We start from the raw sequence: 112,169 nt of genomic DNA on the forward strand, positions 1-112,169 counted from the left end.
TTATGACGGGGCGCTGGCGCCCTGGCGCAAGGGCAAATCGCCCTATTTCCTGCAGACTATCGAGGCCATCGCCAACCACTATGAGTTCGACAAGAACACGCCGTGGAAGGATCTGCCCGCGCATGTGAAACAGGTGTTCCTGCATGGCTCCGGCGACGAGGAAATCGCCTTTCGGTATGACGAAGGCGGGCGCGTCTACAATGTGACGCGCGTCTTTGAGGGCGTGATCCCCAATATGGAGCGCCGCTACCGCGAAACGGATTCCAACTGGGTGCGCGAGGAGTTCGAGCGCTACCAGAACAACCGCGACTGCGGCCATTGTGGTGGGTATCGTCTGCGCGAAGAGGCGCTGGCGGTCAAAATCGGCCCGGCGGGAGGCCCCGCCGAGCATCGTCTGCATGTGGGGCAGGTGGTGGAGAAATCCATCCGCGAGGCGCTGGCGTGGATCGAAGAGGTGCCGAGCCATCTCAGCCCGCAAAAGCAGGAGATCGCTCGCGCCATCGTCAAGGAAATCCGCGAGCGTCTTGGGTTCCTCAACAATGTGGGGCTTGAGTATCTGACCCTCTCGCGCAACGCGGGCACGCTCTCGGGCGGGGAAAGCCAGCGTATTCGACTGGCGAGCCAGATCGGCTCTGGCCTCACGGGGGTGCTCTATGTGTTGGACGAGCCGTCAATCGGCCTGCACCAGCGCGACAATGACCGGCTGATCACCACGCTCAAGAACCTGCGCGATCAGGGCAATACGGTGATCGTGGTGGAACATGACGAGGATATGATCCGTCAGGCCGATTACGTCTTTGACATCGGCCCCGGTGCCGGGGTGCATGGTGGCCAGGTCGTCAGCCACGGCACGCCCGCCACGGTTGAGGGTGATGCGGGTTCGATCACCGGTCAGTATCTGGCCGGAACGCGTGAGATTGCGGTGCCGGATACGCGCCGCAAGGGCAACAAGAAGAAGATCAAGGTGGTGAAGGCCTCCGGCAACAACCTGAAGGACGTCACCGCCGAATTCCCGCTGGGGAAATTTGTCTGCGTCACCGGTGTGTCGGGCGGCGGCAAGTCCACGCTGACCATCGAGACGCTGTTCAAGACTGCCTCGATGCGCCTCAACGGGGCGCGCCAGACGCCAGCGCCTTGCGAGACGATCAAGGGGCTCGAACATCTGGACAAGGTGATCGACATCGACCAGCGCCCCATCGGGCGCACGCCACGCTCGAACCCGGCGACCTATACCGGGGCTTTCACGCCGATCCGCGATTGGTTTGCCGGTCTGCCCGAAGCCAAGGCGCGCGGGTATAAACCGGGGCGGTTTTCCTTTAACGTCAAGGGCGGGCGCTGCGAGGCCTGTCAGGGCGACGGGGTTCTGAAGGTGGAGATGCATTTCCTGCCCGACGTCTATGTCACCTGCGAGACCTGTCAGGGCGCGCGCTACAACCGCGAGACGCTGGAGATCAAGTTCAAGGGCAAGAGCATTGCCGATGTGCTGGATATGACAGTGGAGGATGCGCAGGAGTTCTTTGCCGCCGTGCCGACGATCCGCGACAAGATGGACGCGCTGATGCGGGTGGGTCTTGGCTATATCAAGGTCGGCCAGCAGGCCACCACACTGTCGGGCGGCGAGGCCCAGCGGGTGAAACTCTCAAAGGAACTCGCCAAACGGTCGACGGGCCGCACGCTTTATATCCTGGATGAACCGACCACCGGTCTGCATTTTGAGGATGTGCGCAAGCTCTTGGAAGTGCTGCATGAATTGGTTGAGCAGGGCAATTCCGTGGTGGTGATTGAACACAACCTCGACGTGATCAAGACGGCCGATTGGTTGATCGACATTGGCCCCGAAGGCGGTGATGGCGGCGGCGAGATTGTCGCTGTGGGGACGCCGGAAAAGGTCGCCGAAGAGCCCAGCAGCCACACCGGGCGCTATCTGAAGCCGATGCTGGAAGCGCAGGCGCGCAAGAAGGTCGCGGCGGAGTGATCTCTGGGCGAGGGGCGCTGCCCCTCGCGCTCCCCGGGATATTTGGGGTTAGAAGAAGAGGGGCGCGGGTGCGCCTCTCTTTGTTTGGAACACTGTGTGTAGGGGTCAGCCTTGTGGCGAGAGCCTCTGGCCGGATGCTGGTTTGAGTAGCAGAAGCGGCGCCAACAGCAGCGCAAGGAAGGCGGTGTTCATCACCACGTTGAAGCTGGCGCCCGAGAGGGCGGAGCCGAGGCTGTCGGGCAGATACCAGGTGAGGAGCGCGGGGATCAGGAGCTGACGCGCGCGTTTTGGGTCGCTGGGCAGCACATGGGTGGCAATCTGCCAGATCAACACGCCAAGGCCGCACAGAAGCCCGCCCGAAATCGCCATCATCAGTTGGGCGACCTCGTCATTGATCTGTTGCGCCTGATCGAGAGGCAGAAAGGCCAGATCGGCAAAGAACAGACCGGCAGGGCGGAGCGGGCTGTGCGGAGCCAGCACCAGCATCATCCCAAGAAGCGCCGTCCCGGCGGCGGTGACGCGCAGGAGCCGTGCTGCAAAATCAACTGTCATCATGTGGTCCTCTTTTATGCAAACTTGCCCGGAGGCTCGCCGATGCAGGGAAGGGATTCAATTACCTCGGAGGTAACTGTATTTCACAAGCGGATCGGCTAGGAATGTCAAAAAGCGAGGGGCGGATGAGCGCGTTTGGAACACAGCTGAAAGACTGGCGACAGCTGCGCCGGATGAGCCAGTTGGATTTGGCGCTCTCGGCAGAGGTCTCGGCGCGGCATCTGTCGTTTCTGGAAACCGGGCGTGCGCGGCCCAGCCGGGACATGGTGCTGCGTTTAAGCCGGGAGTTGCTGCTGCCACAGACGGAGATCAACGCGCTGCTGACAGCGGCGGGGTTTGCGCCTGCCTATGGGGCGCGTGATCTGGAGGACGCGGAGCTGGCCCCGGTGCGGGCGGCGGTGATGTGGATGCTGGAGCGCCACGCGCCATATCCGGCGATGGCTCTGGATCGACACTGGCAGCTGGAAGCGGCGAATGCGCCTGCCCGAATGCTGTTGCAGCCTGTGGGCATCGACTTGGGCGACAGCTTGCTGGAGGCGCTCTTGCACAATAGCGGGCTGCGTTCGAATATCCTCAACCTTCGGGAGGTCGAGCAGCTGACCCTGCAACGTTTGCGCAGCGAGCTGGCGCATTTTGGCCGGGACAGCGTGATCGAGGCCCATGTGGAGGATCTGCGCGCCCGGGGCGCGGGGCAGGTGCCAGAGGCCGGGCCATTGCCCGCCATGATCCCCACCCGCTATCAGATCGGCGCGCAGGTGCTCTCGTTTTTTTCGGCGATGTCGCAGTTTGGCACGGTGGAGGATATTGCCCTCTCCGAGCTCAGGATCGAATGCATGTTCCCGGCGGATGAGGCCACGCGGGTGGCGCTCATCCAGATGGGGGCGTCCTAGCTGCGGCCGCGTTTTTCAAAGCGCGGCAACATGGCGGAGAAATCCTTGCCTTTGCCGTCCTCTTTGTCGACGAACTGGCTGTAGAGCGCTTCGGCCAGTTTGCCCATCGGGGTGTCGGCATCGGCGCTGCCGGCGGCCTGCTGCGACAGACGCAGGTCCTTCAGCATCAGATCGGCGGCAAAGCCCGGCTGGTAGTCGTTGTCGGCGGGGGACTGCGGGCCGACGCCGGGGGCGGGGCAATAGGCGTTCATGGTCCAGCTGTAGCCTGAGGAGGTCGAGACCACATCGAACATCTTCTGGCGATCCAGGCCGAGTTTGTCGGCCAGCGCAAAGGCTTCGCAGGTGGCGATCATGGTGACGCCGAGGATCATGTTGTTGCAGATCTTGGCGGCCTGACCGGCACCGGAGTCGCCGCAATGCACGGCCTTCTGGCCCATGATATCAAAGAGCGGTTCAGCCTTGGCAAAGGCCTCCTCAGATCCGCCCGCCATAAAGGTGAGCGTGCCGCCCGCAGCCCCACCGATGCCACCGGAGACCGGCGCATCCACGGCCAGAAGCCCGGCCTCTGCCGCCTGCTGCGCCACCGCGCGGGCGCTGTCCACATCAACGGTGGAGCAATCCACAAAGGCCGCGCCTTTGGTCATGGCGGGAATGATCTCGGAGGCGACATGGCGCAGGATGTCACCATTGGGCAGCATGGTGATCACCACATCCGCGCCCGCTGCGGCCTCGGCCGCGCTCTTGGCGAGGGAGACGCCTTCGATCGAGACATCCGCCATGTCAAAGCCGGTAACGCTGTGGCCTGCTTTGGCGAGATTGGCCGCCATCGGGCCGCCCATGTTGCCCAGTCCGATAAATCCGATTTGCATCTTAGCTCTCCTCCTCAAAACTCAATGCCTCGGCTCCAAGCGGTTGGAGCATCTGGCTCACGGCGACCGCAGGCACGTTGCCGTCGGCATATTGCCACTTGGGCGATTTGTCCTTGTCGATGATGAGGGCGCGCACGCCTTCGAGAAGGTCGCCCATATCCATCGCACGATAGGTGAAACGATACTCCAGATCCAAGGCCCGGCGCATGGTCACGGTGGAGCTGCGCAGGCGGTGGATCATCTCGACCGTGGTGGCGATGGAGAGCGGCGCACCGCGTTCCAGCACCTTGAGGGTGTCGGCGGCAAAGCTGTCCTCTCGCCCACGCAGGACGGTCAGGATGTCGGCGGCGGTTTCACCTGCAAATGTGGCGTCGATATCCCCCTGCATCGCCTGCAGCTTGCTCTCTGGGGCGGGCTGTGCGGCGGCCTCGAGAGCTGCGGTATCGCCTGTCTCCTCAAGGGTCTTGATCAGCGCAGGCCAGGCGGTTTCGGGGATGTAGTGATCGGCAAAGCCAGCATAAATCGCATCGCCCGCATCCATCCGGTAGCCGGTGGTGCCGAGATATTCGCCCAGGCGCCCCGGCGCCAGCGCGAGCAGAAGCGAGCCGCCCACATCCGGCACCAGCCCGATCCCGCATTCGGGCATCGAGAGCTTGGAGCTGTCGCCCACCACGCGATGCGTGCCGTGACAGCCGATGCCGACACCGCCGCCCATGGTAAAGCCCTGAAGGAAGCTCACCACCGGTTTGGGATACTCAAAGATCCGCGCGTTCATGCGGTACTCATCCCGCCAGAATGTGCGGCCATAGGCAAAATCGCCCTTGGTTCCCGTCTCGTAGAGCTCGGCAATGTCACCGCCCGCGCAGAAGGCCTTGTCGCCAGCGGCGTCAAACACCACCAGCGCCACGGCATCGTCCTTGGCCCAGTCCTTGAGGGCAGCGTCGATCGCAAGGCACATGTCGTAAGAGAGGGCGTTGAGGGCCTTTTCGCGGGTGAGCGTTATGCGCCCTGCGCGCCCTTCGATACGGATATGGATGTCGCTCATGGCGGCGGTCCTTTCCTGAGACACTTAGTGGTTTTCCGCCAGCATATGACGGGCGACGATCACGCGCATGATCTCATTGGTGCCTTCAAGGATCTGATGCACCCGAAGGTCGCGTACCAGCTTCTCGATGCCGTAATCCGCGAGATAGCCATAGCCGCCGTGCAGCTGCAGGCATTGATCCACCACGTTGGAGCCGGTTTCGGTCACGAATTTCTTTGCCATGGCGCAGAATTTGGTGGCATCCGGGCTGCCCTGGTCCAGTTTCCATGCGGCCTGGCGCAGGAAGGTGCGCGCGGCCTGAAGCTCGATCTCCATATCCGCGAGGCGGAACTGAAGCCCCTGGAACTGGTCGATGGATTTGCCAAAGGCCTTGCGCTCGGACATGTATTGCAGCGTCGCATTTAGCCCGGCTTGGGCGGCGCCAAGCGAACAGGCGGCAATGTTGAGACGCCCGCCATCAAGGCCCTTCATGGCGTATTTGAACCCTTCGCCCTCCTGGCCCACGAGATTGCCCGCCGGCACGCGGCAGTCGTCAAATTGCACCTGCGCGGTGGGCTGGCTCTTCCAGCCCATCTTGTCCTCAAGCCCGCCAAACGAGAGCCCCGGCGTGCCATCCTCGACATAGAGCGTGGAGATCCCCTTGGGGCCGTCCTCGCCGGTGCGCACCATGCAGACATAGGCGTCGGAATAGCCGCCGCCGGAGATGAACGCCTTGGTGCCGTTGAGCACATAGCCTTCGTTGTCCCGGCTCGCGCGGGTCTTGAGCGCCGCCGCGTCAGAGCCGGACCCCGGTTCGGTGAGGCAGTAGCTCAGCACCGTGTTGAGGCTCATGACGTCGTCCATCACGCGCGCCTTCAAATCGTCGCTGGCAAACATGTCGAGCATCTTGGCGCACATGTTGTGAATCGACAGGAACGCTGCCACCGAGGGGCAGGCCATCGACAGCGCCTCAAAGACCAGGGTGGCATCCAGCCGCGAAAGGCCGGAGCCGCCGGACTCTTCGCTTACATAAAGAGAGCCAAAGCCCAGCTCACCCACCTTGGGCCACAGATCCTTGGGGATGGTGCCTTCAGATTCCCACTGGCGGGCAAAAGGCGCGATATGCTCCTGGCCAAAGCCATAAGCCATGTCAAAGATGGCCGTCTGCTCTTCTGTCATTGCGAAGTCCATGGGTTCTCCTCCCCGTTTCAAATGTGGCCGCATGCGGCGCCACAAGAATTGAACAACTGTTTATTTCTTACGCGGCTCGGGGCGTCACTTCAATATGCACAACTGCAAGATGGTCCTGCACCGTTGCGCCCATCGGCGCAAAACAGCGCTCAATTGGGGTGTTTTTCGATGCATTCATGTGGAATTTGAGGGAAATTTTAAGACCTCTGCGCCACTACTTTGGACCAAAGGCCCTCCTGTTTCCCATAGGATAGGGGCAAACCTATAGTCTGAGAAGGAGCGAGATCCTCGTGTCGCAGCCCAATCAAACCCCAAAACTCGCGGTGATGCAGCCCACCAAGAAGCAGTTCCCCGAGTTCGAAAAATTCGCCAATTCCGTCAAGGCGCAGGAACGCGCGAAATTCGCCTATGAAATGAAAAACGGGCTGCGCAGCAGCCGGGCGAAAGGGGAGCAGACCAAGGACACTGTGACCAAGCTTCTGCGTAAGGCTCAGGCGCTCATCCTGAAACATGAGAACGAAAAGGCCGAGGCGGTGATCAACCAGGCGATTGCGCTCGAGGGACAGGATGCGCGGCTCCATTCGCTGATGGGCGAAGTGCTCATGAAGGATTCCAACCGGATGATGGACGCGCTGGGGAGCCTGATGCGAGCCGTCAAGCTGGAGCCGACCAACGGCAGCCACTACGGCATGATCGGCACCCTTCTGATGCGCCTTCAGAAATTTGAAGAGGCGATCGATTACTTTGAAATTGCTGTGAAATTCGATCCCAAAAATCATATCGCCCTGTCGCGGATGATGCATACCAAAGCCCATCGCGCGCGCTGGGATGATTTCAACAAGATCCCGACCTACCTCAAGCAGTTCAAGAACCAGAACGTGCTGTCCGATCCTTTTGCCTTCCTGTCGCTTTGCGATGATGCGGCGTTTCAGAAACAGCGCTCCATCGCCCAGATCAATTCCAAGTTTCGCAACCCCGTCAAAGCCCCCATCTTCAAGGGGGAGCGCGCGGCCGGCGAAAAGATCCGGATCGGCTATTTCTCGAACGACTTCTACAACCACGCCACCATGCATCTCATGGGGGGGCTGCTGGAAAACCACGACCGATCGAAGTTCGAGATCTATATCTACGACTATGGCTCAAAGCTGCGGGACCACGAACACGAGCGCGCGCGTCGCAGCGCCGATGTGTTTCGCGATATCCGCACTCTGAACACTGCGCAGATCGTTGATCTGGCGCACGGGGATGCTCTGGATATTGCGGTGGATCTCAAGGGCTTTACCGAGAATGGGCGGCTGGACATGTTCAACAGTCGCGTGGCGCCTGTGCAGGTGGCCTATCTGGGGTATCCGGGCACGACCGGTTTGAAATCAATGGATTACATGGTGGCCGACAAGATCACGATCCCGTCGCACCTGCGCAAGCACTATACCGAAAACATCCTCTATATGCCCAATTGCTACCAGCCCAATGACGAGTCGCGCTTTATCGCCGAGGTTGCAGACACGCGGGCCAGCCACGATCTCCCCGAAGAGGGGTTTGTGTTCTCCTCCTTCAACAACCCCTACAAGGTCACGCCGCGCGAGTTCGGCATCTGGATGGACCTCCTGAAAGAAGTGCCCGACAGCGTGCTGTGGTTCTATGTCTCAAAGGCAGAGATCATCGACCGTCTGCGCAAGGAAGCCGAGTCGCGCGGTGTCGATGGTGCGCGCATCATCCCCACCGGGCGGATGCAGCCGGAGTACCACCTGGCGCGCCTGAAACACGCCGATCTTTTCCTGGATACCTTCAACGTCAACGCACACACGACCGCCAGTGATGCCCTCTGGGCGGGCTTGCCCGTTGTCACCAAAACCGGCGAGCAATTCGCCGCGCGGGTGGCGGGCAGCATCCTCAGCGCAGCGGGGCTTGAGGATCTGGTCACTCATAGCGAGAAGAAATATTACGAAGTGGCTCTGCGCATTGCCCAAGATCCTGACTATCTTGCGGATATACGCAAGCGTCTGGCTGCGTCGCACGAGAACTCGCCGCTGTTTGATACCAAATCCTACACCCGCGATTTTGAACGTCTGATGGAGCGCGCGTTCCAGAATTACATCGACGGCAACGCCCCGCGCAGCCTCGGAATTTCCGCAGCCTGAGCCGGGTCTCGCGGACTTCAGATCAAAGACGACAAAGCCGCGTCCCCTTAGGGAGACGCGGCTAATTCTTGGGCCTCTTCATGCCGGAGGTGAACGTTCAGGCGGGCGATCAGAGCAGCCGCACCTGTGTTCCGACTTTGACCAGCGGATAGAGTTTCTCGACGTGCTGATTGTAGAGCCCGATGCAGCCAGAAGAGCTCTGACGGCCAATTTTGCGGGTGTCATGGGTGCCATGCACCAGATAGGCGGGCCAGTCGAGATAGAGCGCGCGGGTGCCAAGCGGGTTGTTTGGCTCGCCGCCTTCAATACGCTGCGGCAGCGAGGGATCGCGCTCGCGCATGTTGGCTGTGGGTGTCCAGCTTGGGTTCTCGCGCTTGCGCACGATCTTGGAATAGCCCCGGCGGGTCAAGTCTTCGCTCATCGGAACAGACGAGGGAAAGAGCAGATAGGTCTCGCCATCGCCGCCCCAGTAATGCAGCGCGCGGCTCTCGATGTCGGCCAAGAGACAGCCCACGCCCAGCGTCTCAAAATGGTCCTGCCAGCGCTGTTGCTGGAACGAAGACACATTGCGCTGAACCGGGATTTGCTCGCGGATTGCGGGCTCTGATGCGGGGAAAGCATCGGTGGATTGCGCGCGCAAAAGCCCCGGTGTTGCAAGTGTTGCCGCCGCGCCCGCCATCAGGCTGCGGCGCGTCAGAGAAAGACGGGATTTGGTGAAGTCGGACATGCATCCATCCTCGTGGCTTTGAGTGCTCGAATTTTGATGGCGACACTATGAAAGCCAGGGCAGCTGCGCCAGTGTCATCCCCGCCTTGAAGGGGTGACATTTGCGTGAGCAGGCCGCTTGCGCAACTTATCGCGCATTCCCCAACAAAAAAGGCCGCCCGGAGGTCCCGGACGGCCAAAACATGAACCTTTCGGGGATCAGTCCATGGCTTTGAAGTTGAATTCGCCGCCTTCTTTGATGCCCGAGAACCAGCGCTGGGTCACAGTCTTGGTGCGGGTGTAGAAGCGGAAGGCGTCGGGGCCATATTGGTTCAGATCGCCAAAGGCCGATTTCTTCCAGCCGCCAAAGGTGTGGTAGCTGAGCGGGACCGGGATCGGGAAGTTGATGCCGACCATGCCCACGTTCACGCGGTTGGCAAAGTCACGCGCGGTGTCACCATCGGCAGTGTAGATCGCGGTGCCGTTGCCATAGGCGTTGTCTTTGACAAGGTTCAGTGCGTCCTCGTAGTTGTCCATGCGGACTGTCGACAGAACCGGGCCAAAGATCTCTTCTTTGTAAATGTCCATCTCGGCGGTGACATTGTCAAAGAGGGTCGGGCCAACAAAATAGCCGTTCTCATAACCCTGCAGCGTCAGGCCACGGCCATCGGTCACAAGGGTTGCGCCCTGCTCGACGCCGCTGTCGATGAGACCCTCGATGCGCGCCTTGGCCTGCGGGGTGATCACGGGGCCGTAGTCGATGTCCTCACCGGCGGTGTAGGGGCCGACCTTGAGTTTCTCGATGCGGGGCACCAGACGCTCAATGAGGCCATCGGCGGTTTCTTTGCCGACCGGCACCGCAACGGAGATCGCCATGCAGCGTTCGCCCGCTGCGCCAAACCCGGCACCCACCAGCGCGTCTGCCGCCTTGTCGAGATCCGCATCGGGCATGATCAGCATGTGGTTCTTGGCGCCGCCAAAGCACTGCGCGCGCTTGCCGTTGGTCGCCGCGCGGCCATAGATATACTGCGCAATCGGGGTGGAGCCCACAAAGCCCACGGCCTGAATGGTCTCGTTGTCGAGGATCGCGTCCACGGCTTCCTTGTCGCCGTTCACAACCTGCAGCACACCATCGGGCAGACCGGCTTCTTTCAGAAGCTCCGCCAGATAGAGCGAGGTGGACGGCACGCGCTCGGAAGGTTTCAGGATCATGGCGTTGCCGCACGAGAGGGCAGGGGCCATTTTCCACAAGGGGATCATCGCCGGGAAGTTGAAGGGGGTGATGCCCGCAACCACACCCAGAGGCTGGCGCATGGAGTAAAGGTCGATGCCCGGTCCGCCGCTGTCGGTGAATTCGCCTTTCAGCAGGCTCGGCGTGCCCATGCAGACCTCGACAACCTCAAGGCCGCGCTGCACGTCGCCGCGCGCATCAGGCAGGGTCTTGCCGTGTTCACGGGCAACCAGTTCTGCGAGCGTGTCCATGTGTTCGTTGATGAGTTGGCCGAACTTCATCATCACACGGGCGCGTTTTTGCGGGTTGGTTGCCGCCCATTCCACCTGTGCTTCGGCGGCTTTGGCGATGATTGCGTCCATTTCCGCCTTCGTGGCAAGCGGCACCTTGGCCTGCACTTCACCGGTGGCGGGGTTCAAAACGTCGGCAAAACGGCCGGAGGTCCCGGCGACTTTTTCACCATTCACGTAATGGGTCAGTTCCTGCATGTGCAGTCCTCCTCTGATCAGTGGTCGCCGCCATCCTAGGATTGCAAAAACAGACGTAAAAGAGGAAAGGCTTCAAATAGGTTTTGCATTTACGCAAATGGTTAAGGTAGGTTTACCATGAGCAGAATGCGAAGAAGGCTGGAGGATCCCGTCAGATGGAACCCCAATGGGACGATATGAAAGTGTTTTTGGCGGTCGCGCGGGAGAGCAGCCTCTCTGGCGCGGGGCGGGTCCTCAAGATGGACCCTGCCACAGTGGGCCGCCGGGTGGCCCGGTTTGAGGCCGCGCTCAAGACATCTCTCTTTGTAAAATCACCGCAAGGCTATGCGCTGAGCGCGGCCGGAGACAGGCTCTTGGGGCATGCGGAAGCGGCGGAACTCGCCATGCGGGCGGGCGAAGAGGCGCTCACTGGCCCGAGTGACACGCTTTCGGGGCAGATCCGCATCGGCGCGCCGGATGGATGTGCCAATTACATCCTGCCGCAGGTCTGTGCCGCGATTTCCAAAGACAACCCGGATCTTGATATTCAGGTTGTCGCCTTGCCGCGTGTGATCAACCTGTCGCGGCGCGAGGCGGATATGGCCGTCACCGTCAGCGCGCCAACTGCGGGCAAGCTGCTGGTGCAGAAGATCACCGACTATCACCTGCATCTGGCGGCCACCCGCCACTATCTGCGCGACCATCACCCGATCGAAAAGCTCGAGCACCTGCGCGACCATCGCATGATCGGCTACATTCCGGACATGATCTTTGATCGCGAGTTGGATTACCTCAATGATCTGGGCATCGAGCGCGTGTCGCTGGCGTCCAATTCGGTCTCTGTCCAGATCAAGATGCTTGCCGAAGGCAGCGCGCTTGGCGTGGTGCATGATTTTTCACTGCCGAGCCACCGGACCCTGCGCAAAGTGCTGAAGGAAGAGTTCAGCCTGACCCGCAGTTTTTACCTTGTCCGCCATCAGGGCGACCAGCGCAGCGACCGGCTTAATCGCTTTGCAGAGGCGCTCTCTGCAGGAATACGCGCAGAGGTTGAGCGATTGGAAGGCTTGACTTGATGTGATCTTGCGGCAAACCTTGAGGGAGTGAAAGAAAATTTCAAGGGTGCGCAAAATGCTCGTTAAGTCGATCCTTAAGTCCAAAGATATCGCCGAAGTTGTCACGATCACACCGGAGGCCACGATTGAGGCGGCGGCGCAGCTCTTGTCCGAGCATGGCATCGGGACAGTCGTTGTGTCGCCGGATAAATCCAAACCTGTTGGCATCCTGTCGGAGCGCGACATCGTGCGCCAGCTCGCCAAGGTGGGGTCGGTTTGTCTCAATCATAAGGTCGAGGACTACATGACCCGCGACGTGGTGACCTGCACCCAGGACAGCGTTGCAGAGCAGGCGCTCACCACGATGACCGAAGGGCGATTCCGCCATATGCCCGTTGTCGAAGATGGCGCGCTGGTGGGGATCATCTCGCTTGGAGATGTGGTCAAGGCGCAACTCAACGAGGTGGCGATGGAGAAAACCGCGCTTGAGGGCATGATCATGGGACACTAGGGAGCAAATCGCGGCTGGGCGGCGGCGATTATGCACTGGCTGAAGATTCAGTATTCTCACGCACTTGCATTGCGTCGCGCAACATGATTGCGTGCCCGGGAATGTGACGCAGGCAGGAGGGGCCCATGCGCATTGGCTTGTATCCCGGAACCTTTGACCCCATCACCTTGGGGCATATCGACATTATCCGGCGGGCAACCCTGCTGGTAGACCGGCTTGTGATCGGCGTGGCGATCAACCGCGACAAGGGGCCGTTGTTCGATCTCGAAGAGCGCGTCGCCATGATCGAGGCAGAGTGCGCCAAGCTCACCGAGCAGACCGGCACCGAGATCGTCGTTCACCCGTTTGAAAATCTGCTGATTGACTGCGCCCGCGATGTGGGCGCGCAGGTGATCGTGCGCGGCCTGCGTGCGGTTGCGGATTTTGAATATGAATTCCAGATGGTTGGCATGAACCGGGCGCTCGATGACAGCATCGAGACGGTGTTCCTCATGGCTGAGGCCCGCCATCAGGCCATCGCCAGCAAACTGGTCAAGGAAATCTCGCGCCTCGGGGGCGATGTCAGCAAGTTTGTGACGCCTCTTGTGCGCGAACGCCTCGCAGAGCGTTTGGGCCAGCGCTAGGCCCCAGCCAGCCCACTTGGAACACGTGGATCCGGTCTGCCGCGCGCGGGCCGGTTTTGCTTTGTGGTCAGCGCCAGAAAGCGAGCCACTCGATCAGCTCAAACAGCTTTTTGCCCAAAAACAGTACATGACCGGTGCCAAAGAACACGATGTCCACCGTCAAAGCGGTGATCAGGAACAGCCCCAGGGCGATGGCGATGGTGTTGGTCATGCGGGAAGCCCAATAAAATACGCCCGGCCAGCTATGCCTGACCGGGCGTAAAATCTCAACCCTCACGCGAGGGAGGGGTTAGTTCAGGCGACCCATGGCGGTGGCAACATCGGCCATCCGGACCGAGAAGCCCCATTCGTTGTCATACCACGCCAGCACGCGCACCATGCGACCGTCGACCACGCGGGTCTGGTCGGGCGCAAAGATGGAGCTTTCTTCGGTGTGGTTGAAGTCGGTCGAGACCAGCGGCGCGGGCTCATAGCCCAGAACGCGCGACATATGGCCCTTGGACGCCTCTGCCACGGCGGCGTTCACCTCTTCGGCGGTGACCTCGCGCCCCGCGCGGAAGGTCAGGTCCACCGCGGACACATTCGGGGTCGGCACGCGGATCGCTGAGCCATCGAGACGGCCCTTGAGGTTCGGCAGAACCTCACCCAGCGCCTTGGCCGCGCCCGTAGAGGTCGGGATCATCGACATCGCCGCCGCACGCGCACGGTAGAGGTCGTCGTGACGGCGATCCAGCGTCGGCTGATCGCCGGTGTAAGCGTGGATGGTGGTCATGATGCCATGCTCGATGCCAAAGGCCTCGTCGAGTACTTTGGCCAGCGGTGCAAGGCAGTTGGTGGTGCAAGACCCGTTGGAGACCATCTTGTCGGTGGACAGAAGATCCTCGTCGTTGACGCCGTAAACCACGGTGCGGTCCACGTTCTTGCCAGGTGCGGACAGCAGAACCTTGCCTGCGCCGCGCTCGAGATGCTTTTTCGCCTTGAGGCCATCGTTGAACTTGCCGGTGCATTCCAGCACGACATCGCAGCCTTCCCAGTCCAGCGTGTCCATGTCGTAGGTGGAAAACACCTGCATGTCGCCGCGGCCAAGGTTCAGGCGGCCTTCGCTGAAATCGACCTGACCGGGGAAACGACCATGCACGCTGTCGTATTTGATGAGATGCGCTGCCGTCTCGATCGGGCCGGTCGCATTGACCTTGATCACCTCGATATCGTTGCGAAAGCTGCCCGCGATATGGGCGAGGGTGCAGCGGCCGATACGTCCGAAGCCATTGATTCCAACTTTGATGGTCATCTCTGTCGTCTCCACGAGAAGGCTGTCTTGGGGGCAGCCTATAGCGATCATTAACCTCGGGAAAAAGAAGAAATTAGAGTAAACACAGACTGTTAGCGCAAAACCCTGATGGTGGCGTTAACACCTCTGACGGCGTTTGCGGTAACTGTTGCTCCGGGGGAACGGCGCGATGCTGCGATGCGGCACGCTTGAATGATTCCCCTCCCGCAGGCTACACAGGGTCCCATGAATGCCACAGTGCAAAGGGGTGAGGTATGAGCGGTCTTCTGGCCTTGTTGGACGATGTCGCGGGGATCGCAAAGGTCGCCGCCGCATCGGTGGATGATGTGGCGACCCAATCGATGAAAGCGGGCTCGAAGGCGGCCGGCATCGTGATTGACGATGCCGCGGTCACGCCGAAATATGTCACCGGCTTCCACCCGGCGCGCGAGTTGCCGATGATCTGGCGCATTGCGCGCGGCTCTTTCATCAACAAACTGGTGTTCCTGTTGCCCGTGGCCCTGTTGATGTCGCAGTTTGCGCCCTGGCTCATTCCGCCGCTCCTGATCCTTGGGGGCTGCTACCTGTGTTTTGAAGGGGCCGAAAAGATCGCCCATGTGGTGCTGCCCCATGACGATCATTCCGGCGGGCCAGACGGCAGCCATGACATTGGAGATCCGGCACATCTCGAAGAGCAGAAGGTCAAAGGCGCCATCAAGACCGATTTCATCCTCTCGGCTGAAATCATGACGATATCTCTCTCGACGATCGAGAGCGATGTCTTGTGGATTCAGGCGGCCACCCTGGCCGTGGTGGGCATCATGATTACCATCGTGGTCTATGGTGTGGTTGCGGTGATTGTAAAAATGGACGACGTGGGCCTCTGGCTCACCAAGGTGGGCCGCACGGGCGTTACCCGCGCCCTCGGCCGCGGCATTGTCGCGTTTATGCCGTGGTTCCTGAAAATGCTGACTGTGGTCGGGACGGCCGCCATGCTCTGGGTCGGCGGGTCGATCATTGTGCATTCCGCGCATCAGATGGGCTGGCACTGGCCCGAAGATACGATCTACAGCTTTGCCAAATCCATCGCCCAAGGTGACGGGCTGGTGGAATGGCTGGTGAAGGCGGTGGTCGACGGTCTCCTCGGCTTTGTGGTGGGCCTCCTCTTGATCCCCCTCGCCACCAAAGTGATCGCGCCGCTGTTTGGCGCCAAAGCCGCGCATTGACGACATCCGGACCTGACCTGACCAAAAAGGGCGCCCCGAAACCAGGGCGCCCTTTCATCTTCTAACTCAAAATATCCCGGGGGAGACCCGAAAGGGTCGGGGGCAGCGCCCCCAACACCCGGCTTAGCCCAACAGCTCTTTGACCTTGGCGACGGTGCCTTCGGCGGTAATGCCGAATTTCTCAAAGAGCTCACCCGCCGGGGCAGAAGCACCAAAGCCCTGCATGCCGACAAAGCCTGCCTTCTTCTCCTGGCCGCGTTCCCCCAGCAAGAGGCGATCCCAGCCGCCATCGCGCACGGCGGCCTCGATGGCCACGCGCACGGGACCTGCAGGCAGAACCTTGCGGCGGTAGGCTTCGTCCTGCGCGTGGAACAGCTCCATGCAGGGCACAGAGACCACGCGGGTGCCGATGCCCTGACCCTCGAGGATGTCTTTTGCAGCCATGGCAACCGACACTTCGGAGCCGGAAGCCATCAGGATCACCTGACGCTTGCTCTCGGCCTCGGCCAGCACATAGGCGCCTTTCTCGGTGAGGTTGGCCAGCTTGTGCTCGGTGCGCACGGTGGGCAGGCCCTGGCGCGTGAGCGCGATCACCGACGGGGTTTCCTTGGCCGTCAGCGCGATTTCCCAGGCTTCTGCGGTTTCCACCGCGTCGGCAGGGCGGAAGGTATAGGTGTTCGGGGTCGCGCGACAGATCGCGAGATGCTCGACCGGCTGGTGAGTCGGGCCGTCTTCGCCCACACCGATGGAATCGTGGGTCATCACAAAGACCGTCGGGATCTTCGACAAGGCCGCCAGACGCATGGCCGGACGCGCATAATCGGTAAAGCAGAAGAACGTCCCTCCATAGGGGCGAATACCGCCATGCAGCGCCATGCCGTTCATCGCTGCCGCCATACCATGCTCGCGGATGCCCCAATAGACATAGCGGCCCTTGCGGTTGTCGGTGTCAAACACCCCAAGATCGCCGGTCTTGGTGTTATTGGAGCCGGTGAGATCCGCCGAGCCGCCAATGGTTTCGGGCATGATCGGGTTGATGACCTCAAGCGCCATTTCCGACGCCTTGCGGGTTGCCACCTTGGGTTTGGTTTCCGAGATCTGCTTTTTCAGCGCCTTCACGGTCGCGGAGAGCTTCTTCGGCGCCTCAAGGGCAAAGGCCCGGTTGAACCGGTCCTGTTTCTGCTTGGAAATCTCGGCAAAACGCGCTTCCCATTCTGCGCGCGCCGTAGCACCGCGCTGGCCGATCGCTTCCCACTGGGATTTGATCTCGGCGGGCACCTCATAGGCGCCACCGGTCCAGCCATAGGCTTCCTTGGCGGCTTTGAGCTGATCGGCGTCGGTCAGAGCGCCGTGGCCTTTGGAGGTATCCTGCGCAGCGTGGCCCAGAGCGATATGGGTTTTGCAGGCGATCATCGACGGTTTCTTGGTCTTCTTCGCGGCCTCGATGGCGGCGTCGATCTCGGCCGGGTTGTGGCCGTCGATTTCCTGCACGTGCCAACCGGACGCCTTGAAGCGCTGCACCTGATTGGTACGGTCCGAGAGATCAACGGTGCCGTCGATGGTGATGTTGTTGTTGTCCCAGAACACCACGAGCTTACCCAGCTGGTGACGCCCGGCAAGGCCGATGGCCTCCTGGCTCACGCCTTCCATGAGGCAGCCGTCGCCCGCGATGACATAGGTGTAGTGATCGACAACCTTCTTGCCATACTGGGCGCGCAGGCTTTCCTCGGCCATGGCAAAGCCGACAGCGTTCGAGATCCCCTGGCCAAGCGGGCCGGTGGTGACTTCGACCGCGTCCAGAAGAAAGTTCTCCGGGTGGCCCGCTGTGAGCGCGCCGGACTGACGGAAGTTCTTGATCTGCTCGAGCGTGACCTGTGCGTCACCCATGAGGTAGAGCAGCGAATAGATCAGCATGGAGCCGTGGCCGGCCGACAGGATGAAGCGATCGCGGTCCGCCCATTTCGGGGCGGAGACGTCGAACTTCATGTGCTTTTCAAACAGCACGGTTGCGACATCGGCCATGCCAATCGGCATGCCGGAGTGGCCGGAGTTTGCACCCGCAACCGCATCCAGCGTCAGGGCGCGGATGGCGGCGGCTTTGTTCCAATGATCGGGGTTTTCAGAGCGCAGGGCTGTCAGATCCACTGAACTGTTCCTCTTTGGGTTCGCAGGGGTTTGCCGCTGGATAGCAGTCTCAAAGCAAAGATCAAGCGCTGAGGCCCTGTTTTGCAGGGTTTCGCCACTCCCGGCGCCGGTCTGGCCTTGAACTGTGCTCTGCAAGTGCTTGAAAGCAATGGGGGGGTGTTTTACCCCTTCATGAGATAAGCTGATCGCGGTGGCGCGCTGCCGGGTTGATTCGAACCCTGTTCAACTGGGACCCACTCAGGCGGGGCGGGCGAACAGACGGGTGGCAGGCATCGCGAAACGGCGACAGATCGGCTCGGGACGGGCAGGCACGCAGGCTACGGTCTTGGCCCCGGGAAGACGAGGTGAAGAGGAACGCATGGAGCAGTTAGAAGAACTACAGGGCCGCATCCAGACCGCGCTGCATCGTATCTATGGCGGCGTCGCCGCGCTGGAGCAAAAGCATGCCAATCGTCCGGTGCCGACACTGGAAGAGCTGGATATGCAAAAGCATGCGGAGCTTCTGGCCGATCTCGAAGACGAGAAGATGGCCAATGCGCAGCTGATCGAACGGCTGCGCCTGCTGCATGGCCGGCTCGAGGACATGGAAAAGAAAGTGGCTGCCGTGGATGGCGCACAAGATCTGATTGCGCTGCATGCGGAACTGGAGCTGCTGCGCAACGAGGCCGGGAATTCCGTCGAAACGGAGGCACTGAAAGCCGAGGTCGCGCGTTTGAAGCAGGATCTTGAGGCCGCACGCAATCAGGCCGCAAGCGAGCGTGAAAAGCTCGAAGATGACCTGAGCGAAGCCACCGCCCAGAATGAACAGCTGCAAGCGCAGCTCGCGGCTCTGCCGGAGAGCCCTGCCGACACCGAGATGACGTCTGACGTGGAGGGCGATGCGCATGCCGACAGCGCCGAGCTCGAAGCGCTGCGTGCAGAAGTCGCCGAATTGCGTGCGCGTGCGGAAGCCGCCGAAAGCGCCGCTGTCTCGTCGGATGCTGAGCCTGCTGACGAGGGCGTCAGCGCCGAGCTTGATCTGCGTCTGAGCGCCCTTGATGGCGAATTGCAGGGCCTGCGGGCCAGCAACGACCAGTTGCGCCAGTCCAACGCTGCCCTGCGTGCGGCCAATGCCGAAGGGGTTGCGGATCCTGCGCTGATCAACTCTGGCCTTGAGGCCGAGCTGGAGGGGCTGAAGGCCGCCCGCGCCACCGATCAGGCCGAGGTCAACGCGGTTCTGGCCCGATTGGAGCCGCTCCTTGCCACAGCCCCCAACCTGCCTGAAGGAGAAGAAGCCTGATGCCGGAAGTGACCATTCATATCGGGGGCCGCGATTTTGAGGTGTCCTGTCAGGAAGGCGAAGAGAGCTTTCTGCATATGGCGGCGGGGATGCTCGACGACGAGGCGCAGGTGCTGTCGGATCAAATCGGGCGGATGCCCGAGGCGCGGATGCTCTTGATGGCGGGTTTGATGCTTGCGGATAAGACCGCAGCCGTCGAGGACCGCATCAAGGAAGTCGAGGCCAAACTGGCCGAGAAAGACGCGCTGCTCGAAGAGCGGGATGCAGAGCTCGAGGAGCTGCGCAACGCGCCACCACCGCCTGCTGAACAAATTGAGGTGCCCGTGGTGCCGCCGCAGGTCGCCGAGACCCTCGCAGAGCTTGCGGCACGGGCCGAAGCGCTGGCGGGCGAGATCGAAGAAAAAGCCGCGCCGGATGATGACGAAGACGACGATGAGGCTGCAACCACTCCCGCCGTGGATCCGAGCGCCGACGCAATGGCCGCCGAAGGCAATGCGGATGAGGCCCGTGAAGAGACTCCTGACGACGTCAAGGAACAGGTCTGAACTCTGATCGCCCCGGGGCAGGCGCGCTGAGCAGTTGCGCCCCCCAGCGCTGATGTTGCAGGCGCCCGGATATAAAGGCCGCGCCACAAAAAAGCCCGCGAGACCCAGAGGTCTGCGGGCTTTTGTTTTGCGCGTCGCGAACGGATCAGGCGTTGGCTTCGCGGATCTTGTCGGCGGCATCCTTGTCGAAGCTGATGCCGTTTTGTTCAAACATTCCGTCGAGTTCGCCCGAAAGCGTCATCTCGGTGATGATGTCGCAACCGCCCACGAATTCGCCCTTGATGTAGAGCTGCGGGATGGTCGGCCAGTCGGAATAATCCTTGATGCCCTGGCGGATGTCCTCATCCGCAAGCACGTTCACGTCGGTGTAGTCGACACCGATGTAGTTCAGCACACCGGCCACGCGCGAGGAGAACCCGCACTGCGGCATGTCCTTGGTGCCTTTCATATAAAGCACAACATCGTTGGCTTTGACGGTTTCATCGATGCGGGTCTTTGCGTCGGTCATGGTATTGGTCCTTTCGGTCTGGCCCCTGGTTCATAGAGCCGCTGAAAACTGTGGTTTTGGGTCCGAGCAACGAGGCTGCAGCGCTCGGTATCATTGCGGTTCTAGATCAGCGTAGTTGAATGTCTGTTGCTGATCTAACGCCATGGTTTTGTAAAGAAATCTCCGGTATGACGTCTCTGCGCGCGCTCCAGCATATCCTGCATGCGCTCTTCTTTTTCATGCAGTATCTCTTGTTCCTCGGGCGTCAACGGCGGCATCCGGCGCTGTCTGAGCTTCTCGCGAATATGGAGAAAATCCGAGAAGAGGGCGATCGCGACAATGATCGCAATCGCGCCGCCTATGATCCAGATTGCCTCCATACCGGATGCTACTCCGGCGCTTTGGTGGTCAGGGCGAGGGCGTGGAGCTCACCGCTGGGGCCATCCATCTTTCCCTTGAGCGCGGCATAGACGGCGCGTTGCTGCTGCACGCGGTTTTTGCCGCGAAAGCTCTCGTCGATGACCATGGCGGACATGTGAACGCCATCGCTGCCGCCCACCTGAATTTGCGCATCCGGGAAGGTCTCGCGCAGGAGGGCTTCGATTTCATGGGCCTGCATTGGCATGGGGCGCATCCTTGCTGTGGTGTTCTTTGGCCAAAATGTAGGGCTGCAATGCGGGGGACGCAAGCAACTCTACCGTGATTGTAAGGTCTGTTTTGTCGCGACCGATGTGAAACGGGTCGGGGGCGCTCCCGCCTGCTTATGGACTGGCCCCAAAGGGGCCCGCCCAACACAGTTGGGCCCGGCACCGCGCAGGCGCGGTGCCGGGCCCAAGGCCGCCAAGGGGGCTTAGCAACAGCTAAGGCCCCTCCGGGCGCGGGAGTGTCCCCGCCTTTTGTGATTAGGCGACTGCTTCGGCAAAGCTTGTGCGGAAGATCTGGCTCAGCTCTTCGAGCGTTGCCTCCGATCCGCCCATCTTCACCGTGTCGCCGGTGAACTTGCCAACCGTTTCCAGCGGCACCCCGGCCTGACCGGCAGCGATCATCAGCGCCTCGGCCTGGTCGAAGTTGCAGGCCACCAGATAGCGTGCCTGATCCTCACCAAAGAGCGTCGGGGTGTCGCTGGCGTCGATCTGCACCCCAACACCTGCGGCCTCTGCAAGCTCAAACGCCGCGAGCGCAAGCCCACCGTCGCTGATGTCGGTGCAGGCCTTGATGAAATCGCGGTTGTTGCGGATGAACTCGCCGTTGCGCTTCTCGATCTCAAGATCCACTGCGGGGGCGTCGCCGTCCTCGCGGTTGAAGACCTCGTGCAGAAGCGCCGACTGGCCAAGATGACCAATGGTTTCGCCCACCAGCAGCAGCACATGACCGTCGCGGGCCTCGCCCAGGATCGGCTCTTCGCCCGCCGCAACCAGACCTACCGCGCCAATGGTCGGTGTCGGCAGGATCGCCTGGCCGTCTGTTTCGTTGTAAAGCGAGACGTTGCCCGAGACGATTGGCATATCAAGCGCCGAGACCGCCTCGCCGATGCCTTTGAGTGCGCCGACAAATTGGCCCATGATCTCGGGCTTTTCGGGGTTGCCGAAATTGAGGTTGTCGGTGGTCGCCAATGGCTTGGCCCCGACAGCGCAGAGGTTGCGATAGGCTTCGGCCACGGCCTGTTTGCCGCCCTCAACCGGGTTCGCCTTGACGTAACGCGGGGTCACGTCAGAGGTAAAGGCCAGTTTCTTGTCGGTGCCATGCACGCGGACCATGCCGCCACCCAGACCCGGACGACGCGCGGTGTCGCCCATCACGGTGGTGTCATATTGCTCATAGACCCACTGTTTGCCGGCATAGTTAGGGCTGGAGATCAGCGCCTTCAGGCCGTCGATCGGGTCAATGGTCGGCACATCCGCATCCGTAAGCGCCGCGGGGGCCTCGACCTCGATCCACGGGCGGTCGTATTCCGGCGCCGAGGACGAAAGCTTTGACAGCGGCAGATCCGCTTTGACCTCGCCGTTGTGCATGATGAGGAAGCGATCTTCGGCAATGGTCTCACCCACGATGGCAAAATCGAGGTCCCATTTCTCAAAGACGGCTTTGGCCTCGGCCTCCAGCTCGGGCTTCAGCACCATCAGCATGCGCTCTTGCGATTCCGAGAGCATCATCTCGTAAGCGGTCATGTTTTCTTCGCGCTGCGGAACCTTTTCCAGATCCAGACGCACGCCAAGGCCGCCCTTGTCACCCATTTCCACAGCGGAGCAGGTGAGGCCTGCCGCGCCCATGTCTTGAATGGAGATCACGGCACCGGTCTGCATCAGCTCCAGCGTGGCTTCCATCAGGCGTTTTTCGGTGAACGGGTCACCAACCTGCACGGTGGGGCGCTTTTCTTCGATGGTGTCGTCGAATTCTGCCGACGCCATGGTCGCACCACCAACCCCGTCGCGGCCGGTCTTGGCGCCGAGGTACACAACCGGCATGCCCACACCGGAGGCGGCGGAGTAGAAGATCATATCGGTCTTCACGAGGCCCGCCGCAAAGGCGTTCACCAGGCAGTTGCCATTGTAGGCGGGGTGAAAGCGCACTTCGCCGCCGACACAAGGCACACCAAAACAGTTGCCGTAGCCGCCGACGCCCTCGACCACGCCGTTTACCAGCTGGCGGGTCTTGTGATGCGCAGGCTCACCAAAGGAGAGCGAGTTCATCGACGCGATGGGTCGCGCGCCCATGGTGAAGACATCACGCAAAATGCCGCCAACACCAGTGGCGGCACCTTGATAGGGCTCGATGTAGGAGGGGTGGTTGTGGCTTTCCATCTTGAAGACGACCGCATCGCCATCGCCGATGTCCACGATACCGGCGTTCTCGCCGGGGCCGCAGATCACCTGCGGGCCGGAGGTCGGCAGGGTGCGCAGCCATTTCTTCGATGATTTATAGGAACAGTGCTCGTTCCACATGGCGGAGAAAATGCCGAGCTCGGTGAAGGTCGGCTCGCGGCCGATGATCTCGAGGATCAGATCGTATTCATCGGGCTTCAGTCCGTGGTTTTCGATCACTTCAGGCGTAATGGCTGGTTCCTGCATGGCGCTAGATGGCCCCCCGGGTCGCTTCATGTTGTCGGCCTTTTAGAGCAAGCCCCGCTGCGGGGAAAGGGGGCATGAGAGACGTGCAGAGATTGCCTCATGATTGGGCATTCGTGAAATGGAATGCATGAACATCCGGCAACGGCATGATGATGTCGGGAAATCTGCCCCTCGGGCGCGTTTTGGGCTAGCAGGGGCGCGCGCCACACGACAAAGAAGGAAAAAACCGCGCACAGAGATGCGGGCGTTGGGCCAAAAAAAAGGCCGAGCACTAAGCTCGGCCGAAGTCCAACAGGGAGGTATGAAGTGCGGCCAGTGCCGCGTCTTCATGCAGGTGATTTAGGGTGCCCGCTGCGCTGCCGCAAGTGTTTTGAAACCCTTGTTGGATCAAGCCTGCCATGCGCTATGTGCATAGCTCCTGCGCGTGGCGTAGAAGGTGGATGGGAAAGTTATATTTTCCCAAGCTCTTTCATGTGCTTACGGTGTGCGATGATCTCATTCTGCACAAAGTCTCGGAAGGCGGATACCCGCTGCGAGTGGCGCAATTCTTCTGGATAGGCGAGATAAACCGGCACACCATTGGTGTCCTCATTGGGCAAAACCTGCACCAGATCCGGGAAATCCTCGGTCACGTAATCCGGCAGAACCCCGATGCCGAGATCCTGCAAAACCCCCTGTAACACGCCGAAATAGTTGTTCACCGTGAGCATGGATTTGGGGTTATGGGTCATCAGCTTTTGCACCATGACCGCAGCGGACCCGACTTGCGCCGAACGCAGGCTCTGGCAGATCAGGCGGTGATCGCGGATTTCCTCGATGGTTTCGGGCCAGCCAAATTTGTCGATATAGCCGCGGGACGCATAGAGGCGCATCTGCACGGTCATCAGGCGTTTGCGAATGAGATCGGCCTGGCTTGGCTCTTTCATGCGGATCGCCACATCGGCCTCGCGCATGGGCAGATCCAGCACCCGCTCCTCGAGCATCAGGTCCACTTTGAGGTTGGGATATTGCTCGTAGAGCTTGATGAGACGCGGCGCGAGCCAGAGCGTGCCAAATCCGGTGGTGGTGGTGACGCGCAACTCGCCAAAGACGCCTTCTTCGCTGTCGCGAATCCGCGCCGAGGCGGTCTCCAGACGTTTTGACATCGTTTTGGTGGCGTCAAACAGCAGCTCGCCCTGTTCGGTGAGAATCAGCCCCCGCGCGTGCCGGTGAAAAAGCGTGGCGTTCAGGCTCTCCTCAAGACCCCGAATCTGCCGCGAAACAGCCGATTGGGACAGGTTGAGGTGTTCGCCCGCATGGGTCAGGCTGCCTGCATCCGCAACCGCGTGAAAGATCCTGAGCTTGTCCCAATCCATTGTTTTTACTCTTTCTGCCTCTTTGCCCCAAACTACATGATTATGAACCTAAGTTTCAAACCTTACCGGAGGCTGACACCGAAACTTTAAACAATCGGATATACAGGTCAGCATTTATGACCTATTATCTGGTCAAAATGCCAGCAAGTCGTGGTTGAGGAGGACCTGATGAGCACGCAAAAGATTTCGCTCAATGACCGTTACGATCTGGAAAAATCGCCCATTCTCTTGAACGGGACTCAGGCGCTCGTGCGTTTGATGCTGATGCAGAAGGCGCGCGACGTGGCTGCGGGCCTCAATACGGCGGGGCTGGTGACCGGCTATCGCGGCTCGCCGCTTGGCGCGGTCGACATGCAGATGAAGCGGGCCGAAAAGCTGCTGACCCAATCTGATGTGACGTTCCAATACGGGCTCAACGAGGATCTCGCCGTCACCGCGCTTTGGGGGGCGCAGCAGGCGGAAATCCGCGGTGAGGGTAAATACGACGGTGTCTTTGGGCTCTGGTATGGCAAGGGGCCGGGGGTGGACCGCTCTGGCGACGCGCTGCGGCACGCCAATATGGCTGGCTCCTCAAAGCACGGCGGCGTCCTGGTGGCGATGGGGGACGACCACACCGGCGAAAGCTCCACCGTGCTGCACCAGTCCGAGTGGTCGCTCTTGGATTGCTACCTGCCGATCGTGAGCCCGGCAGGGGTTCAGGAAATTCTTGACTACGGCATCTATGGCTATGCTTTGTCACGGTTTTCCGGTCTCTGGGTTGGTCTCAAGACGATGAAGGACACCATCGAGGTGACCTCTGTTGTCGACGGTGATCCCAATCGCATTCAGCTTGTTACGCCCGAAATGGATCTGCCTGCGGATGGGCTGAACATTCGCCTCGATGATGACCGCTTCCGCCAGGAAGACCGCATCATCGACCACAAGCGTTTTGCCGCCGAAGCCTTCAGCCACGCCAACAAGATGGACAAACGGGTCTGGGGCAAGCCCGGGGCCAAGATCGGTTTTGTGGCCGCCGGCAAGAACTGGCTGGATCTGGTTCACGCGCTAAGCCTTTTGAATATTGACGAAAACATGGCCGAGCGCCTGGGTATCACCACCTATAAGGTGGGCCAGACCTGGCCGATGGATATGAAGGGCTTTAATGCCTGGGCCGAAGGGCTCGACCTGATTGTGGTCGTCGAGGAAAAGCGCAAGCTGATCGAGATCCAGATCAAGGAAGCGCTGTTTGACAACCGGCGCGGTCGCCGCGTCTATGGCTGGTACAAGGGCGGTGCGGGCACCCTGCACCGCGAGGAACTGTTCCCCACGAAATATGCGCTCGACCCGATCATGATTGCCGAGAAACTGGGCAATATCCTTATCGAGGAAGGGCGCGACACCGAAGCGATCCGCGCCGGGCTTGCCGATCTTGACGAGGCGCGCCGCGCCGACAACGCCGAGGAAATCGCCTCGCGCCTGCCGTATTTCTGTTCCGGCTGCCCGCATAATTCCTCGACCAAGCTGCCCGATGGCGCGCGCGCTTATGCGGGGATTGGCTGTCACTTCATGGTGCAGTGGATGGACCGGGAAACGGTCGGCTTTACCCATATGGGTGGCGAAGGCGCCAACTGGATCGGCGAGGCGCCGTTTTCCAATAGAAATCATGTTTTTCAAAACCTTGGAGATGGAACTTACAATCACTCCGGGGTGATGGCGATCCGTGCGGCGCTCGCTGAGGGCACCAATATCACCTATAAGATCCTCTATAATGATGCGGTGGCGATGACCGGTGGCCAGCAGGCCGAAGGCGGTCTCACGGCGCATCAGATCGCCCATGAACTGCGCGCGATGGGGGTCAAAACCATCGCCGTGGTCTATGACGAAAAAGAAGACGTGGACGCCAAGCTCTTTCCCAGCGGCATGCGGATGCATGAGCGCGCCGAGCTCATGCAGGTACAGCGCGAGTTTGAACAGATCGAGGGTGTCTCCGCCATCATCTACGTGCAGACCTGTGCTGCGGAAAAACGCCGCCGCCGCAAGAAGGGCCTGTTCCCGGATCCCGATCAGCGGATCTTTATCAATTCGGACGTCTGCGAAGGCTGTGGAGATTGCGGCGTGCAATCAAACTGCGTCTCCATCGTGCCAAAGGAGACCGAACTGGGGCGCAAACGGGCGATTGACCAGTCGAGCTGCAATAAGGATTTCTCTTGCGTCAACGGGTTCTGCCCGTCGTTCCTCAGCATTGAGGGCGCCAAGATCAAGAAGAGCGCGACTGCCAGCCTCGATTTGCCGGACCTGCCCGAACCGCAGCTGCCGGAGATCGACGGCACGCATAACGTGGTGATCACCGGCGTAGGCGGCACAGGCGTTGTGACCATCGGCGCGGTGCTGGCACAGGCCGCCCAGATCGACGGCAAAGGCGCGGGCATGATGGAGATGGCGGGGCTCGCCCAAAAAGGCGGTGCGGTGCATATCCATTGCCGCCTCGCCAACCGTCCCGAAGACATCAGCGCCATCCGCGTGGCCACCGGCGAGGCGCATGCGCTGATCGGCGGTGATCTGGTGGTGAGTGCGGGCGCAAAGACGCTGGGGCTGACCTCGACGGGCCGCACCGGTGCGGTGGTCAACAGCCATGAAATCATCACCGGTGACTTCACTCGAAATACCGATTTTTCCCTGCCTAGCGACAGGTTGCAGGTCGCGCTTCAGGCACGGATCCGGGATCGGCTTGATCTCTTTGATGCGTCGGAACTGGCACGCGTCAGCATGGGAGATTCGATTTTCTCCAACATGATGGTCTTTGGCGCCGCTTGGCAGCGGGGGCTGATCCCGGTGCGGTTTGAGGCGATCAAACAGGCGATCGAGCTCAATGGCGCAGCGGTCGAAAAAAACCTGCGCGCCTTTGATATTGGCCGTTGGGCGGTGCTCTATCCCGACGAGGCGGCAAAGCTGCTGACGCCCAATGTGGTGGAACTACCCAAGTCGCTTGATGAGAAGATCGCCTATCGCCGCGATCATCTGATCGCCTACCAAGGCAAGCGTCTGGCCAAGCGGTATGACAAACTCCTGAGCGGAATCTCTGACGCCCGCCTTAAGGAAGCTGTGGCAAAAGGCTATCATAAGCTGTTGAGCTACAAGGATGAATACGAGGTGGCGCGGCTTCTTCTGAGCAGTCGCGAGAAGGCCGAAGAGGCCTTTGAGGGGAATCTCAAGATCAGCTACAACCTCGCGCCGCCGCTTCTGGGGGGCAAGGACGCCAATGGCCGCCCGAAAAAGCGCAAGTTCGGCCCCCGCACTGAACGTCTGTTCCGCGTTCTGGCCAAGCTCAAATCCCTGCGCGGCACGCCTCTGGATATCTTTGGCTATACTGCGGAACGCAAGATGGAGCGCGCGCTCATCAAACAATACGAGGCCGACATGAAGGCGTGGCTGCCAAAGGCCGGGAGCGTCGACCCGGGCGCCTTGGTTGCGCTTGCGGAACTGCCCTTGCAGATTCGCGGCTTTGGTCCGGTGAAGATGAAAAACGAGCAAGCAGCCGCCAAACGGCGCGAGGAATTGCTCGTGGCGCTGAAACAGGGGGCAACGCCGGTCAAAACGGCCGCAGAATAGGAACAGATCTGACATCTGGAATTAACCGGATGTCATGAATATGTTACCGAGGCCGGGCTAGATACACGCCCGGCCTTGGTCGGGGGAGGGTGCTTTGATCGGTGCCCTTTCCTTGTCTTTACGGAGATCACAAAGACATGCTTGAGCGTCGCCATATCGCGCGCGATATATCCTACTCCCACTCTGCCGAGACGCGGCCGGGTCGGATCATGATCCGTCTGATGGAAAACACCACCGGTCGGTTGCGGCTGATCAAACGGGCCAAGGGCTATGACATGGAAGTCGCCTCCGGGCGCAGTTTCTGGGATGTCATCGTCGAGCGCTATGGCCTCAGCCTTGATGTGGTGGGCGGCAGCCTCGACGCGATTCCGCGCGACAAGGCGGTGATCCTGATCGCCAACCATCCCTACGGCATCCTTGATGGGTTGATGATGGGGCATATCCTGTCGCGCACGCGCGGCGATTTTCGCATGCTGGCGCATCAAGTGTTTCGCAAGGCCGAGGATCTGAACAAGGTGATCCTGCCGATTGATTTTGCTGAAACCAAAGAGGCAATGAAGGTCAATCTGCAGACCCGCAAGGACGCGCTCGATTACTTGGGGCAGGGCGGCGCTATCGGGATCTTTCCGGGCGGCACGGTCTCCACGGCCTCCAAACCCTTTGCGCATCCCATGGATCCGGGCTGGCGCGGCTTCACCGCGCGGATGGTGGCCAAATCGGATGCGGTGGTGGTGCCTTTGTATTTCGACGGCCATACCTCGCGTCTGTTTCAGATCGCTTCGCACCTGCATTACACGTTGCGCATGGGGCTCTTGATTAAGGAGTTCAAAAAGCGCGTCGACACCCCCGTCAAGGTGGTGATCGGTGAGCCCATCGGGCGCGATGTGCTTGACCCCTTGGCAAAGGACTCCAAAGCAATGATGGATTTCCTGCGCAAAGCCACGTATGAGCTGTCACCAACACCGCTCAAATCCTATGACTACGGGTTCGAGTTCGAAGAAAAACACCGGGCGTGACGCGCGCCCGCACACCCAAAGGCAGTGTGACATGGCAGTTGGTATTTTTGATTCCGGTCTTGGTGGTCTGACCGTGTTGGATGCGGCGCAAAAGCGCCTGCCGGATGTGGATTTCCTGTATTACGGCGACAACAGCCATGCGCCTTACGGCGTGCGCGACGCCGAGGACATCTATGAGCTGACGCATAAGGCCGTGCATGACATGTGGGATCGCGGTTGCAATCTGGTGATCCTGGCCTGCAATACCGCCTCGGCGGCCGCGCTGCGGCGCATGCAGGAGGCCGGCGTACCAGAGGGCAAGCGGGTGCTCGGCGTCTTTGTGCCGCTGATCGAGGCGCTTACCGAACGCCAGTGGGGGGACAACTCTCCTCCGCGTGAGGTGGCCGTGAAACATGTGGCGCTGTTTGCGACCCCTGCCACCGTGGCAAGCCGCGCATTTCAGCGCGAGCTGGCGTTTCGCGCCATCGGTGTTGACGTCGAAGCGCAGGCCTGCGGTGGCGTGGTCGATGCCATTGAAGAGGGCGACATGATCCTCGCCGAGGCGCTTGTGAAAAGCCATGTTGATGCGCTGCTGCGCAAGATGCCCCGCCCCGAGGCGGCGATCCTGGGCTGCACCCATTATCCGTTGATGGAAGACGTCTTTCAAAAGGCGCTGGGGCCCGATGTGCAGGTGTTCAGCCAGGGCCGTCTGGTTGCCGACAGCCTCGCGCACTATCTCGAGCGTCGTCCCGAGATGATCGGTGGCGGCAATGCGGGCTATGTGACCACCGGGAATGCCAACCGCGTCAGCAGCCGCGCGACGCAATTCTTGCGACGAGAAATCACTTTTGAAGCGGCCTGAGGGATTATACCCTCGCGCCCAATCTGATGTCCTGCCTGCGCCCGTTGCAGGCCCCCTTCATATCTGAACATTCGAGGTCTCGACATGACCCATAGCGTGGCAATTCTTGGTGCGTCCGGCTACACCGGCGCAGAGCTGATCCGGCTGATTTCTCAGCACCCGAACATCACCATCAAAGCCCTCGCCGCCGAGCGTAAGGCAGGCATGGAGATGGCAGATGTGTTCCCGCATCTGCGTCACCTTTCACTGCCAACCCTTTGTAAAATTGACGAAATCGATTTCTCTGAGATCGATCTGTGTTTCTGTGCGCTGCCGCATAAGACCAGCCAAGAGGTGATCGCCAAACTGCCGGGCGATCTGAAAATCGTGGATCTGTCGGCCGACTTCCGGCTGCGCGACCCTGAGGCCTATGAAAAATGGTACGGCAACCCGCATGCGGCGCTCGAGCAGCAGCAGGAGGCGGTCTATGGTCTCACCGAATTCTATCGCGACGAGATCAAGGGCGCGCGGCTGGTGGCGGGCACGGGCTGCAATGCGGCCACCGGGCAGTTTGCGCTGCGGCCGCTGATCGCAGCGGGTGTGATCGACCTTGATGAGATCATTCTCGATATGAAATGCGCGGTCTCTGGCGCCGGGCGGGCGCTCAAGGAAAACCTGCTGCATGCAGAGCTGAGCGAAGGCTACAACGCTTATGCCATCGGCGGCACCCACCGGCATCTTGGCGAGTTCGATCAGGAGTTCTCGGCTATCGCTGGGCGGCCCGTGAAGGTCCAGTTTACCCCGCATCTGCTGCCGGTGAACCGGGGCATCCTTGCGACCACCTACGTCAAAGGCGATGCACAGGCGATCTATGAGACATTTGCCAAGGCCTATACCGATGAGCCCTTTGTCGAACTGCTGCCTTTTGGCGAGGCGCCTTCCACCCATCATGTGCGCGGGTCGAACTTTGTACATATCGGGGTGACTGCCGATCGCATCGCGGGGCGCGCAATTGTTATCGTGGCGTTGGATAACCTGACAAAAGGTAGCAGCGGTCAGGCCTTGCAGAATGCAAACCTGATGTTAGGTGAGGACGAGACAGCCGGGCTGATGATGGCACCGCTGTTCCCCTGAACATCAAGAGGTCCAGATGAAGTCCCTGAAGAAGCAGCGGCGTATCCAGATCATAGCGCTTGCCACCGTGGCCCTTGTTGGGTCCACGGCGCTCATTGGTTATGCCATGCGCGATGGCATCAACTATTTCCGCTCGCCCAGTCAGGTGATGGAGACCCCGCCCGAGCCGACAGAGACCTTTCGCATCGGTGGCCTTGTCGAAGAAGGCACCCTGCAACGCGGTCAGGGCGAGGCGGTGCGCTTTTCGGTGACCGATGGTGGCGCCAGCGTGCCGGTCACCTATGTGGGGGTTCTGCCGGATCTCTTTGAGGAAAATCAGGGCATGGTGGGGACCGGGCGATATGTCAACGGTGTCTTTGAAGCCTCTGAAATCCTTGCAAAACATGACGAGACCTACATGCCCAAAGAGGTCGTGGATGCCTTGAAAGAACAAGGTGTCTACCGCGAAGGCGACGGCTGATCTCTTTACAATCCGGTCTGTTTTGACAACGCGCCCGGCGATCACCGCCCGGGCGCGTTGCGTTTGCAGCGCACGGTCCGACCACCGGATCGAAAGTCGCATGCGATAGTCTTCCTGCCAGTTCCCGATTGGAGGATCTTGCATGGATGTTGTCAAAATTGCCCAAGAGATCGTCGCCCGTGAGGGGGGCTATGTGAATGATCCCGATGATCCGGGTGGGGCAACCAAACATGGCGTGACCATTCACACCATGCGCCGACTTGGGCTGGATCTCACCGGCGATGAGAGGGTGGATGCGCGCGATGTGCAGGCCCTGGGCCGGAAGGAGGCCGTAGAGATCTTTCTGCGCGAATACTATCGCCGTCCGCGCCTGCATCTGCTGCCGGCGCCTCTGCAGGCCAGCGTCTTTGATATGCATGTCAACGCGGGCGGCAACGCGGTGCGGATCCTGCAGGAGTTGCTGTGTGAGATGGGCTATGATCTCAGCGTGGACGGCGTGATCGGGCCACACACGGCCAAAGCGGCTGCGACCGCCGGAGAGGTCAATATGGACGCGCTGGTCAATGCCTATGGGATCGCGCGTCGGAACTACTATTTTCAGCTGGCCGAGCGACGTCCGCAGAGCCGTAAATATGCCCGCACGCGTACAGGCAAAAAGGGCGGCTGGATCCGGCGCGCAGAAGAGTTCATAGCGCCGCGTTATCATCTCACAGTGGCTGAATTTCATACGCGCACCGCGCATTGGGCTTGAGGTAAACACATGTTTTCAATGCTTTGGGAGACGTTCTTTGGGGGGCGTCGCAATCTTGTGCGCGAAACGGTCGAAGTGTTTCGTGAAAATTCCGAACAGTCGGCGGTGCGCGCGCATGATCTGCAGGCCGCGGCTCTGGCGCAATTTGCGGCGGAATTTCTAGGTCAGAAGAGCGGTTTTGACCGCTTTATGGATGGGCTCAACCGCCTGCCGCGACCGATGCTGGCACTGGGGACCTTGGGGCTCATGGGGGCCGCAATGCTGGACCCGGTGTGGTTTGCCGCGCGCATGCAAGGCATCGCGCTGGTGCCAGAGCCGCTGTGGTGGCTCCTGGGGATTGTGGTGTCGTTCTATTTCGGCGCGCGTGCGCAGGCCAAGTCGCAGGCGTTTCAGGAAGGGATCGCGCGCAGTCTGGCGCGGGTGCCGCGGGCTGTTGAGAACCTGGAGAGCCTAAACGCCCTTCGGCAAGGCGCTGATCCTGTTGAGAAAAATGAAACCTCGGACAATCCCGCACTGGCGGACTGGCACCGTGATCGGCGCGGGTGAGAGCGCAGCTGCCTGCGGCGCGGCGACGCGGGCAAATGTGATTGGCGCGCAGGCAGGAGCGGGATATAGAAACAGGTATGATTACAGAGCTCGGTCACTTCGCCCTCATCCTCGCCTTTATGATCGCCATCGTGCAGACGGTTGTGCCCCTGATTGGTGCGCATAAACGCTGGCCCGGCTGGATGGCCGTGGCGGAACCCGCAGCACAGGCGCAGTTCCTGTTTACGGCGTTTTCCTTTGGGGCGCTGACATGGGCCTTTGTGACCTCGGATTTCTCGCTGCGGCTGGTGACGCTCAACAGCCACTCCGCCAAACCGATGATCTACAAGATCTCGGGCACTTGGGGGAACCATGAGGGCTCCATGCTGCTCTGGGTGCTGATCGTGACGCTCTTTGGGGCCATGGCCTCGGTGTTTGGAGGCGGGCTGCCGCCGACACTCAAGGCGCGGGTGCTCAGTGTGCAATCGGCCATTGGCGTGGCCTTTTTCGCGTTCATCCTTTTTACCTCCAACCCCTTCTTGAGGCTGGAAAATCCTCCCTTCGACGGGCAGGATCTCAATCCGCTGCTGCAAGATCCGGGCCTCGCGTTCCACCCGCCGTTTCTGTACTTGGGCTATGTGGGGCTCTCGATGGCGTTCTCCTTTGCTGTGGCTGCCCTGATCGAAGGGCGGGTTGATGCGGCCTGGGGCCGCTGGGTCCGGCCCTGGACATTGGCGGCCTGGGTGTTCCTTACGATCGGCATCGCGCTGGGGTCCTGGTGGGCCTATTACGAGCTTGGCTGGGGCGGCTTCTGGTTCTGGGATCCCGTTGAGAATGCGTCCTTCATGCCATGGCTTCTCGCCGCTGCGCTTCTGCATTCCGCGATCGTGGTGGAAAAGCGCGAGGCGCTCAAAAGCTGGACCATCCTTCTCGCGATCCTCGCCTTTGGTTTCTCGCTCATCGGCACCTTCATCGTGCGCTCTGGGCTTTTGACGTCGGTCCATGCCTTTGCCAATGATCCAGAGCGTGGCGTGGTGATCCTGGGGATTCTCGCCTTCTTTACCGGCGGCGCGCTGCTGCTCTTTGCCCTGCGCGCGCAGGCGATGGAGGCCAAAGGCGTGTTCTCCATGGTCAGCCGGGAGAGCGCGCTGGTGGCCAACAACCTCTTGCTGGCGGTCAGCTGCTTTGTGGTTTTTGTTGGCACGCTTTGGCCGGTGGTGGCGGAGATGGCCTTTGATCGCAAGCTTTCGGTCGGGGCACCGTTCTTTGATGCGGCCTTCCCGCCCTTCATGGTGGCGCTGGGGCTCTTGCTGCCGATCGGCTCGATGCTGCCGTGGAAGCGCGGAAAAGGCGCCAAGACGCTCTGGACGCTGCGCTATGGCATCGTACTGGCGCTGGCCCTTGCGGGTCTCGCCTGGGCGATCCAGACCGAAAAGAGCCTGCTTGGCCCCGTTGGCGTTCTGCTGGGCGCTTGGGTCGTGAGCGGCGCTGCACTCGATTTGTGGCAACGCGCAGGGCGCAAGGACCGGCTCGCGCGCCTGATGCGGTTGCCGCGTGCCGATTGGGGTAAAGCGGTGGCGCATGCCGGGCTTGGCGTGACGATCTTTGCCGTGGCAGGGCTGACGGCCTGGCAAAAAGAAGACATCCGTGTTGCCAACCTCAATGAGCCGTTCCGCGTCGGTCCCTTTGAGCTGGTGCTGTCTGCGGTCGAAGAGGGGCGGGGGCCGAATTACTTCACCACGATGGGCGTGGTGGATGTGACCCGCAACGGCAAGGACGTCGCAACTCTCCGGCCGGAGAAACGCGTCTATCCGGTCGCGCAGATGCCCACCACGGAGGCGGCGATTGATTATCGGTTTACCCGCGATCTCTATGTGGTGCTGGGCGATGCGCAAGAGGGCGGCGGATTTACTCTGCGCACCTATATCAAGCCCTTCGCCAACTGGATCTGGGGTGGCAGCCTGCTGATGGCCCTTGGCGGCTTCCTGAGCCTCTCGGACCGTCGGTTCCGGGTTGCGGCCGGGGTGCGCAAGGCCCCAACCGAGGGGGTGCCCGCGGAATGAGACCTCTGTTTTCTGTGGCGCGCAGTCTCGCGGCCTGCCTTGCGGCCCTGGTCCTGAGCCTTTCACCTGCACTGGCGGTGCAGCCGGACGAGGTTCTGGACGACCCGGTCCTGGAAGAGCGTGCGCGCGATCTCTCGGACGGGCTGCGCTGTCTTGTGTGCCGCAACGAGAGCATCGACGAGTCCAACGCCGATCTGGCCCGAGATCTGCGCCTCTTGGTGCGCGAGCGCCTCGTTGCCGGGGATAGCGACGAAGAAGCGATCGACTTTATCGTGGATCGTTACGGGGAATATGTGCTGCTCAAGCCCACCACGCAGGGGGCCAATTGGATCCTCTGGGCGGCGGGGCCCATGATGCTGGCGCTCGCGCTGCTCATTTCGTTCATGTATCTGCGCGGCCGCGCCACGGCGACGGCTGGACCAGAGGCAGACGGGCTCTCGGCCGAAGAACAAGAACGCCTGCAGGAAATATTGAAAGACTGAGTTCTCTTCCCGTCCTGCGGGAAGGAGGGCGCCGAGGGCGTGCTGGATTGCCGCCCTTGGCGTGATCTGCTAAAGAGGCCTTGGTCTGCAGTTCACCAAGGCTCCGCCACGCGCTAAACCTGCATCACATTGCTTCCATTGGACTCCTGATCGGGGTGCCACTGGATAAGGGCGGACATCCATATGGCCTGCGCCATATCCGGCATCCTGAAGTTACGGAGGACATGATGTCCAAGGATGTGATCCGTCTGACCATTCCTGATGTGTCGGATTTTGCGAAGCATTTACGCCGCGCGTTTGCGCAGGCGCCCGGCCATGTGGAAATGCTGAACCATGTGGCCCGCGCTGCGGGGTATCGCAATTTTCAGCATCTGCGCCAACAGAACCCGCCAACACCCGAGATCGACCATAAGCGTATCGCGCGCGCGGCGCGCTATTTCGATGCGCAGGCGCGCTGGCAGAGCTGGCCGACCAAACGCGGTGTGCGAGATCTGTGTCTTTGGGTGATCTGGGCGCGTCTGCCGTCGCGGACCTACTTCAGCGAGCGGGAGATTTCGGCCGTCATTGACGAACACTGCGTGTTTCGCGATGCCGCACAGATCCGCCGGAGCCTGATCGAAATGGGGCTTTTGCGTCGCAACCGGGATGGATCTGATTATCAGCGGGTCGAGACGGCGATGGACCCGCATGGGGCTGCGCTGATGTCTTTGCTCTCCGAGCGGCAAAAAGCGCAAGAAAATCCCTAAATAGCCTGACGCGGCGTTTGTCTTTTCGAGGTCGGATGCTTAGGTCAACATGCGCATAACTCGAACAGGGATATTTCACGCATGGACTACCGCGACATTCAGTATTCGCTTGAGAACGGGCTTGCGACCGTCACTTTGAACCGCCCGCAGAGCATGAATGCGCTCACCAGCCAGATGCGGGCGGAGATCACCCATGCGATGAAAACCGCCGCCGAAGAGGCGCGTGCGGTGGTGATCACCGGCGAAGGCAATGCCTTTTGTACCGGTCAGGACCTGAAGGATGCCTCCTCGAGCGGCAACCAGATCGATTTGGAGCGTACGCTGCGTGATGAATACACGCCCATGCTGGAAGCGATCTACACCTGTCCGGTGCCGACGATCTCTGCGGTGAATGGTCCGGCAGCAGGGGCGGGCGCCAATCTGGCACTGGCGGCGGATGTGGTGATCGCAACCGAGAGCGCCTATTTCCTGCAGGCCTTTGCCAAGATCGGGTTGATGCCGGACGCGGGCGGTACCTGGTTCATGCCGCGCCAGATGGGGCTGGCCAAAGCCATGGGCGCGGCGCTGTTTGCCGACAAGATCACCGCCCGTCAGGCGAGCGATTGGGGCATGATCTGGGAAGCGGTTGCGGATGACGGGTTTGAGGCGCATTGGCGCGCCCGTGCCGCGCACCTGGCCACTGGCCCCTCCAAGGCCTTTGGCGCCATCAAGCAGGCGCTGCGTCAATCCACCACCAACAGCCTGCCAGATCAGCTGTCGCTGGAGGCGCATCTGCAGGGGGAACTGGGCCGCAGCCGCGATTTTATGGAGGGCGTCACCGCCTTTGTGGAAAAGCGCAAACCGGATTTCGAGGGGCGCTGAGGCCCCACTTGTTATGATCCCACGAAAAAGCCGCCCCCGATGGAGGGCGGCTTTTGTTTGCTCAAAGACCGAAGATCACGCAGAGACCAGGGCCACGTTTGACGCAAGGTCGAACCCATCGCCCGCGTTCTCGAGATAGGCGACCACCTCGCCGTTCACGGTGACCTCGATATCGGAAGATCCATCAGAATTGACGACCGTGTTGTAGTCGAGATCTGGTGCAGCGCCGGAGTAGCGGTAGAGCACGACTTCGTCTTCCACGTCGAAATCGCGAATGATCACCTGTTCGCCGGCTTGTAGCCAGTCTCCGACCAGGAACGTGTCGTCGCCGGTGCCGCCTGAGAGGACGTCACCCGCGCCCCCCACCAAGAGATCATTGCCCGCGTCGCCATTCAAAACGTCGCTCTCTTTGTCATCCTCAAAGAGGAAGTCGAGGTTGGCTGGGCTGGTCTCACCATCAAGGAAGGCCTCGCGCAGGGCGGACGCCGAGGTGAGAGAGGTATCAACAAGCAGTTCGCCCCCGTTGATCACATCATCGCCGTCGCCGCCAGAGACCGTGTCCTCTCCGTTGCCGCCGTGAAGCCCGTCTGCACCATAGCCGCCATTCAGGACATCGTCGTCGTTGCCACCATAGAGCAAGTCCTGACCAAGGCTGCCATTCAGGGTGTCCTCGCCGTTCCCGCCGAGCAGAACGTCAAGGCCACCGCCGCCGGTCATGCGGTCGTCGCTGCCCCCTCCCTCGAGGATGTCTGCATCCGCGCCGCCCGAGAGGAAATCATCGCCCGCGCCGCCGTAGAGATTGTCGTTACCATCGCCACCGTAGAGATCATCGCCCCCAATCTGGCCGCCGAGCACATCTGCGCCTGCATCTCCGTGAATGGTGTCATCCCCATCGCCGCCAAAGCTGCTGTCATCGCCGTCGCCAAGCGTGATCAGATCACGGCCATCGGTGCCATCAAGCTGATCTGAACCTGGGGTTCCGGTTTCGGTGTTGTCGGGTGTCGTGTCTTCGGTGTCGTCGTCATCGTCGAGCGCAACAAACGCGCCGATGACCGCAATCGAGCCAATAAGTGCAAGCATCAACATAAAAATACTCCTCTGGCCACCACGAAAATCGGGCCGGGATCGGGTTAATCGCTGTCAGCAAGACGCCGCGAGAATTGCGGCAGGTTTGACAAATTCATGATTTGTTTACGGCAAAACCCTGGCATGTGGAGAATTTTAATCTTCATTTATGAAAACGCAGCGTTTCCAGGCTCTGAACAATCGGGGATACCTGACCTCGACCGGAAATATTGCATTTATTATCAGCGCATTAAATGAAAACGCCGCCCCAAATTGGGGCGGCGCACGCATTTCAGAGAGGGTTTCTCTTAGCGGTTTTCGATGTCGACATAGTCGCGCTGTGTCTCACCGAGATACAATTGGCGCGGACGGCCGATTTTGTTCTGCGGATCACCGATCATTTCTTTCCACTGGGAGATCCAGCCGACGGTGCGCGACAGCGCAAAGATCGGGGTGAACATGGACGTCGGGAAGCCCATCGCCTCGAGGATGATGCCCGAGTAGAAGTCCACGTTCGGGAACAGCTTTTTCTCGATGAAATACGGATCGTTGAGCGCGGTCTGCTCGAGTTCCTTGGCGACCTGCAGGAGCGGGTTGTCTTCGACGCCCAGAAGCTCCAGCACTTCGTCTGCGGACTGCTTCAGCACCTTGGCGCGCGGGTCCGTGTTCTTGTAGACGCGGTGGCCAAAGCCCATCAGACGGAACGGATCGTTCTTGTCTTTGGCGCGTGCGATGAACTCCGGAATGCGATCGACAGAGCCGATTTCCTTGAGCATCTCAAGGCAGGCCTGGTTGGCGCCACCGTGGGCAGGGCCCCAGAGGCAGGCAATACCAGCAGCGATACAGGCAAAGGGGTTGGCCCCGGAGGAGGACGCCAGACGCACGGTCGAGGTCGAGGCGTTCTGCTCATGGTCCGCATGCAGGGTGAAGATCCGGTCCATCGCGCGGCTAAGGATCGGGTCCACGGTGTAGTTCTCGGCCGGGACAGAGAAACACATGTGCAGGAAGTTCGCAGCGTAATCCAGATCGTTGCGCGGATACACAAACGGCTGGCCGATGGAATACTTGTAGGCCATCGCAGCAATCGTCGGCAGTTTTGCAATCAGGCGGATTGCAGCCACTTCACGCTGCCACGGATCGGAGATGTCGGTGGAGTCGTGATAGAAGGCCGACATTGCGCCCACAACGCCTACCAAGGTTGCCATCGGGTGTGCGTCCCGGCGGAAACCACGGAAGAAGTTGTGCATCTGCTCGTGGACCATGGTGTGGCGGGTCACACGGGTCTCGAAATCCTCAAGCTGCGTCGCGGTCGGCAGCTCACCATAGAGGAGCAGGTAGCAGACTTCGAGGTAGTGGGATTTACCGGCCAGCTGGTCGATCGGGTAGCCGCGATGCAGCAGCACACCTTCGTTGCCGTCGATATAGGTGATCGTGCTGTCACAGCTCGCAGTCGAGGTGAAGCCCGGATCATAGGTGAACACTCCGGACTGCGCGTAGAGCTTGCGGATATCCAGAACATCGGGCCCGGCAGTCGGCGAGAAGATGGGGAGTTCGTAGGTCTCACCATTCAAGCTGAGCTGGGCTGTTTTCTGTGTGTCGGTCATAGATGTCCCTTCCTGTTACAGGCGCAGAGAGGGCGGGTGGCCCGTCCCGCGCAGCGGGGCGCCCGCGCCACCAAAGGCGCAGACGCAGTCCTATACGAACGGGCTTACCCAGACCTTAACAAGAGATCCTGACGGGTGCTCAGCCAGTTACGTCCTTGAGCCGGGCCAGAGTTTCCTCGCGGCCCAAGCAAATCATCATGTCGAAGACCGAAGGCGTTACCGCGCGGCCTGCAAGCACAGCCCGCAGGGGGCCAGCCAATTTGCCAAACTTCGTGTCCTTGGCCGCGGCAAATTCATTCAGGGCGGCCTCTAACTCGTCTCGCGACCAGCTAGCATTTTGCAGATGCGGCGTCAATTCGTTCAGTATACCAATGGATACTGGGTCGAGTGCTTTTTCGGCCTTCGCATCCCGTTCCAAGGGGCGTGAGGTCAGCACAAAATGCGCTTTTTCAAGGAGTTCGGGGAAGGTTTTTGCCCGATCCTTGAGGCAGTACATTGCCCGCTCAAGCCCTTGTGACTGTACGTCATTTAGGGCCGGCTGACCGGCCGCGTCCAGATAGGCCTCGATTTCTTGCCGCAGTGCAGCATCATCCGCGATTGCGATATGTTGGCCACAGAGATTTTCGAGCTTTTTGGTGTCAAATCGGGCCGGACTTTTGCCGATTCCGTCCAGATCGAACCAGTCTTTGGCCTGCTCATCGGTAAAGAACTCGTCATCGCCATGCGACCAGCCCAGACGCGCAAGATAGTTGCGCATGCCTGCTGCGGGATAGCCCATCGCCTGATATTCCTGCGCCCCAAGCGCGCCATGGCGTTTGGAGAGCTTCTTGCCGTCCGAGCCGTGAATGAGCGGGATATGAGCATAGACAGGCACGTCCCAGCCCATCGCCTCGTAGATCATCATCTGGCGCGCTGCATTCATCAGGTGATCGTCGCCCCGGATCACATGGGTCACGCCCATATCGTGATCGTCTACCACCACGGCCAGCATATAGACCGGCGTGCCATCCGAGCGCAGCAGGATCATATCGTCCAATTGCGCATTTTTGATGGTCACATCGCCCTGAACCTGATCACGAATGACGGTTTCGCCGTCTTTGGGCGCCTTGATGCGGATCGCAAAGGGCGCATCGGGGTGCTCAGAATCGGGCGTGTCGCGCCAGGGCGAGTGAAACAGGGTCGATTTGCCCTCGGCCTTGGCGGCCTCGCGAAAGGCGGCGATTTCTTCCTGGGTGGAGAAACACTTGTAGGCTTTGCCCTCGGCGAGCAGCTGATGCGCCACTTCGGCATGGCGCTCGGCGCCTTCAAACTGGCTTACCACCTCGCCGTCGTGATCCAGCCCAAGCCACGCCATGCCCTGCAGGATGGCGGCGGTGGCTTCCGGGGTAGAGCGAGCGCGGTCGGTGTCTTCGATCCGAAGCAGGAATTTGCCGCCGCGGCCACGCGCAAAAAGCCAGTTAAACAGCGCGGTGCGCGCGCCGCCGATGTGCAAAAAGCCTGTGGGCGAAGGGGCGAAGCGGGTGACGACCGGTTGGGACATGTGGGGCATTTACCTTTTGGAAACCTTGTGGGGTCAACGTTTGTCGCCTGTGTACCGAGCCAGAAGGCAGGGAGCAAGCGTGCGCGTGTTTGGCGCTCTTGATGCAAGGCTGCAGGCCCAGCGGGGACATCTGTTTCCATGGGTGCCGGTCTTCTTTGGCCTCGGGGTCGGACTGTATTTTGCCTCTCCCATGGAACCCCAGCGGTTGCATTACCTCGGCATCCTGCTAACGGCGGGGGGGCTCGGCGTGCGCGCGCGTCGTGGAGAAGGAGTTGGTCTCCTTGCGGGGGCGTTGCTCTTGGTGGGGCTTGGGTTTTGCTACATGGGGCTGCGCGCGCATCAGGTTGGCGCGCCGGTTCTGAGCTATCGCTATTATGGCCCGGTCGAAGGGCAGGTGCTTGCGGTGGATCGCTCGGCTTCGGATGCGATGCGGATCACGCTCGGGTCGGTGCGGCTTCGGGATGTGTCGCCCGCGCGCACGCCGGACAGGGTGCGAATTTCGCTCTTTGAGGGCTCCGCCCCGATGCCCGGATCATGGGTGATGACCACCGCCAATCTCTCGCCCCCGCAAGGACCCGCCGAACCGGGCGGCTTTGATTTTCGCCGTCATGCCTGGTTCCTCGGACTGGGGGCTGTCGGCTACAGCCGTGTGCCGGTGTTGCGGACCGGTCCACCCGAGGTCTTGCCGGTGGCGACCTTGCGGGCGCAGCTTTCTGAGCGGGTGCGGGCGGCCATGCCGGCTGACACAGGCGGCGTCGCCACAGCGCTTATGACCGGGGACCGGGCGCATGTGCCGCGACATGTGACCGAGAACCTACGCGCGAGCAATCTGGCGCATCTTCTTGCGATTTCGGGCCTGCATATGGGGCTGTTTGCAGGGGTGGTCTTTGCCAGTCTGAGGCGTTGCTTCGCGCTCTGCCCGCCGATCGCCCTGCGTTGGCCAGTCAAGAAGCTCTCGGCGGCTGTGGCCCTTGTCGCGAGCTTTGGCTACCTGCTCCTCTCGGGCGCCAATGTAGCCACCGAACGTGCCTTCCTGATGGTGGCGGTGATGCTGGTCGCGGTAATGCTGGATCGGCGGGCGATCTCGGTACGGGCCGTCGCCCTAGCGGCCATGCTTGTACTGCTGCGTCGCCCCGAAAGCCTGCTGAGTGCGGGGTTTCAGATGAGTTTTTCGGCAACCCTTGCGCTTGTTGTGGCCTTTCAGCTGTTGCAACCCTGGTTCCGCCCCGGGCGAGGAGGCGTATTGGGGGCGGCGGCACGCTGGGGGCTTGCGCTATTGGTGTCGTCGCTGGTGGCAGGCCTTGCCACAGCCCCGTTTGGGGCGGCGCATTTCAACATGATCTCGCACTATGGGCTCTTGGCCAATCTGGCGGCGGTGCCGGTCATGGGCGCGGTGGTGGTGCCAGGCGCAGTGCTGGCGATCTGCCTCGCGCCCATCGGGGCCAGCGCGGTTGGATTCTGGATCATGTCGCAGGGCATCGCCTGGATCCTGAAGGTGGCAGAGACCGTGGCCACATGGCCGGGCGCGCGCGGTCATGTGGTGGCGCCGGAGGCGTGGATCCTGCCGGTTCTGGTGGCGGGCGCCTTGTGGCTGCTTTTGTGGCAGGGGCGATTTCGTTGGGCAGGGTTGATCCCAATTGCGCTGGCGCTTGTGGTCTGGCCATTCTCCCCCCGGCCCGAGGTTCTGATTTCTGCCGATGGCGGGCTTGTGGGCGTGATGACAGAGACAGGGCGCGCGTTGTCGCGCCCAAGCGGCAAGAGCTTTGTTGCAGGGATCTGGCTCGAGAATGACGGCGACGGGATGGACCAGGCCCGCGCCTATCGCCGTATTCTCGAGGGGCGAGATGGAAAAGTTCAGATCTTCCAATCCATTGGGAGGCGTTTTGTGCATGTCTTGGGCAAGACGGGATTGCGCGCATGGCAACCAAGCTGCGCACGAGGAGAGGTCATCATCCTCTCGATAGAGGTCGAGCCCCCCGCAGCCGGAGACTGCCTCTGGCTGACGCCCAGACAACTGCGGGAAACGGGCAGCATCGCCTTTGCCGGAGATGGCGCGATGATCACCGCCAACGGGCAGGCGCGCCGCCTGTGGTCGGTGCCCTGAATAAACGTCCTGACAAAAACGCCCGGCCACAGAATATGCGGCCGAGCGAGAAATGGTGCACGCAGGTGTTTGCTCAGTAGGTGCGGATCAGCCCCACCAGACGCCCCTGCACCTTCACTTGATCCTCGGTATAGCTGCGGGTGGGGTAGGCCGGATTGGCGGCGTGAAGCTCGATCATGCGGCCCTTGCGTTCAAACCGTTTGAGCGTGGCCTCATGTCCCTCCACGAGGGCCACCACGATGTCGCCATTGTCTGCCGCGTCGGTCTCGCGGATCACCACCACATCGCCGTCGTTTATCCCGGCGTCGATCATCGAGTCACCGCGCACCTCGAGGGCGTAATGCTGACCCGAGCTGGAGAGCATGGCATTGGGTACCGCCACATGGGCGGCGGCCTGGTTGATCGCCTCGATCGGGACACCGGCTGCAATCCGGCCCATGATCGCGAGTTCCGTCGCCCCGGTGTCTGCCACGGGTTTCAATTCTGCCGCAGCGCCGTCGTCGGCACTGTCACCCCGGCCGCCGGCGATCACTTTGGGCTGGAAGCCATCGCTCGCAGCACCAAGCGCGCCGCCACCGCCTAGACTGTCGGGCAGGCGGATCACCTCGATGGCGCGGGCGCGATGGGCAAGGCGGCGGATAAAGCCGCGCTCTTCCAGCGCCGTGATCAGACGGTGAATGCCGGACTTGGACCGCAGATCCAACGCGGTTTTCATCTCATCAAAACTGGGAGGGACGCCATCCTTCTGCAGACGCTTGTGAATAAACTCCAGTAGCTGAAGCTGTTTTTTCGTCAGCATGGCTGCCCCCTCTGCACAATATCGTTGTTTATGTTCTATTCATGTTCCCGTTTTGTGTCAACGGGTCGGGTCATAAGGGGAACATAAAAAGCCCAGCTAAGGCGCAGAGACATCAGAGATTTCAGGCTAGAGCGGCAGATACTCCACCAGAGAGCCCGCCTCGCGCGCGGGGTCATTGGGGGGACGCACGATCAGCGCTTCGGCCTGAGCAAGGACCGACAAAAGCGAGCTGTCCTGACTGTCGAAGGCCTGAACGTCTGCGCCCCGCCATATGGCGCGCATGTAGTGCTGGCGGGGTCCATTGGCGGGCAGTGGGGCGGCAAGGGGCGCTTGTGCAAGTGGCTTGGTCTTGGTGGGAAGGCCAAGCATGGCTTCGATCATGGAGACCACAAAGACCCGCCCGCAGACCATGGCAGAGACCGGATTTCCGGGCAGCCCCACCATGGATCCTTCGCCAAAACGACCTGCCATCAAGGGTTTACCGGGGCGCATCGCGACTTTGTAGAAGGCACGCTCAAACCCGAGGCTCTCGGCCACGCCTGCAACCAGATCGTGATCCCCCACGGAGGCGCCGCCGATGGTGACGATCAGATCGGCCTCCCGCGCCAATCCAAAGGCAGTCTGCAAGGAGGCTTCTGTGTCGCGGGCAATCGGCAGCACCCGCACATGCGCGCCGTGTTCTTCGAACATGGCCTTCAGGCCAAAGGTGTTGGAGACGATGATCTGATCGGGGCCGGGGATCTCGCCGGGCATCACCAACTCGTCGCCGGTCGACATCAGGGCCACCACGGGACGGCGCCGCACGGGCACCTCGGCGATGTTCATCGCGGCCAGAAGCGCGATATCAGCCGGGCGCAAAAGGCGCGGCGCGTCGATCGTTTGTCCGGCACGAAAATCGCGGCCACGGTCGCGGATATTGGCATTGTCGCCCGGCGCGTCCGTGATTGTGATCAGATCGCCTTTGCGGTCCACATCTTCTTGAATCACAACGAAACTTGCACCCTCCGGCACCGGGGCGCCGGTAAAGATCCGCACGGCTTGTCCCGCGCCGACACGGCCCTGGAACCCATGTCCGGCTGCGGCCTCGCCGATGACCTTGAACATCGCGTGGCGTTCGACTTCGTCCGCATTGACCGCATAGCCATCCATCGCAGAGGCCGCAAAGGGCGGCTGGTCGCGGCGGGCCGAGACCGGTTCGGCCAGCACCCGCCCTGCGGCCTCTGCCAGTGGGACGGTTTCAACCGTGAGCGGCGCGACAAGGTCCAGAAGGGCGGCGCGGGCGTCAGCGACGGAGATCATGGATCACGCCTCATACCGACCGGATTTGCCGCCGTCTTTGAGCAGGACCCTTATGCCTCCGATTTCCATCGCCTTATCAACGGCTTTGGCCATGTCATAGACGGTGAGGCAGGCCGTGGAGACCGCTGTGAGCGCTTCCATCTCGACGCCGGTCTGGCCGGTGGTCTTGACGGTGCCCTCGACGCGCACGCCGGGCAGATCAGGGTCGAGCGTCAGCTCCACGGCGACCTTGGTGATCGGCAGCGGGTGGCAGAGCGGGATCAGTTCGGCGGTTTTCTTGGCGCCCATGATTCCGGCAAGGCGCGCCACAGAGAGAACATCGCCTTTCTTGGCGCGACCTTCGCTGATCACGTCAAAGGTCTCTTGCGCCATCTTGATATGGCCCTCGGCCACGGCAATGCGCGCGGTCACGGCCTTTTCGGAGACGTCGACCATATGGGCATCACCCTTCTGGTCAAAATGTGTGAGCGACATCGGCGGTCTCTCCTGTGGACAGATCAAAAGGGTCAGTTCGATTGGATCAGAGCGAGGGGGTCAGCGGGTTTGCAAGGATCGCGCGGGTGGCGGCGGTCACATCCTCCTGACGCATCAGGCTCTCACCGATGAGGAAGCTGCGCGCGCCATACCGGGCCATGTCGGCCAGATCCTCGGGCGTGAACAGGCCGCTTTCACAGACGATCGTGCGATCCGGCGGCACCATCCGCGACAGGGTGCGGGTGGTGTCGAGCGTGGTCTCAAAGGTCTTGAGGTTGCGGTTGTTGATGCCCATGAGGGGCGATTTCAACAGGCAGGCACGGTCCAGTTCTTCTTCGTTGTGGACCTCCAAGAGCACATCCATGCCCCATTCAAAGGCGCAGGCTTCGAGCTCGGCCGCTTGTGCATCGCTGACAGAGGCGAGGATGATCAGGATACAGTCGGCGCCAAGCGCGCGGGCTTCGGCCACCTGATAGGTGTCGTACATGAAATCCTTGCGCAGGCAGGGCAGATCGCAGGCCGCGCGCGCCGCCACCAGATAGTCCTTTGCGCCCTGAAAACTCGGCGTATCTGTCAGCACCGAAAGACAGCTCGCGCCCCCTTCGGCATAGGCTGTGGCGAGCGTGGCAGGGTCGAAATCTTCGCGGATCAAACCCTTGGAGGGGCTTGCTTTTTTGATTTCGGCAATCAGCCCATAGCCCTGATGCGTGGCCTTTTGCAGACGCTCGGCAAAGCCGCGTACGGGATCTGCGGCGCGGGCCTCGGCTTCGACATCCGCAAGCGGTTTGGCGGCTTTGTCGGCGGCGACCTCTTCGAGCTTGTAGGCCTTGATTTTGTCGAGGATGGTCTCAGACATCGAAGATGCTCCCTTGGGCTGGACGTGGGTCTGCCCACGTGATCGGCGGCTCGCCACGCGCGGTGAGCCAGTCGTTGATCGCCGAGAACACGCGCGAGCCGAAAAAGCCCCGGCGTGCCGACAGCGGTGAAGGATGGGCCGTCTTGACGATCAGGTGATCGCCGGGACGAATGTGGCTTTCGAGCTTCTGCGCCTGATTGCCCCAGAGCACATAGGCCGTAGGGCGGCGCGAACTGAGGTCGAGCACCTGATGGGCCAGCTCTTGCCAGCCCAGCGATTTGTGGCCGTTGGCCTCGCCTGCGGGGACCGATAGCACTGTATTGAGCAGGAGCACACCCTGCGCCGCCCAGGGGCGCAGATCGCCGGTCTCCGGGCAGGTGCCGAGATCGTCGCGCATTTCCTGATAGATGTTGCGCAAGGACCGGGGCAGGGGCGTCACATCCGGTTCAACGGAAAACGACAGCCCATGCGCATGGCCCGGCGTCGGATAGGGGTCCTGACCAAGGATCACCACGCGGGTGGACTCGGGCGGGGTACGCTCCAGCGCGGCAAAGCGCTGATGCGCAGGGGGCAGGATCTGGCGCGTCTCCTTCGCAAGCGCTGCTTCGATCCGGGGCCAGTGGGTTTCAAAGAAGGGCAGCTCCGCCCAGCCCCCGACCGCAGGCCGCAGGGCTGAGGCGTGGTCTTGCAGGGCCATCAGCTGGCCTCCGACGTGATCCGTGCAACCGCCGTCACCTTGCCCAGAGCGGCACCGCTGTCGATGCTTTCGGCAGCGCGTTCCGCGCCCTCCTTGAGCGACGACACCACGCCGGCCACCTTGAGTGCTGCGGCAGAGTTCAAAAGCACCGCATCCCGGTAGGCCGAGGGCGTGCCTTCGAGGAGGGCGCGGAAGGCGGCGGCGTTTTCGGCGGGCGTGCCACCGACGATGGCCTCAAAGGGATGCTCCGGCAGGCCTGCCTCTTCGGGGTGGACCTCGAATTCGGAGATGTTGCCATCCTCCGAGAGACCCGCAACCCAGCTGACACCCGTGATCGTGAGCTCATCAGTGCCGTCAGAGCCATGCACCAGCCATGCGACCTCGGAGCCGAGCTGTTTCAGCGTCTCCGCCATCGGTCGGATCAGGTCACGGCTGAAGGCACCGGTGAGCTGGCGTTTGACATCTGCGGGGTTGGTGAGTGGGCCGAGGATGTTGAAAATCGTCCGCGTGCCAAGCTCCTGACGGGTGGGCATCACATGGGCGATTGCCGGGTGATGCATGGGCGCCATCATGAAACAGATGCCCGCCTCTTTGAGGGACTTTTCGACCACTTTCGGGCCAACCATGACCTGAATGCCCATCTCGGTGAGCGCATCTGCGGCGCCGGATTTGGACGACAGGTTGCGGTTGCCGTGTTTGGCGACGGGCACGCCTGCACCGGCAACCACAAAGGCGGTTGCGGTCGAGATATTGAGCGTGCCTTTGCCATCACCGCCGGTGCCAACGATGTCCATCGCACCTGCGGGGGCCGAGACCTTGTTGCATTTTGCACGCATCACGGCGGCGGCGGCGGCGTATTCGTCCACCGTCTCGCCGCGAGTGCGCAGGGCCATCAAAAGACCGCCCATCTGGCTTGGCGTGGCTTCGCCATTGAACAGTGCGGCAAAGGCGGTTTCGGCTTCGGTTCGGGTCAGGGCGCGATCCGCGGCCAGACCGATCAGGGGTTTCAACGCATCACTCATGCCGGCACTTTCATTTCATTCAGGAAGTTTTGTAGCAGCGCATGCCCGTGCTCTGACGCAATGGATTCCGGGTGGAACTGCACGCCGTGGATGGGCAACTCCTTGTGCTGCAGCCCCATGATGGTGCCATCCTCCAGCTCTGCGGTGATCTCCAGGCAGTCGGGCAGGCTCTCGCGCTCCACCACCAGTGAGTGATAGCGGGTGGCATCAAAGGGCGACGGTAGCCCCTTGAAGAGACCTTTGTCGGTGTGGTGCATTTTGCCCATCTTGCCATGCACGATCTCATGGCAGCGCACGACCTTGCCGCCAAAGGACTGACCAATGGTCTGATGGCCAAGGCAGACTCCCAAAAGCGGCGTGCGGGTTTCGGCGGCGGCCTCTGTCAATGCAAGGCAGATCCCGGCCTGATCCGGGTCACAGGGGCCAGGGCTCAGCAGGATGCCCGCAGGCTTCATCGCCATGGCTTGCTGCACGTCCAACGCATCGTTTCGCCAGACCTCGATCTCGGCGCCCAATTCGCCCAGATAATGCACGAGGTTGTAGGTGAAGGAGTCGTAGTTGTCGATAAGCAGCAACATCTTGGGACGCTCTTTTAAGGGTGGCGGGCGGGGTGCGCGCCGCAGTATAGTGTGTGGGACCATACATGTTCAGGGATGCGCGGCAGCGTCAAGGGCACATCCGGTCTGGCGCGCGTCAGACGGTAAAGATGACCGGCGCTGAGGCCTTTGGATGGGCGGCGCGCGTGAGAAAGAGCACAGGCGAGAAGGCGAAACAGGCATGCGAGGATTTCTGGGTGGCGTGAGCGTAGGGGCGCTGGTCGCAGTTGCGGGGGCGGCGGTGTGGTCGCTGTCGACGCCATTGCCGCAGACGGTCGATGTCTCGCAGGAACTGCCCGTCGCAACATTGCAGCCGCGTGAGGTTCCAGCGCCCCCGTCCGATGTGCCCGGAAGCGACGCAGATCTCGTTGAGGCCGCCCCAGCGGAACCCGACGCAGATGCCCTAGGCCGAGACAGCGCCCCAGATGAGATCGACACCTCGCTGCCAGAGCGGCCCAGCGTGTCGACCGACCCTGAGGTCACATTGGATGGCGCCCCGGATGAGAGCGACACCCCCCGGATTGCGGTGACCTCCGATGCGGATGCGCCCCTGTCCGGTGGGGATGACAGCACCCGCCCCGAGGCGCCCTTGCAAGACACCACACCGGATCTGGGGGCAGGTTCCGTGACACGGCCCGAGGTTTCGGCCGCCTCAGACCTGCCACTGCAGGCGCCAGACGCGGAAATCCCCACCCCCGATCTGTCGACCGAGGCCGATCCGGCGCCCCTGCGCCAGGAGACGCTTCAAGTGGAGGCGCCAGATATCGGCACGCCTCCGGATGTGACCGCGTCGCCAGTGTTGACCACTCCGCCCGTGCGGTCGCTCACCCCTTCTGATCCGGTCGAGGACAACGCGGGGGCAAATGGGGGCGTGAGAATCGCGGATCTGCCGCAGGCCTCCGAGGACCCAGAGGCAAATGCAGGACCCAGCATCGGCACGCGGGTGCTGCCACTGACAGAACGCGACACCACGGGCGCGGATGCGTCTTCTGCGGCAGACAGTAGTGCTGCGCCCTTTGTGCGCAACAGCGAGCCCGCAAACCCGGAGCCGGGCCTGCCTTTGATGTCGATTGTCCTCGTCGAAGAAGAAGGCGCGGTGGGCGCCGAGGCGCTTGAGGATTTTCCCTATCCGTTGACGTTTGCCATCGACCCGAGCGACCCGGATGCGGTCGCACGCATGAAAGCCCGCCGCGCGGCGGGGTTTGAGGTCATGGTGCTGGCGGATCTGCCCCGCGAAGGCCAGCCGCAGGACGCCGAAACCGCGATGCCGGTGTGGTTTGACCGCCTGCCAGAGGCGGTGGGCATCCTTGAGGGCATCGACAGCGGCGTGCAGGGCAACCGGGCGCTTGCGGATCAGGTGGCCAGCATCGTGGGTGATCTGGGCTATGGGCTGGTGCTACAGGACAATGGCCTGAACACGGTCCACAAAATGGCGCTGCGCGATGGTATTCCTTCGGGCGTGGTGTTTCGCGACTTTGACGGCGCGGGACAGGATCCGCGCGCCATGCGCCGTTTTCTGGACCAGGCCGCGTTCCGCTCCGGTCAGGAGGGCGCGGTCATCATGCTGGGACGTCTGAAGCCAGATACGATTTCCGCGCTGCTGATCTGGGGGCTGCAAGACCGCGCCAGCAGCGTGGCGCTGGTGCCGATCTCGACCAGTCTCAAACGCCTGCTGGAGCCGGTCTCAAACTAACACCGACGGCTAACGCAACAGCCGAACGCCAAAAAAAACGTGCTCCACGAGGATCTCGGGAGCGCGTTTTTCTTTTCCCTGCTGGGCATTTAGCTCAGCGGTTGCCGTTGCCGGTAAAGCGCGCCGCATCTGCAGCCGCGCGGCGGATCGCGTTCGATTTATGCACGGTCTCCATATATTCGGCCTCCGGGTCGCTGTCATAGACGACGCCGCCCCCGGCCTGAATATAGAGGTTCTGATCCTTCACGATGGCCGTGCGCAGCGCGATACACATGTCCATGTCGCCGCCAGCGCTGAAATAGCCGACACCACCGCCATAGATGCCGCGCTTTTCGGGCTCGAGCTCGTCGATGATCTCCATCGCACGCACCTTGGGCGCCCCGGAGACCGTACCCGCAGGCATACCGGCAAAAAACGCATCCAGCGCATCCTTGTCCTCGTGGAGTTCGCCAACAACATTCGAGACGATATGCATCACGTGGCTGTAGCGCTCGATGATGAATTCCTCGGTGGGTTTCACGGTGCCGATCTTGGCAACGCGGCCCACATCGTTACGGCCCAGATCCAAGAGCATCAGGTGTTCTGCCAGCTCTTTCTTGTCCGCGAGCAGATCCTGTTCCAGCGCTTTGTCTTCTTCGGGGGTGGCGCCGCGCGGACGGGTGCCAGCAATTGGGCGAATGGTGACCTCGTTGCCAAAGACCCGAACGAGGATCTCGGGGCTGGCGCCGATCACCTGAAAACCGCCGAAGTTGAAGTAGAACATGAACGGCGAGGGGTTGGTGCGTCGCAGCGAACGATAGAGCGCGAAGGGCGGCTGCGGGAACTCCTGCGTCCAGCGCTGTGCGGGCACCACCTGAAAGATGTCGCCGGCGCGGATGTAGTCCTTGGCCTTCTCCACCGCGGCCATGTAGCCGTCCTTGGTGAAGTTGGAGACCGGGGGCGCGACCTCGCGGGCCTCGCCCAGATCGCGGGTCTCGGCGGGCATGGCGCGTTCAAGATCACGCACCGCATCCATCACGCGTTCGGCGGCCTGAGCATAGGCCGCGCGCGCAGACTGGCCTTCGCTGACCCAGGCGGGAGAGACCACTGTGACCTCGCCTTTGACACCGTCCAGCACGGCCACCACGGAGGGGCGGATCATCACCGCGTCCGGCAGGCTGAGTGGGTCGGGGTTCACATCAGGCAGATGCTCCACATGGCGGATCATGTCATAGCCCAGATAGCCAAAGAGCCCCGCCGCCGCCTGCGGCAGATCATCCGGCAGGTCGATGCGGCTCTCGGCCAGTAGCGCGCGCAGTGTATCAAGTGGGTTGCCGTCGAGCGGGGCAAACCCCTCGGGATCGAACCGCGCGGCGCGGTTGATTTCGGCCTGTTCGCCCCGCGCACGCCAGATCAGGTCAGGCTTCATGCCGATGATGGAATAGCGCCCGCGTACCTCGCCGCCGGTCACCGATTCCAGCATGAAGGCATCCTTCTGCGCGCCGGTGAGCTTCAGCATCAAGGAGACGGGCGTATCCAGATCGGCGGCAAGCCGCGTGTAGACCACCTGGTTTTCGCCCGCCTCATAGGCTTTGGCGAAACTGTCGAAATCGGGGATCAGGGCCATAAGCGCATGCGCCTCGTACTGAGTTACTGGAAGTTGGCGTGAACAGCATTCACGGCCTGTTGGTTGACCTGCGGACGGGCGCGGGTCTGAACCGATTGCAGATAGATCTGGAAGATCTCGTTGGAGAGCGACTGGTTCAGCTGATCGCCGAGCGCCTGAGACAGGAACTGCATGTCATTGCCGTCATCCGGGGGCAGGATCTCGTCGAGACGCACCACCACAGTGCCTTCTGCGTCGGAGACAACACGCACTTCGCCCACTTCCATCTCGAACACCTGATTGAGGAGATCAACCGGGGTCTGATCGAGATAGGCGGTCCGGGTAAGGCCGGTCTGCTCGATCACTTCGCGACCTTCGGGGAACTGGCCGTTGTTGCCCTCGGTCGCGGTTTTGATCTGTTCGGCCTGCGCGGCAAGCGCCTTGGCGATCCGGTCGCCCTCGTAGGCTTCGGAAACGGCTGTGCGCGCGTCCTCAAAGGGCTCGGGGCGCGGGGGCAGGACCTCATCGAGGCGCAACGCAAAGAGGCTGCCATCCTCGAGATAGCCCACTTCGGGGAAATCTTCGCTTGTCACGGCCTCGGCCGCGTTGCGGAAGGTGTCATAGGCCGCAATGTCGTCGGTTGTATTCGCGGTCCAGTCAAGCTGGCCGAGCACCACGCCGTTTTCTTCCTCGGCGAGATCTTCGAGCGTCGCGCCACCGGCGAGCGCATCATCCAGCCCTTCGGCGCGGGATTCGATCAGGCGGCGGGCACGGTCCAGAGCCAACTCTTCGCGCAGGACCGGCAGGGCCTCTTCGAAGCTCGTGAAATTCGCTTCGAGCACGCCGTTCACGCGGTAGAGCGCGGGGCCAAAATCTGATGGAAGCGGGCCAACCACGGCGCCCACGTCGGCGGCAAAGACGGCTTCGCCCGCAGCGCCAAGGTCGCCAATCGCCACATCACCCATGTCGATGTCCGACAGGGAGAGTTCGCGATCTGCCACCAGGGTTTCAAAGGTGGTCCCCCCCACATCAAGCTGGGCTTTGGCGGTTTGGGCCGCATCCTCGTCGGGGAATACCAGCTGTTCGACAAGGCGGCGCTCGGGGACATTGAATTCTGCGTCGCGCTCCTCGTAGAGACCGCGCAGGGCGGTTTCATCCACCTCGACCTCATCCACCAGCGCGTCGGGGCGCAGGGCGACATAGGTGATCACCTTGGTCTCGGGCAGGGTGAAATCCTCGATGTGGGTCTCGTAATAAGCCTTGAGCGCATCCTCGGTGGGCGCGATCGCGGTCAGGGGGACGTTGGCCTCAGCAAGGCGTACATAGGAAAAGCTGCGACGCGCACCGATATAGTTGGTGAGTGTCTCGCCCAGCACCGCGGGCATGCGGGTGCCACCGGTGATGGCCCCTTGCAGCAGCGTGCGCGCGGTTTCAGACCGCATGTCGGCCTCGAACTCAGCCTCGGACAAACCTGCGTTATCAAGGGCAAAACGGTAGTTGTCGCGGCTGAAGCTGCCATCAGACCCCTGGAAGGCCGAAATCCGGGTGATCTCTTCGAGCAGCACTTCGTCGCCCACAGACAGGCCGATCTCTGTGAGCTCATTGTCGAGCGCGGCCGTTGCCACCAGCCCCGAGAGCACACCGCGATCCACGCCCATGGCGATCAGCTGCGACAGGGGAATGGACTGGCCGGACTGGGCCTGAATGGCACGTTGTTCCTGTTGCAGGGCGCGGGCGTAGTCATCAACGCTGACGGTGGCATCACCCACGGTGGCCAGCGTGCGGGTGGTGCCGGATACGTTGATCGCACCAAAGCCCGCAAGCCCCACGAACAACAGACCCATGAGGATCCAAACGAAGGTCTTTGAAAGCTTTTTCATGCCTGCGGCCCTTTATGTCGTCTTTTTTGCTGGCGCGCCGGGGCGGGGATGCCGGGCGGCCGAAATTCTGCCGAATGGCTCGGCGGTCTCCTGTCGTCGCCCTGAATACGCGTCTGCCCCGGCGGGAGCAAGCATAGACGCGCGGCGGAGCCCAGAGGTTTTATCAACCGTCAAACTGCGCCAGCCGCGCGAGCATCTCCGCAATGCCGGTCTGATCGACATTGGCAAAGGCAATGCGGAACTGGCGGTGGCCTTCGGGGGCGCCTGCCGGTGTGAACATCGTGCCCGGCAAAAGCAGCATGCCAGCCGAGTGGAGCAGGCGTTGTGCAATCTCGTCAGAGCTTGCCTCGAACGGATGCGCCACATAGGCGAAATAGGCCCCCAGTCCCAAAAGCTGCCAGCCTTTAGCCGCCAGCGGAGCAAATCCGGCGGCAATGGCGTCGCGCCGCGCGAGGATCTCGCCGCGCTCGCCAGCGAGCCAGTCATCGAGATTCTCGATCCCCCATTTGGCGCCGATCTGGCCGATCTGCGCGGGACAGATGGTGACGGTATCGAGGAATTTCTCCATCTCGAGCAGGCGCTCGGGCGCAGCCACGATCGCGCCCACGCGATGGCCGGTCAGCCGATAGGCTTTGGAGAAGGAATAGAGATGTATCAGGGTTTCATGCCAGTCCTTGCGCGAAAACAGCCCGTGGGGCGCGCCATCGCGGCTGTCGAAATCGCGATAGGTCTCGTCCACAATCAGCGTGAGCCCATGACGCTGTGCCAGCTCAAAGAACGCGTCCATCAAGGCCGCGGGATATTCAACGCCGCAGGGGTTGTTGGGGGTGACCAGGACGATTGCGCGGGTGCGCGGCGTGATCAGCGCTTCGGCCTTGGCGACTTCTGGCAACATTCCGTCGCCCACAGGCAAGGGCAGGGTGGTGACCCCCTGCATGTCGAGCCACATCTTGTGGTTAAAGTACCATGGCGTTGGCAGGATGACCTCGTCACCTTCGGCGCAGAGGCTCTGGATGGTGGCGGCAAAGGCCTGATTGCAGCCCGAGGTGATCGCGACCTCGGACGGTGTGATGTCCGCCTCGTAGTGGCGCGTGATTTGGGCGGCGAGAGCTGTGCGCAGATCCGCATTGCCAAGCACCGGTCCGTAGAGATGGGCGCTGGTCTCTGACAACAGGGCGTCGGCCATCGCCTGACGCAGCCCTTCTGGTGGTGGATCGGCCGGGGCGGCCTGACTGAGATTGAGGAGCGGCAGATCGTCGGAAAAGGTCACATCTTCCAGCCAGCGCCGGGATTGCACGATTGGCGAAACAAAAGTGGCGTTGGTGCGGGAAAGATGCATTTGAATTTCCTCTTTTGACGTGACGTAATTTTTTTCGGATTTTTGCTATTTGGCCGCTTTTCAAATCTCAAGACAAGAGATGGAAAACAAAGCCAAAAAAGAAAACGCGCCAACAGGGGCGCGTTTTGTCATTTTCTAAATTGACGCTGGGTCAATCCGTACCCCGGTAAGGTTCGACATACTGCAACGCCATATCCCACGGGAAAAAGATCCAGGTGTCCTGGCTCACGCCCGTGATAAAGGTATCGACCTGCGGCTCACCCTGGGGCTTGGCGTAGACGGTGGCAAAATGCGCCTTGGGATAGAGGGTGCGCACCAGTTCCAGCGTTTTGCCGGAGTCGACCAGATCATCCACGATCAGGATGCCGGTCCCATCGCCCATGATGTCCGCGTCGGGGCTCTTGAGCACCTCGGCCTCGCGACGCTGATCAGCCTTGCCGCCGCCGGAGTGGTAGGATTTCACGCTGATGGTATCCACCGTGCGGATATCCAGCTCGCGCGCGACGATCATTGCGGGCGCCATGCCCCCGCGGGTGATCGCCACCACGGCGCGCCAATGGCCATTGTCGGGGCCAAGCCCGTCCAGACGCCACGCCAGCGCGCGGCTGTCTCGGTGGATTTGATCCCAGGAGATGTGAAACCCCTTCTCATGGGGCAGGCGGTTCGGATCCTTGGTGCTCATCAGGGGTTAGCCTTTCTCGATATCCGGGGCGTCCACGGCCTTCATGCCGACCACGTGATAGCCTGCATCCACATGCAGGTTCTCGCCGGTCACACCAGAGGCCAGATCCGACAGCAGGTAGAGCGCGGATTTGCCCACGTCATCGGTGGTCACATTGCGGCGCAGGGGCGAATTGTATTCGTTCCACTTCATGATGTAGCGGAAATCGCCAATGCCGGAGGCGGCCAGGGTCTTGATCGGGCCGGCAGAAATCGCGTTGACGCGGATGCCGTCCTTGCCCAGATCCTCGGCGAGATATTTCACGGAGGCTTCCAGCGCGGCCTTGGCGACACCCATGACATTATAATGCGGCATCACTTGTTCGGCGCCATAATAGGTCAGCGTCAGCATGGAGCCGCCGGCTTCCATCATCTTTTCCGCACGCGCCGCCACGGCCGTGAAGGAATAGACGGAAATATCCATGGTCATCTGGAAATTTGCGCGGCTGGTGTCGACATAGCGACCGCGCAGCTCGTTCTTGTCGGAAAAGCCGATGGCATGCACAACAAAGTCAAGCTTGCCCCATTTTTCCTCGAGGGACGCAAAGAGTGCGTCGATGGATGCTTCGTCTGAAACATCGCAGGGCAGAACAATGTCGCTGCCCAGCTGTTCGGCCAGTGGTCCAACGCGTTTCTTGAGCGCGTCTCCTTGATAGGAGAACGCAAGTTCCGCCCCGGCCTCGGCGCAGGCTTTGGCGATGCCCCACGCAATGGATTTGTCGTTGGCCAGGCCCATGATGAGGCCGCGCTTACCGGCCATCAGTTGACTAGACATGCAGGTTCTCCGCCTGTGATCGGTTAATAGAATGTCCTTTAGCCCGCTGGGGCAAAGTCATCAAGCCTACTCGCTCTTGTGGGGGCGTTCAATCGGGCAGAACGTCCCCCTTTCCAACGGACTGCAAGGCCACTAGATGTGTGCGCAAGCAGTAGGGAAACACCATTATGTCTGATCGTGAAGGACTCTTTGGCGGCGATGATCCGTTTGAGATCGCCCGCAAGTGGCTGGCAGAGGCCACCGAGACCGAAATCAACGACCCCAATGCCATTGCGCTTGCGACCGTGGATGCCTCCGGCATGCCCAACAGCCGCATGGTGTTGCTGAAGGAAATCGAAGACGCTGCCTTTGTGTTCTATACCAACTATGAGAGCGCCAAGGCACAGGAGATCGAGGCCAGCGGCACCGCGTCCTTTGTGATGCACTGGAAATCCCTGCGTCGCCAGATCCGCGTGCGCGGACATGTCACCAAGGAAAACGGACCGCAGGCGGATGAGTATTTTGCGTCCCGCTCGCTCAAGAGTCGTCTTGGGGCCTGGGCCTCCAAGCAGTCGCAGCCGCTCGCCTCGCGCAGCGCCCTGATGGCAGAGGTGGCCAAGATCACTGCCCAGAAAGGTCCAAACCCGAAGCGCCCGGAATTCTGGGGCGGCTACCGGATCACACCGATTGAAATTGAATTTTGGGCGGATGGGGCCTTTCGATTGCACGACCGTTTTGTGTGGCGAAAAAATACTTCACATGATAATTGGACAATCACGCGTCTTAGCCCGTAAGATCACCGTGAAAACGCCCATGGGCCACTCTGTGGCTCCTGACTCTTTTGCTCTTGAACTCCGATATGGATTTCGCGCAGGTAGGCGTTCTTCACGGAAATAAAAAACGAACCGGTGGAATACTAAAGTGGCCGATGATCTGAGCAGTTTGCAGCATGTCCGTGGACTAGTGAAGTGGTTTGACCCCGCGAAGGGGTATGGGTTCATTGTCTGTCCTGACGATGGTCCCGATATTCTCTTGCACGTGAACGTCCTGCGTAACTTCGGGCAAAGCTCTGTCGCGGATGGCGCCGGGATCGAGGTTGTGACCCATCGCACGGATCGAGGTGTGCAGGCGGTTGAAATCGTATCCATTACCCCACCGGAGCGCGAGGACACCCCCGTCCTGAGCGATCTGGCACAGCTGGATGACGAGGAGCTCAGCAACACACCGCTGGAGCCTGCGCGCGTGAAATGGTTCGACAAAGCCAAAGGGTTTGGCTTTGCCAATGTGTTTGGCCGCGACGAAGACGTGTTCCTGCATGTCGAAGTGCTGCGCCAGTCGGGGCTCTCTGACGTGCAGTCCGGCGAGGCACTGGCGATGCGCGTGATCGACGGCAAACGTGGCCGGATGGCTGTGGATGTGCTTGCCTGGGAGGCAGCCTCTTCAGACACCAGCAGCGTCTGATGATTCGTCGGGCGGCCTCGCATATCGCAGCCGTCGCCCTCTGGGTCGTCACGACCTCTGGTCTGGCTGCCGCGGCCTGTTCGCGGGACCATGTAGATCTGCGCGGCCCGTGGGGTCAGGCGCGGTTCTCGGTCGAAGTGGTCGACACGCCCGAAACCCGCGCTCAGGGTCTGATGCACCGCAAGAGCCTTCCTGCGCGCTCTGGCATGCTCTTCATATACGAAGAGCCGCAGCGCGTGGCTTTCTGGATGAAAAACACTTTGATCCCGCTCGACATGATCTTTGTCGAGGCGGACGGCGTCGTATCGCACATCCATAAAAACGCTCTGCCCGGGGATCTTACGCCGATTCCGGGGGGCGATCAGGTGTTGGTCGTGCTCGAGGTCAACGCTGGCATCGTCGAGACCTACGGGATTTCAGTTGGCACTGAGATGCGGCACGAAGTTTTTTCATCTGAAGCTGCAAAATGGCCCTGTTAGGGCTTTTCAAATCAGAACAGCCCCGTTAGGAAGACGCACGGTCCGGGGCGTGGCGCAGTCTGGTAGCGCACCTGTTTTGGGTACAGGGGGTCGTGAGTTCGAATCTCGCCGCCCCGACCATTTCTTCCTCACATGATGAAGACCCTGCTATCTGCTGAACCTTCGGGTTCAGCAGCGGCGTCGGGTGCAGGAAACTCAACCCGCTCTTTTGGGTGAGTTGACGCTCAGATCACGTTCCAGAGAGAATCACTCCCTACGAATAGCGGGTCGGTTCGTCGGTATACCCACATATGGTGTTTACCCTTTGTTTAGAAACTGACGCAATCTGGCGTCAGGAGGGGTCAAAATCTGCTCGAATTTTTTGCGGAAGCAGCGCGTCGCGTGCGGGGCGTTGCAGATCGGTCGCGGCTCTGAATACGGCCGGTAAATCATCCGTGAGTTGTTTCAAAAATGCCACTGTATCGATGCATTCTGCGCGTGCACGAATGACGTCCTGCGGACAAGCCCCTCTCATTACGAGAGTTTTCATCTTTCCTTAACCAAGCATTCAAATTTGGCGATCCACCTCTGCGCCTGTGGATGAATCATATGCTCGGCGCGACCCTCGAAACCGTAAAAACGGTCAACTGGATTCTGGTCCGTAAAATTTGAAAATTTGCGTTGACCCTTTAGGCCCTCTTACGCGAGATTGTGGGTGTCGCTTGGGGGCGCCACAAGATCTAGTTGGATTTCAATCGCTGCTCCCTTGCATGGTGCTTAGTGCAAAACCGTTAATTTGGGGCCGGTGTAGGGCCTTCGAGCGTGGGAGCGAACCTGCGCCGGATGATGGATTTTGTGCTTAGCCCCTGGCGGCAACACAGGCCGGTACGCTGGGTGCCGGTGCGCAAGCGGGACTAATTGGGACAGGTGTAGCCATGAAAATCGAGCGTCGTTTCACAGAAGCAGGACAGGATGCCTATGCATCCTTGGATTTCATCGGGGCGACGTCCGAGATCCGTAACCCCGATGGGACCATCGTGTTCCGGCTCGCAGGCATCGAGGTTCCATCGACCTGGAGCCAGGTGGCCAGCGACGTCATAGCGCAGAAGTACTTTCGCAAGGCCGGTGTCCCGTCGCGCCTGAAGAAAGTCCGCGAGAAAGGCGTGCCGGAGTTCCTGTGGCGTTCGGTTCCAGCTGATGACAATGTGGAGCTCGGCGGCGAGACCTCCTCCAAACAGGTGTTCGACCGTCTGGCCGGGGCCTGGACCTACTGGGGCTGGAAGGGGGGCTATTTCTCCTCCGAGGAGGACGCGCGCGCCTATTTCGACGAGATGCGCTATATGCTGGCGACCCAGCGCGCCGCGCCCAACAGCCCGCAGTGGTTCAACACCGGCCTGCACTGGGCCTATGGCATCGACGGCCCGGCGCAGGGGCATCACTATGTGGATTACAAGACCGGAAAGCTGACCAAATCCGACAGCGCCTATGAGCACCCGCAACCGCACGCCTGCTTTATCCAGTCCGTGTCGGACGATCTGGTGCAGGACGGTGGCATCATGGATCTCTGGGTGCGTGAGGCGCGCTTGTTCAAATACGGCTCCGGCACCGGCACCAACTTCAGCCATCTGCGGGCCGAGGGCGAGAAGCTCTCTGGTGGGGGCAAATCCTCTGGTCTCATGGGCTTTTTGAAAATCGGCGATCGTGCTGCTGGCGCGATCAAATCAGGCGGGACAACCCGTCGAGCAGCGAAGATGGTGATCGTGGATGCCGATCACCCGGATATCGAGCAATTCATCGAATGGAAGGTGCTCGAAGAACAGAAAGTCGCCTCCATCGTGGCCGGCTCCAAGATGCACGAGAAGATGCTCAACGGTATCTTTGAAGCGCTGCGGACGTGGGACGGTCTCTCTGAGGATGCCTATGATCCGGCCGAAAATACCGCTCTGAAAAAAGCGATCCGCGAAGCCAAAAAGGTAGCCATCCCAGAGACTTACATCAAACGCGTGCTGGATTATGCCCGTCAGGGCTATGACAGCATCGAGTTCCCGACCTATGACACCGACTGGGACTCTGAGGCCTATTCGTCGGTCTCGGGCCAGAACTCCAACAACTCCATCCGCGTCACCAATGCATTCCTGCATGCGGTCGAAAAGGACGCCGATTGGGAGCTGATCAACCGCACCGACGGTCAGGTCGCCAAGACCGTGAAGGCGCGGGATCTCTGGGAGAAGGTCGGCCACGCAGCCTGGGCCTGCGCCGATCCGGGTATCCAGTTCCACGACACCGTCAACGAGTGGCACACCTGTCCCGAAGACGGTGAGATCCGGGGCTCAAACCCTTGTTCTGAATACATGTTCCTGGACGACACCGCCTGTAACCTGGCGTCGCTGAACCTCCTGACCTTCTATCAGGGCGGCGTGTTCCAGGCCGAAGATTTCATGCACGCCAGCCGTCTGTGGACGCTGACGCTGGAAATCTCGGTGATGATGGCGCAGTTCCCATCGAAGGAGATCGCGCAGCTGTCTTATGACTTCCGCACGCTGGGTCTGGGCTATGCCAACATCGGTGGCCTGCTGATGAACATGGGTTACGGCTATGACAGCGACGAAGGCCGCGCGCTTTGCGGATCTTTGACAGCGATCATGACTGGTGTGGCCTATGCGACCTCTGCCGAGATCGCCTCCGAGCTGGGGCCCTTTGCGGGCTATGAGCGCAATGCCGACCACATGCTGCGGGTGATGCGCAATCACCGCAATGCGGCCTATGGTGCCACCGAGGGATATGACAAGCTCACCGTGAAGCCGGTGCCGCTGGACTTGCAGAACTGCCCGGATGCGCGTCTCACGGAACTCGCGATGAGCGCCTGGGACGAGGCGGTCCGCCTTGGCGAGGAACACGGCTATCGCAACGCCCAATCCACCGTGATCGCGCCCACCGGTACCATTGGTCTGGTGATGGACTGCGACACCACCGGGATCGAGCCGGACTTTGCCCTCGTGAAGTTCAAAAAACTCGCAGGTGGCGGGTATTTCAAGATCATCAACCGCTCGGTGCCCTCGGCGCTCGAAGGGCTCGGCTATTCCTCCGCGCAGATCGAAGCGATCGTGTCCTATGCGGTCGGTCATGGCTCCATCGGGAACGCGCCGGGGATCAACCACACCTCGCTCACCGGTCATGGTTTTGGCCCCAATGAGCTGGCAAAGGTGGACGCTGCACTTGAGAGTGCCTTTGACATCCGGTTTGTGTTCAACCAGTGGACATTGGGCGAGGAGTTCTGCACCGGCGTGTTGGGCATTCCTGCCGACAAGCTGAATGATCCGGCCTTTGATCTGCTGCGTCACCTTGGGTTCTCCAAGGCCGACATCGAGGCTGCCAATGACCATGTCTGCGGCACCATGACGCTTGAAGGTGCGCCGCATCTCAAGGAAGAGCATTATTCGATCTTCGATTGTGCCAACCCCTGCGGAAAAAAAGGCAAGCGTTATCTTGGGGTTGAGAGCCATATCAAGATGATGGCGGCCGCGCAGAGCTTTATTTCGGGCGCGATTTCCAAAACCATCAACATGCCCAACAACGCCACCATCGAGGACTGTCAGAAGGCCTACGAGCTGAGCTGGTCCTTGGGTGTGAAGGCCAATGCGCTCTATCGTGACGGCTCCAAACTGAGCCAGCCGCTCGCGGCGGCGCTCGTTGAGGATGACGACGAGGCGGCGGAGGTGCTCGAGAGCGGCTCGGTGCCGGAAAAAGCGGCTGTTCTGGCCGAGAAGATCGTCGAGAAAGTGGTCATCAAGGAGGTGATGAAATCTCATCGCACCAAGATGCCGCAGCGCCGCAAGGGCTATACGCAAAAGGCGGTTGTCGGGGGCCACAAGGTCTACTTGCGCACGGGGGAATATGAGGACGGAAACCTCGGCGAGATCTTCATCGACATGCACAAGGAAGGCGCGGGCTTCCGGGCGATGATGAACAACTTTGCCATTGCGGTCTCTGTTGGTCTGCAATACGGCGTGCCGCTCGAGGAATTTGTGGATGCCTTCACATTCACGAAATTCGAACCTGCGGGCATGGTTCAGGGCAACGATTCGATCAAGAACGCGACCTCGATCCTCGACTATGTGTTCCGCGAACTCGCCGTCAGCTACCTTGATCGGACGGATCTGGCGCATGTGAAGCCCGAAGGCGCAACCTTTGATGATCTGGGCCGTGGCGAAGCAGAAGAGGGCGTGTCGAACCTCTCTGAGCTGAGCGATGGGGCTGCGTCGAAATCGCTCGAGGTGCTAAAGCAGATCTCCTCTACCGGCTATCTGCGCAAGCGTCTGCCGCAGGAACTGGTGGTGCTGCAAGGCGGCCAGACCAGTGTAGCGGTGACCGCTCTGGATGGTAGCACTGATCCGGTTGCAGCCCTGCAAAAACTGGTACCTGAGACCTCTGAAGCCCCGGCCGCGAGCAGCGCAATGGACGCGCGCACCAAGGCCCGGATGCAGGGTTATGAGGGGGATCCTTGCGGCGAATGCGGCAACTACACGCTGGTGCGCAACGGCACCTGCATGAAATGCAACACCTGCGGCTCCACCTCGGGCTGTAGCTAAGAGATCTCCCGGCGCCAAGGCGTGCGCCGGGATCCAAGACCGCATCCGTAGGCTTACCTCGGGGGATGCGCAGGGGATGAGGCGGCTCTTTTGGATCTGCGGGCATCCCCGACGAACAAGAGGGATCACTGTGGTTGATCTCTCACCAGGATCGGAGCTCAGACATTTGGAGTTTCGAAATCTGTCTGGGGTGGGTGCGCTCACCCCATACGCCGAGAAGGACAAGGCAAGAAAAACATCGGGCGGTCAACAAAAAGAGCCTGATCGGCGAAACTGGCCCTCTCCCAATCGGAGGGGGCCTTTGCTTTGGCGAAGCCACTGTTCCCCGGCGCGGCAGCAAGCCGGATTTTTGCGATCTGATGCCGATTTTCCCAGCCGACTGAACGAATTGTTAAGCATAATGAACGACCCTGAACACAGGGCCGGAGTCGCGCGGCCCGGCGGCCTTTCGGGGCTTGTACCTTCTTGTTTTGATGGGGTTGACCGATGCGCTTTGCTGCTCGGCATAACATGGGCGTCCTGTGTGGTCTGACACCTCTTTTGGGGGCTGTCGCCGCGCTCGGCCTGCTGGTTGGGTCCGCAGGGCTGGCCGATGACTGGTCCGGGCGGTTTCTTGGCGCGCGACTGGCGAGCGGGACACTCTCGCCGGAACCCATCCCAACGCTGCGCGCGGAGCCTCAGGCGGGGCGATCTGTGCCGCAGGCGGACTCAGGGGCCGGCTATCGGGTCGAATTTCCCCCTGTTGCAATCGCGCCGGGTGAAACGGCGACCTTCGAGTTGGTCCCGCGCGCCGTCGGTTCTGTCTTTGTCGAGGAACTTCCGGAGCAAGCGGCCCTCAGTCTTGGGTGGGAAGTTGAGATTTCTCCGGGCTTTCAACTGCGGGGCAGCGTCAGCGGAGATTATGGCGATGATGGCAACTATTCCCTGTCACCAGAGCACCGGCAATTGGCGCTTACCGCCTCCTTTCGGTTCTGATCGGCGCAACCGCATCCCTGCGGAGAATGCCGAACGCCGGACAGGCTGCGTGTATGGGCGGGGGTAGGATTTCGGCGGCACCTAAAGAATTTGAGGTCCAACGGCTGGAGCGTGAGTCTTGGACCAGACACCCAAAGGTTCAACAAATTGAGACGGACACGCTCGCTAACAGACTTGCTGACAAAATGGCCGACAGCGTGGCGGAAAGGGCCACTTAACTTCGGATCGTGTTATGGTCCCAGCCGGACACTCTGCCGACACCGCAGTGTGGCAAGGCGTAAACGCAACACCTGAACCAAGTGCGCGGAGGAACGCCTGCGAACTCCGGGCTTGGCCGTTGTCACAACTTGTGCTAGGCCCAAGCCATGGCGCATATCGAAACCATTATTACCATCTGTATTGCCTGCTGATCCACAGCGGGCTGGTTTCTGTCGTTCTCTTTCTTGTGACAAGTTGCTAAGCCCGCGCTACGCGCAGCGCGCTTGCTGTGGTGCTTGGGATTTGCCCGCGCTGACTTGTTGTCGAAGGAGCTGACATGACGACGATCAAATTGCACAACTCAAAGACCCGCAAGAAAGAGGTCTTTACGCCGATTGATCCCGACAATGTGCAAATGTATGTCTGTGGCCCAACGGTTTATGATCGCGCGCATCTCGGGAATGCCCGCCCGGTGGTGGTGTTTGACGTTCTCTTTCGCCTGCTGCGCCACGTCTATGGCGACAAGAAAGTCACCTACGCGCGCAATTTCACCGACGTCGATGACAAGATCAACACTCGCGCCGCCGAAAGCGGGCGCGCAATAGGCGAGATCACCTCGGAGACGATCCAGTGGTTCCTTGAGGATATGGGCGCGCTTGGGGCGCTGGAGCCCACGCATATGCCACGCGCCACGGAATACATCCCGCAGATGATCGCCATGATCGAAGAGTTGATCGCGCGCGATCACGCCTATGCCGCTGAGGGGCATGTGCTCTTTGCGGTGGACTCCTGGCGCGAAGGGTATGGGCAGCTCTCGGGACGGTCGGTTGACGATATGATCGCTGGCGCGCGGGTTGAGGTGGCACCCTACAAGAAAAACCCGATGGATTTTGTGCTCTGGAAGCCGTCGGATGCCGACCAGCCGGGCTGGGAGAGCCCCTGGGGTCGGGGACGGCCGGGATGGCATATCGAATGCTCTGCCATGAGTCATGATCTCTTGGGGGAAAGCTTTGATATTCATTGCGGTGGCAATGACCTGATGTTCCCGCACCATGAAAACGAGATCGCCCAGAGCTGCTGTGCCAACCCCGAAGGCGAGTTTGCGCGCTATTGGCTGCACAATGAGATGCTGCAGGTCGAGGGCAAGAAAATGTCCAAGTCGCTGGGCAATTTCTTTACCGTGCGCGACCTCCTGGATCAGGGCATCCCGGGCGAGGTGGTGCGATTTGTGTTCCTGCAGACCCACTATCGAAAGCCGATGGACTGGACCGAGAAGAAAGCTGCCGAGGCGGAGGCGACGTTGCGCAAGTGGCGGGCGCTGACGGCGGGCATCGAGCCCGCCGCCACCGCAGCTGCCGCGGTTGTGGACGCGCTGTCGGATGATCTCAATACCGCAGGGGCGATTGCCGAGATGCACAAGCTGGCGGCGGCTGGCGATGGTGCAGGGCTTTTGGCGGCTGGCCAACTGGTTGGCCTTTTGGGCGATGAGATGGGCGAATGGGCTGCTGCGCCCATAGTGGATCTCTCGGCCCATGAGGCGCGCCTGTTTAAGGCACGCCAGGCGGCTATGGAGACCAAGGACTTCTCCGAGGTGGATCGCCTGAAGGCCGCCTATACCGAGGCAGGGCTTGAGGTGCGCATGTCCAAAACCGGGGTGGAATTGGTCCCGGGCGCAGGCTTTGACGCTGCAAAGCTGGAGGCGCTGTCGTGACGGAACGGCTCTATCTTTATGACACCACCCTGCGCGACGGTCAGCAGACCCAAGGGGTGCAATTCTCCACGCTTGAAAAAAAACAGATCGCCCAGGCCCTTGACGACCTAGGTGTGGACTATATCGAAGGCGGCTGGCCGGGGGCCAACCCCACCGACAGCGCCTTTTTCGATGAGGCGCCCAAGACCCGCGCGACGCTCACCGCCTTTGGCATGACCAAGCGGGCAGGACGTTCGGCGGCAAATGACGATGTGCTGGCGGCTGTGATGAACGCAGGCACCCGGTCGGTCTGTCTTGTGGGCAAGTCGCATGATTATCACGTAACGACCGCGCTTGGGATCAGCCTTGAGGAGAACCTCGACAACATCGCGCAGTCGGTCGCGCATATCGTGGCCGAGGGGCGCGAGGCGCTGTTTGATGCAGAGCATTTCTTTGATGGCTACAAGGCGAACCCGGAGTATGCGCTGGCGGCCTGCCGCGCCGCGCTCGATGCGGGCGCGCGCTGGGTTGTTCTGTGTGACACAAATGGTGGCACGCTGCCGCATGAGGTGTCTTGGATCGTCACCGAGGTGATTGCTGCGGGTCTGCCGGGCGAGAAGCTCGGCATTCACACCCACAATGACACCGAAAACGCGGTGGCCTGTTCGCTGGCAGCGGTGGACGCCGGGGTGCGCCAGATCCAGGGGACGCTGAATGGGCTGGGGGAGCGCTGCGGCAACGCCAATCTCACCACGCTGATCCCGACGCTGCTGCTGAAGGAGCCCTACGCGAGCGGCTATGAGACAGGCGTGCCAAAAGGCGCGCTGGCCCGGCTCACCAAGATCAGCCGGATGCTTGATGAGATCCTCAACCGGGTGCCGCAGAAGCAGGCCGCCTATGTGGGGGCCTCGGCCTTTGCCCATAAGGCGGGCCTGCACGCCAGCGCGATCCTCAAGGACCCGTCAACCTATGAGCATATCGACCCGGCTGTGGTCGGCAACGGCCGCATCATTCCGATGTCCAATCAGGCCGGGCAGTCGAACCTGCGCCGTCGTCTGGCCGAGGCGGGCCTCACGGTTGAAAAAGGCGACCCTGCGTTGGGCCGTATTCTGGAGCGGGTGAAGGAACGTGAGACCGAGGGCTACTCCTATGACACCGCGCAGGCCTCGTTCGAGCTGCTCGCGCGCGAAGAACTGGGCCAGATGCCAGAGTTTTTCGAAGTGAAGCGCTACAAGGTCACCGTGGAGCGGCGCAAGAACAAGTACAACAAGATGGTGAGCCTCTCCGAGGCGGTGGTCGTGGTCAAGGTCGACGGTGAAAAGCTGCTCTCGGTGAGTGAATCGCTGGATCCCTCGGGCAGCGACCGTGGACCGGTGAACGCGCTCGCAAAGGCGTTGCGCAAGGATTTGGGGCGCTATTCCAAGGTGTTGGACGATATGCGCCTGGTCGACTTCAAGGTGCGGATCACCCAAGGGGGCACCGAGGCCGTGACTCGCGTGATCATCGACAGCGAGGACAGCAAGGGACGGCGCTGGTCCACGGTTGGGGTCAGTGCCAACATATTGGATGCCTCGTTTGACGCGCTGCTTGATGCGATGAACTGGAAGCTTCTGCGGGATGCATCTGAGGCAGTGGATGCAGTTTGACGATGACCTGATTGCCTGCGCCGAGGCGGTTCAGAAGGGCGATCCAGACCGGTTCCTGGCCGCAATGGCCGCGCCGGTAGAGGCGCGTGCTGTGCTGTTTGCTCTCTATGCGTTCAACCTGGAGATTTCGCGTGCGCCCTGGGCCAGCCAGGAAAGCATGATTGCAGAGATGCGGGTGCAATGGTGGCGTGATGTGGGCGCAGAGATCGCCGCAGGCGGGCCGGTGCGCAGACACTATGTGGCGACACCTCTCACGCGGCTTGTTGATCGCAGCGCGGCGCGAGCGATTGACGCGATGGCGGAGGCGCGACGCTGGGACATCTACCGCGACCCTTTTGAGGATGAGGCGGCGTTTGATGCCTATATCGACGCAACCGCTGGGGGGCTGATGTGGATGGCGGCGGCCTCTCTGGGGGCGGCAGACGAAGCCGTTGTGCGGGACTATGCCTATGCGGCGGGCCTGGCGGCCTATATGCGGGCGATCCCGGAGCTTGAGGCGCAACACCGCGTGCCGCTCTTGGATGGGACCTCTGCAGGGCTGGTCGCCTTGGCAGAGCGTGGGCTGGATCGGCTGGCAGCGGCGCGCCGTCGCCGGGGCGCGGTCTCACCAGCAGCGCGCGCGGCGCTCCTGCCCGGCTGGCAGGCGGAGGCGCTATTGCGGCAGGTGCGGGCAGAGCCCGAACGGGTTGGGGCAGGGGCGCTCGGCGTCAGCGAGTTCCGCCGGCGTATCAGCCTGATGTGGCAGGCTGGCAGCGGGCGCTGGTAGCTGCGCCCGCGCAATGGGGACTGAGACTGCGGCTGGCGATCAGGTCCCGTCTGGCGATCAGGCCGCGGCGGATTTGGGTTTCAGCACCAGCCAGATCAGCGCCCCCCCCGCGAGCACCAGGAAGGGCGCCATCGCCATGTTGACAGCGGCCCAGCCCTCGACCGGGTTGCCGCCTGAGCAGTTCATCAGGCCCCCCGAGGCCAGTGATGCCACGGTGACGCCGCCAAAGACCAAGAGGTCATTGAGACCCTGCATACGGCCGCGCTCATGCGCCTCATGCGCGCCGGCCAGCATGGTGGTTGCGCCAATAAAGCCAAAATTCCAGCCGACGCCCAGAAGGACAAGCGCCACAAAGAAGTTGCTGAGTTCTACGCCCTGCAAGGCGACGGCACCGGCGCCGGCGAGGATCACCAGCCCCGCGCCAACGATTTTCTCCACCCCGAAGCGTGCGATCAGATGCCCGGTAAAGAAGGACGGCACATACATGGCCAGAACGTGCCATGTGACCACATCCGCCGCCGCGTCCTGACCAAAGCCGCAGCCTACAACTGCAAGCGGTGTCGAGGTCATCACAAGGTTCATCAGCGCATAGGATACCATGGCGCAGATGACTGCGACGGCAATGGTTGGTGTTTTCATCAGCTCCCAGCGGCTGCGGCCCATCGGGGCGTCCTCGCTCGGGGCTTCGGGGCGGGGGATGCGCAGGAACGCAAAGAGCCCGACCCCCAGCACGTTGACCGCAATCACCGCCATATAGGTGCCAAGGAAAGGAATGACAAAAGCGTCGCTTGTCGCTTTGACCAGCTGCGGGCCGATGATGGCCGACAAGAGCCCACCAGCCATGACATAGGAAATCGCCTTGGGGCGGAAACTGTCAGAGGCGGTGTCGGCGGCGGCAAAGCGGTAGAAGCCCTGCGCGCTCATGTAAACGCCGGTGAGGGCGCTGCCGATGAGAAACACCGGAAACGACCCGGTATAGAGCCCATAGCCGCCAATCAGACCACCAAGTGCGCCGCCCGTGGCCCCGATGGCAAAACCTGCGCGCCGGCCAAAGCGCTGCATGATCGCAGAGATCGGCGTGGCCGAGATCATCGAACCCGCGACGATGAGCGAGATCGGCAATGTCGCAAGACAGGGGTTGGTGGCAAGCGATTGACCGGCCAGCCCCCCAACGATGAAGATCATCGGCATCTGCGCACCCAAAAAGGCCTGCGCAAGCACAAGAATCAGAACATTGCGCTTTGCAATATGGTCGTCGGGGGCAGGAGCGGTCATAGTCATGGCCATTGCGTAGCCCTGAACAGGTGAAGGAACAAGCGGCGTGCAGTGCACCGATACAATTTTCGCGCGTGGCTCCAGATGACGGTGGGCCGCCTGATCGAGACCCCGGCCTGCGTGGCCGAAGGGGCTGCCTGGCTGGCGGCGCAAGAGCCACGCTTTGCCGAAGCGCTCGCGCAGACCGGGGACTTGCCGCTGCGGCGCAAGCCTGACGGGTTTGCACAGCTTCTCAGCGCCATTGTCAGCCAGCAGGTCTCGGTGGCGTCGGCCAATGCGATCTGGGCGCGGATGCGGGCCGCCAATCTTACCGGTCCGCGCAAGATCCAATGGGCCAGCGACGAGGATTTGCGCGCGGCCGGACTCAGTCGCCAGAAGATCCGCTATGCCCGCGCCCTGTCGGAGGCACGCATTGATTTCAAGGCGTTACGGCGCGCTACTACAGAGGAAGTGATCGCCGAACTGACACAGGTTTCAGGGATCGGGGTCTGGACGGCAGAGATTTACGCGATGTTTTCCTTGGGGCGCGCGGATGTCTTTGCGCCTGGCGATCTGGCCCTGCAAGAGAGCGCGCGGATGCTTTTTGATCTGCCCGAGCGCCCGAAAGAGCGCGCCCTGCGCGAGATGGCAGGAGCCTGGTCTCCATGGCGCTCGGTTGCGGCGCGGCTTTTGTGGGCCTATTACCATGTGGCAAAGGACAGGGAAGGGATCCGATGACTCGCGTTTTGACTGCCGGCCGCAAAGAGCCGCTCTCCGGGGAAACTCGTTCTGCCGTGGTGTTTCTGCACGGCTATGGCGCCAATGGGGCTGACCTTCTGGGCCTTGCCGATCCGCTGGCTGAACATCTGCCTGACACCCTGTTTGTGGCGCCGGATGCGCCCGAGGCCTGCGCCGGGGCGCCGATGGGCTATCAGTGGTTCCCGATCCCATGGATCGATGGCTCTTCCGAGGAAGAATCCATGCGCGGCATGATGGCGGCGGTTGAGGATCTCAATGCGTTTCTCGACGCGCTTATGGTCGACGAGGATCTGCTGCCCGAGCAGGTGGTGCTCCTGGGCTTTTCGCAAGGCACCATGATGGCGCTGCATGTCGCCCCGCGCCGCGAAGATCCGGTGGCGGGTATTGTTGCATTCTCGGGGCGCTTGCTCTCGCCCGAGACGTTCAGCGACGAGGTCGTGAGCCGGATGCCTGTGCTTCTGGTGCATGGCGATCAGGACGACGTCGTGCCGCCGCAATCGCTGCCGCAGGCGGCCGAAGCCTTGCAGGAGGCGGGCTTTCGGGATGTGTTTGCCCATGTGATGAAGGGAACCGGCCATGGGATCGCCCCCGATGGGCTGAGCGTGGCGCTTGCCTTCATGCGCGACAAGCTGAGCCTCTGACGGGCGAACTGGCAAGCGTTCAGCGCTGTTCTTTAAGGATAATCTGAGATTGGGCCCGCTCGATGAGCGGGCTCTTTGCTATTTGGTCATTGAGCTGCGTGAGCGCATCTGTATCTGCAACCGCGATCATGGCCATTGCGTCCCATTCCCCGGCCAGCGAGGCCACATAGGTGATGCCCGAGACTTCTGAAAGCCAGGTCAGCGCCGGTGCACAGGGGCGGGTCGCAAACCGCAGCAGGATCATCGCCCGCAAGGGCGCTGCGGCCTCGGTGACTGCTGCGTGGTAGCCGGTAATGATGTTTTGATCTTCCATCGCGCGGATCCGGTCCTGCACCGCCTGGCGCGAGAGATGAACCGCGCGCGCGATGGAAGCGGTGCTCTGGCGGGCATTTCGCGCAAGTTCCGCCAGAATGCGCCGGTTGGTTGGATCGAGATCCACGTCGCCGTCCTTTTCAAAGCGCCCGCGCCTGTGCCGGTCCAAAACAGCGAAACGCCGTCTTTTTCCGTCGCTCTGCGGGCTGTTGTTGCGTCCATTCGTAAAAGATCATGCGCGCAATCAGAATGGAGAGAAAGATGAAACTGATTTCACCGCTTGAGTTTACCGGCACGCGTGCATGGGATGCGCTTGATATTGAACGATTTACCGGTGCCACCACGGTCCGGTTGCATTGGACCGATCAAGCCTATGTCTGGCATGTCAACGACGGGGCCGAGGTCTTTGTCGTGCTCAAGGGTGCGGTCGATATGCATGTGCGCCAGACCGGTCGGGAGGAGGTCTTCTCGCTGTCGGAGGGGGATATCTTTCACGCCGAGGCCGGGGACGAGCATGTGGCGCATCCGCGGGGTGCGGCGCGTGTCCTCGTGATCGAAACTGAGGGCAGCGTCTGATCTGATTAGCCGTCGCGGCGCTGCCGGGGCTTGCGGGCAGGTGTCGCCGTGGCGCGCCGTTTTGCGGCATGCTTGCGATGCGGTTTGGCAGCGGGCTTTGGCGGGCCGGGCACGCGGGGCGGGTCAAGATCGTCCCATTTGCCCTGCGCCAGACCATCGAGCGTCCAGGCGCCAATGGCATAGCGGATGAGACGCAGGGTCGGATAGCCCACAGTGGCCGTCATCCGCCGCACCTGTCGGTTTTTGCCTTCCGATATCTTCAGCTCGAGCCAAGCGGTCGGCACGGATTTGCGCTCTCGGATTGGCGGCGTGCGCGCCCAGAGCTGTGCGGGTTCCGAGATCAGTTTCGCCTTTGCGGGGCGTGTCATTCCGTCTTTCAAATCAACGCCTTGGCGCAGGGCCTTCAAGGCGTCCTCGGTGGGGATGCCTTCCACCTGAACCCAATAGGTTTTCTCGAGCTTATGCTTTGGGTCGCTGATCCAGGCCTGCAAGCGGCCATTGTCTGTGAGCAGCATCAGCCCTTCGCTGTCGCGGTCCAGACGCCCTGCGGGATAGACGCCGGGACAGTCAACATAATCGCTAAGCGTTGCGCGCGGGCTGCCCTCGCTGCCACGATCGGTGAACTGCGGCAGCACATCAAAGGGTTTGTTGAAACGGATCAAGCGGCTCATGAAGATCGCTCTACGGGCAGGCGGGGCGCGGTGCAAGCCCGGGCATCGGTGCCGCAGCGCAGAACGCCTGTTTTTTGGGCTGTGGATAACCGTCACGCCCCTGTCACGGAATCATCCTATCCCACACGACATCTGGTGGCGAATAGGGGCTTGTCAGGTTTCGGCCACGATATATAGTTAATCTCAAGCTGGGGCGGGTTCCCCGCTCTGGTGCCATCTCGAGGCAAGCAGGGCGAGGAAGACGTTTATGGACGGAGACTTCAGGACAGAATTCGTGAGAGAGCCACGGGCTCTGAAGCAGCACCCGGCTTTGGTGCTCAATGCGGATTATCGTCCTTTGTCATACTATCCCTTGTCACTCTGGCCATGGCAGGACGCCGTCAAAGCCGCATGGCTCGACCGGGTTGCCATCGTGGCCGAGTATGACGAGGTTGTGCGCAGTCCCAGCACCGAAATCCGAATACCTTCGGTTGTGGTACTGAAAGATTTTGTCAAACCCCAAAAGCGCGTGGCCTTCACGCGCTTTAATTTATTCTTGCGCGACGAATTTCGCTGTCAGTACTGCGGCGCAAAGGGAGACCTAACCTTTGATCATGTGGTGCCGCGCGCCTCTGGGGGGATCACCAGCTGGGAGAACGTGGTCGCGGCCTGCTCGCGTTGCAACCTGAAGAAAGGCTCCAAACCGCTGCACCGTGCGGGCATGTCCCTGCGCAAACCGCCGCGCCGTCCGGGCGCGGAAGAGCTGCGCAATATGGGGCGGAAGTTTCCACCCGGATACCTGCATGAAAGCTGGATGGACTACCTCTATTGGGATAGTGAGCTTGAGGCTTGAAGGCCTTGACTTAAAAAGAAAAGCGCGCCTCGAGAGGCGCGCTTTTGTCGTCAGGCCTTGGCGCGCTGCACCATGCCAAAGAGGTCGCGCGGATCATCCGGGTCCGCCAGCATATCGAGATCGATGAAGTAGTCCGTCCCTTTGATCCGGTCGCGAATGTAGCGCAGGGCGGAGAAATCCTCGATGGCAAAGCCGACGCTGTCAAAGAGCGTGATTTGGCGATCACCGGTGCGCCCCGGTTTCTGGCCCGAGATCACTTCCCACAGTTCGGTCACGGCAAAATCCTCGGGCATCTGCTGGATCTCACCCTCGACGCGGGTTTGCGGCGGGTATTCCACAAACACGTCCGACCGGTTGAGAATCCCGGGCGCAAGCTCGGTTTTGCCGGGGCAGTCGCCGCCAATCGCGTTGATATGCACACCGCTGCCGACCATGTTGTCGGTGAGGATCGTGGCATATTGCTTGTCGGCGGTGCAGGTGGTGAGGATCTGGGCGCCCTCGATCGCCTCTTCGGGGGTTTTGCAGATGGTGACATCCACCCCCAACCCCGCGAGGTTCTGTGCACATTTCTCGGTCGCCGCCGGGTCTTTGTCATAAAGGCGCACGGCCTTGAGACCGATGATGGCCTTCATCGCCAACGTCTGAAATTCCGACTGTGCGCCATTGCCGATCATCGCCATCGTGTCGGCACTTTTGGGAGCGAGGTGCTTGGCCACCATGGCCGAGGTCGCAGCGGTGCGCAGCGCGGTCAGAATGGTCATCTCGGTCAACAGCACCGGATAGCCGGTATAGACATCCGCCAGCAGGCCGAAGGCGGTCACGGTCTGCAGCCCCTCAGAGGTGTTCTTGGGGTGGCCGTTGACGTATTTGAACCCATAAGCCTCACCGTCTGAGGTCGGCATCAGTTCGATCACGCCGACATCGGAATGGCTGGCGACGCGGGGGGTCTTGTCAAAGAGTTCCCAGCGCTTGAAATCGGCCTCGATATAGTCGGCCAGATCACGCATCATATCCTCGATGCCAACATAATGAATGAGGCGCATCATGTTGTCTACGCTGACAAAAGGAACAAGGGCCTTGTCGGAAGGTTGGGTCATTGCATGGTCCTTTGACGGGGGCTGAGGTGAATGCCGGCGAGCATGCAACGCACCGACCCACCGGCCGTTTCAAGTGTGGGAATGGAGAGCGGCAGCAACTCTGCCGAGCGTTCGATCACCGCCCGCTGGTCCGGGGTCAGCGCCTGTGCCGCGCGGGCAGAGAGCGCCAGCACGCGCCGGTGCCCAGTGAGCTCGAAGGTGTTGCCGAGAAAGTTCTGGATCTGCGCGGCAGACAGGTCGATGACGCTGCGCCCGCTTTCTTCGAGACGCTGCCTGACTTCGGCGCGGCGGGTGGCATCGCGGATCATATCCAGGCAGATCAGCGCATAGTCGGTACCGATACCCATCAGGACATTGGTGTGATACACGTCACGCCCCTGATCGTCGCAAGCCTCGAAGACCATCGGTTCATAGTTGAAATGGGTGCAGAACCGCTCCAGCAGCACCGGATCCGCGCGGTTTGACTTTACCGTATAGGCAATGCGCCCGATATGATCGAGCACCATGGCGCCGGTGCCTTCGAGCGACAGCGAGTCCTGTTCCAGGCCGGAATAGTCGATCACGTCCTGAACGCGATACTCCCGCTTCAGCATCTCGATCACGTCCCAGCGTCGCTCTCGGCGACGGTTGGGTGCAAACATCGGGTAGACCGCCACATGACCACCGGCATGGGTGGAGAACCAGTTGTTGGGAAAGACGGAATCGGGGGTGTCGCGGCTGGTGTCCTCGAACACATGAACCGTGACGCCAGCGTCGCGCAGCGCGGCGACAGCGCTGTCGAATTCGGCGATCGCGCGTGCGCTGATGGTGTCGGCATTTGTATCGGCCTGCGCCTGAAAGGCGTTGTCCCCTCGCGTTTCCGGGTTTGAGGTAAAATGATGCGGGCGCACCATAACCACAGCCGCCGGAGCTTGAAGCGTGCTCATGTGTTGTAGCTCCGGGTCGGTCGGTCAAAGACGCGCCGCCCCATGGCAGAGGCACAGAGATCCACCATCAGATGTGCTGTGCGACCACGCTCATCGAGGAAGGGGTTGAGTTCCACCAAGTCCATCGAGGTCATCAAGCCGCTATCGTGCAAGATTTCGCAGACCAGATGGCCTTCGCGCACGGTGGCGCCGCCGGGAACCGTGGTGCCCACGGCAGGCGCAACGGAGGGGTCGAGGAAATCCACATCCAGAGAGACATGCAGCATGCCGTTCTGCGCGGCGACCTTTTCAAGGAAGGCCGTCAGCGGCCGGGCAATGCCATTTTCGTCAATGTCGCGCATGTCGTGGCGATGAATGCCGACCTGCTCCATCGCTTCGCGTTCGGGAGTATCCACCGACCGCAGGCCGATCATGCAGACGTTTTCCGGCGGCACCGGGTTGGGCACGGGCGGGAAATTGTCGAACCGGGCCTGATTGGTGAAATAGCGCACCGGGCAGCCATGAAGATTGCCTGTTTCCGTGCTTTCGAGCGAGTGAAAGTCACTATGCGCGTCGAGCCAGAGGACAAACAGCGGTCGTCCCACGGTGGCGGCGTGGTTTGCGACCCCGTGCACCGTTCCCAGGGCAAGGGCGTGATCGCCGCCCAAGAAAATGGGCATGCCCCGCGCCATGGCCGCCTCGGCCGCTTCAGACAGGCTTTCGGTCCATGCTCGCGTCAAATTTGGCTCGTGGAGTTTGCCGGTGCCATCGTCGGGGGCATGCGGGGCAGGGGTCACGTTGCCGATGTCCTCAACCGTATGGCCGAGGCTCTCGAGCGCCTGCGCGAGACCGGCAGTACGGTAGGCATCAGGGCCCATCAGACAGCCCGTGCGGCGCTTGCCGCTGTCAACGGGTGCGCCAACGAGAATACAGTGACGAGACGACATCCGAGATCTCCTTGATTGAGGGTGTCTCTGATATTTCTCCGATTTGAGGTGGAATACAGAGAGCAAATTGCTCATAAGGGGAGCGGATACCACAAAACGGAGCCGATTCATGGACAAAACGGATGAACGCCTGATCGCGGCCCTGCGCCACGATGCCCGGGCTTCGCTCTCTGATCTGGCCATGCAGCTGGAGCTGTCGCGCACCACCGTCCGCACGCGGATCGAGCGGCTGCAATCGCGCGGGGATATTCTGGGCTTTACCGTGGTTCTGAAAGAGGACGTGCTGCGCGATCCGGTGCGAGGTCTGATGATGATCGGCATCGAGGGGCGCGGAGCGGCGCGGATTACCCGTCAGCTTCAGGGCTTGCCCGAAGTGCGCGCGATCCACACCACCAATGGGCGTTGGGATCTGATTGTGGAGCTCGGCACAGAAACGCTGGAGACGCTGGATGAGGCGCTGGCAAAGATCCGCATGTTTGATGGGGTGGTGACCAGCGAGACAAACCTTCTTCTGGCCACCAAGAAAGATAGTCGCGTCTAAGCGCCTGGGGTCAGGCGTTTTTGCGCGCGTGACGCGCAGCTGCAAACCAAAGCGCAGCCAATCCGAGCGAGATCACCGCGTTCCAGCCTGCCATGGAGAGGCCGAGCATCTCCCAGGGGATGTCGTCACAGCGGACAAGCGGTGCCGACATGATCTGCGACATCAGCTCATCTGCGCTGAGGCTTTCGATCGCGCCAGAGGTGCAGGTGGAGGGGCCTTCCCACCAACCTTGTTCGACACCCGCGTGAAAGGCCCCAATCGCCGAGGTGGCGAGTGCGGCCACCGCGCCGAGATAGGGCAGCACCGCGCCGGGAATGAGCAACGCCAGCGCGCCGACGCCAACTGCTGCGCCGTGAGGGTAGCGCTGCCAGATGCAGAGTTTGCAGGGCGCAAGCTCGCCAATGTATTGAAACGCAAAGGCGCCCAGCAGCAAGGCGGCAGAGCCGCCGGCCGCGAGCAGGACGAGAAATCGGCTGAATGTCATAGATACCTCAGTGCAAGAAAGCCACCAAACAGCAGCACACAAAAGACGGTGAACACCAGCCCCAGGCGTTTTTCAATAAACTCCCGCACTGGCGCGCCAAATTGCCACAAGAGCCCGGCCACGAGGAAGAACCGCAACGCCCGTGCCAGCAGCGATGTGACCACGAATGTCATGATCGGCATGCCCGTCCAGCCCGACATGATGGTGATGACCTTGTAGGGGAAGGGTGTCACCCCCGCGATCAGCACCGCCCAGAAGCCAAAGTCGTTAAAACGCTCGTTGAATTCGACCATCTTGTCGGCCTTGCCCATGGCCTCGAGGATCGGTTGGCCGATGCCTTCGTAAAAGAAGGCGCCGATTGCGTAGCCCATGAGCCCGCCGGCCACCGAGGAAAACAGCGCCACCAAGGCGATCAGCCAGGCGCGAGAGGGCCGCGCAAGGATCATCGGGATCATCAGCACATCGGGCGGGATCGGAAAAACGGAGCTTTCGATGAAGGCCACTCCCGCCAGCCACCACAGCGCATGGGGATGGTCGGCAAGGGCCATGGTCCGGTCATATAGGCGACGCAGCATTCGGGGGGAAACCTCAGAGACAAGCAATGGGGCGGAGGTCGCATGTGCGCCCGCCCGGGTCAACTCTGCACTGCCGATGCACCCGGAGATGGGCGAATTTTCTGCATCCTTCCGCGATTTTGCCTCTGGACCTCGGCCTGCAGCAGCGCTAGGAAACAGGCGTTGCCCAAGTGGCGGAATGGTAGACGCAGGGGATTCAAAATCCCCCGCTGGTGACAGCGTGCCGGTTCGAGTCCGGCCTTGGGTACCATCGCAAAGCATTGCTTTTGCATGAGAAAACCGCCGGTCGTAAGATCGGCGGTTTTTCAGTTCCTGGGGGGTGTCCTGGCCTGTAGAGACATCCGAGGGCGTCTCGGCTCGTCGCTGTTCCTCAGGAGGGGGCGAGCTCAAGTGTCTCGTGCAACGTGATGTTGCGACCCGTCACCTTGGCCTGCAGCAGCGCTGAATCCGCGCGGCTCAACAAGGTGTCGAGGGCGCCTGCGGATGCTGCAACCGCAAGACCGATGGAAATCGTGACCTTCCCAAGAGATTGCCCGCGATGGGCAATGGCCATCTTTGCGGTGCGGGTGCGAATGTCTTCGGCGATCTCATGCGCGGCATCGACGTCGTGATCCGGCAGGATCACCACAAATTCCTCGCCGCCAAAGCGGTAACAGGCGCCGCTGTCGCCCACGACCTCGCGGAGTAACCCGGCAAAGCTTTGCATCACCGTATCCCCGGCCTCATGGCCAAACTCATCATTGATCCGTTTGAAGTGATCAATGTCGATCATCAGGCAGGCGGTCGGAAGGATTGGCGGGTTTTGCACAAAATCGCCAAAGGCCACATCCAGCGAGCGCCGGTTCAAAAGCCCGGTCAGAGGATCATGTTCGACCAGCTGCGAGAGCCGGGTGCGCAGATTGAGGTTCACGGCCGCAAGCGCGACGTTTTCAGCAATAAGCTCCAGATAGACCCGATCTTCGCGCGCAACCTCTGTCGAGGTCTCGGCGCCAGAGAAACTCAGAAGGCCGATGGTCTCGCCCTGAGCAGCGAGCGGAATGCACAGGGTCGAAACGTTCGGGTCAGCGAGATGGTTGCAAATCACATCTTCTTTTGATTCCAAGGCGCTATAATGAGCGCGTCCGCGGCGCAGGGCCCAGCAGGCCTCGCAGATGATCTCGAGCGGGTCGTCGAATGACGTCTGCCATCGGGACACACAGTGCAAGGTCTCGTGACCGTCAGCGCGCAGGTAGAGCGTGCCGGAGAGGTCGGGAAAGATCTGCGGCGCATACCGCGCAAGGACATCCCCCAGTTCGTCGAGAGACTGGCAGGCCTGAACCCGGTGCATGAGCTTCAGGATCAGATCCTTGATCTTGATGTCACGGCGGCGCTCGGCGTCGAGACGTTCCCGCTCGAGCCCGTTTTCGCGGAACACATGCACGGCGCGATTGAGCTCACCAATCTCGTCCCGTCTGCGATCCAATGGCACCTCGACCTCGTAGTCCTGGCTGGCGAGGCGCTTTACGATGCCGGCCATGCGTGCCAGGGGCACCGCCACCCGGCGACGCAGGACAAAATAGAGTACGCCGAGGAAAACGGTGGCGGTGAGCGCGAGGGAGATCTGCGCAACGAATTCGAACCAGTCGCTGCGTTGATGTGCGGTGTCGAGCTCACGATCTGTCCGGCTTTGCACCATCCGGCGGAATTGGACTACATCGTCAATGAGTTTGAGGTGGGCCTGGTAATGCGCGCCCCCGAACAAGAGCCCCCGCGCGCGGTCAATGTTGCCCGCTTGATAAGCTTTGATTGCCGCACGCTCCATCTCTTGAAGCGCATCTATATCCGCGATGATCCGATTCAGAAATGCGGTCTCTTCCGGGGTGGTGCCAAGACGCGTGCCGTCGCGGGCGGACTCTTCCAGCGCCATTTCGGCCTGATCGGTCCGCTCAAAAGCCTCAAGATGATCCGGGTCGCCGCGCATCACATAAAGCCGTGCCTCGTCGGTGCGCAGCTCCGCTCCGATCGCAAGCTCTTCGCCCAACTCGTTCAGGATTAGATGTGTTTCAACCGCCATGCGTTCTTCGGCCGAGCTGTTGATCGACGCGATGAACGCGGCGCCCGACAACGCGGTCAGAAGAACAGTCAATCCGTAGGCCCAATTCGTGATCGTATTGATTTTCATTCGAAAGTTCCAAAATTGACAAGACCCCGGCAGGGAATCGAATTTACGGATAATTTAAATATAAGAGTTTTTGAAGAAGTCCCGCGAAAGGAAATTCGCCAGAGCGCAAGGTTTTGGAAACTGAGGGCCATGGGACACAGGATATTTTTGTCAAGAATTGCCAAATCGCCCGTGTTAGAGTCGGGTATGACCCTTGGGCTTCGCAGAGGATTTTAGCCCTTGCTGCGCGCCCGGCGCTGCGCGGGTTTCGGTCGAACTTTGGTTTCTTGAAACCTGCAGGCCACACCTGCGCGCGGGTGCGACGACGCCGTTTACACCATCCGTGAAGTGAGGTCAGCCCTTTTACAGAGAGGGTCGAAATTTGTCACAACGCGCCCACGCCCTGGTGGAACTGCGCCGAGGGTCTGATCCCCCAGCACAGATCGCGTATCGGCACCTTGCGCGGCGCAGATCAGCAGAGCGACTTCGCCTGTTCCCGCAGGGCGAATTTCTGGATTTTCCCGGTTGAGGTGCGCGGGATTTCGGTCAGGACAAATTTGCGCGGCACCTTGTAGGGGGCGAGTTGGTCACGACACCATTGCCTGAGCGCATCGGTGTCGATCTCTGCACCTTCGGCCAGCTCGATGAAGGCGCATGGTGTTTCGCCCCATTTCTCGTCGGGCATGGCGACAACGGCGGTGACGGCAATCGCGGGATGGCGATACAGCGCCTCTTCGACCTCGATGGAGGAGATATTCTCTCCGCCGGAAATAATGACATCCTTCGAGCGGTCCTTGAGCTGGATATAGCCGTCAGGATGAACAACACCCAGATCGCCGGAATGAAACCAGCCCCCCTCAAAGGCTTTGCGGGTGGCGTCAGGATTGCGAAAATAGCCCTTCATCACGACATTGCCGCGAAACATGACCTCGCCCATGGTTTCGCCATCATGGGGCACGGGCTCTAGGGTTTCGGGGTCCAGAACGTTGAGTCCCTCGAGCGGAAGATAGCGCACGCCCTGCCGGGATTTCAGGCGGGACTGTTCGTCGTGCGGCAGCTCGGACCAGCTTTGATGCCAGTCGTTGACCACGGCAGGGCCATAGGTTTCTGTGAGTCCATAAAGATGCGTGACTTCAAAGCCTGCGGTTTTCATATCCGCCAGCAGCTTTTCCGGCGGCGGGGCAGCGGCTGTAAAAAACTGAACGGTCTGATCGAGGGGGCGCTGCACGTCGGCGGGGGCCGAGATCATCAGCGACATCACGATGGGCGCGCCACAGAGATGCGTGACGCCCTCGTCGGCGAGTGCGTTCCAGATCTGATCCGCCCGCACCTGGCGCAGGCAGACATGGGTGCCAATGATCGCCGAGAGCGTCCAGGGAAAACACCAGCCGTTGCAGTGAAACATCGGCAGGGTCCAGAGATAGACCGCATGTTTGCCCATCGTTGTCGTGAGCGCATTGCCCTGCGCCAAAAGATAGGCCCCGCGATGATGCGAAACGACCCCCTTGGGGTCTCCGGTGGTGCCCGAGGTGTAGTTGATCGAGATCGCGTCCCATTCGTCTTCGGGCATGAGCCAGGCAAACTCGGCGTCACCATCCGCAATAAAGCTATCGTAGTCCACGGCTTCGGTTTTGATCCGCGCGCCCTCGTAGACGGGATCGTCGACCTCGATCAGCAGGGGCTGCACCGAGCAAAGCGCCAGTGCCTCCTGCATCAAGGGCATGAATTCAGAGTCGACGATGACCACCTTGGACATCGCGTGATCCAGCTGAAAGGCGATGATCGCAGCATCAAGCCGGGTGTTGATCGAATGCAGCACCGCACCGCACATGGGGACGCCATAGTGACACTCAAGCATCGCGGGCGTGTTTGGCAGCAGGGCCGAGACCGTATCGCCCCGCGTGATGCCCCTTTGCGACAGGGCCGAGCCAAGCTGGCGCGCGCGTGCATAAAAAGCGGCGTAGCTGCGTCGAAGGGGGCCGTGAATGATTGCCGTGTGCTCTGGAAATACCGTTGCGGCCCGCTCCAGAAACGTGAGCGGGGTCAGGGGCTGGTAGTTGGCCGGGGTGCGATCCAGATCGGTATTGTAGGGGTTGGCGCTCATCGGCTTATGCATCCTGCCATTGCGGGGAACGTTTTTCGACAAAGGCATTGATGCCTTCTGCGGCATCCTGCGCCAACATGTTTTTGACCATCACGTCCGCTGCATAGTCATAGGCGTCCGACAGGGGCATTTCGCGCTGCGCATAAAACGCCTGCTTGCCGGTGGCGAGCGTCATGGAGGATTTGGACGCGATCTTATGCGCCAGTTCCAGCACCGCGTCCTGCAAGCCGTCTTCGGAGGTGACGCGGTTGACAAGACCGATCTCGGCGGCGCGCTCCGCAGAGGTCATGTCGCCCGTCAGCAGCATTTCCATGGCGTGTTTGCCAGCCACATTGCGGGACAAGGCAACCATCGGGGTGGAGCAAAACAGCCCGATGTGAACACCCGGCGTGCTGAAGCGTGCGCTCTCGGCGGCGATCGCGAGGTCGCAGCTGGCCACAAGCTGACAGCCCGCAGCGGTCGCGACGCCGGTGACTTCGGCGATGACGGGTTTGGGGCAGGTCACAATGCTCTGCATGACGGCAGAGCAAAGCGCCATGATCCGCACAAAATAGGCCTTGCCGCCATCCGGCGCCGCGCGGCCGCGGGTCAGCTCCTTCAGGTCATGACCTGCGCTGAACGCAGGGCCATTCGCCGCAAGCACCATCACCCGTACCGCGGGGTCCTGACCCGCGCTGGCTAAGGCCTCGCCGAGCGTGCCCAGCATCGCCTCGGAGAGTGCATTGCGGCGCGCGACATCATTCAGCGTGAGGCGCAGCACGCCGGTCTCGCTCAATTGCTTGATGAGGATTGCATCCGTTTGCATGGGTGTTCTTTCAATGAATGTTGATTTCGACGCTATCGGCCAGGGTATTGGCGATAAAGCAGTAGCGGTGCGCGCGGTCCTGCATCTGGGCGAGCTCCTCCGCATCGACGCTAAAGCCCGTATCAAATCGCACCACCGGATTGAGATCGATCCGGGTCACGGACATCTGGCCTTTGGCGTTCTTGCCAAGGTGCGCCTCTGCATAGTCATGATAGCTTGCAACCGGCCACCCCGCCTTGGCCGAGAGCGCCAGAAAGGTCATCATGTGGCAGCTCGACAGGGCAGAGGCGAGGGCTTGCTCGGGATTTGTGTTTGCAGCGTCGCCGCCCCAATCGGGGGCGGCGTCCACCTGGACGTCGTAGGTGCTATTGTACTGGACCGTGTGCTCGTTCGAGAACTTACCGGTTTGCAGTTCGTTTTCAGTACGTTGCCAGTGCAATTCGATCGCGAGATGGGACATGTTTTGGTCTCCTCTCCAACGCTCAGGCGGCGGCAATCTGCTTGCGCGGATCAAAGAAGGGACGCTCCACAACGCTGGCAGAGGTTGCACCCGAGGTCATTGTCACCTCAACGTCGCTGCCGATCACCGCGTGTTCGGCGTCCACCATCGCCAGGGCGATGTTCTTTTCAAGGCGCGGGGAATAGACGGCGGATGTGACCTTGCCGATGGTTTCGCCATTCTTGGTGATCGGCCAGAACGTGGTGTTGGGCCCCCGCAGCGGTGCGGCGTCGATTACCAGACCAACCTGCAGGCGTGCGGGACCTTCCTTTTGGATGCGCTTGAGCGCCGCCTTGCCGATGAAGTCGGCTTCCATGTCGAGGTTTACAAGCCGGTCAAAGCCCAGCTCGAAGGGGTTGGTGTGAATATCGGCATCCGCATGATAAGAGAGCATGCCCCCTTCGATCCGGCGAATGGAGGAGGTGTGGCCCGGCTTCAAACCATGCTGCATCCCCGCCGCCATGATCCGCTCCCAGAGTGCGTCGCCCTGGCTTCCGTCGCGCAAATAGAGCTCATAGCCAAGCTCGCTCGACCAGCCGGTGCGCGAGACTATCAACGGGATACCATCGAGGTCGAGTTCGCGCAGCCAGTAGTATTTGAGGTCCATGATGCTCTCGCCAAAGAGCTCCTGCATCACCAGCCCAGATTTCGGCCCCTGCAGCTGCAGCGGAGAGACGTCCGGCTCGCAAATCTGCACATCCAGGCCAGAGTGCACCGCCACACCCTGCGCCCAGAGCAGGATGTCGCTGTCAGCAAGCGAAATCCAGAAGTGATTTTCAGCCAGCCGCAGCAGGATCGGGTCGTTCAAGATGCCGCCTTCGGCATTGGTGATCAGGATGTATTTGCACTGACCTACGGCCATGGTCGACAGGTCGCGCGGAGTGAGCATCTGAACGAATTTTGCCGCATCCGGTCCGGTGATCTCCACCTGGCGCTCGACCGCGACATCGCATAGGATTGCATCGTTGACGAGGTTCCAGAAGTTCTGCTCCGGATCGCCAAAGTCGCGCGGGATATACATATGATTATAAACGGAAAAACCCTTTGCTCCCCAACGCACGGTGGCGTCGAAATACGGGGATTTGCGGATCTGGGTGCCAAAGCCGAAATCGTCTGCTTGCGTCATGTGTCGTCCTCCCAACGGTCGGCCGGATCGGCCGAGACAAGCCTGTGTTCGACGACGATTTAGATCGAAAAACGCGCGCAATTTGGTCCGAAGTTTTCAAATTCTCAGACCGTTCAGACCAATTTTGACGCCCGTTTTGGACAGATCAGACTTGCGGGGTCATTTCTCGCTTTTGGCGACCAGTTTCGCGAGGTTCGGGCGGCTCGTCTTGATCTGACGAGTCGCGATGTAGGTCATGTAGCGATCGATGGAGAGCTCGGCCGAGAGCATCTCATCCATGAGGCTCTGAAAGGCGGCAAGCGTGGGGGTGGCGACCTTCATGACATAATCCATGCCACCTCCGGTGGCGACACAGTCGATCACTTCATCAAGTCCGCGGATGTAGGTTTCAAACCTGTCAAAATCCGTCTTGCGGTGATGGGTGAGCGAGATGGTGACGACCACTTGGGTAAAATCAATGATCCGGTCGAGTGCCAATTCGGCATGATAACCGCGAATATAGCCAGCGGCCTTGAGCCGTACCAGGCGCGCCCAACAGGGAGTGGGCGAGAGGTTCACAAGCTCCGCAAGCCGGGTCTTGCTCAGTTGGCCGTGTTGCTGCACGGCGCTCAGGATCCGAATTTCTGTCGCGTCGAGACCTTGCTTCTTCATTTGTGTGACACATCCATCCAGTCGAACGCCCTGAAGAATCATCCACAGGGGCTACTGGCTCGATCATGAATGAAATTTCCGCTGTCCTGAGCGGGGTTTCCGACCGTTCCTCATATGGCCGCGTCAATTTTTCATTTTCCCGGAGAGACGGGTGGGAGCCAGCCGCGTTGGATTGCGCGTCATTTGGGTTTGGCCCTGTGTCACCTCGGGCAAGCAGGGCCTTTGCCGCGGCGGGTTCATGTTTTGGGGCCCGAACGGGCTTGGAGGCGACTGAATTTCGGGGCGCTGTGTTAAATTGAGATTTACAACAAGTGTTTAGGTAGGTCATTGACGCTAAAAAACACCGAAGCGCGCGTTGTGGCCCTTACTGTAAGCAGACGTACCGAACTTGACAGATTTGAGGCCATTTGGAACTTTGCGCGCAAATATCTGGTCGGGGGGCAAGATGGCGATCATCAACAGGGCCATAACGGGGCTCGCGGCGACCGTATTGATGTGCGCCACCTTGAGCAGCCCTCAGGCGCAGGCCGAGGATTTCATCACAATAGGCACGGGGTCGGTGTCGGGTCTCTATTACCCGGTGGGCAATGCGATCTGCCGCCTTCTGAACAAGGACCGTCACCGGCACGGGATCCGCTGCACCGCCGAAACCAGCGAGGGGTCACTGGGCAATCTGCGCGATTTGCGCGAAGGGCGGATCGACTTTGCGCTGGTTCAGTCCGACTGGCAGGCCAAGGCCTTTGAAGGCACGGCGGCACTGTCACAGGGGGAGCCGTTTTCGGACATGCGCGCGGTGCTGTCCCTGCACGAAGAGATCTTTACCGTTGTTGCCCGTGCGGATTCCGAGATTGCGACCTTTTCCGATCTGCGCGGCATGCGGGTGAACATCGGCAATGAGGGCTCGGGGCAGCGCGCCACGATGCTCGCGTTGATGGGGGCTCTGGGCTGGAGCATGGAGAGTTTCTCCGAGGTGCATCATCTGTCTGCCACCGAGCAATCCGCAGCGCTTTGTGCGGGGACATTTGATGCGATGGTCTTTGCTGTTGGCCACCCCGCTGCCACCGTCGAAGAGGCGACGACTGCGTGCGACTCGGTTCTGGTGTCGCTTGATGAACCCGCAATCCGCGCCGTGATCGCGGATACCGGGTATTTCGAGTTCACCGAGATTCCGGCCAACCTCTATCGCGGCAACCCGCATCCGGTGCAATCCTTTGGCTTTACGGCGACTTTGGTGACAACACGGCACCAGCGGCTCAAGGTGGTGCATGAACTGGTGCGCGCGGTGTTCTCTGATCTCGACGTTTTGCGCGGCGCGCACCCGGCTTTTTCGCGTCTGGAGGCCGGACCTATGGTTCAAAACGGGCAGACGGCGCCGATCCATCGCGCGGCGCGTGCCTATTATCGTGCGTCGGATCTGCTGGAGCGCGACGGTCAGTAGCCCGTCATCTCCAGATACCCGCTGCCGCTGTGGCTCCCGGAGATCAGAATGGGGCCTTCCCAATAGGAAAAACGCGTTCCCATCCAGGCCTTTGGGTTGAGCGCGCGCACGCGAATGTCGATGTCGCGCTCGGGCAGGGCAACCTGCCATGTGGTTGGAAGGCTGCGCCCGGCCACCTCTGACCAGTCTTGGGGCGTGGCCTGAAAAGCGCCGGGCGGGAGCGGGTGGGCGGTCCCGTCCGGTGAGATCCATGTCCCGGAGGTGAAATCTCCCCGGTCTCCACGCAGGACAAAGCCCATCAGCTTGGAGCCATCGTCAAGGCGCAGGGAGAACCAGTCCCAACCGGTCTGGTCCTCTGCAAGCGGCTGGCTCGACCATTCGCGGTCGAGCCAGGCCGAACCGGTGACATTGACCGGGCCTTCGGGCAGGGTCACGGTGCCTTGGACCTCATAGGCAGGCTGGGCATAATAATAGCTGGCCTGTCCGTCGGCTGATTTCACCGAGTAGCCAGCATCCCCATGCAAGATCAGCGGCGCATCTGCGGCAAGATCCAGATCATAGGAAAAATCCTGCCCCCGGGCCGTGAGCGTGAGTTTCTCCAAGCTTGCGTCCGGTGAGGTCATCTCCCAATCGTCGATCCAGGCTGAAAACGGTGCTGCCGAGACACCCGCCTGACCCGTGCCACCGCGCCCGAGACGTTCAGCAAAGCGGTGAGTGGTCGCTGTGGTGAGGGCGGCATGTCCCATCCAGATCTGTGGACTCTGCCAACCTGCGCGCTCTTTCGGGGCAAGTGCCGAGCGAAACAGGGTCCATTGGATACCGAGATCCGTGCCCTCGGCGGTGCGCAGGTTTGCGGTGAGATACCACCATTCGATGCGATATTCGGGGTGGGCGGCGTGATCTTCGGGAAACCTCAAGGCGACACCGCGCTCTGGCACGGCAAAGCCGGTGGCCTCGGTGCCGAGATTGGCAAAGCCCTGCGCGAGAGCGCCAAGCGGCATGAGCCCGGCCCAGAGACATAGACAAAGACGCGGCCAAAGGCCTATGCCTGCGTCTGTGCGCGAAGAGGAAACGCGAGAGAGGCTAGCGATCACTTGCAAATACTCCAAGCAGGCTGGCAGGGGCGAGCCGCGCCAGACGCAAGGCTGGCAAGAGGCTCGCAAGCGCTGCAACCGCAAGCGTCAGCACCAGCAATCGCCCCCAATCGGCAGGAAAAAGATACATTGGCAGGCGCCAGCCAAAGGCTTCGAGGTTGATGACCTTCAGCAAGGCCCAGGCCAGAAACAATCCCAGCGGCAGCGCCAGCATGAATGTGGCAAGCGCAAAGGCGAGGCTGCGGCATAGCTCAAGCCCTGCAAGCGCGGGCCGCGTCACACCCATCGCCCAGATCGGGGCCAGATGGGGAAGACGTTTGTGCCACTGGCTGAGGAAGCTGGTCAAAAGCGCAAACCCCGCGACCCCCAGTGTCAGGATGTTGAGCGCGCCCGTCACCACAAAGGTACGGTCAAAGATCCCAACCGAGAGCTGCCGGATCGCCGCGCCCTCGACAATCTCATCGGTGCCAAGATTGAGCTCGTCCCGCGCGCGTTGCATCAGCTCTGCGGTCGAGAGGCCTTCTGGCGCGATCAGCCCGACCCGCGATACGGCGAGGTCACTGCGCTTGGCGCGCAGCGTGGAGAGCGCCACCACCGCCTGACCGTCCGGGTTGCCGTAATCTGGATAGATCCCGGCCACCGTCGGCGACCAGTCCGGGGCAAGGCGCAGCCGATCGCCCAGCGCCAGACCTTCGCGATGCGCAAGCTGTTCGCTGACCAGCACTGCGCCCGCACTGTAGAGCTGTGTCCAGACCTCTGGGTCTGCGCTCAGAAGCGGCCAGTTGCTGCGGTAGATCGGATCATCGACGATGCCATAGATGCGCAGCGGCGCCGAGGCGGTGCGGCTGTCGCTGCGATACTGCGGCAGGGTGCGGGCGCCAAGGCTCTCGGCCCATGTCGCGACCTCTTCAGCCGCGAGAGGGGATGTGACCTCCAGATAGGCATCGGCGGGCACGCGCTGCTCGATCCAGTCCAGAAAGGTGAGCCGGAAGCTCGACACCATGGTGCCGACACCGATGTTGGTCGCAATCGCCAAAAGGAGCGCCATCAAGGGCAACGAAAGCCCCACCAGTTGCAAGCGGCTGTCTGCCACCATCCAGCGCCAGACCGGGCTCTTGAGCGGTTTGAGGCAAAGGCCGGTTGCCCCCCAGAGGAGCGGCGGCACCAAAAGCGCGCTCCCGAGCAGAGTGCCCCCCAGAAAGCCAAAGCCGCCCCAGAGCCCCGGCAGGCCCCAGAGTGCGAGTGCGCCGGCTGCGATCAAACCGATTGCAGCGCCGCAGAAGAGCGCAATGCCCCGCGCGGTGATGCGAGAGGCGGAAACCGCCGGGCGTGAGAGCGTGCTCGCCATACGGTGCAGCGCCAAAAAAGCCTGCAGCCCTGCCGCCGCAGTGCCTACGGCCGTCATCATCAGCCCTGAGAGCACCCAGAGCGGGCGCAGCGTAAGACTGCCATCAACAGGCGCGCCATAAAGCCCGCGCAGCGTGGCGCTGACGTCCGGCAGCAGCATCGCCGCCAGCAGATAGCCGATTACCAACCCTAATGTTCCGGCTACGACTGCAAGGATCAGAAGTTCCAGGCAGAGCGCCCGCAGAAGCGCGCGGGTGGACACTCCGAGGCAGCGCAGAGTGGTAATGGTACCGCGGCGCTGCTCGATCCCGAGTGTCACGCTCCCCTGTACGATAAAGAGCCCGACGCAGAAGGCGAGAAATCCAAAGGCGGTCAGGTTGAGGTGAAAACTGCGGGTCAGGCGCGCAGGATCGGCCAGCGCACCATCGGCGTTTTGCGAGACCTCCAGCTCTGGGACAAGATCGGCAAGCGCGATGAGCCCGGAAGGCTGATCCGGCAGGATCAATAGGCGCGAGAGCGAATTCTCCTGGCCCAGCAGTTCCCCGGCAAGAGAAAGATCCATCAGCACCACGCGCGGCGGCAGCTGTGGCAACGGCACCCTGTTTTCAAACTCCGCCAGTGCGGGCAGGGTGTCGGGATGGGCATAGACCACGCCCGGCGGTGTCAGGAGCGCAGGAAGATCGAACCCGGCCTCTGTGGCGGCGTCCAGCATCGCAGCCGTGCCCGGGTAGCTGAGCGCATCCACGCCCAGAACCGTAAGCGGGCTCCCCGCTGCGTGCCAAGTGCCCTCAAGGATCGGTGAAAGCTGCCACCCCGCGCGCCGCAGCGAGACATAGGTCTGAAGCGGGATCGGGTCATTGTCCGGTGCTGCGAGGGCCTGAAGCTCAGTGTTGCCGAGTTGCTCAACCGCGCGGGCATAGGAGGCGCGCGCCTCAGCGTTGATCGCTTGAACTGCGGACCACAACGCCGTTGCAAGTGCCAGACCGGCAACCAGCAAAAAGAGCTGCAACGGCGCCCGGCGCCAATGGCTCAGGAAGCAATAGAGCGTCTGCCTCATGGGGCGTGATCCCGGACCTGCCCGGCCCTCAGGTGCAGGTGCCGACTGCAGCGCGCCGCGATGGCGGCGGAATGGGTGACAAGGAACAAGGCACAACCGGTGTCCGCGACCAGCTCCAGCATCAGGCGCAGCACCTCCGCGCTTGCGGTTTCATCCAGATTGCCGGTGGGCTCATCCGCCAACAGAAGGTCCGGGCGCAGGGTCAGGGCGCGGGCAATCGCCACCCGTTGCTGCTGCCCGCCAGAGATTTGCTCGGGGTAGCGCGCAGTGAGATCCGCAAGGCCCAGTCGAGACGTGACTTCCGCACTCCAGGCGGGATCAAATCGCCCGCCGAGCTTGGCGTGAAGCGCGATATTGTCCGCAACCGTAAGCGCGGGCACGAGGTTGAACTGTTGAAAGACCAACGCAATGCGGCTGCGCCGAAGCTCCGAGGCTGCGCGATCATTGAGCCGGGTGATCTCGTGTTCCAGAAAGCGGATCTCTCCGTGGCTGGGGCGGTCGAGCGCTGCCAGCATGTGCAAGAGCGTGCTTTTGCCCGAGCCGCTCTCTCCGGTCAGGGCCACGCTTTCGCCGCGCGCCACCTCGAACGAGACATCCCGCAGCACATCGCGGGTCCCGCCGGGGTGGCGATGGGTCAGGCCGTTCACACTCAAAAGCATCAGAATGCCCCTTGAACCAATATCTTGCCTCATGGATGTAATGCAGGCGTTGCACGATCAACCCCTGATTTCTAAGCTGCGCCAGAGTGCCGCCCTATTGACCGAGCGAAGGACCCGCTACTTCGATGACATTGATCCAGCAAATTTTCTGGGGGGGGCTGTTTCTGTTTGTATGCCTGATCCTTGAGACCATCATGCTTTTGTGGTGTGCGGATGCGCTGCGACGCCATCGCATCCGCTTTCAACGTCTCTCGAGCATGGCGCATCAGACAGGGGTCTTGTTGATCTCGATCGGGTTCGTGGTCGGAGCGCATACGGCGCAGATCTGGATCTGGTCCGCCGCGCTGTTGCTCAAGGCGCAGACCTTTGAAACCTGGAACGAGGCGGTCTATTTCTCGGTCGCCACCTACACAACGCTGGGCTATGGTGACATCGTTTTGGACGCCGGACACAGGATTTTTGCGTCTTTTGCGGCCATGACGGGCATGCTCGCGTTTGGGATAAGCACGGCATTTCTGGTGGCCGTGATGCGGTCCGGGCTGGCACATGGGCCTTTTCGCGATGAGTAAACCCGCAGATTTGCCTTCTCAGAGGAGAGGATGATGGCGATTGGCCAAGCCGTGATACAGGCTCTCGTGATTGCGCGCCGCGCGCTCGGGCGCTTCAGCCGCAAGAATGCATGGGTGCTGAGCAGCCATATCGCCATGTCGATGATGATGGCACTCTTTCCTTTTGTGCTCTTCACGGTGGCGCTGAGCGGCGCCATCGCCAGCCTGTTTTCCCATCGCATCGTTGTGGATGACGTGGTCAATCTGGTGTTTGGCAGCTGGCCGCAGTCGGTTGCTGAGCCGATCACCCGCGAGGTCTATGCCGTGCTCGAGACCTCTGGCACTGGCCTCATGACCCTTGGCGGGGTGCTGGCGCTCTATTTTGCCTCCAATGGTGTGGATGCGATCCGTATCGCGATGCTCAGAGCCTACGGTCAGGAAGAAACACGTCCCTTCTGGAAGCACCGCCTGATCTCCTTGGGGCTGGTGATCCTGGGCGGAGCAGGGCTGCTGCTGACAGCAGTGTTTGAACTGTTCTTGCCGCTGGGGGCGCGCTTTGTGGGGCGTTTCTTTCCGGATCTCGATTTTCTGCGAGGCTGGGAGCAGGGCGCCAACGGGCTTGTTGTGGCCGTGATCCCGGTGGCGGCGGTGTTCCTCTATCACCTTGTTCTTCTGCCAAAGCGTGAAACCCTGCGTCATGTGCTGCCAGGGGCGCTCGTGACGCTCCTCTTGTGGTGGGCGTCTGGTGCCGGTTTTGCGTTCTATGTCTCGAGTTTTGCAAGCTATTCTGCCACCTATGCGGGGCTTGCGGGGGCGATGGCGGCGCTGATCTTCCTGTACCTCAATGCAGCGATCCTGATCCTTGGTGCCGAGATCAACGGGGTCCTGCAAACCGACCGACAAGCGCGCGATGCCTGATCTGTCGTCTTAAATTGTCCTGAAGCGCACGTTTTTCGCCGTATTTCAGCCCAGAGCTTGACCAGGCCTACGCAGTAGCTAGGAGGAGGTGGATTTACGGGTCGCGTTTCGGGGGAACCTTTTTATGTCACAGACTGCTTTGCCTTCGGGCCGTGCTAAGCTCCTGGAACTGACCCGCTCGGTCGCACCGCAGACCAATGCGCGCGCCGGACTGGCGCGCCGCGCGACTGAAAAGCCCGGCATGCCGGGCGCGAGCAACAGTGATCCGCTCCTGTCGCTCAGAGATCTCGCGGTAAAGTCGCTGCTCCCCAAAGCGATGCGCGGCAGAGGCTAGAACACCGCTTTTGATATCTGGTGGGTGAAGATCAGCCTCTAAAGCCTGTCGCCACGACGAATTTCTCCGAACTGTCAGCCCGTGAGGATGGCGGCTTTACATTGGCGACGGATTTGAATTTCTGCTTCAGCAGCTTTTGCAGTTCGCCCTCAGCACCACCGGCCAGAACCTTGGCGACAAAGGTGCCGCCTTCCTCGAGTACATCAAAGGCAAAATAGGCCGCTGTCTCGCAGAGGGACATAATCCGCAGGTGGTCCGTCTGCTTGTGCCCCGAACTGGAGGCCGCCATGTCCGACATCACCACATCCGCCTGACCGCCAAGCCATTCCTTGACCTGATCGTCCGCGCCTTCGTCCATAAAGTCGAGCTGATGGAACTCGGCGCCTGCAAGTGGTTCGACCTCTTGCAGGTCAATGCCGATGAAACGTCCAATGGCTTTGCCGGATTTCTCGCCCAGCGCATTGATGCGCGGCACCGCCACCTGTGCCCAACCGCCCGGCGCACAGCCCAGATCAACAACCCGGGCCCCGGGCACAAGAAAGCGGTATTTGTCGTCGAGTTCCATGATCTTGAACGCCGCGCGTCCGCGATAGCCCTCGGCCTGCGCCCGTTTGACATATGGATCATTGAGCTGCCGCTGCAGCCAGCGGGTCGAGCTCAGTCGGCGCCCACGCGCGGTCTTGACCTTGACGGTCAGATCCCGCTGGCCCCGGCCAGAGGTGTTCTTTCCTGTTGGTTTCTTCGCCATGGTCATTCCTCTTACACGTCGTGCGCCACCTCAAAGGCGCGGCTTTGGGGCTATAACCGAGTTTTGCCGGCGCAGAAAGGGGCCTCAGAAAGGGCCGTCCTCCAACACGCCATCGGCGCTCATCTGCGCGTACAAAAGCCCCTCACGCAGGCCCCGGTCTGCCACCGACAAGCGATCGGTGGGCCAGCAGCGCAACAGCGCCTGCAGGATCGCGGCACCGGACATAATAAGCGCTTGTCGATCTTCGCCGATACGAGGATCGCGACGGCGGCCTTGCGGGCCGAGTTCGAGGTAGCCGCGGATCACCTTGTCGATCTGATCGGAGGTCATCCGCAGCCCATCGACCTTGGTGCGGTCATAGCGTTTGAGCCCCAGGTGCGAGGCCGCCACGGTGGTCACGGTGCCGGAGGTGCCGACGATCTGAAAACCCTCGCGGGCCTGTTCGTCCTTGTAGGGGGCAAAATCGGCCAGATGTTCCTCAAAGAACCAGCTCATCAGGGCAAAGCGGGCGGCATCGTCCTCCACGTCGTTGAATTGATCCCGCAGGGTTGCAACGCCCAGCGGCACCGAAATCCAATCCACCACTTTGGCGGCAGGAAAGGGGCTCTCGACGGTGTGAAATCCGGCATGCAGCCGCATGATCGCCGACGGGCGGTCGCGGCGCGGTACAGAGGAAATGTCGATCCAGACCAGTTCGGTCGAGCCGCCCCCGATGTCGACCACCAAGAGCTGTTCGGTTTTCGTCGATACAAGCGGCGCGCAGGAAATCACAGCAAGACGCGCTTCTTCCTCGGGCTGGATGATGTCCATGGAGAGGCCGGTCTCGCGCTTGATCTGGCGCATGAAGTCGCGCCCGTTCTTTGCGCGCCGACAGGCTTCGGTCGCAACAAGCCGCATGCGTTTTACGCGATTGCGATTGATTTTCTGCTGACAGATGCGCAGCGCCTGAATGGTGCGCGCCATGGAGGAGCGCGACAAACGCCCAGTCTTTTCGAGGCCGGAGCCGAGCTGCACCGACTTTGAAAAACTGTCCACCACATGGAAGCCGCTGCCCTTGGGTTGGGCAATCAGCATCCTGCAACTGTTGGTGCCAAGATCCAGCGCTGCATAGAGCGCATCCGGATCTGGCCGGGCCGGTACAGGGGTCTCAACCGCTCTGGGAAACGCTCCTGTACCTTTGGAACGCCTGGGCGCCATGAATCACGCCCTCCGATTATCGTGTTGAATTTACAGTACGTCCGCAGGGGGCTCTCCGCAAGGGACTGTATCGGCGCGCAGCCAGGAAAGCCGATTCAAAAACCAGACTCACCCTCGCCCAGAGCGGTGTTGCCAGCAACGGACACAAATGCGTGCAAAGGTCGCAAACGTCGCTCCTCCCATCTTTGTTGTCGAAATCCGACGCACCCGACCTTTGGCGGCGGACTAGAAACGCAGTACGACAGACGGATCTGAAAGGAACGGCAATGCCAGACGTCACCATCGTTTATTGGCGCGACATCCCGGCCCAGGTCATTGTGGGCAAGGGGCGACGGGGTGCGAAACGCCAGCTCGAAGAGCGCTTTGAGCAGGCGATTGATCGCGCCGCAATGAAGGTGAACGCCAAGGATAGCGACGCCTATCTCGCGGAATGGCGCAAAGCCGCCCCGTTCAGCGTGGAGGGTGAGCCTGGTGATATTGCCGAAGCAGAGGCCACGCGTCTGGAGCAGGAATACGATCAGGACCGCCTCAAGGCCTTGATCGCAAACGATGGCTGGGCATGACAGCCCTCAACGCATTATGGGAGGCCGCCATGGCTTTGCTGAACTTCAAAAAACGTGCGGCTGACACAGAGATCACCGTGAACCCGGACGTGGAGGCCTTTCTGCAGGGCTATTCCATCGAGGTGATGCCGCGCACCGCGCAAAAGGTCGAGGACTTCCGCGAGCTTCTGCCCGCTGGCACCCGCGTCTATATTGCCCACATTGAGGGCACCCCGATCGAGGATATGGTCGCCACAGCCAAACGCCTGAATGACGAAGGCTACCCGGTGATGCCGCATTTCCCGGCCCGCATCATCAAGGATGAGGCAACGCTTGCCGATTGGATTGCGCGCTATCAGGGTGAGGCGGATGTCAAACAGGCCCTGCTGCTGGCCGGTGGCGTGGCGCAGCCTCATGGTGCCTTTGACAGCTCCATGCAGCTTTTGGAGACCGGCCTCTTCGACAAGGCAGGGTTCACCAACCTGCATGTGGCGGGCCACCCCGAGGGCAACAAGGATATTGATCCTGACGGCTCCATGAAAAACGTCTCCGAAGCGCTTCAGTGGAAACAGAAATTCTCCGAGCGGACCGACGCGAAAATGGCGCTGGCAACCCAGTTTGCATTTGAGGCAAAGCCGATCATCGCTTGGGCCAACGGCCTGAAAGACGCGGGCGTTGACCTGCCGATCCATATCGGGATCGCGGGGCCTGCCAAGCTGCAGACGCTCATTAAATTCGCCATTGCCTGCGGTGTGGGACCGTCGCTCAAGGTGCTTCAGAAACGCGCCATGGATGTCACCAAGCTGATGCTGCCCTATGAGCCCACCGAGGTTGTGGCTGAGCTTGCGGCCTACAAGGCGGCAAACCCCGATTTCAACATCACCAATGTTCACTTCTTCCCGCTCGGCGGCATCAAAACCAACGCCACCTGGGCCATCAACAATGGCGGCGAGTCCACTCGCCCCGCCAAACAGCAAGGATAAACCATGACCCGTACTGTCGTAGAATCAAAAACAAAAACTGCTGTTCTGGGCTTTGATGAACCCTTCTGCGTGATCGGCGAGCGCATCAACCCCACCGGCCGCAAGAAACTGGCGGCGGAGCTTGAAGCGGGCGATTTCTCGACCGTGGAAAAGGACGCATTGGCGCAGGTGATGGCCGGGGCCAACATCCTCGATATCAACGCAGGTGTTGTCTACAATTCCAACCCGAACCCGAATGAGACCGAGCCGCCCTTGATGACCAAGATCGTCGAGCTGGTGCAGGGCCTTGTCGATATCCCGCTCTGCATCGACTCTTCTGTGCCCGGCGCGCTGGAAGCAGGTCTTGCCGCAGCCGAAGGTCGCCCGCTGCTGAACTCCGTCACCGGTGAAGAAGACCGCCTGGAGCTGGTTCTGCCGCTGGTCAAGAAGTACAATGTTCCGGTTGTGGCGATCTCCAACGACGACACCGGGATCTCCGAAGACCCCGATGTGCGCTTTGCAGTGGCCAAGAAGATCGTGGAACGCGCGGCCGATTTTGGCATCCCGGCGCATGACATCGTGGTGGACCCTCTGGTGATGCCCATCGGTGCGATGGCCACCGCAGGTCAGCAGGTCTTTGCTCTGGTGCGTCGCCTGCGTGAAGAGCTTGGCGTGAACACCACTTGCGGTGCCTCCAACGTCTCCTTCGGTCTGCCGAACCGTCACGGCATCAACAACGCTTTCCTGCCGATGGCAATGGGGGCGGGCATGACCTCTGCGATCATGAACCCGGTGGCCCTGCCGGTGACGCAGAAGGCAATTGCCGAAAAGAAAGAGCAAGTCGCTGCCGCGGGAATCATCCTGCCCGAGGGCATGGACGACGAGACTTTCGTGACGATGTTTGGCCTTGGCTCCACAAAGCCGCGTGCCGGCAAGGAGATGGAAGCGATCCGCGCTGCGAACCTGCTGACCAACAACGACCCGCATGGCGGCGATTGGATCAAGTTCAACAAGGCGCCGTCCTCTGAGGCCGAGGGCGAAGGCCGCGGGCGTCGCGGTGGCGGTCGCCGTCGTCGCGCGTGAGATACGCCTTATAATTACCTGACAATATTTAAAAAGCCGGGCGCAGCGCTCGGCTTTTTTCGTTTGGTCCGCTTGGGCAAACGCATCATGCGCCCTCAGAGCTTGCGTGTGAATGCGCCGCAAAATCTGCCGCAAGCCATAACTCCGGCACACCGCATTCCTGCAATAAATTTCAGTTTGCAGGATTTTTTTCGCGATGATTGATCCAAGGGATTTTTCCTCTCTAAATCAGAGTTGTGCAAAACATTGCATCAAGCGAAATTTATTGCAGTCCGGCGGGAGGAGACGCCGTGCGGCAAGGTGAAAGACCACAAGGGAGGAAAACTTATGGTCAATTTCAAACAGGTGGCCGTCTGCGCCGCAGCGTCCATGACCACGGTTTCCGGAGCCGCTCTGGCGGAGGCGGGAACGCTCAAATGCGAGCCGGGTGAAACCTATATCATGAATGTGATGGTCTCGAGCCATCCCTATTGGGTGCCAGTCTATCAGGGCTTCAAGCAGGCTGCAGAGGCTTTTGGTTGCGAGACCGTGTTCTCAGGCACGCCTGATTATGACATCACCAAGCAGATTGCGTCCTTTGAGCAGGATATGGTGAAGGCACCCGCAGGCATTCTGTTGCATCCGATGCAGTCTGACCCCTTTATCGAGCCCATCAACCGCGCCATCGACAACGGCACCGAGATCGTGACCTTTGCCGCGGACTCGCCCAATTCCAAGCGCTCTGGCTATATCACCTCCGACAATATGGCGGAGGCCAAGTTTGCCGCCGAGGAATTTGTCAAAGAACTGGGCGAGAGCTTTGAATTTGCTGTGCTCGAGAACCCCGGTCAGTCCAACCACGACCTGCGTGTGACAGCATTCCTGTCTTATATGGAAGAGCATTATCCGGAGGCCAAGCTGGTGGGGCGTCAGGCCACCAACCAGGACAGCAACGCGGCCTATCGCGCCACCGCGTCGATCATTCAGGCCAATCCGGACCTGAAGGCCCTGTGGATCCCAGAGGCAGGATCGGCAGAGGGCGCCGTCGCGGCCAAGCTCGAGGCGCAGTCCGATGTGATGGTGATGCATGCCGATATCACCCCGACCACGCTTGAGCACATCAAGGCGGGCAACATCCATGCGGCTTTGAACCCGAACCAGGGCATGCAGGGCTTTATGGGGTTCATGGGGGTCTTCCTCGCAGCAAAATCCGAGGTGTTTGATCCGTTCAACGACTACAAGGTCTCTGGCTACAACCCGGTGCAGATCCCGTTTGTTGACAATGGCTTTGCCGTGATCACGCAAGAGAACGCCGACAGCTTTGATCTCAACGCCTATATGGCCGGTCGCGATCCCAGCTGATCCGGACATCGCGGATGTGGCTGCCCGGTGAGGGGCCGGGCAGCCCACAGATCAATTTTCCAGAAGAGACGGGCGAGCGATATGACAGGCGACGTGATCCTGCAAATTTCGAACCTCACGAAGTCCTTTGGGCCGGTCAAGGCGCTAAAGGGCGTGGATTTCGAACTCCGCCGTGGCGAGATCCACGCAATCGCCGGAGAGAACGGCGCCGGGAAGTCCACGTTGATGAACATCATCGACGGTATTCTGCAGCCCGACAGCGGTGAAATCCGGCTCGATGGCACCCCTGTCGAAATTCCGTCTCCGGCAGCGGCGCAAAAGATGGGGATCGGCTTTGTGCATCAGGAGATCGCACTCTGTCCGGATGTCTCGGTTGCTGAGAACATCTTTATGGCTGCGACCAATTCAAGCCGGTCTTTTCTGATGGATTACAAAGGGATCGAAGCCAAAGCGCGCGAGGTTTTTGCGCAGTTGTCGAGCATTGATCCCTCGGTGCTTGTCCGGGACCTCTCGATTTCGAACCAGCAGCTTGTGGAGATCGCCAAGGCGCTGACGCTGGACTGCCGGGTGTTGATCCTGGATGAGCCTACGGCCGCGCTGACCGAGGCGGAGGCGCAGGTGCTGTTCAAGATCATGCGGCGGCTGGCGGATCAGGGGATTTCGTTGATTTATATCTCGCATCGTATGGTCGAGATCTTTGACAATTGCGACCGGGTCTCGGTGTTTCGCGATGGCCGCTATGTGACGACACAGGATGTCGCCAAAATCACGCCTGCGGATGTGGTCCGGGCCATGGTGGGGCGCGAAATTGGCGATCTCTATCCCGAAAAACAACGTCCCGAGGCCTGCAGCACGACCGAGGTTCTCCGGGTTGAAAACCTCTGTGAGGCCGAGCGGTTTCACGATGTGTCCTTTTCGCTGCGCAAGGGCGAGATCCTTGGCTTTGCCGGGTTGATCGGTGCAGGGCGCAGCGAGATCGCCAAAGGGATCTGCGCGCTTGAAGGTCAGGTGACTGGCAAGCTCTGGCTCAATGGAGAGCCGCTGGCGCTGCGCGATTATCAGGACAGTATTGATGCGGGGATTGTGTATCTCTCCGAGGATCGCAAAGGCGACGGCGTGTTTCTGGATATGTCCATCGCCAGCAATGTTTCGGCGCTGAAGGTCGAACAGGTCGCCAGTGCCCTCGGGTTGATCCAGACCGGCAAGGAAACAGAGCAGGCGGACCGACTTGGGCGCAAGCTCAACCTCAAATGCGGCACGCTGCAGGATCCGGTTTCGTCGCTTTCGGGCGGCAATCAACAAAAGGTGGCGCTGGCCAAGATGCTCTCGGTCAACCCGCGACTGATCTTTCTGGATGAGCCGACGCGTGGCGTTGACGTTGGCGCAAAGGCCGAAATCTACCGCATCCTGCGGGATTTGGCCGAGGAGGGCGTCGGCATTGTGGTTATTTCATCCGAGCTGCCAGAACTGATCGGTCTGTGTGATCGCGTGCTGGTGATCCACGAAGGGTGTCTGAGCGGTGAAGTAACTGGCCCGGACATGACAGAAGAAAACATCATGCACCTTGCCTCGGGCACTCAGCAAGGCACGGGTGCAGCGTCGGTTGCGGCGCAATGAAGGGGGAGACAATGGAGCAATCTGTGAACATCGCACTGGCCGAAACATCGAGGGGAAAATCGCTTTTGGGGCGGCTCTTGCGGATGCGCGAAACGGGCCTCATTCTGATTATCCTGGCGCTTTTCATCGGCATGTCCTTTGCCTCGCCCTATTTTCTGACATGGGTCAATATTCGCGCCATGACCATGGCCTTTGCCGTCGAAGGCATCGTGGTTGTGGGCATGACGGTCTTGCTGATTTCTGGCGGCATCGACCTTTCGGTGGGGTCGGTCACGGCTCTGTCGGGGGTGATCGCGGGCTGGCTGTTCCTGCAGGGGATTGACCCCTGGGTGGCCGCAGCAATTGCGATTTTTGCCTGTACCGCCATCGGGTCGTTCATGGGGTTCTTTACCACGCGGATCGGGCTGCACCATTTTATCGTGTCGCTTGCCGTCATGGTGATTGCACGCGGGATCTGTCTTTTGGCGACGGGCGGGCGGCCCATCGGGCTCTATACGCTGCCGCCAGAGTTCAAATTCATCGGGCAGGGCACCATTGGTCCCATTCCGGTTGTGATCATCCTCTTTGTTGTGGTGGTGATCGCCGCGGATTTCATGCTGCGCCGCACCACCATGTTCCGCAAGGTGTTCTACACCGGCTCCAACGAGAAGGCCGCCGCCTATTCCGGCATCCGCACCAAGAAGGTGGTGTTTTTGACCACGACGCTCTGCTCTGCGCTTTGTGGGTTCGCCGGGATCATCTACATGGCGCGCTTCGGGTCTGCGCAGCCGACCTTTGGACTCGGGATGGAACTGAACGTCATCGCCGCTGCGGTGATCGGCGGTGCGAGCCTCAACGGCGGCGCGGGATCCATCTTTGGTGCGATCCTTGGCACGGTGCTGTTGTCGGTGGTGTCGTCCTCGCTCGCGCTCTTGGATGTGTCGGTCTACTGGCAGGACATCATTCGCGGCTCGATCCTTCTGGCGGCGGTGACAATCGACCACTTCCTCAACAAGAAGCGGGGCTGAGGGGGATATGGTTGAGCACAGACAAGGGTTCGAGACCGTCCGCCAGATCCACACTGTTTTGGTCCTTCACTTTATCGAGGGCAAGAAACAGTCGGAGATCGCGACCGAACTGAACCTCTCTACATCCAAGGTGAACCGGCTGATCTCTCAGGGGCGCAAGCTGGGCATGCTGAAGATCGAGATCGAGAGCCCGTTTCAGCGGCTGATGGACATTGAGGAGGCCGTCACCCGCTTTGCCAATCTCGGCAGCGCCGTTGTGACGCCGACGGTGGAGGGCAGCGAAAAAGCGACGCTGCAACAGGTTGGCCGCGCTGCGGCAAGCCACCTGACCGAGACGCTGCGCGATGGCGATGTCATTGCGATTACCGGTGGCAAGGCGGTGAGCGCCCTGGTCGACGGGCTAGATGTGGAGCGGCAATGGGACGTGACCGTTGTGCCGCTCACAGGGGGGGTGCAGGGCAAATATTTCACCGATGTTAACCACCTCGCCACCCGGTTGGCTGAACGTCTGGGGGGCAAGACCATGCTGCTGCATGCGCCGCTCTTTGCCGAAAGCAAGGCCCAGCGCGACATGCTGATGGATATTTCCTCCATCAAGGAAGTGCTCGATCTGGCCCGTCGCGCCAATGTGGCGCTTGTGGGGATCGGCTCGGTACAGCCTGCAGAGTCGAGCTATTACGACCTCCACCCGGTGCCGGAAGCCGATCGCAAGATGCTTGTGGGCACCGGTGTCGTAGGTGAGTTCATGGGCCATCTGATCCGCGACAATGGTGCGGTGGCCAATTTCGCGCTGAACTCGCGCCTCGTGGCCCTGTCGCCACAGGAACTCGGCCAATGCGAGCGCGTGATCGGGATCGCGGCGGGCGCCAGCAAGGTGCGCCCCATCGAGGCGGCGCTTGAAGGCGGGTTTCTGAGCTCGCTCATCGTTGACGAAGACACGGCCGCAGAAGTGCTGCAGAAATATGAAGGAACTGAATATGTCGCATGAAATGCTGAAACGTGAGATCGGCCGCTCCGGGATCGAGGCTTCGGCCATCGGGCTTGGCACCTGGGCCATTGGCGGCTGGATGTGGGGTGGCACGGATGAGGCGCGCTCGATCGCCGCTATTCAGGCTTCGATCGAGGCCGGAGTGAGCCTCATCGACACCGCGCCCGCCTATGGTCAGGGCGTCGCCGAGGAGATCGTCGGCAAGGCCATCAAGGACCGTCGCGACAAGGTGGTGCTGGCCACGAAATGCGGGCTCGTTTGGCACACGCAAAAGGGCAATCACTTCTTTGATTACGACGGCGCGCCGGTGCATCGCTATCTGGGCAAGGATGCGATCATCTATGAGGTCGAACAAAGCCTCACGCGTCTCGGCACCGATTACATCGATCACTACATCACCCATTGGCAGGATCCCACGACGCCGATTGCCGAAACGATGGAGGCGCTGGAGCAGCTGAAAACACAGGGCAAAATCCGCTCGATTGGTGCCAGCAATTCCACGCCTTTGGACGTGCGTGCCTATCTCGAGGCGGGACAGCTTGATGCGGTTCAAGAAGAATATTCGATGGTGAACCGCGCGGTTGAGGCCGAGATGGCGCCGCTCTGTCATGAAAACGGCGTGTCCATCCTCAGCTATTCCTCGCTCGCGCTGGGGCTTCTGACCGGCAAGATCGGCCCCGACCGGGTGTTTGAAGGCGACGATCAGCGCAAGGACAACCCACGGTTTTCAATTGCCAATCGCGAAAAAGTGGCCCGCTTGATGGAGGCCATCGCGCCCATTTCCGAAGTACACGGTGCCACCAAGGCCCAGGTGGTGATCGCCTGGACGCTGCAGCAGCCGGGGATCACGTTCTCGCTCTGCGGGGCGCGCGATGCGACACAAGCAGTTGAAAACGCCAAGGCGGGTCTGCTGCGTCTCAGCGCGGATGACATTGCCCAGATAAGCGGTGCCACCAGCACGCATCTCAGCGACCTCGACGGCTGACCCACAGGCCCTGACGCCACCACATGACATGCACAAAACGCTGCGACGACCTCGTCAGCGCACGGAGAAGATATGCCCGATCAACGAGTGAAAAACTGGCAAAGCCTGTCTGGTGACGGGGCCTTTGACGTCGTGGTCGTGGGCGGTGGCGTCAATGGGATCGGCACCTACCGGGAGTTGGCGTTGCAGGGATTGCGCGTTCTTCTGGTGGAGCGCGGCGATTTTGCCAGCGGCTGCAGTGCGGCGCCGTCGCGGATGATCCATGGCGGCCTGCGATATCTGGAGAATGGCGAGTTCGACCTGGTGCGCGAGAGCCTGCAGGAGCGCGATGCGCTGTTGGTGAACGCGCCGCATTTTGTGCATCCGCTACCGACGGTTATCCCCGTGACCTCGCTGTTTTCCGGTCTGTTCAACGCGGCGGCGTCCTTTTTGGGGCTGAGCCGCAAACCAGCGCCGCGCGGTGCGGTGCCGATCAAGCTGGGACTGAGCCTGTATGACTGGGTAAGCCGCAAGCGCCGCCTGATGCCAAGGCACAGCTTTCAGGGGCGCCGCGCCACCCGGCGCGACTGGCCCGAACTGTTGGAGGAGGCGCGGGGCACCGCGACCTACCATGATGCCTGGATCGGGTTTCCAGAGCGTCTCTGTATCGAAATGCTTCAGGATGTGGCACGGGTGGCGCCGGGCTGTGTCGCGCTCAATTATTGCGAGATCGCAGCGGAGACCGGCGGGTTCAGTGTGACCTGCCAGCGCAGCGGTCAGACCGCAGAGATACGGCCCCGGCTCATTGTCAACGCCACGGGAGCCTGGCTGGATGAAACCGTGGCGCAGCTTGGCGGGACGGCGCCGCGGATGGTGGAGGGCACCAAGGGCTCGCATCTGATTTTGGATCACCCGGAGCTTTTTGCCGCGCTCAAGGGCAATATGGTTTTCTTTGAAAACGATGACGGGCGGGTCTGTATCGTGTTTCCGTTTCACGACCGGGTGCTGGCGGGCTCGACCGATATACGGGTGGAGCGCACCGGACGCGTGCGCTGCGAGCCGGAGGAGACCGACTATATCCTCGGTGCGCTCGCGAAAGTGTTTCCGGGGTTGAACATTGACGCTAGCCAGATCGTGTTCAGCTATTCCGGCATCCGGCCCTTGCCGCAGAGCGACCAGGATTTTACCGGGCGGATTTCGCGCGGCCACGACATTCGCAAACTGGAGGGCAGGGTGCCCCAGCTCTGTATGATCGGTGGCAAATGGACCACCTTTCGCGCTTTTGCGCAGCAGACGGCAGATGCAGCGCTCGGGGAGCTTCGGCACGGTCGGCGCGTTGATACGCTGGATCTGGCGATTGGGGGCGGGGCGAAGTTTGAAGGGCGAGAAGCCCAGATCCTGCAGGAGCTTTGCAAGGTACAAAACCTCAGCCACGCCCGCGCCGGTCATCTCTTGCAGCGCTACGGCAGCCATGCCCCCAAGGTCGCAATCGCCTGTGGTCGCGAGGACCGCCCGCTGGCCGCAGGGACGCTCTATTCCGAGGGCGAGATCCTGCACCTTATCCGAAGCGAGTTTGTCGAAACCCTGTCGGATCTGGCCCTTCGGCGCACGGATCTGGCGATCTCTGGCGTGCTCTCGATGCAGATCATCGAGGCGCTGGCGGCGCTGATGGCGCAGGAAACGGGCCTCCCGCCTGATCTCATCACGGCTCAGAAACAGGATCTGATCGCAGAGCTGAGCACCTATCACGGCGTAACCGCCGCAACTCTTGAACGTCGAAATACCGAAAGGAATGCCCAATGCGCATGAGCATGAAAGCCCGCATGAACCGGATGTTTAGCAACGGAGGTTGTCTGGACGTGGCCATCGACCATGGGGTCTGCAACGAACCGAGCTTCATGGTTGGTCTTGAAGACATGCCAGCAGTGATGAACACGCTGATCGACGCCCGCCCCGATGCCATCCAATGCGCCTATGGTCAGGCGGACCTCTTGCAGAGCCGCCCGGAAAAAAACAAACCAGCGTTGGTGATGCGCATTGATATGGGCAACCCCTATAACGATCAGCGCCACCGCGTGATGTGGTCAATGCTGCAAAACGCCGAAGAGCCCATCATCGGCGCCCTTGAGATGGATGCGGCGGCGGTGGTGGTGAACCTCTTCATGCTGCCCGATGAGCCGGAACTCTTTCGCCAATGCGTCGAAAATATCTCTCGGGTGCGGGCGTCCTGTGAAAAATACGGCATGCCGCTGATGATCGAGCCTCTGGTGATGCTGCCCAATGATGTGCGCGGCGGCTATCAGGTGGACGGGGATGCGGAAAAGATCGTGACGCTGACCCGTCTTGCCAGCGAAATGGGGGCCGACATCATCAAGGCCGATCCCACCGACGACCCGGAAGAGTTTTATCGCGTGGTCGAGGCGGCGCGCGTGCCGGTTCTCGTGCGGGGCGGCGGCAAGGACGATCTGCGCGCCGTGTTGAACAAATCCGCCGCTTTGATGCGTCAGGGTGCAAAAGGCATGGTCTACGGCCGCAACATCTATCAGCATGAGAACCCAAAAGCCGTGGTTAATGCCTTGATGGCCATGATCCACTCTGGCGCGGATGGTGAAGAAGCATGGGACATTTATAACCGTGGGTGAGGAACAGACATATCTCTTGGGTCTGGATGCGGGCAATACGGTCATCAAGGCCGTGTTGTTCGATCAAGACGGGCGGCAAGTGGCGATGCAGGCGCTCGATGGGCAGACCGCGACCCCAGCACCGGGCCATGTGGAGCGCGACCTGGGCGAATTGTGGCAGAACGCGGGTCAGGTGATCCGGGGCTGCATCGAAGAGGCTGGCATCTCCGCCCGCCAGATCGCTGGCGTTGGGTGCGCGGGGCATGGCAACGGACTCTATGCGCTGGATAAATCTGGCGCGCCTTTGATTGGCATTCAGTCGCTTGATACCCGCGCCGCAGAGCTAGCGGAAGACCTCTCCGAGACCCATGGCTCCGACCTGCACAAGATCTGCCTGCAGAAACCCTGGCCGTCGCAGACGCCGGTGTTGCTCGCCTGGGTCAAGCGACATCAGCCCGAGATCTATGACCGGATCGGAACGGTGTTCCTCTGCAAGGATTTCATCACCCATCAGCTGACGGGTATAAAGGTGAGTGACATCTCCGATATGTCCGGCTGTGGACTGACGCGGATGCCAGCCTGCCGTTATGATGCTGAATTGATGCACCTTTACGGGCTTCAGGATGCGCTTTCGATGCTGCCCGCGCTTGTGGAACCTGCCGAGATCGCGGGTCATGTGACCGCCGCAGCTGCCGCGCAGACCGGTCTCATCGAGGGGACGCCGGTGATTGGCGGCTACTTTGACGTGATCTCTTCGGCGCTGGGGTCTGGTGTCTGTCGCGCGGGGGAGGCATCAATCATCGCCGGAACCTGGTCGGTCAATCAGGTCTTTTCGCCAGAGCCGGTGTTGGACTCTTCGGTGTTCATGGCGTCCGGTTTTGCGCCGGGGCGCTTTGTGAACATCGACTCCTCGGCCACATCGGCGGTCAACCTCGAATGGTATGTGCGCGAACTGGTCGAGCGCGGCGCCCACGTCGATGATCCCTTTGGCCAATGCAACAATTTGGTGGCCGAGGTAACGCCCGCGCCGGATGATCCGATCTGCCAGCCCTTTCTCTACGGATCGGGGCAGGGCGCTCAGTTCCGGGGCGGCTATTTTGGTCTGGCGGGCTGGCACGGCGAGGGCCACCTGCTGCGCGCGCTTTTTGAGGGCGTCGTATTCGAGCACCGCCGCCATATCGAGGTGCTGCGCGGGGCGGGGCTCGACTTTGACACAGCGGTGCTGTCGGGGGGCGGCTCGCGCAGCCCGCATTGGCCGCAGATCTTTGCCGATTGCCTTGATCGCAAGATCCGTGTTTCCGAGGCCAAGGAAACAGGCGCGTTGGGAGCCGCCATCGGCGTCGCGGTGGCCGTGGGGCTGGCCGAGGACTATGAAAGCGCTGTCGCGCGGATGACGCGCACCAAGGCCGAGTTTACCCCAAACCCCTCGATGCGACGGCATTACGACCAGCGCTACGCGCTCTACTCGGAGCTCAACGCGACTCTGCAGCCGCTTTGGGCACGATTGGGTGCCATGCAGACCGGCCAATGTGATGAGAATGGATCATAAGAGGAGGCCGCAATGGCCGTTTTGGTAATCGCAGAGCTGAAGACCGCTTATGAGCGGCGGGATACGCTGCTGGAGTTCGTCCAGACCCTCGCGGTGCACAGCAGGGCAGAGCCCGGCTGCCTGTCCTACCGCCCGATGCTCGATGTCGATCAGGCTGGTACGATCGTGATTGTCGAGAAATGGCAGAGCGCCGCCGCGCTCGAGGCCCATGGTCAAACAGCCCATATGGCGGACTTCAAGGCGGAGCTTGGCGGGGTCGAGGTCTCAATCGAGACCTTTGACATCGCCAACCCGTCATAGCGTCAAACATCAGGGTCGAGCCGGACCAATACCGCGGGCCGCAGACAGGCGGCCCGCAGCCCCGTGAACCGTTGAATTTGAACGGGATCTTTTGTTCCGTCGCGGCGCGCGCGCTCAACAGTCGGCAAATGTTGAGACAAAGAGGACGCATGTGAGCGCGAACAGCGAGGATAATCGCGCAGCGCCTGCAAAAATCACGTTGAATAACTAGCGCTTGAGATATGTTTCAGATTAGTTTGGCGCATGCCAACCGTGACCAATGCTTTTGCGCGCGCCATGGCCCAAGCGGGCGGGATGACGCTGACCGACGATGGAGAGCTGATCTCTGGCGGTACTGTGGTGCGCCGACTTCCCAAACCTGCTGATGGCAAACTCTCTGAGACCGATTATTTCGATCTTCTGGATTGGATCCGGTGCCAGCAAGAGGACGAGATGGCACTGCTTGCGGCCTATGCCAAACTGATCCGGGCGGATGATATTGGTGTGCTGGGCCTTGCGATGAAAACCGCGCCAACCCTGCGGGCATCTCTCGAACGTTTGGAACGGTATTGGCAGGTTGTCACGGATACTGCGATTTATCGACTGGAGACCTCCCAAGATCCGGCGCTCTTGATCTTTGAGGCGCGCACGGGGCATCACCCTGTGCTTGATTTTCGCAACGAAGGCGCCTTTGCCGGATTGGCACGGAATATGCGTCTGTTTGTCGAGGGGGAGCTGATTCTGGACTATGTCACCTTCAGACATGCCTGCCGCAGCGATCCAGAGCAGTACCAGGCGCATTTTGGCTGTCCCGTCCGCTTTGAGGCGGAGCAAAACGTCATCGCGCTGCGCAAAGAGATGCTTGATCTGCCAAACCGGTTGGGCGATGCGGCGGTTTCGGACTTTCTGACCACGCACCTAGAGACCGAGATAGGCACGCTACAGGATGAAACCTCGGTGCGTGCGGGGCTTTTGCGACTGTTGACGCCTGCGCTCAGTAACGGGGTGCCGCAGGCCGCAGATGTGGCCCGCGAGATGGGTATGAGCGAGCGCACGCTCTACCGGCGCCTTGCGGACGAGGGGCTTACGTTTCGCGACGTGCTGACCGAAGCTCAGTCGTCTCTGGCGCAGGAGCTGTTGAAAGACAGCCGCAGCTCGATCGCGGAGATCGCCTTTTTGACCGGGTTTTCGGAGCAGAGCACCTTTAGCCGTGCCTTCAAGCGCTGGGTCGGGCAAGCGCCAGCGCAGTTTCGACAGCAGTTTCCATCGCCCTGATCGCGATTGCTCGTGTATAGTGCACGCGGCCTCTGGCCCCGGCGGTCTATCAGGCACGCGATGCTCGCGCCCAATTGAAACCCTCTCAACTCAGGGGGCTGCTACGGCATTTACGGACGCTTGGCAGGTCCGGCCATGCGCTTGGCAGGTCCTGCCAATACCCGAAGGTCCCACCGAGCCTAACGTAAGGTCATCGACCCCAGAGAGGTCGGGTGATGTTCACAACCCGGCAAGGCCTCTCTGACATCCCAGGAGGCCCATACTATGACCGAAACATCCCCGACACACCCAATCCCGCAAAAGCCACGCGGCAGCCGCTGGTCTGGCTTGCCCGCCTGGCCACAGATCCGGCTGGGCGAGATGACGCAGATGCTCCTGCTCGCAGTTGCAGCGGCGCTTTTGACCGGGCTCCTCGCTCTGCCATTCACGATGCAGGGCCGCCTCATTGCGGACCCGATTGGCGAGTTTGGCCGTATCACCCCTGTGAAGGATGCGCGTCAGTCGGCCTGATCTGCGGCTTGAATGGCGCATGGTGCGGCGTCGGAGCCTCCCCTCTGGCCCATGCTGACCGATGCGCTACCCCCCAGCCTTAACCGCAGTTCTGACTGCGATTGCCCCCCGAGCGGATGGGCATGACGCGCCCGGTGCCCCATTGCCGTGCGTCAAGTCCCGCAGTGCTCGGACCGGTCGCGGCCGTCGGCGCCTCCGCGATGGCCGCACCACCTGAGGCCCGGCTCTATGCCTGTCCCGCAGAGCCGGGCCTATCCTTGATCGACGTCCTGTCCACAGGCGGCGTCACTTGCCTTTTTGGGTAAGCGTGCCTTGGCCGCTTCGCTTTTCTTGATTTCCTGCCTTGAGGAGAACCATCGCCATGACCCTGATCCTGCGCCTTGATACCAGCCCCCGTGTTAAAGGGGCGTACTCTCGTCATCTGGGAGATCGGTTCATCGAGGAATGGATCAACCGACGCAGTGATATGCGGCTTATCGCGCGCGACATAGGGTGTCCTTTGCCATGTGCTTCTGGGGGATGGCATGATCCACGCATATGTTTTGATACGGCCAAAAACCAATGCACCCTGTGCAACCATCGAAAGGCGCTGTCTGCAGGGATATATGCAGAGGTCGATGCGGCCGAGGTCATCGTCATCACCGCGCCTCTGGGCGTTGATGGTGTGCCCGCTGCATTGACGGACTGGTGTGATCACGTGGCGCAGGCCCAATCACGCCGCGCCTCTGGGCCTTTTGGGCGGCGGTACGCCCGCAATGCCATGCTCATGGGGAAGATGATTGTGCTCCTGAGCGCCTGGGAAGAGGGCCGTTGGAGCGACCGTGACGGGGCAAGCCTGCCGCATTTGAATGTCGAGACGCGCCCTCTTGGTGCATCGGTCATCCACCACATGCACATCGCGCGATCTGGTATGGGCCATGAGGCGCAGGCCCTCTCGAGGTTCACTGCCGCAGGTGTGCTGGAGGATCTTGTGGCCCGCTTCGCGCATCCAAGATCCCACGCTGAGTCTGTGGTCACAGCATCCGCGTGTTCGGCCCAAGTGGCTTGAATTTCGGATTGCTGCCGATCAACTCTACGTCATCAAGGGGAGCGTTTCCGGCCTGAGAGGCTGAGCCATTGACGTCCAGACGTATCAGCATGCTCGAAAGCATGCGCTGTTCCGGTCACTCCACAGTGCCGCGCGCAGGTAGGTTTGAACCGGCCCGAGACAGATCCCGCACGAGCGCCTATTGCGCCGGGGTATGGTCAGCAGTTCACACTTGATTTTTAAGGAATAAGTGGCGGAGAGACAGGGATTCGAACCCTGGGTGCCCGTGAAGGCACAACGGTTTTCGAGACCGCCCCGTTCGACCACTCCGGCACCTCTCCGCGGGGGGTGTGAGGGCGTTTAAAGGTGATTTTCTCCGCGTGCAAGGGGCGATTTCACAGTTCGTTCAAGAAAGTCGAATTTTGGTTTGCTGAACGCAATTGTGCTTCTACATTTATTGTATGATCCGTTCGCTTCCCGCGCCGCTGCGCCCCGCCGCATTTGTCACTGTCCTGCTCAACGGCCTCTTTGCCGCAGTCTTTGCTGTTGTGATTGCGCTGCCCGCAAAAACCGAGGCCGCCGATCGTGATCAGGTCAAAGCCTTCCTTGAAATTACCGGTTTTGATGTGGCGCTCGACAGTATTGCGCAATCTGCAGGCGACGCGCCCAAGATCCTCGGGGCGGATGCGGGGGATTTTGGCCTGGCCTGGGAAAGCCTGACGGCTGAGGTATTTGACACCCAGAAGATGCGCGATACTGCGCTCGACATTCTTGAGCAGACCCTCTCTGACGAGGCACTGTTCTTTGCCGCCGAGTTCTATGCGAGTGATCTTGGGCAACGGCTGGTGACGGTGGAGAACGCGTCTCACATGAACGAAGATGGCGGCACTTTGGAGGCAGGGGAGCGCATCGTCAGCAAGCTGGTGGAAGAGGGCGACCCGCGCGTTGCGCTCTACCGGGACATGAACGTCGCCATCGGCGGCACCGAGACCGCGTTGCGGGCGGTGCAGGAGATCCAGTTTCGGTTCTTGATGGCCGCCTCGGCTGCCGGGGTGATCGAGATGCGTATTGACGCCGATGGGCTGCGTGCCTTGATGAAAGCGCAAGAAGGCGAGATGCGACGCGAGATGGCCGCATCAAGCCTTGCGCAATCGGCTTATATCTATCGTGACTTCACCATCGAAGAGGTCGAGGCCTATGTCGAGGCGCTGGAGCATCCGCTGATGCAGGAAGTCTATGAGCTCTTGAATGCGATCCAATATGAGATCCAGGCCAACCGCTTT

Annotated in this window: 102 protein-coding genes, 3 tRNA genes and 1 pseudogene (2 of these 106 cut by a window edge); 57 read left to right on the forward strand and 49 right to left on the reverse strand. The window is 61.0% G+C overall.

Translation table 11 applies throughout. From position 1 onward, the window contains the following. Positions 1 to 1,975: the 3' portion of an excinuclease ABC subunit UvrA gene (gene uvrA / locus ACZ1HH_RS05380; RefSeq protein WP_472636075.1), read on the forward strand. It extends 917 nt beyond the left edge of the window; only the last 1,975 of its 2,892 coding nucleotides appear in the window; the start codon falls outside the window, past its left edge; the stop codon is at positions 1,973 to 1,975. A gap of 105 nt (positions 1,976 to 2,080) precedes the next feature. Here uvrA and ACZ1HH_RS05385 read toward each other — a convergent pair whose 3' ends face one another. Next, positions 2,081 to 2,530 carry an excinuclease ABC subunit A gene (locus ACZ1HH_RS05385; protein ID WP_472636076.1) on the reverse strand — a complete coding sequence of 150 codons (450 nt, stop codon included), beginning with the start codon at positions 2,528 to 2,530 and terminating at the stop codon, positions 2,081 to 2,083. Between the two features lie 122 nt (positions 2,531 to 2,652). Here ACZ1HH_RS05385 and ACZ1HH_RS05390 point away from each other — a divergent pair, with 122 nt between their 5' ends. Continuing rightward, on the forward strand, positions 2,653 to 3,417 hold the full coding sequence (locus ACZ1HH_RS05390; protein WP_011538440.1) for a helix-turn-helix domain-containing protein: 765 nt from the start codon (positions 2,653 to 2,655) through the stop codon (positions 3,415 to 3,417). Here the strand turns inward: ACZ1HH_RS05390 and mmsB are convergent. Genes mmsB through ACZ1HH_RS05405 form a run of 3 tightly spaced genes read right to left on the reverse strand, consistent with a single transcriptional unit; the run spans position 3,414 to position 6,501 of the window. Continuing rightward, positions 3,414 to 4,286 (reverse strand): 3-hydroxyisobutyrate dehydrogenase, encoded by an 873-nt coding sequence (mmsB, locus tag ACZ1HH_RS05395; RefSeq protein WP_168610846.1) that lies wholly within the window; start codon positions 4,284 to 4,286, stop codon positions 3,414 to 3,416. The genes ACZ1HH_RS05390 and mmsB overlap by 4 nt on opposite strands. Position 4,287: 1 nt before the next feature. Continuing rightward, positions 4,288 to 5,331 carry an enoyl-CoA hydratase/isomerase family protein gene (locus tag ACZ1HH_RS05400; protein ID WP_472636077.1) on the reverse strand — a complete coding sequence of 348 codons (1,044 nt, stop codon included), beginning with the start codon at positions 5,329 to 5,331 and terminating at the stop codon, positions 4,288 to 4,290. A gap of 24 nt (positions 5,332 to 5,355) precedes the next feature. Further along, positions 5,356 to 6,501, reverse strand: a complete 1,146-nt coding sequence (locus ACZ1HH_RS05405) for an acyl-CoA dehydrogenase family protein (protein ID WP_472636078.1) — start codon at positions 6,499 to 6,501, stop codon at positions 5,356 to 5,358. Between the two features lie 290 nt (positions 6,502 to 6,791). On the opposite strand from ACZ1HH_RS05405, the gene ACZ1HH_RS05410 reads away from it, so the two are divergent. After that, positions 6,792 to 8,642 carry an O-linked N-acetylglucosamine transferase, SPINDLY family protein gene (locus tag ACZ1HH_RS05410; protein ID WP_168610775.1) on the forward strand — a complete coding sequence of 617 codons (1,851 nt, stop codon included), beginning with the start codon at positions 6,792 to 6,794 and terminating at the stop codon, positions 8,640 to 8,642. A 109-nt stretch (positions 8,643 to 8,751) separates the two neighbouring features. Here ACZ1HH_RS05410 and ACZ1HH_RS05415 read toward each other — a convergent pair whose 3' ends face one another. Both ACZ1HH_RS05415 and ACZ1HH_RS05420 read right to left on the reverse strand, forming a co-directional pair. After that, a complete protein-coding gene (locus ACZ1HH_RS05415; RefSeq protein ID WP_472636079.1) occupies positions 8,752 to 9,369 on the reverse strand; it encodes a L,D-transpeptidase in 618 nt (205 codons plus the stop codon). 197 nt (positions 9,370 to 9,566) lie between these two features. Then, positions 9,567 to 11,066 carry a CoA-acylating methylmalonate-semialdehyde dehydrogenase gene (locus tag ACZ1HH_RS05420; RefSeq protein WP_011538446.1) on the reverse strand — a complete coding sequence of 500 codons (1,500 nt, stop codon included), beginning with the start codon at positions 11,064 to 11,066 and terminating at the stop codon, positions 9,567 to 9,569. A 155-nt stretch (positions 11,067 to 11,221) separates the two neighbouring features. Between ACZ1HH_RS05420 and ACZ1HH_RS05425 the strand changes: the two genes are divergently transcribed. The 3 genes from ACZ1HH_RS05425 (at position 11,222) to coaD (ending at position 13,231) form a co-directional block, all read left to right on the forward strand. Then, entirely contained in the window at positions 11,222 to 12,118 is an 897-nt protein-coding gene (locus ACZ1HH_RS05425) for a LysR family transcriptional regulator (protein ID WP_168610863.1), read from the forward strand. 55 nt (positions 12,119 to 12,173) lie between these two features. Then, positions 12,174 to 12,608: a CBS domain-containing protein gene (locus tag ACZ1HH_RS05430; protein WP_472636080.1), complete on the forward strand. Its 435-nt coding sequence runs from the start codon at positions 12,174 to 12,176 to the stop codon at positions 12,606 to 12,608. Between the two features lie 125 nt (positions 12,609 to 12,733). Next, on the forward strand, positions 12,734 to 13,231 hold the full coding sequence (gene coaD / locus ACZ1HH_RS05435; protein WP_011538449.1) for a pantetheine-phosphate adenylyltransferase: 498 nt from the start codon (positions 12,734 to 12,736) through the stop codon (positions 13,229 to 13,231). 67 nt (positions 13,232 to 13,298) lie between these two features. Here coaD and ACZ1HH_RS05440 read toward each other — a convergent pair whose 3' ends face one another. Continuing rightward, a complete protein-coding gene (locus ACZ1HH_RS05440) occupies positions 13,299 to 13,442 on the reverse strand; it encodes a hypothetical protein (RefSeq protein ID WP_011538450.1) in 144 nt (47 codons plus the stop codon). Positions 13,443 to 13,520: 78 nt separating this feature from the next. Beyond that, entirely contained in the window at positions 13,521 to 14,522 is a 1,002-nt protein-coding gene (gap, locus tag ACZ1HH_RS05445) for a type I glyceraldehyde-3-phosphate dehydrogenase (protein WP_011538451.1), read from the reverse strand. A gap of 254 nt (positions 14,523 to 14,776) precedes the next feature. Between gap and ACZ1HH_RS05450 the strand changes: the two genes are divergently transcribed. Further along, a complete protein-coding gene (locus ACZ1HH_RS05450) occupies positions 14,777 to 15,727 on the forward strand; it encodes a DUF808 domain-containing protein (RefSeq protein ID WP_472636081.1) in 951 nt (316 codons plus the stop codon). Between the two features lie 123 nt (positions 15,728 to 15,850). Here ACZ1HH_RS05450 and tkt read toward each other — a convergent pair whose 3' ends face one another. Then, the gene (gene tkt, locus ACZ1HH_RS05455) at positions 15,851 to 17,872 is read right to left on the reverse strand and encodes a transketolase (protein WP_011538453.1); all 2,022 of its coding nucleotides are present in this window, start codon (positions 17,870 to 17,872) and stop codon (positions 15,851 to 15,853) included. A 358-nt stretch (positions 17,873 to 18,230) separates the two neighbouring features. On the opposite strand from tkt, the gene ACZ1HH_RS05460 reads away from it, so the two are divergent. Together ACZ1HH_RS05460 and ACZ1HH_RS05465 are read left to right on the forward strand one after the other, a co-directional pair. Continuing rightward, the gene (locus ACZ1HH_RS05460) at positions 18,231 to 19,151 is read left to right on the forward strand and encodes a coiled-coil domain-containing protein (protein WP_472636082.1); all 921 of its coding nucleotides are present in this window, start codon (positions 18,231 to 18,233) and stop codon (positions 19,149 to 19,151) included. Then, positions 19,151 to 19,561, forward strand: a pseudogene (locus ACZ1HH_RS05465) (cell division protein ZapA); the annotation flags it as partial. The gene ACZ1HH_RS05460 and the pseudogene ACZ1HH_RS05465, both read left to right, overlap by 1 nt. A gap of 280 nt (positions 19,562 to 19,841) precedes the next feature. Here ACZ1HH_RS05465 and grxD read toward each other — a convergent pair. The 5 genes from grxD to ACZ1HH_RS05490 form a co-directional block, all read right to left on the reverse strand. After that, complete coding sequence (grxD, locus tag ACZ1HH_RS05470) at positions 19,842 to 20,204, reverse strand: Grx4 family monothiol glutaredoxin (RefSeq protein ID WP_011538456.1); 363 nt, start codon at positions 20,202 to 20,204, stop codon at positions 19,842 to 19,844. A gap of 134 nt (positions 20,205 to 20,338) precedes the next feature. Continuing rightward, positions 20,339 to 20,563 carry a hypothetical protein gene (locus ACZ1HH_RS05475; RefSeq protein ID WP_044026723.1) on the reverse strand — a complete coding sequence of 75 codons (225 nt, stop codon included), beginning with the start codon at positions 20,561 to 20,563 and terminating at the stop codon, positions 20,339 to 20,341. Between the two features lie 8 nt (positions 20,564 to 20,571). Then, on the reverse strand, positions 20,572 to 20,808 hold the full coding sequence (locus ACZ1HH_RS05480) for a BolA/IbaG family iron-sulfur metabolism protein (RefSeq protein WP_011538457.1): 237 nt from the start codon (positions 20,806 to 20,808) through the stop codon (positions 20,572 to 20,574). Positions 20,809 to 21,085: 277 nt separating this feature from the next. Next, positions 21,086 to 23,251, reverse strand: coding sequence for a phosphoribosylformylglycinamidine synthase subunit PurL (purL, locus tag ACZ1HH_RS05485; protein WP_011538458.1), 2,166 nt, complete (start codon positions 23,249 to 23,251; stop codon positions 21,086 to 21,088). Positions 23,252 to 23,700: 449 nt separating this feature from the next. Further along, entirely contained in the window at positions 23,701 to 24,606 is a 906-nt protein-coding gene (locus ACZ1HH_RS05490; RefSeq protein ID WP_011538459.1) for a LysR family transcriptional regulator, read from the reverse strand. Positions 24,607 to 24,774: 168 nt separating this feature from the next. Between ACZ1HH_RS05490 and ACZ1HH_RS05495 the strand changes: the two genes are divergently transcribed. The 11 genes from ACZ1HH_RS05495 to ACZ1HH_RS05545 all read left to right on the forward strand — a co-directional run bounded on the left by ACZ1HH_RS05495 (position 24,775) and on the right by ACZ1HH_RS05545 (position 37,052). Beyond that, positions 24,775 to 28,194 (forward strand): indolepyruvate ferredoxin oxidoreductase family protein, encoded by a 3,420-nt coding sequence (locus ACZ1HH_RS05495; protein WP_487320418.1) that lies wholly within the window; start codon positions 24,775 to 24,777, stop codon positions 28,192 to 28,194. 137 nt (positions 28,195 to 28,331) lie between these two features. Then, positions 28,332 to 29,210 carry a lysophospholipid acyltransferase family protein gene (locus tag ACZ1HH_RS05500; protein ID WP_472636083.1) on the forward strand — a complete coding sequence of 293 codons (879 nt, stop codon included), beginning with the start codon at positions 28,332 to 28,334 and terminating at the stop codon, positions 29,208 to 29,210. A gap of 31 nt (positions 29,211 to 29,241) precedes the next feature. Further along, the gene (locus tag ACZ1HH_RS05505) at positions 29,242 to 30,051 is read left to right on the forward strand and encodes a glutamate racemase (RefSeq protein WP_011538462.1); all 810 of its coding nucleotides are present in this window, start codon (positions 29,242 to 29,244) and stop codon (positions 30,049 to 30,051) included. A gap of 84 nt (positions 30,052 to 30,135) precedes the next feature. Next, positions 30,136 to 31,164: an N-acetyl-gamma-glutamyl-phosphate reductase gene (gene argC, locus ACZ1HH_RS05510; RefSeq protein ID WP_472636084.1), complete on the forward strand. Its 1,029-nt coding sequence runs from the start codon at positions 30,136 to 30,138 to the stop codon at positions 31,162 to 31,164. Positions 31,165 to 31,180: 16 nt separating this feature from the next. After that, entirely contained in the window at positions 31,181 to 31,624 is a 444-nt protein-coding gene (gene ccmE / locus ACZ1HH_RS05515) for a cytochrome c maturation protein CcmE (protein WP_472636085.1), read from the forward strand. Between the two features lie 142 nt (positions 31,625 to 31,766). Then, entirely contained in the window at positions 31,767 to 32,375 is a 609-nt protein-coding gene (locus tag ACZ1HH_RS05520) for a holin-associated N-acetylmuramidase (protein WP_472636086.1), read from the forward strand. 9 nt (positions 32,376 to 32,384) lie between these two features. Next, complete coding sequence (locus ACZ1HH_RS05525) at positions 32,385 to 32,921, forward strand: holin family protein (protein ID WP_487320419.1); 537 nt, start codon at positions 32,385 to 32,387, stop codon at positions 32,919 to 32,921. A gap of 77 nt (positions 32,922 to 32,998) precedes the next feature. Further along, positions 32,999 to 34,963 carry a heme lyase CcmF/NrfE family subunit gene (locus ACZ1HH_RS05530; protein WP_416368312.1) on the forward strand — a complete coding sequence of 655 codons (1,965 nt, stop codon included), beginning with the start codon at positions 32,999 to 33,001 and terminating at the stop codon, positions 34,961 to 34,963. Next, on the forward strand, positions 34,960 to 35,445 hold the full coding sequence (locus tag ACZ1HH_RS05535; protein WP_416368313.1) for a cytochrome c-type biogenesis protein: 486 nt from the start codon (positions 34,960 to 34,962) through the stop codon (positions 35,443 to 35,445). Before ACZ1HH_RS05530 ends, ACZ1HH_RS05535 begins: the two co-directional genes overlap by 4 nt. 227 nt (positions 35,446 to 35,672) lie before the next feature. Then, complete coding sequence (locus ACZ1HH_RS05540; RefSeq protein WP_472636088.1) at positions 35,673 to 36,191, forward strand: DUF2087 domain-containing protein; 519 nt, start codon at positions 35,673 to 35,675, stop codon at positions 36,189 to 36,191. Positions 36,192 to 36,272: 81 nt separating this feature from the next. After that, a complete protein-coding gene (locus ACZ1HH_RS05545; RefSeq protein WP_472636089.1) occupies positions 36,273 to 37,052 on the forward strand; it encodes an enoyl-CoA hydratase-related protein in 780 nt (259 codons plus the stop codon). Positions 37,053 to 37,127: 75 nt separating this feature from the next. On the opposite strand, the gene ACZ1HH_RS05550 is transcribed toward ACZ1HH_RS05545, so the two are convergent. The 3 genes from ACZ1HH_RS05550 to gltX all read right to left on the reverse strand — a co-directional run bounded on the left by ACZ1HH_RS05550 (position 37,128) and on the right by gltX (position 41,261). Next, a complete protein-coding gene (locus ACZ1HH_RS05550) occupies positions 37,128 to 38,138 on the reverse strand; it encodes a calcium-binding protein (RefSeq protein WP_472636090.1) in 1,011 nt (336 codons plus the stop codon). 287 nt (positions 38,139 to 38,425) lie between these two features. Further along, positions 38,426 to 39,721 carry a citrate synthase gene (gene gltA / locus ACZ1HH_RS05555; RefSeq protein ID WP_011538472.1) on the reverse strand — a complete coding sequence of 432 codons (1,296 nt, stop codon included), beginning with the start codon at positions 39,719 to 39,721 and terminating at the stop codon, positions 38,426 to 38,428. A 139-nt stretch (positions 39,722 to 39,860) separates the two neighbouring features. Further along, a complete protein-coding gene (gltX, locus tag ACZ1HH_RS05560) occupies positions 39,861 to 41,261 on the reverse strand; it encodes a glutamate--tRNA ligase (RefSeq protein ID WP_472636091.1) in 1,401 nt (466 codons plus the stop codon). Positions 41,262 to 41,340: 79 nt separating this feature from the next. Between gltX and ACZ1HH_RS05565 the strand changes: the two genes are divergently transcribed. Next, positions 41,341 to 43,365: a ComEC/Rec2 family competence protein gene (locus tag ACZ1HH_RS05565; RefSeq protein ID WP_487320420.1), complete on the forward strand. Its 2,025-nt coding sequence runs from the start codon at positions 41,341 to 41,343 to the stop codon at positions 43,363 to 43,365. A gap of 73 nt (positions 43,366 to 43,438) precedes the next feature. On the opposite strand, the gene lexA is transcribed toward ACZ1HH_RS05565, so the two are convergent. The 7 genes from lexA to ACZ1HH_RS05600 all read right to left on the reverse strand — a co-directional run bounded on the left by lexA (position 43,439) and on the right by ACZ1HH_RS05600 (position 49,090). Further along, the gene (lexA, locus tag ACZ1HH_RS05570) at positions 43,439 to 44,164 is read right to left on the reverse strand and encodes a transcriptional repressor LexA (protein WP_472636093.1); all 726 of its coding nucleotides are present in this window, start codon (positions 44,162 to 44,164) and stop codon (positions 43,439 to 43,441) included. Positions 44,165 to 44,290: 126 nt separating this feature from the next. Further along, positions 44,291 to 45,463, reverse strand: a complete 1,173-nt coding sequence (locus tag ACZ1HH_RS05575; RefSeq protein ID WP_472636094.1) for a molybdopterin molybdotransferase MoeA — start codon at positions 45,461 to 45,463, stop codon at positions 44,291 to 44,293. 3 nt (positions 45,464 to 45,466) lie between these two features. Beyond that, positions 45,467 to 45,937, reverse strand: coding sequence for a cyclic pyranopterin monophosphate synthase MoaC (moaC, locus tag ACZ1HH_RS05580; RefSeq protein ID WP_416368320.1), 471 nt, complete (start codon positions 45,935 to 45,937; stop codon positions 45,467 to 45,469). Between the two features lie 46 nt (positions 45,938 to 45,983). Continuing rightward, positions 45,984 to 46,793: an indole-3-glycerol phosphate synthase TrpC gene (gene trpC / locus ACZ1HH_RS05585; protein ID WP_416368321.1), complete on the reverse strand. Its 810-nt coding sequence runs from the start codon at positions 46,791 to 46,793 to the stop codon at positions 45,984 to 45,986. Further along, complete coding sequence (locus tag ACZ1HH_RS05590; protein ID WP_472636095.1) at positions 46,786 to 47,490, reverse strand: uracil-DNA glycosylase; 705 nt, start codon at positions 47,488 to 47,490, stop codon at positions 46,786 to 46,788. The genes trpC and ACZ1HH_RS05590 overlap by 8 nt, the downstream gene beginning before the upstream one ends. Beyond that, on the reverse strand, positions 47,490 to 48,512 hold the full coding sequence (gene trpD / locus ACZ1HH_RS05595) for an anthranilate phosphoribosyltransferase (RefSeq protein WP_472636096.1): 1,023 nt from the start codon (positions 48,510 to 48,512) through the stop codon (positions 47,490 to 47,492). Before trpD ends, ACZ1HH_RS05590 begins: the two co-directional genes overlap by 1 nt. After that, positions 48,509 to 49,090 (reverse strand): anthranilate synthase component II, encoded by a 582-nt coding sequence (locus tag ACZ1HH_RS05600; protein WP_011538481.1) that lies wholly within the window; start codon positions 49,088 to 49,090, stop codon positions 48,509 to 48,511. The genes trpD and ACZ1HH_RS05600 overlap by 4 nt, the downstream gene beginning before the upstream one ends. Before the next feature lie 199 nt (positions 49,091 to 49,289). Here ACZ1HH_RS05600 and ACZ1HH_RS05605 point away from each other — a divergent pair, with 199 nt between their 5' ends. Further along, positions 49,290 to 50,801 (forward strand): divergent polysaccharide deacetylase family protein, encoded by a 1,512-nt coding sequence (locus ACZ1HH_RS05605; RefSeq protein ID WP_487320421.1) that lies wholly within the window; start codon positions 49,290 to 49,292, stop codon positions 50,799 to 50,801. A gap of 94 nt (positions 50,802 to 50,895) precedes the next feature. Here the strand turns inward: ACZ1HH_RS05605 and trpE are convergent, their stop codons facing one another. The 5 genes from trpE to fabI all read right to left on the reverse strand — a co-directional run bounded on the left by trpE (position 50,896) and on the right by fabI (position 57,100). Then, complete coding sequence (gene trpE, locus ACZ1HH_RS05610) at positions 50,896 to 52,407, reverse strand: anthranilate synthase component I (RefSeq protein WP_472636099.1); 1,512 nt, start codon at positions 52,405 to 52,407, stop codon at positions 50,896 to 50,898. Between the two features lie 23 nt (positions 52,408 to 52,430). Then, a complete protein-coding gene (locus ACZ1HH_RS05615; protein WP_472636100.1) occupies positions 52,431 to 54,266 on the reverse strand; it encodes a peptidylprolyl isomerase in 1,836 nt (611 codons plus the stop codon). 163 nt (positions 54,267 to 54,429) lie between these two features. Then, a complete protein-coding gene (locus ACZ1HH_RS05620; RefSeq protein WP_472636101.1) occupies positions 54,430 to 55,605 on the reverse strand; it encodes an aminotransferase in 1,176 nt (391 codons plus the stop codon). Positions 55,606 to 55,756: 151 nt separating this feature from the next. After that, positions 55,757 to 56,287 (reverse strand): xanthine phosphoribosyltransferase, encoded by a 531-nt coding sequence (gpt, locus tag ACZ1HH_RS05625; RefSeq protein ID WP_472636102.1) that lies wholly within the window; start codon positions 56,285 to 56,287, stop codon positions 55,757 to 55,759. Positions 56,288 to 56,293: 6 nt separating this feature from the next. After that, positions 56,294 to 57,100 (reverse strand): enoyl-ACP reductase FabI, encoded by an 807-nt coding sequence (gene fabI / locus ACZ1HH_RS05630; RefSeq protein WP_416368326.1) that lies wholly within the window; start codon positions 57,098 to 57,100, stop codon positions 56,294 to 56,296. A gap of 167 nt (positions 57,101 to 57,267) precedes the next feature. Here fabI and pdxH point away from each other — a divergent pair, with 167 nt between their 5' ends. The 9 genes from pdxH (at position 57,268) to ACZ1HH_RS05675 (ending at position 68,862) form a co-directional block, all read left to right on the forward strand. After that, positions 57,268 to 57,873 carry a pyridoxamine 5'-phosphate oxidase gene (pdxH, locus tag ACZ1HH_RS05635; RefSeq protein WP_011538488.1) on the forward strand — a complete coding sequence of 202 codons (606 nt, stop codon included), beginning with the start codon at positions 57,268 to 57,270 and terminating at the stop codon, positions 57,871 to 57,873. Between the two features lie 127 nt (positions 57,874 to 58,000). Next, positions 58,001 to 58,540, forward strand: a complete 540-nt coding sequence (locus ACZ1HH_RS05640) for a cold-shock protein (RefSeq protein WP_011538489.1) — start codon at positions 58,001 to 58,003, stop codon at positions 58,538 to 58,540. Further along, entirely contained in the window at positions 58,540 to 59,019 is a 480-nt protein-coding gene (locus ACZ1HH_RS05645) for a DUF192 domain-containing protein (RefSeq protein ID WP_416368327.1), read from the forward strand. Before ACZ1HH_RS05640 ends, ACZ1HH_RS05645 begins: the two co-directional genes overlap by 1 nt. Before the next feature lie 43 nt (positions 59,020 to 59,062). Next, positions 59,063 to 59,139: transfer RNA gene (locus ACZ1HH_RS05650), tRNA-Pro, on the forward strand. 794 nt (positions 59,140 to 59,933) lie between these two features. After that, positions 59,934 to 63,587 carry a vitamin B12-dependent ribonucleotide reductase gene (locus tag ACZ1HH_RS05655; RefSeq protein WP_487320422.1) on the forward strand — a complete coding sequence of 1,218 codons (3,654 nt, stop codon included), beginning with the start codon at positions 59,934 to 59,936 and terminating at the stop codon, positions 63,585 to 63,587. Between the two features lie 486 nt (positions 63,588 to 64,073). Continuing rightward, on the forward strand, positions 64,074 to 64,562 hold the full coding sequence (locus ACZ1HH_RS05660; protein WP_472636103.1) for a hypothetical protein: 489 nt from the start codon (positions 64,074 to 64,076) through the stop codon (positions 64,560 to 64,562). 535 nt (positions 64,563 to 65,097) lie between these two features. Next, positions 65,098 to 66,471 carry a cysteine--tRNA ligase gene (gene cysS, locus ACZ1HH_RS05665; protein ID WP_472636104.1) on the forward strand — a complete coding sequence of 458 codons (1,374 nt, stop codon included), beginning with the start codon at positions 65,098 to 65,100 and terminating at the stop codon, positions 66,469 to 66,471. Beyond that, positions 66,468 to 68,096 (forward strand): citramalate synthase, encoded by a 1,629-nt coding sequence (gene cimA / locus ACZ1HH_RS05670; RefSeq protein ID WP_487320423.1) that lies wholly within the window; start codon positions 66,468 to 66,470, stop codon positions 68,094 to 68,096. Before cysS ends, cimA begins: the two co-directional genes overlap by 4 nt. Further along, a complete protein-coding gene (locus tag ACZ1HH_RS05675; protein ID WP_472636105.1) occupies positions 68,086 to 68,862 on the forward strand; it encodes a squalene/phytoene synthase family protein in 777 nt (258 codons plus the stop codon). Before cimA ends, ACZ1HH_RS05675 begins: the two co-directional genes overlap by 11 nt. 57 nt (positions 68,863 to 68,919) lie before the next feature. Here ACZ1HH_RS05675 and ACZ1HH_RS05680 read toward each other — a convergent pair whose 3' ends face one another. Next, positions 68,920 to 70,143 (reverse strand): MFS transporter, encoded by a 1,224-nt coding sequence (locus tag ACZ1HH_RS05680; protein WP_044027084.1) that lies wholly within the window; start codon positions 70,141 to 70,143, stop codon positions 68,920 to 68,922. Between the two features lie 78 nt (positions 70,144 to 70,221). Here ACZ1HH_RS05680 and ACZ1HH_RS05685 point away from each other — a divergent pair, with 78 nt between their 5' ends. Continuing rightward, entirely contained in the window at positions 70,222 to 70,854 is a 633-nt protein-coding gene (locus ACZ1HH_RS05685; protein WP_472637306.1) for a DNA-3-methyladenine glycosylase family protein, read from the forward strand. After that, positions 70,851 to 71,516: an alpha/beta hydrolase gene (locus ACZ1HH_RS05690; RefSeq protein WP_011538498.1), complete on the forward strand. Its 666-nt coding sequence runs from the start codon at positions 70,851 to 70,853 to the stop codon at positions 71,514 to 71,516. Before ACZ1HH_RS05685 ends, ACZ1HH_RS05690 begins: the two co-directional genes overlap by 4 nt. Before the next feature lie 19 nt (positions 71,517 to 71,535). On the opposite strand, the gene ACZ1HH_RS05695 is transcribed toward ACZ1HH_RS05690, so the two are convergent. Next, positions 71,536 to 71,955 (reverse strand): Lrp/AsnC family transcriptional regulator, encoded by a 420-nt coding sequence (locus ACZ1HH_RS05695; protein WP_416368334.1) that lies wholly within the window; start codon positions 71,953 to 71,955, stop codon positions 71,536 to 71,538. 134 nt (positions 71,956 to 72,089) lie between these two features. On the opposite strand from ACZ1HH_RS05695, the gene ACZ1HH_RS05700 reads away from it, so the two are divergent. Next, positions 72,090 to 72,404, forward strand: a complete 315-nt coding sequence (locus ACZ1HH_RS05700; protein ID WP_472636106.1) for a cupin domain-containing protein — start codon at positions 72,090 to 72,092, stop codon at positions 72,402 to 72,404. 5 nt (positions 72,405 to 72,409) lie between these two features. On the opposite strand, the gene ACZ1HH_RS05705 is transcribed toward ACZ1HH_RS05700, so the two are convergent. Further along, positions 72,410 to 73,075 (reverse strand): rRNA large subunit pseudouridine synthase E, encoded by a 666-nt coding sequence (locus ACZ1HH_RS05705; RefSeq protein ID WP_472636107.1) that lies wholly within the window; start codon positions 73,073 to 73,075, stop codon positions 72,410 to 72,412. 247 nt (positions 73,076 to 73,322) lie between these two features. Here ACZ1HH_RS05705 and ACZ1HH_RS05710 point away from each other — a divergent pair, with 247 nt between their 5' ends. Further along, positions 73,323 to 73,907, forward strand: a complete 585-nt coding sequence (locus ACZ1HH_RS05710) for an HNH endonuclease (RefSeq protein ID WP_011538502.1) — start codon at positions 73,323 to 73,325, stop codon at positions 73,905 to 73,907. Between the two features lie 50 nt (positions 73,908 to 73,957). Here ACZ1HH_RS05710 and ACZ1HH_RS05715 read toward each other — a convergent pair whose 3' ends face one another. Genes ACZ1HH_RS05715 through rocF form a run of 3 tightly spaced genes read right to left on the reverse strand, consistent with a single transcriptional unit; the run spans position 73,958 to position 76,856 of the window. Continuing rightward, positions 73,958 to 75,004 carry an ornithine cyclodeaminase gene (locus ACZ1HH_RS05715; protein ID WP_472636108.1) on the reverse strand — a complete coding sequence of 349 codons (1,047 nt, stop codon included), beginning with the start codon at positions 75,002 to 75,004 and terminating at the stop codon, positions 73,958 to 73,960. Continuing rightward, a complete protein-coding gene (gene ctlX / locus ACZ1HH_RS05720; protein ID WP_416368338.1) occupies positions 75,001 to 75,930 on the reverse strand; it encodes a citrulline utilization hydrolase CtlX in 930 nt (309 codons plus the stop codon). The genes ACZ1HH_RS05715 and ctlX overlap by 4 nt, the downstream gene beginning before the upstream one ends. Beyond that, positions 75,927 to 76,856, reverse strand: coding sequence for an arginase (rocF, locus tag ACZ1HH_RS05725; protein WP_472636109.1), 930 nt, complete (start codon positions 76,854 to 76,856; stop codon positions 75,927 to 75,929). The genes ctlX and rocF overlap by 4 nt, the downstream gene beginning before the upstream one ends. A 109-nt stretch (positions 76,857 to 76,965) precedes the next feature. Between rocF and ACZ1HH_RS05730 the strand changes: the two genes are divergently transcribed. Next, a complete protein-coding gene (locus ACZ1HH_RS05730) occupies positions 76,966 to 77,397 on the forward strand; it encodes an Lrp/AsnC family transcriptional regulator (protein WP_011538506.1) in 432 nt (143 codons plus the stop codon). A gap of 10 nt (positions 77,398 to 77,407) precedes the next feature. On the opposite strand, the gene ACZ1HH_RS05735 is transcribed toward ACZ1HH_RS05730, so the two are convergent. Both ACZ1HH_RS05735 and ACZ1HH_RS05740 read right to left on the reverse strand, forming a co-directional pair. Beyond that, positions 77,408 to 77,881 carry a disulfide bond formation protein B gene (locus tag ACZ1HH_RS05735; RefSeq protein WP_011538507.1) on the reverse strand — a complete coding sequence of 158 codons (474 nt, stop codon included), beginning with the start codon at positions 77,879 to 77,881 and terminating at the stop codon, positions 77,408 to 77,410. Continuing rightward, positions 77,878 to 78,456: a YqaA family protein gene (locus ACZ1HH_RS05740; RefSeq protein WP_011538508.1), complete on the reverse strand. Its 579-nt coding sequence runs from the start codon at positions 78,454 to 78,456 to the stop codon at positions 77,878 to 77,880. The genes ACZ1HH_RS05735 and ACZ1HH_RS05740 overlap by 4 nt, the downstream gene beginning before the upstream one ends. Positions 78,457 to 78,620: 164 nt before the next feature. Between ACZ1HH_RS05740 and ACZ1HH_RS05745 the strand changes: the two genes are divergently transcribed. Beyond that, a tRNA-Leu gene (locus ACZ1HH_RS05745) sits at positions 78,621 to 78,706 on the forward strand. 120 nt (positions 78,707 to 78,826) lie between these two features. Here ACZ1HH_RS05745 and ACZ1HH_RS05750 read toward each other — a convergent pair. The 6 genes from ACZ1HH_RS05750 to ACZ1HH_RS05775 all read right to left on the reverse strand — a co-directional run bounded on the left by ACZ1HH_RS05750 (position 78,827) and on the right by ACZ1HH_RS05775 (position 85,781). Beyond that, positions 78,827 to 80,617 carry a diguanylate cyclase domain-containing protein gene (locus ACZ1HH_RS05750; protein WP_472636110.1) on the reverse strand — a complete coding sequence of 597 codons (1,791 nt, stop codon included), beginning with the start codon at positions 80,615 to 80,617 and terminating at the stop codon, positions 78,827 to 78,829. Positions 80,618 to 81,068: 451 nt separating this feature from the next. Beyond that, a complete protein-coding gene (locus tag ACZ1HH_RS05755; RefSeq protein ID WP_487320424.1) occupies positions 81,069 to 82,700 on the reverse strand; it encodes an acyl-CoA synthetase in 1,632 nt (543 codons plus the stop codon). Between the two features lie 4 nt (positions 82,701 to 82,704). Beyond that, a complete protein-coding gene (locus tag ACZ1HH_RS05760) occupies positions 82,705 to 83,505 on the reverse strand; it encodes an enoyl-CoA hydratase (RefSeq protein WP_472636111.1) in 801 nt (266 codons plus the stop codon). Positions 83,506 to 83,515: 10 nt separating this feature from the next. Further along, complete coding sequence (locus ACZ1HH_RS05765) at positions 83,516 to 83,965, reverse strand: OsmC family protein (protein ID WP_011538512.1); 450 nt, start codon at positions 83,963 to 83,965, stop codon at positions 83,516 to 83,518. Positions 83,966 to 83,987: 22 nt separating this feature from the next. Further along, on the reverse strand, positions 83,988 to 85,130 hold the full coding sequence (locus ACZ1HH_RS05770; protein ID WP_011538513.1) for a glycine cleavage T C-terminal barrel domain-containing protein: 1,143 nt from the start codon (positions 85,128 to 85,130) through the stop codon (positions 83,988 to 83,990). Positions 85,131 to 85,289: 159 nt separating this feature from the next. After that, positions 85,290 to 85,781 carry an Lrp/AsnC family transcriptional regulator gene (locus tag ACZ1HH_RS05775; protein WP_044026726.1) on the reverse strand — a complete coding sequence of 164 codons (492 nt, stop codon included), beginning with the start codon at positions 85,779 to 85,781 and terminating at the stop codon, positions 85,290 to 85,292. 445 nt (positions 85,782 to 86,226) lie between these two features. Between ACZ1HH_RS05775 and ACZ1HH_RS05780 the strand changes: the two genes are divergently transcribed. Continuing rightward, entirely contained in the window at positions 86,227 to 87,219 is a 993-nt protein-coding gene (locus ACZ1HH_RS05780; protein ID WP_472636112.1) for a TAXI family TRAP transporter solute-binding subunit, read from the forward strand. Here the strand turns inward: ACZ1HH_RS05780 and ACZ1HH_RS05785 are convergent. The 3 genes from ACZ1HH_RS05785 to ACZ1HH_RS05795 form a co-directional block, all read right to left on the reverse strand. Continuing rightward, a complete protein-coding gene (locus ACZ1HH_RS05785; protein WP_472636113.1) occupies positions 87,213 to 88,220 on the reverse strand; it encodes a lipocalin-like domain-containing protein in 1,008 nt (335 codons plus the stop codon). The genes ACZ1HH_RS05780 and ACZ1HH_RS05785 overlap by 7 nt on opposite strands. Positions 88,221 to 88,302: 82 nt before the next feature. Next, complete coding sequence (locus tag ACZ1HH_RS05790; protein WP_472636114.1) at positions 88,303 to 90,717, reverse strand: ABC transporter permease; 2,415 nt, start codon at positions 90,715 to 90,717, stop codon at positions 88,303 to 88,305. Continuing rightward, positions 90,714 to 91,376, reverse strand: coding sequence for an ABC transporter ATP-binding protein (locus ACZ1HH_RS05795; protein WP_011538518.1), 663 nt, complete (start codon positions 91,374 to 91,376; stop codon positions 90,714 to 90,716). Before ACZ1HH_RS05795 ends, ACZ1HH_RS05790 begins: the two co-directional genes overlap by 4 nt. Positions 91,377 to 91,501: 125 nt before the next feature. Between ACZ1HH_RS05795 and ACZ1HH_RS05800 the strand changes: the two genes are divergently transcribed. The 3 genes from ACZ1HH_RS05800 (at position 91,502) to ACZ1HH_RS05810 (ending at position 93,176) form a co-directional block, all read left to right on the forward strand. Beyond that, complete coding sequence (locus ACZ1HH_RS05800; protein WP_011538519.1) at positions 91,502 to 91,945, forward strand: potassium channel family protein; 444 nt, start codon at positions 91,502 to 91,504, stop codon at positions 91,943 to 91,945. A gap of 30 nt (positions 91,946 to 91,975) precedes the next feature. Then, positions 91,976 to 92,842: a YihY/virulence factor BrkB family protein gene (locus tag ACZ1HH_RS05805; protein WP_472636116.1), complete on the forward strand. Its 867-nt coding sequence runs from the start codon at positions 91,976 to 91,978 to the stop codon at positions 92,840 to 92,842. A 124-nt stretch (positions 92,843 to 92,966) separates the two neighbouring features. Continuing rightward, complete coding sequence (locus tag ACZ1HH_RS05810; protein ID WP_472636117.1) at positions 92,967 to 93,176, forward strand: hypothetical protein; 210 nt, start codon at positions 92,967 to 92,969, stop codon at positions 93,174 to 93,176. 31 nt (positions 93,177 to 93,207) lie between these two features. On the opposite strand, the gene ACZ1HH_RS05815 is transcribed toward ACZ1HH_RS05810, so the two are convergent. Both ACZ1HH_RS05815 and ACZ1HH_RS05820 read right to left on the reverse strand, forming a co-directional pair. After that, entirely contained in the window at positions 93,208 to 93,924 is a 717-nt protein-coding gene (locus ACZ1HH_RS05815) for an RlmE family RNA methyltransferase (RefSeq protein ID WP_011538522.1), read from the reverse strand. 84 nt (positions 93,925 to 94,008) lie between these two features. Further along, on the reverse strand, positions 94,009 to 95,121 hold the full coding sequence (locus ACZ1HH_RS05820) for a Ppx/GppA phosphatase family protein (RefSeq protein ID WP_011538523.1): 1,113 nt from the start codon (positions 95,119 to 95,121) through the stop codon (positions 94,009 to 94,011). Positions 95,122 to 95,387: 266 nt separating this feature from the next. Between ACZ1HH_RS05820 and ACZ1HH_RS05825 the strand changes: the two genes are divergently transcribed. The 15 genes from ACZ1HH_RS05825 to ACZ1HH_RS05895 all read left to right on the forward strand — a co-directional run bounded on the left by ACZ1HH_RS05825 (position 95,388) and on the right by ACZ1HH_RS05895 (position 110,907). Next, the gene (locus tag ACZ1HH_RS05825) at positions 95,388 to 95,684 is read left to right on the forward strand and encodes a virulence factor (protein ID WP_011538524.1); all 297 of its coding nucleotides are present in this window, start codon (positions 95,388 to 95,390) and stop codon (positions 95,682 to 95,684) included. 29 nt (positions 95,685 to 95,713) lie between these two features. Beyond that, complete coding sequence (locus ACZ1HH_RS05830) at positions 95,714 to 96,646, forward strand: methylenetetrahydrofolate reductase (protein WP_472636118.1); 933 nt, start codon at positions 95,714 to 95,716, stop codon at positions 96,644 to 96,646. Between the two features lie 3 nt (positions 96,647 to 96,649). Next, positions 96,650 to 97,708, forward strand: a complete 1,059-nt coding sequence (locus ACZ1HH_RS05835; RefSeq protein ID WP_011538526.1) for a methyltetrahydrofolate--corrinoid methyltransferase — start codon at positions 96,650 to 96,652, stop codon at positions 97,706 to 97,708. A 327-nt stretch (positions 97,709 to 98,035) separates the two neighbouring features. Further along, the gene (locus tag ACZ1HH_RS05840) at positions 98,036 to 99,049 is read left to right on the forward strand and encodes a substrate-binding domain-containing protein (protein ID WP_416368351.1); all 1,014 of its coding nucleotides are present in this window, start codon (positions 98,036 to 98,038) and stop codon (positions 99,047 to 99,049) included. Between the two features lie 81 nt (positions 99,050 to 99,130). Next, a complete protein-coding gene (locus ACZ1HH_RS05845) occupies positions 99,131 to 100,666 on the forward strand; it encodes a sugar ABC transporter ATP-binding protein (RefSeq protein WP_472636119.1) in 1,536 nt (511 codons plus the stop codon). Positions 100,667 to 100,677: 11 nt separating this feature from the next. Beyond that, positions 100,678 to 101,673, forward strand: a complete 996-nt coding sequence (locus tag ACZ1HH_RS05850) for an ABC transporter permease (protein WP_472636120.1) — start codon at positions 100,678 to 100,680, stop codon at positions 101,671 to 101,673. Positions 101,674 to 101,680: 7 nt separating this feature from the next. Next, entirely contained in the window at positions 101,681 to 102,661 is a 981-nt protein-coding gene (locus tag ACZ1HH_RS05855; protein ID WP_011538530.1) for a sugar-binding transcriptional regulator, read from the forward strand. Continuing rightward, entirely contained in the window at positions 102,651 to 103,646 is a 996-nt protein-coding gene (locus ACZ1HH_RS05860) for an aldo/keto reductase (protein WP_472636123.1), read from the forward strand. Before ACZ1HH_RS05855 ends, ACZ1HH_RS05860 begins: the two co-directional genes overlap by 11 nt. A 72-nt stretch (positions 103,647 to 103,718) precedes the next feature. After that, positions 103,719 to 105,434 carry a glycerol-3-phosphate dehydrogenase/oxidase gene (locus ACZ1HH_RS05865; protein WP_472636124.1) on the forward strand — a complete coding sequence of 572 codons (1,716 nt, stop codon included), beginning with the start codon at positions 103,719 to 103,721 and terminating at the stop codon, positions 105,432 to 105,434. Next, positions 105,431 to 106,267 (forward strand): class I fructose-bisphosphate aldolase, encoded by an 837-nt coding sequence (locus ACZ1HH_RS05870; protein ID WP_472636125.1) that lies wholly within the window; start codon positions 105,431 to 105,433, stop codon positions 106,265 to 106,267. The genes ACZ1HH_RS05865 and ACZ1HH_RS05870 overlap by 4 nt, the downstream gene beginning before the upstream one ends. Continuing rightward, complete coding sequence (locus tag ACZ1HH_RS05875) at positions 106,260 to 107,795, forward strand: FGGY-family carbohydrate kinase (RefSeq protein WP_472636126.1); 1,536 nt, start codon at positions 106,260 to 106,262, stop codon at positions 107,793 to 107,795. The genes ACZ1HH_RS05870 and ACZ1HH_RS05875 overlap by 8 nt, the downstream gene beginning before the upstream one ends. Positions 107,796 to 107,807: 12 nt before the next feature. Then, a complete protein-coding gene (locus ACZ1HH_RS05880; protein WP_472636127.1) occupies positions 107,808 to 108,095 on the forward strand; it encodes a putative quinol monooxygenase in 288 nt (95 codons plus the stop codon). 243 nt (positions 108,096 to 108,338) lie between these two features. Then, entirely contained in the window at positions 108,339 to 109,349 is a 1,011-nt protein-coding gene (locus tag ACZ1HH_RS05885; RefSeq protein ID WP_472636128.1) for a helix-turn-helix transcriptional regulator, read from the forward strand. Positions 109,350 to 109,613: 264 nt separating this feature from the next. Further along, the gene (locus ACZ1HH_RS05890; RefSeq protein WP_416368358.1) at positions 109,614 to 109,859 is read left to right on the forward strand and encodes a hypothetical protein; all 246 of its coding nucleotides are present in this window, start codon (positions 109,614 to 109,616) and stop codon (positions 109,857 to 109,859) included. A gap of 361 nt (positions 109,860 to 110,220) precedes the next feature. Beyond that, positions 110,221 to 110,907, forward strand: coding sequence for an NAD(P)H-dependent oxidoreductase (locus ACZ1HH_RS05895; RefSeq protein ID WP_472636129.1), 687 nt, complete (start codon positions 110,221 to 110,223; stop codon positions 110,905 to 110,907). Positions 110,908 to 111,137: 230 nt separating this feature from the next. Here the strand turns inward: ACZ1HH_RS05895 and ACZ1HH_RS05900 are convergent. Continuing rightward, a tRNA-Ser gene (locus ACZ1HH_RS05900) sits at positions 111,138 to 111,227 on the reverse strand. 120 nt (positions 111,228 to 111,347) lie between these two features. Between ACZ1HH_RS05900 and ACZ1HH_RS05905 the strand changes: the two genes are divergently transcribed. Continuing rightward, positions 111,348 to 112,169: the 5' portion of a DUF2059 domain-containing protein gene (locus ACZ1HH_RS05905; RefSeq protein WP_472636130.1), read on the forward strand. The gene runs 51 nt beyond the window's last position; the window shows 822 of its 873 coding nt (coding positions 1-822); its start codon is at positions 111,348 to 111,350; its stop codon lies off the right edge, out of view.

The sequence above is a fragment of the Epibacterium sp. HA2-3 genome, from assembly GCF_055693725.2.

Excerpts from the sequence above, each read along its gene's own strand:
- ACZ1HH_RS05385 (WP_472636076.1), bottom strand. The coding sequence starts at position 2,530 with ATGATGACAGTTGATTTTGCAGCACGGCTCCTGCGCGTCACCGCCGCC.
- ACZ1HH_RS05390 (WP_011538440.1), top strand. The coding sequence starts at position 2,653 with ATGAGCGCGTTTGGAACACAGCTGAAAGACTGGCGACAGCTGCGCCGG.
- mmsB (WP_168610846.1), bottom strand. The coding sequence starts at position 4,286 with ATGCAAATCGGATTTATCGGACTGGGCAACATGGGCGGCCCGATGGCG.
- ACZ1HH_RS05400 (WP_472636077.1), bottom strand. The coding sequence starts at position 5,331 with ATGAGCGACATCCATATCCGTATCGAAGGGCGCGCAGGGCGCATAACG.
- ACZ1HH_RS05405 (WP_472636078.1), bottom strand. The coding sequence starts at position 6,501 with ATGGACTTCGCAATGACAGAAGAGCAGACGGCCATCTTTGACATGGCT.
- ACZ1HH_RS05415 (WP_472636079.1), bottom strand. The coding sequence starts at position 9,369 with ATGTCCGACTTCACCAAATCCCGTCTTTCTCTGACGCGCCGCAGCCTG.
- ACZ1HH_RS05420 (WP_011538446.1), bottom strand. The coding sequence starts at position 11,066 with ATGCAGGAACTGACCCATTACGTGAATGGTGAAAAAGTCGCCGGGACC.
- ACZ1HH_RS05425 (WP_168610863.1), top strand. The coding sequence starts at position 11,222 with ATGGAACCCCAATGGGACGATATGAAAGTGTTTTTGGCGGTCGCGCGG.
- ACZ1HH_RS05430 (WP_472636080.1), top strand. The coding sequence starts at position 12,174 with ATGCTCGTTAAGTCGATCCTTAAGTCCAAAGATATCGCCGAAGTTGTC.
- coaD (WP_011538449.1), top strand. The coding sequence starts at position 12,734 with ATGCGCATTGGCTTGTATCCCGGAACCTTTGACCCCATCACCTTGGGG.
- ACZ1HH_RS05440 (WP_011538450.1), bottom strand. The coding sequence starts at position 13,442 with ATGACCAACACCATCGCCATCGCCCTGGGGCTGTTCCTGATCACCGCT.
- gap (WP_011538451.1), bottom strand. The coding sequence starts at position 14,522 with ATGACCATCAAAGTTGGAATCAATGGCTTCGGACGTATCGGCCGCTGC.
- ACZ1HH_RS05450 (WP_472636081.1), top strand. The coding sequence starts at position 14,777 with ATGAGCGGTCTTCTGGCCTTGTTGGACGATGTCGCGGGGATCGCAAAG.
- ACZ1HH_RS05460 (WP_472636082.1), top strand. The coding sequence starts at position 18,231 with ATGGAGCAGTTAGAAGAACTACAGGGCCGCATCCAGACCGCGCTGCAT.
- grxD (WP_011538456.1), bottom strand. The coding sequence starts at position 20,204 with ATGACCGACGCAAAGACCCGCATCGATGAAACCGTCAAAGCCAACGAT.
- ACZ1HH_RS05475 (WP_044026723.1), bottom strand. The coding sequence starts at position 20,563 with ATGGAGGCAATCTGGATCATAGGCGGCGCGATTGCGATCATTGTCGCG.
- ACZ1HH_RS05480 (WP_011538457.1), bottom strand. The coding sequence starts at position 20,808 with ATGCCAATGCAGGCCCATGAAATCGAAGCCCTCCTGCGCGAGACCTTC.
- purL (WP_011538458.1), bottom strand. The coding sequence starts at position 23,251 with ATGCAGGAACCAGCCATTACGCCTGAAGTGATCGAAAACCACGGACTG.
- ACZ1HH_RS05490 (WP_011538459.1), bottom strand. The coding sequence starts at position 24,606 with ATGGATTGGGACAAGCTCAGGATCTTTCACGCGGTTGCGGATGCAGGC.
- ACZ1HH_RS05495 (WP_487320418.1), top strand. The coding sequence starts at position 24,775 with ATGAGCACGCAAAAGATTTCGCTCAATGACCGTTACGATCTGGAAAAA.
- ACZ1HH_RS05500 (WP_472636083.1), top strand. The coding sequence starts at position 28,332 with ATGCTTGAGCGTCGCCATATCGCGCGCGATATATCCTACTCCCACTCT.
- ACZ1HH_RS05505 (WP_011538462.1), top strand. The coding sequence starts at position 29,242 with ATGGCAGTTGGTATTTTTGATTCCGGTCTTGGTGGTCTGACCGTGTTG.
- argC (WP_472636084.1), top strand. The coding sequence starts at position 30,136 with ATGACCCATAGCGTGGCAATTCTTGGTGCGTCCGGCTACACCGGCGCA.
- ccmE (WP_472636085.1), top strand. The coding sequence starts at position 31,181 with ATGAAGTCCCTGAAGAAGCAGCGGCGTATCCAGATCATAGCGCTTGCC.
- ACZ1HH_RS05520 (WP_472636086.1), top strand. The coding sequence starts at position 31,767 with ATGGATGTTGTCAAAATTGCCCAAGAGATCGTCGCCCGTGAGGGGGGC.
- ACZ1HH_RS05525 (WP_487320419.1), top strand. The coding sequence starts at position 32,385 with ATGTTTTCAATGCTTTGGGAGACGTTCTTTGGGGGGCGTCGCAATCTT.
- ACZ1HH_RS05530 (WP_416368312.1), top strand. The coding sequence starts at position 32,999 with ATGATTACAGAGCTCGGTCACTTCGCCCTCATCCTCGCCTTTATGATC.
- ACZ1HH_RS05535 (WP_416368313.1), top strand. The coding sequence starts at position 34,960 with ATGAGACCTCTGTTTTCTGTGGCGCGCAGTCTCGCGGCCTGCCTTGCG.
- ACZ1HH_RS05540 (WP_472636088.1), top strand. The coding sequence starts at position 35,673 with ATGTCCAAGGATGTGATCCGTCTGACCATTCCTGATGTGTCGGATTTT.
- ACZ1HH_RS05545 (WP_472636089.1), top strand. The coding sequence starts at position 36,273 with ATGGACTACCGCGACATTCAGTATTCGCTTGAGAACGGGCTTGCGACC.
- ACZ1HH_RS05550 (WP_472636090.1), bottom strand. The coding sequence starts at position 38,138 with ATGTTGATGCTTGCACTTATTGGCTCGATTGCGGTCATCGGCGCGTTT.
- gltA (WP_011538472.1), bottom strand. The coding sequence starts at position 39,721 with ATGACCGACACACAGAAAACAGCCCAGCTCAGCTTGAATGGTGAGACC.
- gltX (WP_472636091.1), bottom strand. The coding sequence starts at position 41,261 with ATGTCCCAACCGGTCGTCACCCGCTTCGCCCCTTCGCCCACAGGCTTT.
- lexA (WP_472636093.1), bottom strand. The coding sequence starts at position 44,164 with ATGCTGACGAAAAAACAGCTTCAGCTACTGGAGTTTATTCACAAGCGT.
- ACZ1HH_RS05575 (WP_472636094.1), bottom strand. The coding sequence starts at position 45,463 with ATGATCTCCGTCGCTGACGCCCGCGCCGCCCTTCTGGACCTTGTCGCG.
- moaC (WP_416368320.1), bottom strand. The coding sequence starts at position 45,937 with ATGTCGCTCACACATTTTGACCAGAAGGGTGATGCCCATATGGTCGAC.
- trpC (WP_416368321.1), bottom strand. The coding sequence starts at position 46,793 with ATGTCTGAGACCATCCTCGACAAAATCAAGGCCTACAAGCTCGAAGAG.
- ACZ1HH_RS05590 (WP_472636095.1), bottom strand. The coding sequence starts at position 47,490 with ATGGCCCTGCAAGACCACGCCTCAGCCCTGCGGCCTGCGGTCGGGGGC.
- trpD (WP_472636096.1), bottom strand. The coding sequence starts at position 48,512 with ATGAGTGATGCGTTGAAACCCCTGATCGGTCTGGCCGCGGATCGCGCC.
- ACZ1HH_RS05600 (WP_011538481.1), bottom strand. The coding sequence starts at position 49,090 with ATGTTGCTGCTTATCGACAACTACGACTCCTTCACCTACAACCTCGTG.
- ACZ1HH_RS05605 (WP_487320421.1), top strand. The coding sequence starts at position 49,290 with ATGCGAGGATTTCTGGGTGGCGTGAGCGTAGGGGCGCTGGTCGCAGTT.
- trpE (WP_472636099.1), bottom strand. The coding sequence starts at position 52,407 with ATGGCCCTGATCCCCGATTTCGACAGTTTCGCCAAAGCCTATGAGGCG.
- ACZ1HH_RS05615 (WP_472636100.1), bottom strand. The coding sequence starts at position 54,266 with ATGAAAAAGCTTTCAAAGACCTTCGTTTGGATCCTCATGGGTCTGTTG.
- ACZ1HH_RS05620 (WP_472636101.1), bottom strand. The coding sequence starts at position 55,605 with ATGCATCTTTCCCGCACCAACGCCACTTTTGTTTCGCCAATCGTGCAA.
- gpt (WP_472636102.1), bottom strand. The coding sequence starts at position 56,287 with ATGAGCACCAAGGATCCGAACCGCCTGCCCCATGAGAAGGGGTTTCAC.
- fabI (WP_416368326.1), bottom strand. The coding sequence starts at position 57,100 with ATGTCTAGTCAACTGATGGCCGGTAAGCGCGGCCTCATCATGGGCCTG.
- pdxH (WP_011538488.1), top strand. The coding sequence starts at position 57,268 with ATGTCTGATCGTGAAGGACTCTTTGGCGGCGATGATCCGTTTGAGATC.
- ACZ1HH_RS05645 (WP_416368327.1), top strand. The coding sequence starts at position 58,540 with ATGATTCGTCGGGCGGCCTCGCATATCGCAGCCGTCGCCCTCTGGGTC.
- ACZ1HH_RS05655 (WP_487320422.1), top strand. The coding sequence starts at position 59,934 with ATGAAAATCGAGCGTCGTTTCACAGAAGCAGGACAGGATGCCTATGCA.
- ACZ1HH_RS05660 (WP_472636103.1), top strand. The coding sequence starts at position 64,074 with ATGCGCTTTGCTGCTCGGCATAACATGGGCGTCCTGTGTGGTCTGACA.
- cysS (WP_472636104.1), top strand. The coding sequence starts at position 65,098 with ATGACGACGATCAAATTGCACAACTCAAAGACCCGCAAGAAAGAGGTC.
- ACZ1HH_RS05675 (WP_472636105.1), top strand. The coding sequence starts at position 68,086 with ATGCAGTTTGACGATGACCTGATTGCCTGCGCCGAGGCGGTTCAGAAG.
- ACZ1HH_RS05680 (WP_044027084.1), bottom strand. The coding sequence starts at position 70,143 with ATGACTATGACCGCTCCTGCCCCCGACGACCATATTGCAAAGCGCAAT.
- ACZ1HH_RS05685 (WP_472637306.1), top strand. The coding sequence starts at position 70,222 with ATGACGGTGGGCCGCCTGATCGAGACCCCGGCCTGCGTGGCCGAAGGG.
- ACZ1HH_RS05690 (WP_011538498.1), top strand. The coding sequence starts at position 70,851 with ATGACTCGCGTTTTGACTGCCGGCCGCAAAGAGCCGCTCTCCGGGGAA.
- ACZ1HH_RS05700 (WP_472636106.1), top strand. The coding sequence starts at position 72,090 with ATGAAACTGATTTCACCGCTTGAGTTTACCGGCACGCGTGCATGGGAT.
- ACZ1HH_RS05705 (WP_472636107.1), bottom strand. The coding sequence starts at position 73,075 with ATGAGCCGCTTGATCCGTTTCAACAAACCCTTTGATGTGCTGCCGCAG.
- ACZ1HH_RS05710 (WP_011538502.1), top strand. The coding sequence starts at position 73,323 with ATGGACGGAGACTTCAGGACAGAATTCGTGAGAGAGCCACGGGCTCTG.
- ACZ1HH_RS05715 (WP_472636108.1), bottom strand. The coding sequence starts at position 75,004 with ATGACCCAACCTTCCGACAAGGCCCTTGTTCCTTTTGTCAGCGTAGAC.
- ctlX (WP_416368338.1), bottom strand. The coding sequence starts at position 75,930 with ATGAGCACGCTTCAAGCTCCGGCGGCTGTGGTTATGGTGCGCCCGCAT.
- rocF (WP_472636109.1), bottom strand. The coding sequence starts at position 76,856 with ATGTCGTCTCGTCACTGTATTCTCGTTGGCGCACCCGTTGACAGCGGC.
- ACZ1HH_RS05730 (WP_011538506.1), top strand. The coding sequence starts at position 76,966 with ATGGACAAAACGGATGAACGCCTGATCGCGGCCCTGCGCCACGATGCC.
- ACZ1HH_RS05735 (WP_011538507.1), bottom strand. The coding sequence starts at position 77,881 with ATGACATTCAGCCGATTTCTCGTCCTGCTCGCGGCCGGCGGCTCTGCC.
- ACZ1HH_RS05740 (WP_011538508.1), bottom strand. The coding sequence starts at position 78,456 with ATGCTGCGTCGCCTATATGACCGGACCATGGCCCTTGCCGACCATCCC.
- ACZ1HH_RS05750 (WP_472636110.1), bottom strand. The coding sequence starts at position 80,617 with ATGAAAATCAATACGATCACGAATTGGGCCTACGGATTGACTGTTCTT.
- ACZ1HH_RS05755 (WP_487320424.1), bottom strand. The coding sequence starts at position 82,700 with ATGAGCGCCAACCCCTACAATACCGATCTGGATCGCACCCCGGCCAAC.
- ACZ1HH_RS05760 (WP_472636111.1), bottom strand. The coding sequence starts at position 83,505 with ATGCAAACGGATGCAATCCTCATCAAGCAATTGAGCGAGACCGGCGTG.
- ACZ1HH_RS05765 (WP_011538512.1), bottom strand. The coding sequence starts at position 83,965 with ATGTCCCATCTCGCGATCGAATTGCACTGGCAACGTACTGAAAACGAA.
- ACZ1HH_RS05770 (WP_011538513.1), bottom strand. The coding sequence starts at position 85,130 with ATGACGCAAGCAGACGATTTCGGCTTTGGCACCCAGATCCGCAAATCC.
- ACZ1HH_RS05775 (WP_044026726.1), bottom strand. The coding sequence starts at position 85,781 with ATGAAGAAGCAAGGTCTCGACGCGACAGAAATTCGGATCCTGAGCGCC.
- ACZ1HH_RS05780 (WP_472636112.1), top strand. The coding sequence starts at position 86,227 with ATGGCGATCATCAACAGGGCCATAACGGGGCTCGCGGCGACCGTATTG.
- ACZ1HH_RS05785 (WP_472636113.1), bottom strand. The coding sequence starts at position 88,220 with ATGCCGCTTGGCGCTCTCGCGCAGGGCTTTGCCAATCTCGGCACCGAG.
- ACZ1HH_RS05790 (WP_472636114.1), bottom strand. The coding sequence starts at position 90,717 with ATGAGGCAGACGCTCTATTGCTTCCTGAGCCATTGGCGCCGGGCGCCG.
- ACZ1HH_RS05795 (WP_011538518.1), bottom strand. The coding sequence starts at position 91,376 with ATGCTTTTGAGTGTGAACGGCCTGACCCATCGCCACCCCGGCGGGACC.
- ACZ1HH_RS05800 (WP_011538519.1), top strand. The coding sequence starts at position 91,502 with ATGACATTGATCCAGCAAATTTTCTGGGGGGGGCTGTTTCTGTTTGTA.
- ACZ1HH_RS05805 (WP_472636116.1), top strand. The coding sequence starts at position 91,976 with ATGATGGCGATTGGCCAAGCCGTGATACAGGCTCTCGTGATTGCGCGC.
- ACZ1HH_RS05810 (WP_472636117.1), top strand. The coding sequence starts at position 92,967 with ATGTCACAGACTGCTTTGCCTTCGGGCCGTGCTAAGCTCCTGGAACTG.
- ACZ1HH_RS05815 (WP_011538522.1), bottom strand. The coding sequence starts at position 93,924 with ATGGCGAAGAAACCAACAGGAAAGAACACCTCTGGCCGGGGCCAGCGG.
- ACZ1HH_RS05820 (WP_011538523.1), bottom strand. The coding sequence starts at position 95,121 with ATGGCGCCCAGGCGTTCCAAAGGTACAGGAGCGTTTCCCAGAGCGGTT.
- ACZ1HH_RS05825 (WP_011538524.1), top strand. The coding sequence starts at position 95,388 with ATGCCAGACGTCACCATCGTTTATTGGCGCGACATCCCGGCCCAGGTC.
- ACZ1HH_RS05830 (WP_472636118.1), top strand. The coding sequence starts at position 95,714 with ATGGCTTTGCTGAACTTCAAAAAACGTGCGGCTGACACAGAGATCACC.
- ACZ1HH_RS05835 (WP_011538526.1), top strand. The coding sequence starts at position 96,650 with ATGACCCGTACTGTCGTAGAATCAAAAACAAAAACTGCTGTTCTGGGC.
- ACZ1HH_RS05840 (WP_416368351.1), top strand. The coding sequence starts at position 98,036 with ATGGTCAATTTCAAACAGGTGGCCGTCTGCGCCGCAGCGTCCATGACC.
- ACZ1HH_RS05845 (WP_472636119.1), top strand. The coding sequence starts at position 99,131 with ATGACAGGCGACGTGATCCTGCAAATTTCGAACCTCACGAAGTCCTTT.
- ACZ1HH_RS05850 (WP_472636120.1), top strand. The coding sequence starts at position 100,678 with ATGGAGCAATCTGTGAACATCGCACTGGCCGAAACATCGAGGGGAAAA.
- ACZ1HH_RS05855 (WP_011538530.1), top strand. The coding sequence starts at position 101,681 with ATGGTTGAGCACAGACAAGGGTTCGAGACCGTCCGCCAGATCCACACT.
- ACZ1HH_RS05860 (WP_472636123.1), top strand. The coding sequence starts at position 102,651 with ATGTCGCATGAAATGCTGAAACGTGAGATCGGCCGCTCCGGGATCGAG.
- ACZ1HH_RS05865 (WP_472636124.1), top strand. The coding sequence starts at position 103,719 with ATGCCCGATCAACGAGTGAAAAACTGGCAAAGCCTGTCTGGTGACGGG.
- ACZ1HH_RS05870 (WP_472636125.1), top strand. The coding sequence starts at position 105,431 with ATGAGCATGAAAGCCCGCATGAACCGGATGTTTAGCAACGGAGGTTGT.
- ACZ1HH_RS05880 (WP_472636127.1), top strand. The coding sequence starts at position 107,808 with ATGGCCGTTTTGGTAATCGCAGAGCTGAAGACCGCTTATGAGCGGCGG.
- ACZ1HH_RS05885 (WP_472636128.1), top strand. The coding sequence starts at position 108,339 with ATGCCAACCGTGACCAATGCTTTTGCGCGCGCCATGGCCCAAGCGGGC.
- ACZ1HH_RS05890 (WP_416368358.1), top strand. The coding sequence starts at position 109,614 with ATGACCGAAACATCCCCGACACACCCAATCCCGCAAAAGCCACGCGGC.
- ACZ1HH_RS05895 (WP_472636129.1), top strand. The coding sequence starts at position 110,221 with ATGACCCTGATCCTGCGCCTTGATACCAGCCCCCGTGTTAAAGGGGCG.